The following is a 115,343-nucleotide window of genomic DNA, read 5'->3' on the forward strand; positions in this document are numbered from 1 at the left end:
CGATTTACATCGATGCCGAAAACAGTGCCTTCCAATCGTTTTCATTCCAATGGATACCACGCTTGGCTTTCTCTTTGATGAACGAGCGCTTTAAACGCGACCAATTGGAGGCCTTCCAATTTTCTCCCTCTTGCTGATAGCACTTATCAAAATCAATAATCCATACACGTTGCTGATCATCGAGTAAGATATTATGAATGTTGAGATCGGTATGGTTGACCTGAGCATCATGCATTTTACGAATTTGCTGCCCAATAGCTTGATACGTTTCTACAGATAGAGGCGCTTGCTGAAGAATGTCCACTAAATCACGAGCATTGGCTACTTTTTCACTTAGAATATCGGCTCGGTAAATTAACCCGCTGCGCACAGCTCTGGCAGCAATCGGCCTAGGCACGTTCACGCCTTGACTTGCTAGCCACTCTAACAGTTGGTATTCCTGATAACTCCGTGTCTTTTGCCACGATTGAAACCCGTATTGATCACTCACCAGCTTACCAAATAGCCCCCCACGACGATAATGACGTAAGGCTGCGGGTAGGGTCTCGGTTTGCACAAACCAAGTTGTTCCTCGCCCTTGAGCGCTACCAATCACTTTTCCATTTTGCTGCCAAAATGCAGGGTCAAAACATTTACTCGGCGGCTCTTTAAGTAAAGTGTCGTTATACCAAATAACTTGATTTGTTTGTTTTAATGTCTTCATCGTACCCAAATCGTAAAAGGTTTGCGGAATACTGTCATAATCTGCGTCCAAGCCTTGCATACAGTGCTCAAAAAAGCGATGTCCATTTTACATTTTCGCGGTCGGTCTGCATAATCGCTGGTAATTTTTGTTACCGAAAAAATTGTAATGGCTCTGTTTACAACTGCACCAAATTCACTTTGCGTTCTTCGACTCTCCGCGATTGGAGATGTTTGTAATACGGTGGCGGCCGTGCAAGCGATTCAACGTGCTTGGCCTTCTACGTCGATTACTTGGATTACTGGAAAACTCGAAGCCAAACTGATCGAGGATTTGCCCGGGATAGAAGTGATCGTGTTTGATAAAAAACAGGGCTTTAAAGCTTATCGCCAACTTTGGAAACAGTTAGCCAACCGCCGGTTTGATGCACTTTTACATATGCAGTATGCCCTTAGAGCGAGCATCGCAACATTGGGTATTAAAGCACGTTACAAGCTTGGCTTTGATGCGAAGCGCAGCCAAGACTTTCAAACCTGGTTTACCAATATAAAAGTGCCTTCTCCTGCCGAGCCCCATGTATTGGATGGTTTACTGGCCTTTGGCCGAACTCTGGGGGTCTCGGATATGACGCCAACTTGGTCTATTCCCTACAGTGATGATGATAATGCGTGGGCACAGCAGCATTTAAGCCATGAGCAACGCAATTTGGTTGTGGTGCCGGCGGCAAGTAAAGCCTACAAAAACTGGACGTCTACAGGCTACGTCGAGGTCATTGAATACGCCCAAAGCCAAGGCTTTCGCGTTATTTTGGCAGGCAGCCCAGCTCAAATCGAACTCGACTTAGCCAGTAACATTGAGCGCCAATTAACCACACCCGTACTCAACTTAGTGGGCAAAAGCAGTATTAAACAGATGCTAGCATTACTTGATGCCGCGAGTTTAGTTATCGCGCCAGATACAGGGCCGGCTCACATGGCGAATGCCATGAATACACCAGTGATTGGCTTGTATGCACATCATAACCCAGATCGAACCTGCCCATATCAATATCGCGACTACGTAGTATCCGCTTATCAAGAAGCCATTGAAGCCGAACACAGCAAACCGGTTGAACAGCTAGATTGGCGTACACGTGTCCAAGATAAACATGCTATGCAGCGCATTCAGTCACAAGATGTGATCGCAATGCTGGATAAAGCGATTCAACAATTTTGTTCCAATTAATGAATGGAAATATCACCATTGAATAAACCGACTTTAGCCGTTGCCTTAATTGTCAAAAATGAAGCAAAACACCTCCAGGCCTGTTTAGAAAGTGTCTACGAATGGGTCGATGAAATTGTCATTCTTGATTCTGGCAGCAATGATGCAACGGAAGAAATCGCGCGCCAGTTTACGGATAAATTTTATACCAATACTGATTGGCCAGGGTTTGGCAAGCAACGTCAACTAGCACAAAGCTACGTACAGTCTGAATTTGTTCTTTGGTTGGATGCCGATGAGCGAGTAACACCAGAATTAAAAAACAGTATTCAAACCGCTATCGCTTCACATCGTCCACAACACGTTTACAGAATCAATCGGTTGACGACGGCCTTTGGTAAACAAATTAACCACTCAGGATGGTCACCGGATTGGGTTGTTCGCTTATTCAGAACCCAAGAGACTCAATACAACGACGGGCTCGTTCACGAAAGTGTGGTAATCCCTAAGGGATTTGAGGTTATTTCTCTACGAGGGCGATTGAAACATTTTACTTATGAGCAACTTAACGAGTACACACGTAAAACTCAGCAGTATATGCAAGCTTGGGCGGATCAACGTGAAGGCAAAAAGTCAGCCTCACTCACAAGTGCCATGCTACACGGGTTATTCCGCTTTCTAAAAATGTATATTGTCAAACGCGGTTTTCTCGACGGTCGCCATGGGTTGCTGCTTGCGATTCTTAGTGCCAATACCACTTTTACCCGCTACGCTGACTTGTGGCTGAGAGAGTACGTGAACAAACAAAAAAAGACTGAAAAAAAATGAACATTTGTCATGTAAATTTAGCGTCCGGTTACCATGGTGGTGAAAACCAAACCCTGCAGTTAATTAAACAGCAAGTCGCGATGGGCTATCAGTTGACGGTTGTTGCTAACCCCAAAAGCCCATTTGCCGAAGCGATTCGCGGATTAGGCTGTAGACTGATACTGGCAAAAACTTATTTTCAAGCGCATCGACACGCCGTCACACAAGGGTGCGATTTGATTCATGTGCATGAAGGAAGAGCTATCTATTGGGCTCTATTGCAATATAAGTTGTTTGGCGTGCCATATATTGTCACTCGTAGAATCGATAACCCATTGAAAAAGAAATGGTTAGCTAATATCGCCTACCGAAATGCCAAGGCTGCCGTCGGCTTAAGTACAGAGATCGTCAACTGTATTGCTTCCGCATACCCAAACCTGACAACTTATAAAATTCCTAGCTCCCCGGTCAGTTACCTTGTAGATGACTCTCAAGTAGCGCAAATTCGCTCACAGTTTGCCAATAAATTTTTAGTGATTCATGCAGCAAACATGTTAAAACACAAAGGCTTTAATGTGACGATCGAAGCAGCCCGACAACTTGAAGCTAGTCATCCTAATATTCATTTTGCGCTGTTAGGTGATGGCAAAGAAAGAGCAATCTTAGAGGCCCAAGCCAATGGGCTACGCAATGTCAGCTTTATGGGAAAGCAAAGTAATATGGGTTGCTGGTTTGAAGCCGCTGATTTAATGGTTCATCCTTCCTATACTGAAGGATTGGGCTCTGTGATTCTGGAAGGGTTGCAGGCAGGCTTACCCGCTATTGGTAGTAACGCAGGTGGCATACCCGATATTATTGAAGATCGAGTTTCCGGGTTACTTATCACTCCTGGAGATGCTCAAGGGCTTGCAAACGCCATCACTGAAGTTCAAACCCATTCAGAGCTAAGAGCGTCACTCATTGATGGGGCACAACAAAAACTAAGAGCGTTTGATATCAAACATACTGCTTTGCTTTATCAAGAGATTTATCAGAAGGTTCGAGTCGCACATGACCAATAAAGTCATTTATCCCGGAACATTTGACCCATTAACCAATGGGCATCTAGACATTATTCAACGCGCAGCTCATATGTTTGATGAGGTCGTGATTGCGGTAGCAGCAAGCCCGTCGAAAAACACCATGTTTACTCTTGAAGAGCGGGTTGAACTTGCTCAGCGAGCAACGAAGCAATTGCCTAATGTGTCTACCAAAGGTTTTAGTGGACTGCTGGTTGATTTTGCTCGTGATGAAAAAGCCAACCTATTGGTTCGCGGCCTAAGAACCACGGTTGATTTTGAATATGAGTTTGGGTTAACCAATATGTATCGCCGCCTCCTTCCGGGTCTTGAAAGCATCTTCCTTACCCCTGCTGAAGAGTATGCATTTCTTTCTTCCACTATCGTGCGCGAAGTCGCCATCCATGGTGGCGATATTAGTAATTTTGTTCCTCAAGTCATCAGTGATGCGGTAAAGAAAAAAGTCGACGTATGATCAAAGCGCGCTATTACCTATATCATGGGTTTATCACCCTTCTCCCGAAATTTTTAATGCGTTGGTATGGAAACAAGCAGCTTGCAGACTTGCCAGAACAACAAAAAATTGAGCTTCAGGACCGAGTCAACTATTACTGTAAGTTGAATCAACCATGTTCTCTTGATTCTCAAACGTCAACGAAAATCGCCTCATTTAAGCAAACAGGAGGCAGTACCTACTATTTCGATTTATATAAAGTCGTAAAGTGCTTTTCACCCGAGAAGCAATTTCATTATATCAATGGCGATGTTATCGAAGTCCCTAAACATCCAAGCTTTGTCAAAAGTCGACCAATCAACGAGGACAACAGTAACTCGGTACTTTTAAAACTCAATGCTATTCGCCATTACCAATTTGCCAACGATACTCTTGATTATCGAAATAAAAAAGACGACGTCGTATGGCGAGGAACGGGCTTTCGCCCTAATCGCCGTTTACTACTTGATAAGTATTTTCACCATCCAAGGTGTAACGTTGGCCGAACAGATACAAAGAAGGGTGAACAACCAGAATTTGTTGTTCCGAGAATGAGTATTGAAGAGCAACTCCAGTATAAGTTTATATTAAGCCTCGAAGGCAAAGATGTGGCGACTAACCTCAAGTGGATCATGTCATCAAACTCATTATGTATAACGCCGAAGCTAAGGTACGAAACTTGGTTTATGGAGGGAAGACTTGAAGCTGGAGTCCATTATGTCGAAATCAAAGATGACTTTTCAGACCTCATTGAAAAAATGGACTATTATTTAGCCAACCCTCAAGAAGCGGAGAAAATCATTAAAAATGCTCAAGCGTGGGTTGAACAGTTTCTCGACCCAAAACAAGAAAAACTAATCAGTCTTCTTGTTGCCAAGAAATATTTTAAACTATCCGGCCAGTCAGGCGTTTAACGACCCCAATTAAGATTGGCAATGCGAACAAAAAAATGTATTTCGTTGGCCGATCTTCATCTCTTCAATTAAAGTTCCACATTGTGGGCATGGTTTGCCCGCCTTACCGTAAACTTGTAACTCTTGAGCAAAATAGCCGGGCTTGCCATCGGCCTGCGCAAAATCTTTTAAAGTAGTGCCACCCTGCTGAATTGCCTTTGCCAATACGGCTTTAATTTCTGTCACGAGCAGCGTCCATTCACTCGCTTTAACTTGATTAGCAGGACGTCTTGGATCAATCCCCGCACTGAATAACGCTTCGTTGGCGTAAATATTGCCCACGCCCACCACTATATGGTTGTCCATAATGAAAGACTTTACCGCCACACGCTTGTTTTTTGCGCGTTCGATAAACGTTTGCACCGAAAAGTCATCCGTTAACGGTTCCGGGCCTAATTTGGCAAATACGCTATGCTGCTTGTCTACATCGCACCACAACCACGCACCAAAACGACGTGGATCGTTGTAACGTAAAACTTTTCCGTTACTTAATGTCAGATCCACGTGATCGTGTTTACCCGCAGGTAGCGCTGCATCAAGCACTCGTAGGGAGCCAGACATCCCCAAATGAACAATCGCACAACCTTTGTCTGTTTCAATCAACAAATATTTCGCTCGGCGAGAGATACCACGAATAACTTGCCCACTGAGTTGGCGAAGTTCTTCAGGAATCAGCCAACGTAACTTTGGTGTACGCCACGTAATAGATTCAATGGATTGGCCAATAAGATGAGGAGAAATCCCCATACGGCTGACTTCAACTTCTGGTAATTCAGGCATGATGCTCACTAACTGATTCGACGGAGGTATTTAGCATACCATTATTGTTGTTTAGGTATAGGAGGGAACAAATCTGTTCGCTCTGCAGTTACCGCAACCCAACGCTGCTGATCGTTCTTCATCAGCCAAAATTGTGGACTGCGATAAATCGTAATTCGCTGTGGCTCTTCTCGATCTCGATACCATGCTTCTATCGATTGTGGGCCCTTTAGATTTGGCTCAAGCTGCTCAAAAGTCTCTTCATCGACAGGAGTTCCAACGAGGGTTTGCCATCGCTGAGCTAGCTGGGGCGCACTATCTTTGACTGTAAAATTCGCTTCCCACTCGCCATCACGCAGCTCTAGAACGCCATAATTAAAGTGCAAAGCTGTTAAGGTAGCGTCATTAATAAGTACCGCTGGGTAAGGGGTTGCAGGAGGCTCCAATAAATAGCTTTTGATCAATGACGGCAGATTGATCAACGCAATAAAACCGATGATGCATAGAATAAGAATGTTATTCCAGCGTCGACGGCGAGCGGGAGACACACGCATACATAGTCCTTAATAAATTGGGCTTATGCAGTATATGAAATTGCGATTTATCGCGCTAGTCAGCAAAGCATATTGGTATCAAACACTAATGGATAAAGCCATTCGTTATTCTGAACCAGCGAAGCGCAGATTCAGAATCTTAACTTAGTGGCTTTAGATCCTGAATCGAGTTCAGGATGACAAAATGCTCAAGTTCAGGAAGACGGAATGGGCAGTTCAGGAAAGCGGAATCACCAAGATTCGAAAAACGGGTGAGAACGAGGAAGTATCGATGAGGATTTATAGGCAATAAAAAACCCAACTCGAAAGTTGGGTTTTATACAAGCTGCAAAGAGTCGCAATCAATTACTTGATTTTTGCTTCTTTGTATACAACGTGCTGGCGAACTACTGGATCAAACTTTTTGATCTCAAATTTGCCTGGCATGTTGCGTTTGTTCTTGTCAGTTGTGTAGAAGTGACCAGTACCTGCAGAAGATACTAGACGGATTTTCTCACGAATGCCTTTAGCCATTGTTTAATTCCTCTTAAACGTTTTCGCCACGTGCACGGATATCAACAAGAACAGCATCGATGCCTTTCTTATCAATAATACGCATGCCTTTAGCAGTTAGACGTAGTTTAACAAAACGTTTTTCGCTCTCTACCCAGAAACGATGAGTTTGTAGGTTCGGCAGAAAACGACGCTTAGTAGCATTTCGTGCGTGTGAACGGTTGTTACCCGTTACTGGACGCTTACCAGTTACTTGGCATACTCGGGACATGAATGTCTTCTCCAAATCGTTTCAGCTCGATATCAACCTTGGTGGCCGAACCTCTCTATTGCTAATGAATAAAATAGAGGTTTAAAACCGTTATGGAAAATCCATACAAGGCTATCAAAGGTCGCGCATTATACTAACTTGACTAGCATTGCTCAAGACCCGCACAGATCCTTTTTCTCGAAATTCGAGATCTTTTTTTAACCGGAGCTGATTATAAGTTAAAAAATGTCGGAGGATTGTATCAGAATTCGGGCTGTGAACAACTAAAATGTCACTACGAACGTAATAAGCTCATATCCTCGGTAGTTGAAGCTATACAAGGTCTCGAAAACCCTTGATATAAACCCACTAACACTAAAAAATTAAGTTTATGATTTTAATGAAAATAAAATCGTAAATTTATACTTAATCCAAGCTATACCACAAACCAATTATCCGGCCGATAAAAACCAAATTTATTTTGTCTTTTTGAGCTAAAAAATGCTGAGATGAGTAAAAATATGCTCAAAAATAAATCACAAGATATCGTATTCGGTTTGGCTAAAAAATATTCTCACTCAATCCTTAAAAATAAATTTTTTTACCTTCTTATATCCAGCCTCGTTCCGCAAAAGAGACGACGTCTCCATCTCCAACGACAAAATGATCAAGTACGCGAATGTCTACCAGCGCCAACGCGTCACTAATTCGCCGTGTAATACGCCTATCGGCTTGACTGGGTTCGGCAACCCCTGAGGGGTGATTGTGAGCAAGAATCACCGCTGCGCAGTTATGCTCTAGTGCACGCTTCACCACTTCCCTGGGGTACACTGACGCCGCATCTAGCGTACCTTCAAATAAGATTTCATCATGAATCACACGATGCTGATTATCGAGATAGAGTAAGTAAAAAGCTTCTCGCTGACGGTCACGTAAAATACTCGACAAATAGAGTTTGGTCTGCTGCGGGCTGGTCAGCGCTTCACCACGATGCAATGTTTCGAGTAAGTAGCGCTGAGTCATTTCCAGTACAGCTTGCAGCTGAACATATTTGGCTTCTCCCAACCCTTTATGCCGACAAAAATCAGCTTTAGAAGCCGACAATAGCCCACGTAATGAGCCCGCTTGTTTTAGCAGCTGATCCGCGAGATCTAACACATGCATCCCAGGCGTCCCCGTGCGTAAGAAGATAGCCAGCAGCTCAGCATCACTTAATGCGCTAGGACCGCGAGCCAGTAGCTTTTCCCTTGGCATCGACTCACTGGGTAAATGTTTTATCGCCATTTAATTACGCTCGATTGCATCATGGTGCGCTTATTCCACGCGTTTTGTTTTAAATGTCGAGTGCGATACGAAGATTCTTCGCCGCAGTCATAAATTAACTGCAATCGGTATGTAGAATTACCATCAGAAATTCAGCGCCATACTGCATTAATTTGAACGAACTTGACTACACGCCAGATATCTTCCTGCTTTTATGAGGAAAAAAGCGCGGCTGACAATCATCATGCTCAAAACACGCTTTGTGTTTGTGGTAAAATCCATTCAGCAATTTGGAGAGCACACATGCAAACATTAGCCGGAAAAAAGATCTTACTCGGAATCAGTGGCGGCATTGCTGCCTATAAATGTGCAGAGCTAACCCGTCGCCTTATTGAGCGAGGAGCACAAGTTCAAGTGGTTATGACCAGCGCAGCAAAGGAATTCATTACCCCATTAACAATGCAAGCAGTATCTGGTCGCCCAGTAGCAGATAGCTTACTTGACCCAAGCGCCGAAGCGTCGATGAGTCATATTGAGTCAGCGAAATGGGCAGATTTAGTGCTTTTAGCGCCAGCGACCGCCGATTTAATTGCACGAGTAGCAGCGGGCATGGGCAACGACCTACTCAGTACCTTGGTCTTAGCGACCGATGCGCCTATTGCCGTTTCTCCAGCCATGAACCAGAAAATGTATCGCAATGCCGCAACCCAAGAGAACGTTGAAACCCTTGCTCGTCGAGGAATGATGATTTGGGGGCCTGGCGCCGGCGAACAAGCATGTGGTGATGTTGGGCCAGGGCGCATGCTCGAGCCCATGGAGCTTGTCAGACATTGTGAAGACTACTTTGGCCCCAAGCCTCTGGCGGGGAAGTCAATCGCCATTACCGCAGGGCCAACTCGCGAAGCGATTGATCCTGTACGCTATATCAGCAATCACAGCTCGGGCAAAATGGGCTTTGCTTTAGCCCAGCAGGCTAAGCGTTTAGGCGCCGATGTGACCCTGATCAGTGGCCCCGTAGCCCTAGCCACACCTGTTGGTGTGACGCGAGTCAATGTTGAAAGTGCAGAGCAAATGCATCAACAAGCGATGCATCATGCCACGCAGCATGATGTGTTTATTGGCTGTGCGGCCGTGGCGGATTATCGCCCTGAAGAGGTTGCTGAGCAGAAGATCAAAAAAACCAATGATAGCGACAGTATGACGCTGACCATGGTCAAAAACCCCGATATAGTAGCCTCAGTGGCGGCGTTAAACTCGCAGCGCCCATTTACGGTTGGCTTTGCTGCTGAGACCCAAGATGTGGCGCGCTACGCTAAAAGTAAACTGAGAAACAAACAGCTGGATATGATTTGTGCTAACGATGTCTCGGTTGAAGGTCAAGGCTTTAATAGCAACGACAATATGATCACCGTATACTGGGAGCAAGGTGAGCAATCACTTACACTGGCTTCTAAAGATGAAATCGCACAACAAATTTTATTACTGATTTCACAAAAGCTAAGTACAAATTAACCATTTCATTTGAGTCAATTTATCGTCTATTACTCGGTCCTTCGCTTGAAGGAGGGCCGTGTGTTGTAATGTAAAAGGGAAAGGTCATGGTCGGTACAAAAAAATCAAATCGTCGTGAAGAGATTCTGCAAGCATTAGCAGAAATGCTGGAGTCTGCGGAAGGCGCCTCTCGCATCACCACGGCGAAACTGGCTAAACAAGTGGGAGTGTCTGAAGCAGCGCTTTATCGTCATTTCCCAAGTAAAGCGCGTATGTTCGAAGGCTTAATCGAATTCATCGAGGAATCGCTGATGTCACGCATCAATCGCATTTTTGATGAAGAGAAAGATACCCTGACGCGAATTCGTTTAGTATTACAGTTGATTTTGGCGTTTTCCGAGCGTAACCCAGGGCTAACACGCATTCTCTCCGGACATGCTCTAATGTTTGAAAATGAACGACTTCGTGAGAGAATCAACCAGCTTTTTGAACGCATTGAGACCTCACTGCGTCAAATTTTAAGAGAGCGTAGGCTGCGTGAGAATAAAGCCTTTCCTGTTGATGAACATATCCTTGCTGCCCAATTACTGGGTCAAGTTGAGGGCAGTCTTAACCGCTTTGTACGCTCTGATTTCAAATATCAACCAACGGAAAACTTTGATGAGTACTGGGCATTGCTGAGCGCTCAAATCAAGTAATCACTATGAGTAAAAGTAAATACGCTGCCCCTGAGTTTCGCTTTTCGATGCTTCATCCTCGTCATTGGGGGGTGTGGCTTGGATTTGGTTTTCTGGCCTTATTTGTGAATATTTTGCCTTACGCCCTGCTGCTAAAAACTGGCCGCGGCGTGGGTAAATTTGCAATGCGCTTTGGAAAATCTCGCGTTAAAGTCGCCAACCGTAATTTAGAGCTCGCCTTTCCTGAGATGTCGGAGAGTGAACGCGCACGCTTTGTCGAAGAAAACTTCAAAAATACGGGCATGGCGTTGATTGAAACGGGCATTACTTGGTTTTGGCCAACATGGCGCTTTAAGCGATTGATCATCGATAAAGATACCGAGCTCCTTCGTCAACATGATGCCAACGGCAAAGGCGTATTACTGTGCTGCGTGCATGCCCTTAACCTCGAAATTACCGCTCGTGCTTTGGCGGTATTAGGCGTAGGTGGGTATGGGGCGTTCCGCCCTCACGATAATGAAGTTTATAATCTGATTCAGCATTGGGGACGCAGCCATGATGGTAACATCCTGATTGACCGCAAAGATTTAAAACAAATGATTCGTGTGCTACGCCAAGGCGAGCGTCTGTTTTATCTGCCTGATCATGATTATGGACGTAATAAGTCTGTTTTTGTGCCATTTTTTGCTGTGCCTGATGCCTGCACAACGACTGGTACCAGTATTCTGGCTTACACCAGTAAATGCGCCATTGTTCCAGGCTCTGGGTTTCGCAATGAAGACGGCAAATATGAAATCATTGCCAATCAGTCGATAGAGGTCGACTATCCACAAAAAGACGAAAAAGCGGCCGCCGCATACATGAACCAATACGTCGAACAGTTAATTCTTCGCGCTCCAGAACAGTGGATGTGGCTGCATAAACGCTTCAAGACTATGGAAGATGAAACCTCACCAAAAGGTGTACGCTACAAATAATCCATTACTAAAAAGAGCCCATTGGGCTCTTTTTTCGATTAGTCATGACTGAAAGATATCTCTCGTCATTCTAGACCCGCGAAGCGCAGATTCAGAATCTAAAGTCATCCCCTATCACACTATTTAGTCTGAGACCCTGAATCGAGTTCAAAGTGACCACTTACGACCGCTAAGCGATTTTTCAATTGGCCATGACTTATACATATCTCTCGTCATTCTGAACCAGCGAAGCGCAGATTCAGAATCTAAATCAGCATCTATCAGACTATTTAGTAAAATCTTGAATCGAGTCAGGGCGACAACTTACGACCGCTAAGCGATATTGCTAAAGGTCATTAAATCCCATACTGCTCACGATACGCTTTAACTGCGGCAAGATGCTCATCGGCGCCGCCACTTTGTTCCAGGTAAGTAATTAAATCACCAAGACTGACAATCGAGATCACCGAGCAATTAAAGTCTCGCTCCACTTCTTGAATCGCAGACAACTCACCCTTACCTTTCTCTTGGCGGTCAATCGCAACCAATACACCCGCTAAATCCGCGCCGTTATTTTTGATGATCTCCATCGATTCACGGATCGCAGTTCCTGCGGTAATCACGTCATCCACCAGCATAATGCGCCCCTCAAGCGCGCTCCCCACCAAATTGCCGCCTTCACCGTGATCTTTCGCCTCTTTGCGGTTAAAACAGTAAGGCGTGTCGATATCATGACGGTCGGCAAGAGCAACCGCCGTGGTGGTTGCGATTGGAATCCCTTTATAGGCAGGGCCAAACAGAACATCAAACTTAATGCCAGAATCGGCAAGGGCTGACGCGTAAAAGCGGCCTAGCCTTGCTAAATCGCGTCCAGTGTTAAACAGGCCAGCGTTAAAAAAATACGGGCTCTTGCGCCCTGATTTTAAAGTAAACTCACCAAACTTAAGAACCCCTTTCTCAAGTGCAAACTCAATAAATTCACGCTGGTATGCTTTCATCACTTTCTCTCTTTATTACTCATTATCACAAAACGACGTTATTACTGCTGATAACAGCACACTCCCTGCTATTACCTTGCTTATTCTGCCCGGCTTTGCGAGACCGAGACAAAAAAATAGCCCCCTAACTGGGAGCTATTCGATCATTCACTTTCTAATGCCGACTTCTGCACTTCAACGATATCGGCAATGCCTTTTCTCGCCACCGACAATAAGTCCATCAGCTCTTCGTGGGTAAACGGTTCGCCTTCAGCCGTGCCTTGGACTTCAATCATTCGACCGTCTTCGGTCATCACAACGTTCATATCGGTATCAGCGGCTGAATCTTCGACGTATTCTAAGTCACATAGAATGTCGTCACCCAGAATACCAACAGAGACTGCGGCTACATGTCCTTTCATCGGATTGGCTTTCAACTTGCCTTGCGCCACTAATTGATTGAAAGCATCGGCCATCGCAACACTTGCGCCAGTGATTGACGCAGTACGCGTACCGCCATCCGCTTGAATCACATCACAGTCCACTGTGATCATCAGGTCTGGCATGGCTTCAAGATCCACAACCGCACGTAGGCTACGAGCAATCAAACGCTGGATTTCAAGCGTGCGCCCACCTTGCTTTCCGCTGGATGCTTCACGACGATTACGTGTATGCGTCGCACGAGGAAGCATGCCATATTCCGCCGTCACCCAGCCTTTACCTTGGCCTTTAAGCCAACGCGGCACGTTTTCTTCAACAGAGGCATTGCACAATACTTTGGTATTGCCAAACTCCACCAATACAGAGCCTTCAGCATAAGCAGTGTAATGACGGGTGATTTTGATAGGGCGAACTTGATCCGCCTCGCGGTCGTTTGGACGCATGGGCTTTACCTTCTGGTCGAGTGCGACAATTGGAATTGGTTGCGCATTATATAGGAAGTGGCTTGCAGTGCCTAGCCCATAGCCGCTTCCTTTCTATAGCCCTAAGCTCCAATCCGCTGACCAACCTGTGACACCAAGATGACACAACATGACTCCCAGTCTCATCAATCGCCTTTGCCCTAGTGCTAGGTTTGTATGTTACTATAAGCCCAGATTTCAATTCACATTCTCAGTGAGAACAAGGACACACAATGATTTACAGTATGACCGCATACGCGCGCAAAGAAGTCAAAAGCGAATGGGGTAGCGCTATCTGGGAAATCCGCTCGGTCAACCAACGTTACCTAGAAACGTACTTTCGTCTGCCGGAGCAATTTCGCGGCATTGAGCCGGTATTGCGTGAACGTTTTCGCAAACGTCTGGCTCGCGGTAAGGTTGAATGTAGCTTGCGCTTTGAAGCCAACCCAGCGGCCAATACCGAACTGTCAATCAACGCGCCTCTTGCTGAGCAAGTCATTAAAGCCGCCAATCAAGTCATGAGCATGACCGGCGAGCTAAGCCGCATCAATCCATTCCAAGTCATGCAATGGCCAGGAGTGATGGAAAGCTCAGAGCAAGACCTCGACACAATTAATAAAGACCTTCTGACCGCATTTGATGATGCACTGAGTGAATTTATCGAAGCTCGTGGCCGCGAAGGCGACAACATGAAAGCGCTGATTGAAGCGCGTCTTGAGTCAATCAACCAAGAAGTGGTGAAAGTACGTGCTCGCATGCCAGAAATTCTAGAGTGGCAGCGTGAACGCCTAACCACCAAATTTGAAGACGCAAAAATTGAGCTCGACTCAACGCGAGTAGAACAAGAGCTGATTCTTCTCGCGCAGAAATCAGACGTCGCTGAAGAGTTAGATCGCCTTGATTCACACGTCAAAGAAACGCGTAATATTTTGAATAAAGGCGGCGCTTGCGGACGCCGTTTAGACTTTATGATGCAAGAGTTCAATCGTGAGTCTAACACCTTGGCTTCTAAGTCGATCTCCGCCGATATCACCGCCTCTGGCGTCGAGCTTAAAGTGTTGATTGAACAAATGCGCGAGCAGATCCAGAATATTGAATAAGTGGATGAATGTTTATTAATGAAACCTCGCTTTGGCGGGGTTTTTTATTGTCAGTTTTTTCGCTAAGGGACGGCTTTGACGGCGATTAGACTTGCGCTGGGTATCGAGTCTGAGGTCTAATGTTACCGTAACATTATGTCGTCAGTTCAAGGCTCTTATGCAAAGAAAATCTCGTCCAACCTTGCAAGATATCGCAGATCGAGTTGGCATTACCAAAATGACTGTCTCTCGCTATATGCGTGATCCAAGCTCCGTCGCTCAAGCTACTCAACAAAAAATCGCTGCCGTGGTGGAAGAGCTTGGTTACATTCAAAATCGCGTGCCTGCGATGCTCTCGAAATCATCGAGTAAAGCCATTGGCATTATTCTGCCTTCGCTCTCGAATCAAGTGTTTGCTAATTTGGTTCAAGGGATTGAACAAGTGACCAAAGCCCACGGCTACGACACCTTGATTGCTCATACTGGCTACAACCAAGCCGAAGAAGAGGATAAAATTGCAGCGCTGCTTTCCTATCAAGTGGATGGACTGATTCTTACTGAAACCAATCATACACCACGCACACTGCAAATGCTCAAACAAGCGGGAATACCTGTGGTGGAAACCATGGAATTGCCCAGCGAACCTATCGATATGGCCGTCGGTTTAGATCACGAGCAGACCGCCTTTGAAGTCGTCTCTAAGATGATTGCTGCTGGAAAAACCAATGTGGCTTATCTGGGGGCACGTTTGGATACGCGAACCCAATTAAGGATGCAAGGGTATGATCGCGCCATGCAGGCTGCAGGGCTTGAGTCGAAGCACATTACAACCAAGCAACATTCCAGTTTTACTATGGGCGGCGAACTGCTTGAGCAAGCCTTAACGCAATATCCGAATCTCGACGGTATTTTTTGTACCAACGACGATATCGCGATCGGTGCGATGATGTACTGCTCACATCATCAAATTGCAATTCCAAAACAGATCAGTGTTGTTGGCTACAACGCGTTGGATATTGGTCAAGCCATTATTCCTAAACTGACCAGTGTCGAGACGCCGCGATTTGAAATCGGCCAGAAAAGTGCCGAGCTGCTACTTGATGTACTAACGGGCACTGTCCCTGAGCAAAAGGTTTACGATTTAGGTTACCAATTAACTCAAGGACAGACACTGTAAATCGTTAAATTGATTGACCAAACAGGTAGCTGGCCCCTTGATCCGCACGGCTCACATTCTGACGCATCAACCCAAATAGTTCGCGTCCCCAATCTTGCTGGGCTAGTTCGCAATCTGGGTGTTCAATTTGACGCCCAGTTAGGTCGGCAAGGCATTCCAGTGTACCGGAGACAGCATCAACGCGAATCATATCGTCATTTTGAATCAAACCAATAGCGCCGCCATGTAGCGCTTCTGGTGAAACATGAATAGCGGCAGGGATCTTGCCAGATGCACCAGAAAGCCGTCCGTCAGTGACTAACGCCACATGAAAACCGGATTTTTGCAGGTTCCCTAAAATCGGCATCAGTTTGTGTAACTCCGGCATACCATTGGCGGCCGGCCCGGTATAGCGCACAACCACCACACAATCCTGATTCAGTAATCCGGCTTGGTAGGCGCGCTCGACATCATGCTGAGAATGAAAGACTTTTGCCGGCGCCTCAACCAGGCGATGTTCACTTTTCACCGCTGATACTTTGATCACCGCGCGGCCTAAGTTGCCGTTCAGTACCTTTAGACCACCAGTAACCTGAAAGCTCTCACCGCGTGCAGCAATTACACTTGAGTCCAACGTCTGCTCACTTTCAATCCACTCAAGTCGACCGTCAATTAACTGTGGACGCTTTAGCATATCCGCGAATTCACCACTGACTGGCGTCACATCGCTATGCAGTAACCCTCGCTCATGAAGGCGAGTCATCAGCATTGGTACACCACCAGCGGCTTCAAATTGGTTGATGTCGGCACTGCCATTAGGATAAACATTGGCGAGAAGAGGTACATGATCGGATAAATCACTGATATCTTGCCAAGTCAGTTCAATTCCCGCTGCGCGCGCTAAAGCCACCAAATGAATCGAATGGTTGGTGCTGCCACCAGAAGCCAGCAGAGCGACTAAACCGTTGACCAAACTTTTTTCGGTCACCACTTGACTCAAAGGGCGATAGTTTGGTGACCCTGGCGCCATTGCCGCAACATCAACCGTGATTTTTTCAGTCAGAGCCTGGCGTAATCGACTGTCTGGATGGACAAACGCAGAACCGGGCAGCATCAACCCCATTGCTTCAAACACCAATTGATTGGTATTGGCCGTACCGTAAAAGGTGCAAGTGCCCGGGGAATGATAAGAGCGGCACTCCATATCCAATAGCGCCTCACGCCCAAGCTCACCGGCGGCGTATTTTTGCCTTACGTCGACTTTTTCATCATTACTGATGCCTGTCGACATAGGTCCGGCTGGTATGAATGCGGTTGGCAAATGCGCATAACTTAACGCGCCCATCAATTGTCCAGGTGCTATTTTGTCACAAATACCGAGCAGCAGCGTGCCATCAAACATGTTATGGCTGAGTGATAGCGCTGTTGTTTGCGCGATTAAATCCCTTGAAAACAGCGACATATCCATACCCGATTGACCTTGGGTCACGCCATCACACATCGCCGGTACACCACCTGCAATTTGCGCAGTATGCCCAAGCGGTGCGAGTGTGGCTTTGATATGGTCGGGGTAGTCTTTATACACTTGATGCGCACTGAGCATGTCATTGTAGGCGGTGATGATGGCGAGATTGGCCCGCGTTAAATCAAGGACATGACCTTTTTCGTGGTTGGAACACGCGGCAATCGCGTGCGCCAGATTGCCACATGACAGCGATCCTTTCCCTTTCCCGAGCGCCGCTTGTTGCTCGCTCCGCTGAAGAAACGCTGCGCGCAGCGACTGGCTGCGCTCAATAATACGCTGAGTAATGGTCAGAATCGCTTGCGTGGTCATGCTTGCGCTCCTTGGCGCTGTTTCAGCGCTTGAACCGCTTGACTCACGACGCCATCAATATCTTGGTCAATATTGATGTTAATCACGTCAACTTCGTTATCATCAGGGCGCTCCAGAGTCGCGAATTGGCTTTCCACCATATTCACTTTCATAAAGTGACCTTTACGCTGACGCATGCGCTCGACAATTAAATCGAAGTCCCCATCAAGGAATAGAAAATTGACACCTTGGTTCCCATCGCGAATTTGGTCACGGTAACTTTTCTTAAGCGCCGAGCAGACAATCACACCTTGTTCGTTTTTGTGCTCTAAACTGAATGCCGCATCGCGAATGCGCTCAAGCCACGGCATGCGGTCATCATCATTCAGTGGTTCACCACGACCCATTTTTTCAATATTGGCGCGCGGATGGAGGTCGTCCCCATCAATAAATTTTGCGCCAAGTTCAGCGGCCACCAAAGCACCTACGGTACTTTTTCCGGACCCACTGACTCCCATTACGACAATACTGCTACCACTCATACAGACTCCTTAAAGCGACTAAGAGCTGGATCTCATTTTTTAACTTTGCTAGCGAAATTGACTTTATCTTAGTGATGTTATCAGTAACATGTTACCCGTAACTCGAAGATTTGTGAACTAATACACAAACATTATCCTGAAATAAGGTGAACAACATGGAACAACTTACCCACGCTACTGATCCTACACATTTGTTGATCATTGCTGCCTGTGCAATCGTCGCTTTATTGATATTAATCATGAAGTTAAAGATACACGCCTTTGCATCATTAACCCTTGTCAGCCTAGGTACGGCCATCGCCACGGGCGTTCCCAGTGACCAAGTCGTGCCAACAATGATGTCCGGTTTCGGTGGCACCTTAGCCTCAGTGGCGCTGCTGGTTGGCCTTGGGGCGATGATCGGCAAAATTCTTGAAGTGACTGGTGGTGCGAAAGTACTGGCGGATACATTAATTAATCGTTTTGGTGAAAAACGCGCACCGTTTGCACTCGGTGTCGCATCACTGCTCTTTGGTTTCCCGATCTTTTTTGATGCAGGGCTTATCGTGATGATGCCGATTCTATTCAGTGTCGCGAAACGCTTTGGTGGCTCACCACTCAAATACGCATTACCTGTTGGCGGCGCATTTGCGGTCATGCATGCTTTTGTGCCTCCGCACCCTGGCCCTGTCGCAGCGTCTGATTTATTGGGCGCGGACTTAGGCTTGCTGCTGGTTGTCGGTCTACTGGTGGCAATGCCAACCTGGTACTTTGGCGGTTATCTATTTGGCCTATACTCTGGCAGCAAATTTAACCTGCCTTTATCCAAAGCGTTCTTAAACACTGAAGTGATGTTTAAGGAGAAAAAGGATCTGCCGAAATTCTCCACCGTTCTGATGATTTTAATTCTGCCGGTGATTCTGATCTTTATGGATACCGGTCTAAACACCTTATCTGTCGCCGGCGTAGTTGATGGTTCATCCACCTGGGTTGAAACATTGCGCATGCTGGGTAAAACCCCGGTTGCACTCTTGATTACGCTATTGGTCAGCCTATGTGTATTTGGCAAACAAGTCGGTATGAGCAAACTTGAAAAGCTATGTACTGACTCTCTCGCCCCCATTTGTGCGGTGATTTTGGTGACTGGCGCAGGGGGAATGTTTGGCGGCGTATTACGCTCAAGCGGTATTGGTCAAGCGCTGGCTGATGCTTTATCCGATACCGGTATGCCAGTGATTGTAGCGGCCTTTGTGATTTCAACCTGTTTACGTGTTGCCCAAGGTTCAGCGACCGTGGCGTTGACCACAACGGCTGCACTTATGGCGCCAATTGTGTCACAGACCACTGGTCTGTCTGAGCTTGATCTGTGCTTTATCGTGATCGCAATTGCTGGCGGTGCCACCGTACTCTCACACTTCAACGACTCTGGCTTCTGGTTGGTATCTCGCCTACTTGAAATGGATGAAAAGACCACACTGAAAACGTGGACCGTCATGGAAACCTTGCTTGGCACGATCGCCTTTACGATTGTCGCCGTGCTCAGCATCTTCTTATAAGGTAAAAACACAACATGCTAACGCTCGAACAAAAACTTCAAGCCATTAAAGTGGTGCCGGTGATCGCTTTAAATCATGTCGACCAAGCTTTGCCTTTGGCAAAAGTATTAATGGAAAATGGCCTGCCATGTGCAGAGGTAACATTTCGCACCGGTGCCGCGGCAGAGTCGATGCGTATTATGCGCCAAGCTTATCCCGACATGCTGATTGGTGCCGGGACCGTCTTGACAACGGAACAGGTGGATCAAGCGATCGAAGCCGGTGCCGACTTTATTGTCAGCCCAGGCCTAAACCCAACTACCGTCAAATACTGCCAGCAGCGCGGGATTGCGATTGTTCCTGGCGTTAACAATCCGAGCTTAGTTGAACAAGCGATGGCACTGGGTCTTAAAACACTGAAATTTTTCCCTGCCGAACCTTCCGGTGGCGTGGCCATGCTGAAGTCACTGAGTGCCGTTTACCCTATAAGTTTTATGCCAACGGGTGGCATCAGCCCAAATAACATTAGTGATTACTTAGCACTGCCGAGTGTCATTGCGTGTGGCGGTACATGGATGGTGCCAACCGCCTTACTTGATGCGCACGATTGGTCAGCGATTGGCGAACTGATCCAACAGCTGTAAATCCCCCTTCTCTTTGTCTCATCTATCCTAGACAGGCAGTACCGATATTGGTGCTGCCTTTTTTCTGTTATTTCAACACACTAATCAACACTCACTTGCCAGGTTTACACCGTACAGGGTACGCCATTTAAGCTATTCACCTCACTGATAGAATTCACGTCAATTTGTTATTTCTTTTACATCTTTCTGCTAGCGTCTTGACGTTAGACCTTCGTTAAATCAGTACGATTGTTATTCACTCTCTGCCTCATTAGTCACGTGGGAGAGACGAAAGTTTGGCCGTTCAACATCAAGCGTCTCATTGCGTTAACTCGCTGGACGATAAGGGTATTTAGGTCTTATATGAAGAAAATGATTTCTGTTGTCATTCCATGCTTCAACGAAAGTGAGGTCATTGACTTTACTGTTGAAGAATTGTTGTCTGTCACTAATGGATTAAGTGATTACCGCTTCGAATTGATTTTCGTTAACGACGGCAGCTCAGATGATACGGAAGCCAAACTCCTGAGCTACAGCAAGCAACACGCGAATGTTCACACCCTCTCTTTTTCTCGCAATTTTGGGCATCAGCAAGCCGTCAGTGCAGGTATCGACGCCAGTCGTGGCGATGCGGTGGTATTAATTGACGCGGATTTACAAGATCCACCGCAAGTCATCGAGCAGATGATTGAAAAATGGCAAGCCGGCTATGATGTCGTTTACGGTACTCGTTTGCATCGCGACGGTGAATCTACGTTTAAACGCGCCTCCGCTAAGCTGTTTTACAAGGTCCTCAATCGACTGTCTGAAATTCCTATTCCGCTCGACACTGGGGATTTTCGTCTCATGGATCGCCAAGTGGTGGAACAACTCAAAGAGATGCCAGAAAAAACACGCTTTATTCGTGGCATGGTGAGCTGGATCGGGTTTAACCAAACTTATGTGGAGTATGAACGTTCAGCGCGCTTTGCTGGCGAATCGAAATACCCACTGCGTAAAATGATTCGCTTTGCGCTTGATGGCATTTTGTCGTTCTCGGTAAAACCACTCAAGATTTCGATTTTAATGGGCTTTATCTCATCGGGCGTCGCGTTCCTTTTACTCATCTATTCGATTTATGTTCGCTTGGCCACCGATGAGTGGGTATCGGGTTGGACATCCTTAGTAGACTCAATCCTATTTATGGGCGGCGTTCAGCTGATTGCGATTGGTATTTTAGGCGAATATGTCGCGCGAATTTACAACGAAGCCAAACACCGACCACTGTATATTCTTAAGAAAGGACTGGATGGTGAGCACAGTGAAACCCGCCAAGAAAGCGAGTAGTTGGATAAGCCCCTCTCTGTGGCAAAAAATCCGTTTTGCCATGGTGGGCGTCATCAATACGCTGACCGCGTATGTGGCTTTTATCGCTTTATATCAAATCACTCATCGACATATTTTAGCGTCAGTCTTGGCCTATTTCATTGGCATGATGGTGAGCTATGTGCTTAATCGCAGTTTTGTGTTTAAACAACCGAAACGCTCTGGTCAATTTGTCCCATTCTGTGTGGTCAATTTGACCTCTTTAGCCTGCAGTACTGGCATTTTATATCTGCTTGTCGACCACCTTGGAATGTACGTCTACTTAGCGCAAGTATTTGCTATCGGCGCTTCCATGGTGATTAATTATCTCGGTTATCGGACCATTTTTACTCGTGGGGTGTATCAATGAATACGCTGTTATCGTCACAACGCAGTGACAAAATCCAGCTAGACTGGCTACGTATTGCCCAATGGGCTTTAGTCGCCATTCTTGCGCTGGTCACGCTTTACAACGTCTACTATTCAATGCTTGAGAATGTCGCTCATGATGCCATGCCTTACATGGACGATTATGTCGGCAAATTTGTCTCAGAAGGGCGCTGGATTAACTTTGCACTATTTCACGCGCTACAAGCGGTTCCGCAGTTTATTGCCGTCAGTTTATGCAGCTTGTTTGTGTTTGTCTTTGGTTACCAAGTGGCCAATGGTATGCGCAAAGAACCTTGGCTTGCGGTTGCTTTTGCTCTGTTAATAGTCAACGTGCCGTACTTTACCATGCTGTTTAAATGGCCAATGACCTTAGTGCCGGGGATGGCATTGTTAGCGCTATTTTCATGCGTCACCAATAGGTTATCGCGCAACACATTTTTACTGCTGTCAGGCATTCTGCTGTTCGCCACCTACCCCGCATTTTACTTCCTGATGCCGCTGCTCTTCATTCGTGACATCAGCCGTTCCAGCTTTAAAGAGTTTGTACTCTTTATGGTGGTCTGGATGGCCGGTTATGTATTGGGCTATGTCGTCGCGAATATCAGCGTCTACATCTATACCTATTTATTTACCGATCACCCAAGCTTCATTGAGTTTGTGAGTTGGCGAAAATCAACGCCCACCAGCGATATGGACTCACTGATCAGTAATATCCTTAAAAGTGCAGGTAACTTTGAACGCAATGCACTCTATCTTGCAGATCTCAGCCCGTGGCTATTTGTGCCAGTGGCGTTAACCACTTTATGGGCGTTGAAAAATCACTTTAAATACACGCTTGTCGTATTCATGGTGGTGTTCTCGATTTACGCCAGTGTGGTTGCTATGGGCGTCAAAGTTCCTTTGCGCTCAGGGATTACCTTGCCGATTGGCTTAGCGATGATGATTTTACTGGTCGAGAATCGAACTTGGCGAATCGTATTGCTACTGAGTTTGTTTGTGCCATTTGCGTATAAAATGCATCACTACAATCACAGCTATAATGAGAAGCGTATTCTCACCGAAGCGATGCTGGTTGAGCGTGATACGCAAGGCTATTTACAGCAACCAGAGCGTTTCGACAAAATTGTCATCAGTGCCGACAATGTCAAAACCAGTGAGTACTTTTATCAATTGACGAAGTCTGATGCTTATAAAAACCTTACCAACCTTGAGCTGCATTATTTAAGACCGTACCTCTATCAATTTGGCTGGAAAGATCAAAATATCGACTTCCTTGACCAGCCACGAGATAAGGTCACAGGTGAGGCCTACATCGAAGCCAAAGGGCGAACGTTGTACGTCGATATCGAATAAGCACCGCTCACGCCGCTTTGCGCAAGTAAAGCGGCGTGTTTGTCCTAATCGATAACAATTACCAAAAGGGGAGAATCATCACACACCTCTTGAGAAGATCCTTAGGATCGTGCTACTCTTCGCCTCCATTTTTCTGACCTAAATTTCGCCATTGACCACTGCGAAAACCATCAGGTCAGTGCTATCTTTAAGCAATGTTGAGCAGTGAGTTCGGCATTCTATCCAACCCAAATTGGAACCGAATAATGGGCAAAGGTACGTTATATATTGTCTCTGCACCGAGTGGCGCAGGGAAGTCGAGCTTAATTTCAGCTTTGATAGAGAAAAACCCGACTTACGCAATGAAAGTTTCAGTTTCTCATACCACACGCGGCATGCGTCCTGGTGAACAAGATGGTATTCACTACCACTTCGTTGAAAAAGAGCAGTTTGAAGACTTAATCAAGCAAGACGCCTTTTTAGAATACGCTGAAGTGTTTGGTAACTATTACGGAACCTCTCGTCCGTGGATTGAAAAAAATCTTGAAAAAGGTATCGATGTTTTTCTCGATATTGACTGGCAAGGCGCGCGTCAAATACGCGAACAAATGCCAGAAGCCAAAAGCATCTTTATTCTGCCACCATCGAATGGTGAGCTTGAACGCCGCTTAAACGCGCGCGGTCAAGACAGCGAAGCGGTCATCGCTAAGCGTATGGCAGAAGCCAAATCGGAAATTTCGCATTACCACGAATACGATTATGTCATCATCAATGATGACTTTGATGGCGCACTGGTGGACTTTAAAGCCATCTTACGCGCAGAAAGATTGAAGCAAGATAAGCAAGCTGCTAAATATAAAGGTATGCTTGACGCCTTACTTGCTTAATAATGTAAAAAATAGCAATCGTGCGCGTGGCTAGAATCCACTCGCATTAGGTTGTATAATTTCTCGTCATTCAAAATTTTAGTTAACTATTTGGAGTTCTCATGGCACGCGTAACTGTTCAAGACGCTGTTGAAAAAGTTGGCAACCGTTTCGACCTTGTTCTAATTGCGGCTCGCCGCGCACGTCAAATGCAAACTGGCGGCAAAGATTCTCTAGTGCCTGAAGAGAACGATAAGCCAACCGTGATTGCACTTCGTGAAATCGAAGATGGGCTTATCACGAAAGAAGTACTTGATGCACGTGAGCGTCAAGAACAACAGGAACAGGAAGCCGCTGAGCTTGCTGCCGTAAGCAGCATCGCACACAGCCGTTAATTCCTGCATCGACCTACATCTACGTTCGGGCCTGAAGTTTGTATCTATTTGATAGCCTCAAAGACGTTGCCCAAGAATACCTAACAGAGCCTCAAATTGAGGCTCTGCGTCAATCTTATGTGGTAGCGAAAGATGCCCATGAAGGGCAAACCCGCTCTAGCGGTGAACCGTATATTATCCACCCGGTAGCGGTGTCTCGTATTTTGGCCGAAATGCGTCTGGATATCGAAACCCTGCAAGCCGCACTGCTTCACGACGTGATTGAAGATTGTGATGTCACCAAAGAAGAACTCGAACACAAATTCGGTTCGACGGTGGCTGAGTTGGTGGATGGCGTTTCAAAACTCGACAAGCTCAAATTTCGAGATCGCAAGGAAGCCCAAGCAGAAAACTTTCGTAAAATGGTTCTTGCCATGGTGCAAGACATTCGCGTTATTCTGATCAAACTGGCCGACCGTACACACAATATGCGCACTTTAGGGGCTCTACGCCCTGATAAGAAGCGCCGCATTGCTCGTGAAACTCTCGAAATCTACGCACCGCTTGCTCACCGTCTTGGTATTCACAATATTAAAGTCGAACTCGAAGAGTTAGGCTTTGAAGCCTTGTACCCCAACCGTTATCGCGTGTTGAAAGAGGTACTAAAAACGGCTCGCGGCAATCGTAAAGAGATGATTCAGCGGATTCACAGCGAAATAGAAGGTCGCTTAGAAGAAGTGGGAATCAAAGCTCGCGTATTAGGACGTGAGAAAAACCTCTATTCGATCTACAACAAGATGAAAACCAAGGAACAGCGTTTCCATACCATTATGGACATTTACGCGTTCCGGGTGATTGTTGAAGATGCCGATACTTGCTATCGCGTACTGGGTCAAGTTCACGGTCTGTATAAACCTCGTCCTGGACGGATGAAAGATTATATCGCGGTGCCAAAGGCCAACGGATATCAATCGATTCATACCTCGATGGTTGGTCCACATGGGGTGCCTGTTGAAGTACAGATTCGTACCGAAGACATGGACCAAATGGCGGATAAAGGGGTTGCAGCGCACTGGTCATACAAAGATCGAAGTGACACGTCTGGCACCACAGCCCAGATCAAAGCCCAACGTTGGATGCAAAGCTTGCTTGAACTCCAGCAAAGCGCAGGTAACTCGTTCGAGTTCATTGAAAACGTGAAATCTGATCTGTTCCCAGATGAAATTTACGTCTTCACACCAAAAGGGCGCATTGTCGAACTTCCTGCGGGCGCAACCGCGGTTGACTTTGCTTATGCGGTACATACTGACGTAGGTAACACCTGTGTCGGTGCGCGCGTGGACCGAAATCCTTATCCACTCAGTAAAGCGCTGAAAAGCGGTCAAACTGTTGAGATCATCAGTGCGCCGGGTGCACGTCCAAATGCAGCGTGGCTCAACTATGTCGTGACGTCACGGGCACGAACCAAGATTCGTCAAGTGCTGAAAACCATGCGCCGTGAAGAGTCAGTGACTCTTGGTCGTCGCCTACTCAACCACGCCTTAGGCGATCTCTCACTGACAGACATCAGTGAAGAAAACGTCAACCATGTGCTCAACGACCTGAAAATTCCAAGTGTCGATGAACTGCTGGCGGCGATTGGCTTAGGTGAATTGATGAGTATTGTGATCGCTCGACGTTTACTTGGAGATGCGGACGAATTAACGGAAGTGCAAAACGAAGGCAAACCACGCAAGAAACTGCCAATTCGCGGTGCTGAAGGTATTTTGCTGACGTTCGCTAACTGTTGTCACCCCATTCCCGATGATCACATCATTGCCCATGTCTCGCCGGGTCGTGGCCTAGTGGTTCACCGTGAAACCTGTCCAAACGTGCGTGGTTACCAGCGCGAACCGGATAAGTACATGGCTGTGGAATGGTCTGATGATTATCAGCAAGAGTTTATTACCGAGCTGAAAGTCGATCTGCAAAACCGTCAGGGTGCGCTGGCTGAACTCACCAACGTGATTTCGCAAACCGGCTCCAATATTCACGGTCTTTCGACCGAAGAACGAGACGGACGTTTGTACACTGTGACCGTGCTGCTGACGACTAAAGATCGCGTGCATTTAGCAGGTATTATGCGCAAACTCAAAGCCATGCAACAAACGCTGCGGGTGCGTCGCAGAAAGAACTGATCATCCTATACTCAATAGCAAATGCCCTTACTTAAGGGCATTTTCATTTTCACTCCTTACCTTTATTAGTTAGAACGTTGTTATGAATCCTGAACGTTATCAACGCATTCAACAGGTGCTCAAAGCGCGCCAAGTCGACTTAACCCTGTGCCTAGAAGAAGTCCATAAGCCAAATAATGTCTCTGCGGTCATTCGCAGTGCCGATGCCACAGGCCTACACAAGGTCCATGCTGTATGGCCTAATGATCAAATGCGCACCCTTAGCCATACCTCCGCAGGCGCGCGAAATTGGGTTGAAGTCGAGACCCATGACACGATTATTGACGCAGTTACCGAGCTAAAATCTCAAGGTATGCAGATTCTCGTCACCAACTTATCAGCAACTGCCATCGACTTTCGCGAAGTGGACTACACCAAGCCGACAGCGATTATTCTTGGTAGCGAAAAACGAGGGGTTTCTCAGGCAGCACTTGACCTTGCAGACCAAGATATCGTGATTCCAATGGTCGGCATGGTTCAGTCATTGAATGTCTCGGTGGCGAGTGCGATCATTTTGTATGAAGCGCAGCGCCAGCGACAAGCCGCTGGCATGTATGACCGTGATATCAGCCAACTGCCGGCAGAGACCATCCATCGCATTCTGTTTGAACGTGGACACCCTGTCTTGGCTAAAGTCGCCAAACGTAAAGGGTTAGCTTATCCAGCACTTGATGAACAAGGTCAAATCCTCGCAGAACCGGAATGGTGGCAAGAGATGCAACGTGGCTAAATTCACGCTTTCAGCCGCGATATCTGTTTCATGCTATTGAAATTACGCGACCTTATTCGGCTCTCTATCACTTTTCCCTGTACAAAAACACAGCTCAATGGTTAACTAAACATAATTACATTGTGAGTGATGAGAGCCCTATGTCCCAATTACTGTCCGCCATTCCTCTAACTTCTTTATCTGGCGTTGGTGCCAAAGTCGCAGAGAAACTGGCAAAAGTGGGGCTCAATAGCGTCCAAGATCTGCTTTTTCATCTTCCGTTACGTTACGAAGACCGTACGCGTATCTATCCGATGGTCAAACTTCATGCTGGGCTTTGGGCTGCGGTACAAGGAAAAGTGATGAGCGTCGATACCTTATTTGGGCGGCGTAAGATGTTAACGGTCAAAATCAGCGATGGTAATGGTACCGTCACCCTGCGGTTTTTCAACTTTACCGCAGCGATGAAAAATAACTTCGCTGAAGGCAAAACCGTGCATGCGTACGGAGAGATAAAACGAGGGAACACTGGATTAGAAATCATTCATCCTGACTACAAATTTTATGCGCCGCAACAGCAGCCTGATCTTGAAGCGCATCTAACGCCTGTTTATCCCACCACGGAAGGGCTGCGCCAAGCAACGCTACGCAATTTGGCAGACAAAGCGCTGGAACTGCTTGATAAATCAGCCGTTCAAGAGTTACTACCTAGCGGCTTATATGACCATCAACTCTCACTCGGTGAAGCGCTGCACATTATTCACCGTCCTTCGCCAGATATCGCCCTCGAGCTATTTGATGAAGGAAAACATCCGGCGCAACTGCGATTAATTATCGAAGAACTTCTCGCCCAAAATTTATCCATGCTCGCGGTACGCAGTCAGGGACAAAAAGACAACGCGCTTCCCCTTGCCGAAACCCATCAGTTAAAAGACAAATTACTTGCCAAACTGCCCTTTTCACCGACCAATGCTCAAGCAAGAGTCGTCAAGGAAATCGAACACGACTTGGCTCAACCACATCCAATGATGCGTTTGGTTCAAGGCGATGTAGGCTCGGGGAAAACCTTAGTCGCTGCACTGGCGGCGGTGCGTGCGATTGAGCACGGGTATCAAGTCGCATTAATGGCGCCGACCGAACTTCTGGCAGAGCAGCACGCGATCAATTTTTCCAATTGGTTGGCAGAAATGGGTATAGAGGTGGCTTGGTTAGCCGGAAAACTCAAAGGCAAAGCAAAACAAGCAGAACTGGAAAAAATCGCGTCTGGGCAAGCAAAAATGGTGGTCGGTACTCACGCATTGTTCCAAGAACATGTGGCGTTTTCTCACCTTGCGCTGGTTATCATTGATGAACAACACCGCTTCGGAGTTCACCAGCGACTAGAGCTGCGTGAGAAAGGCGTAAAACAAGGCGCTTTTCCGCATCAATTAATCATGACCGCGACACCGATTCCGCGCACATTAGCCATGACCGCCTACGCCGATCTCGAGACCTCAATCATTGATGAGTTGCCGCCAGGACGTACACCCATTCAGACCGTCGCCATTCCCGACACCAAGCGCGACGATATTGTTGAGCGTGTGCGCCATGCCTGCGTCAATGAAGGTAAGCAAGCCTATTGGGTATGCACGCTGATTGATGAATCGGAAGTATTAGAAGCACAAGCCGCCGCCGATACCGCCGAAGAACTGCAAGCCAAATTACCAGATGTCAAAATTGGTTTAGTCCACGGGCGAATGAAGCCCGCAGAGAAACAAGCTGTAATGCAGGATTTCAAAGATAACAAACTGCATCTGTTGGTTGCCACCACAGTGATTGAAGTCGGCGTAGATGTACCGAACTCAAGCCTGATGATCATCGAAAACCCTGAACGCTTAGGCTTAGCACAGCTTCATCAGTTACGAGGACGAGTTGGACGGGGTTCTGTCGCCAGTCACTGCGTTCTGCTTTACCATGCTCCGTTGTCGAAAACCGCGCAGAAACGCCTTGGTGTGCTGCGTGAAAGTAACGATGGTTTTGTGATTGCTCAGCGAGATTTAGAAATTCGTGGCCCTGGTGAGCTGCTGGGCACGAAACAAACTGGCCTTGCTGATTTTAAGATTGCAGACCTGATTCGAGATCAGCGTTTAATTCCAGAAGTTCAGCGGATCGCAAGGCACATTCATGATCACTACCCTGACAACGCCCAAGCTATTATTGACCGCTGGCTCGATAATCGTGATGTTTACGCCAAAGCTTAAGCTTGAAAATGTACAGCGATTAGAGCTTTAGGGTTACCATGATCCAAATGCTTGCATTGCTGTTTACTCAAAAAGGCAAACGTTTGCCTTTTTGAGTAAAACCTCTATAATTCCCGCCTAAATAATCGGCAGCTCGCTGCTCATCTCGATTTGAGTGAATTCTGATTAACAGCAATCACAGATGATGTATTCACTCGCCCCCAACTCCCCATTCAGCGGAGTTTGGTTAGCACAGGAATAAACTATGAAATCCACACCCGCGCCTAAATCGGAGCTCGTTTATCAATTAAATGATCGTCCACCTTTGCCTCAAACCGTTTTTGCTGCCTTACAGCACTTACTGGCGATGTTTGTAGCGGTGATTACACCTTCTTTAATCATTTGCCAAACCCTTGGCGTTCCAAGCGATCAAACCAACACCATTATCAGCATGTCGCTGTTTGCTTCTGGTATTTCTTCGTTTATTCAAATTCGAACCATCGGTCCTATTGGCTCCGGATTGCTCTCGATTCAAGGCACAAGCTTTAACTTCCTTGGTCCAATCATTGGCGCAGGTATGGCACTGCAAGCTGGAGGTGCAGACGTACCTACGATGATGGCGGCGATCTTTGGCACCATCCTCATCGCCTCTTTTGCCGAAATTTTATTGTCGCAAGTCCTTGAATATGCACGCCGCGTTATCACGCCTCTAGTATCCGGCATCGTCGTCACCTTGATTGGCTTAACTCTGATTCAAGTTGGGCTCATTTCTATGGGCGGCGGCTATGCGGCAATGGGCAATGGTAGTTTTGGACAGTTGGATAACCTCGCATTAGCAGGCGTGGTATTGGCATTGATCGTAGTTCTTAACCGTGCCAAGAGCCCCTATATTCGTGTGGCGTCAATCGTCATTGCGATGCTGGTCGGCTGCTTACTGGCCTATGCCCTTGATATGATTGATACGAGTTCCGATGAGTCAACGAGTCCATTGATGGCTTTACCTATTCCAATGCAATTTGGCCTTGGCTTTGATTGGTCCCTGTTTATTCCACTCGTGCTGATTTTCTTTATTACGGCATTGGAAGCCATTGGTGATATCACTGCGACCTCAGAAGTCTCAGGTGAACCCGTCAAAGGCCCCGTATATATGAAACGCATTAAAGGCGGGGTGCTCGCAGATGGTTTGAATTCGGCTTTAGCTGCCGTATTTAACAGCTTCCCCAATTCAACATTCAGCCAAAACAACGGCGTCATCATGCTAACCGGTGTCGCCAGCCGCTATGTGGGTTATTTTATCTCGGCTATGCTGGTCATTCTTGGGCTATTTCCCGGCGTCGCGACGATGGTACAGCTTATTCCTGAACCCGTTCTTGGTGGAGCAACCATCGTTATGTTTGGCACCATTGCCGCCGCAGGCATTCGTATTATCTCTCGCGTAGAGCTTGATCGCCGCGCAATACTGATTATGGCGCTGTCGTTTTCAATGGGACTGGGTATCGCTCAAAAGCCAGAAATATTGCAGTTTATGCCTGAGTTTATTAAAAATATTCTCTCTTCAGGTGTCGCGGCAGGCGGTTTAACAGCCATCATCCTCAACCTGATTTTGCCTGAGACAGAGACAAGCCAAGAGGCTCAAAAAGAGGTCAACACATCGACGCAATCAAAAGCTTAATCTTGGTTTATAACATCAAAAAAGGTGGCATTATCGCCACCTTTTTTATACCACTGACTCTTGATTAATCTTTACGCTGCAGAATATCCTGCCAAGGTAGGGACTCATCGCCCAGCACAATAAAGTTTGGATTCTCTAAGGTATCGCGCTGGTTGTAAGAGAGCGGCTCCAGCACGGTACTTAATATGCGGCCACCCGCTTCTTCAACAATGCACTGCGTCGCGGCGGTATCCCATTCCCCTGTGGGGCCCAAACGCAGATAACAGTCAACCGCACCTTCCGCGACCAAACATGCTTTTAAAGCCGCCGAGCCCAATGGCACTAAATCGTAATTCCATGCACTGTTCATGCGGCTGGTAATACGGTTGATATCTTGACGACGACTGATTGCCATCGCAATAGGAAATCCCGAACCCGCATGTTTATGGGTCTCAATCGCGACACTTTCGTCCATATCAGGAATTTTCCATGCCCCTTTGCCGTGATAGGCATAATAGGTGACACCAGAAATGGGTCCATAAACAACGCCCATCACAGGACGGTTGTTCTCGATTAAGGCAATAATTGTGGCAAAGTCACCACTGCGTGCAATGAACTCTTGTGTGCCATCCAGAGGGTCAACTAACCAGTAACGCGCCCATTGAGCTCGCTGAGCTAAGCTAATGTCCGCGGCTTCTTCAGATAACACCGGAATATCCGGCGTTAACTCAGAAAGCTTTTCAGTAATCAATTTATGCGCTGCGATATCCGCGCTAGTGACCGGTGTATCATCGCTCTTGATGAACTCTTGATACTGCTTCTTTTGATAAATATCGAGAATTACTTGCCCGGCCGAACGTGCAATTTCAATCACATTCGGTAGCAGATGGGAGAGATCTTTGGTCGTCGGCATCAACAACATCCTTAGCGCGATTACGGGGTCAAAATACGCAACGCTAACATCAACGCAGTGATGCAGCGTGCTTCACAAAAATCGAGGTGAGTCAGTAACTCTTCCGCTTGCGCTAATGGCCAGCGCACAATTTCTAACGGTTCGGGCTCATCCCCTTCTAACTTTTCTGAGTATAGATCTTGAGCAACAAATAACGTCATTTTGCTGGAAAAATAGGACGGTGCGAGAACTACTTCTTTCAACGGCGTCAGCTGATTGGCGCCCATACCAATTTCTTCTTTGAGTTCACGGACTGCCGCTTGTTCTGCGGTTTCGCCTAAATCAATCAGCCCTTTGGGAAAGCCTAATTCATAACGTTCAGTGCCCGCACCGTATTCGCGAACCAGCAGCAGATCCCCTTGTTCAGTCACAGGCACCATCATGACAGCATTGCGACCACTTGGACGCATTCGTTCATAAGTTCTTTCCACGCCATTACTAAAACGTAAATCCAGTGATTCAACAGCAAAAAGACGAGATTGAGCCACTGTTTGCTTGGCGAGTATTTGTGGCAGAGTCCGTTTACTCACGTGCCCGCTCCTTCGATTTAACAAGTGTTGTTAATATATGAGAAAAAACTATGGCTTGAAAAGGTCAAAGCAGAGAAATTGCCGCTTTGCTGACCTTACGCTAAAAAATAAAAGGGTTGGCAATGCCAACCCTTTGAATTTCATGTGCAACTTACTTAGTAGTAAGAGTGTTCACCACGATCATGCTCTGTCGCATCACGAACGGCAGTGAGTTCTCCTTCAAACTGTTGAAGAAGTTCTTTTTCAATACCTTCTTTCAACGTCACATCGACCATTGAACAGCCGTTGCAACCGCCACCAAATGACACAATGGCAACGCCATCATCGGTGATTTCAACCAAACTCACATGACCACCGTGACCGGCAAGCTGTGGGTTCACTTGGGTTTGAATCGCGTATTCCACACGCTCAATCAGAGGTGCGTCATCAGACACTTTACGCATTTTGGCGTTGGGCGCTTTTAGTGTCAGTTGTGATCCCATTTTATCGGTCACAAAGTCAATTTCAGCGTCTTCAAGGAATGGCAAGCTGAGTTCATCCACGTAAGCAGAAAAATCACTAAACGCCAATTCAGTATCGGTACCTTCGACCGCTTCAGGTGGGCAGTAAGAAACGCCACATTCCGCATTTTGTGTTCCAGGATTAACCACAAACACACGAATGTTAGTGCCTTCTGGTTGCTGAGCCAGCAGCTTAGCAAAGTGGGACTGGGCGGATTCAGTAATAATGATTGTATTTGACACGACGAATACCTGAGTAAATTTGTAGGCTATTTACTGACCATTCTACTCCTGTGAAATTTGAGGTCTAGCCCTTTTCTCCAAATCACTGATGCCAATCTTAATCTTTGGGCTCCGGAGTACGACATAAACAGTAAATATCGATGCTTTTGACACCGCTCGCAAGCAGTAATTGCGACAAATGATACACCGTGCTTCCAGTGGTCATTACGTCATCAACAATGGCAACATGGGGATAACTTGGCGGTTTATCAATAGTAAAAGCTTGGCATAAGTTACGTTTGCGCTGCGCTTTATTCATGCCTTGTTGCGGTAAGGTATGTTTCTGACGCCGAAAAAGGTGGGGCTCAAACTGGCAATCCAGTTGCTGAGCCAAATGCATAGCAAGCAGTTCACTTTGATTGAACCCCCGCCACCAATGCCGACGCCAATGCAAAGGCACACAAGTGATGATTGGTGGCGGATGATCAACCCGTACTGCCAACAACTGCGCGAGCCATGGCGCAAGCCAAAACTGCCGCTGATATTTCAGTTGTTGAACAAAAGCGGCGAGTGGCGGCTGATAATCTCCAACACACACAACGCGTTGCCATGGCGGTGGATGGCGTAAACACTGCCCACACATTGCAACCGATTTTAGCGTTGGTAGCCCGCAGCGAGCGCAACGCGGCTGTATCAAAAAGTAGCGCTGACAATACTGGCAAATCGGTTGGTGATTGTCCGTAGGATCAATCGCCAAACGGCAGATTTCACACCAACGAGGAATGCTGCTCGCCAGCGTGCCCAACATGGCTTTTCGCTGCCAATTGGTTAACATAGATGAAAATAGATTCCGGCTCATCGCTTTACTGTGCATGCGCCAACATCCAGAAAGGACTGAAAAAAGTGCATACTTTCGCGAGCGACGCAGCAAGTTTATATTGGCATACGCAAGGGCAAGGCCCCGATCTGGTTCTTATCCACGGGTGGGGCATGAATGGTGCGGTATGGCAACCCACCATCGACATTCTCAGCCAGCACTTTACTGTGCATGTCGTTGACTTGCCAGGTTTTGGTCACAGTGCTTTACGCCATGCATCGTCCCTAGAGGAGATGGCGTCTCAGGTACTTGAACAGGCACCACCGCACGCAATTTGGCTCGGTTGGTCACTGGGCGGTTTAGTCGCCAGTCATATCGCGATTCATCAACCTCAACGAGTAGTAAAACTGATCACTGTCGCCAGTTCACCTAAGTTTGCGGCGGAAAAACCGTGGCGTGGCATTCAACCGCAAGTGCTCACTAACTTCACTCAGCAGTTAATGGAAGATTTCCGCTTAACCATAGAACGCTTTATGGCACTGCAAGCCATGGGCAGCCCTTCTGCACGCCAAGACGTTAAACAGATAAAACAAGCGGTCTTATCCCGCCCAGAACCCAATCCTCAAACATTACTGAGCGGGTTAACCATGTTAGCGGAGGTCGATTTACGCCAGCAATTAGTATCGATTCAAGCCCCCGTCTTACGACTTTACGGACGATTAGACGGGTTGGTGCCAGTCAAAGTCGCTAGCGATATGGACACTTGGCTGCCAAAGAGCGAAAGTCATATATTCCAAAGCTCTTCACACGCACCCTTCATTACAGAGACGGAAGCCTTCTGCCAGAAAGTTGTCGCCTTTTCTGGACAATGATAAGTACTTACTTACGTCAAGAATCACATTATTTAGGAAACGAGTCGCCAAACGTAAAAAAAGTCGCCAAAACGCTAAATTTTTGACCAATTAGGTCGATAACAGACTAACCAACAACAAGAGCACTTGGGTTGGGAAGGGCGATGCTCGGGAGGTCTCGACTATGATCGTGTCACCAACGAACATTAGTGTGCCACTTATCGCCCCATCAGTGAATGTGCAGACCGAGCAGGTCTCTCGAGACAATAAAGTTCGTGAGCCAATTGCTCCCACTTTTGCAATGTCGAAATCCAATGCAGAACGTGGCGTAAAAGCTGATGACAAGCGGCGCAAGCAGTCTTCTTGGGATCCTTCGGAACATCCAAGTTATGACTCAGAATATGAGCCAACTGTCCGAGAGCGCTACTCTGAAGATCCACGTGATACTTTAGAGCGCCTATTCCGATTATTGTCACTCGATAACTATAGCGAGGAGCAAGGAAAAGGTTATGCCATGCGCTTTCGTTTGCCAAAGCACATCATTGATGCAGCGATAACCGAAGGGAAAATGGAGCGGCGGCGTACCGTGATAAAATACCATTACGGCCATGCCATCGTCCCCAACACTCCCTCGGAGGTAATCGCGGTACTGTAGTCTTTTCACTAAAAGAGAGTACCGTTTTTAAATGCCCACGGCGCGCAAGCAAAGTGGGTATTTTTTTGAGCTAATTGTGAGCGTAGCCGAACAAAAAAAGCCAGCATCACGCTGGCTTTTCATTTCAAGACGAAAGCAACAAGGTTAACGGCGTTTAGCGTTTGCAAAAGCCTCGGCAAATGCGCCACCTAAACCGCCACCATCCGAATTGTTGTCTCGGCTGCGCTGCGGTTTGCGCGTCTGTCCTTTTGGAGCCTGAGCACGAGGCTGACTGCGATTATCTTGCCCTGGCTGATCATTAAGACGCATCGACAAGCCAATGCGTTTACGCCCAGCGTCAACTTCCATGACTTTGACTTTCACAATGTCACCCGCTTTGACCACTTCTCGTGGATCAGAAACATAGCGATCAGTCAGCGCTGAAATATGCACTAAGCCATCTTGGTGGACACCAATATCCACAAATGCGCCAAAATTAGCCACGTTGGATACGACGCCTTCAAGCACCATTCCCGGCTCAAGGTCTGAAATTTCATTGACACCATCGGCAAAGGTCGCGGTTTTAAACTCAGGACGCGGGTCACGCCCCGGTTTGTCCAGCTCTTTGATAATATCGCTAACGGTTGGCACCCCAAAGGTATCATTGGTGTAATCCACCGCTTTTAAACCACGTAGAAACTCACTATCGCCAATCAAACCCGCCACCGGTTTATGATTCTTTTCGGCAATCGTTTTAACTACGGGATAAGCTTCAGGGTGAACAGCGGAGGCGTCGAGTGGATTTTTTCCACCCATAATACGCAAGAATCCGGCACACTGCTCAAAGGCTTTCGGCCCCAAACGGGCCACTTTCTTGAGTGTGCTTCGCGATTCAAAACGGCCATTATCATTCCGGTAATCAACAATATTCTGAGCCAGCGTACTCGATAAACCCGCAACACGAGTCAATAGCGCAGGCGAGGCGGTATTCACATCCACCCCCACTGCGTTTACACAATCCTCAACCACTGCGTCCAAACGTTTCGCTAGCATCGCCTGGCTCACATCATGTTGATACTGACCAACACCAATCGATTTCGGGTCAATCTTGACCAATTCAGCCAGAGGATCTTGTAAGCGACGAGCAATAGAAACCGCGCCGCGCAGCGAGACATCCATATTTGGAAACTCTTTGGCTGCCAGTTCAGAAGCAGAATACACCGAGGCACCGGCTTCACTGACCATGATTTTTTGTACTTTTAAATTGCCGCGTTTGATTAAGTCCGCTGCAAAGGCGTCGGTTTCACGTGAAGCCGTACCATTACCGATCGCAATTAAATCGACATTGTATTTACGCACCAAGCTCTCGACCACATGCATCGCTTTGTCGTACTGTTTCTGTGGTGGGTGCGGATAGATAGTATCGGTCGCCAACACTTTACCGGTTGAATCCACAACAGCAATTTTAGACCCAGTACGTAGCCCCGGGTCAAGACCAAGCGTGGCGCGAGGCCCTGCGGGCGCGGCCATCAATAAGTCTTTTAAGTTGGTCGCGAAGACCTCAATGGCTTCAATTTCCGAACGCTCTTTCAACGCCCCCATTAACTCGGTTTCCATGTGCATGGAAACCTTGATGCGCCATGCCCAGCTGATCACTTGCTTGCGCCATCCATCAGCGGGCGCATCACTGAGATCAATGCCATAATGCTGAGCAATCAACGTTTCACAATACGATTGACGTACCCCCTCGTCCTGATCGGGGTCGGCATTGATAGCCAAACTCAAGAAACCTTCATTGCGTGCGCGTAACATGGCGAGCGCACGATGCGATGGGACACGGCTGAGCAATTCATTATGCTCAAAGTAATCTTTAAACTTCTCGCCCTCTTGCTGCTTGCCATCAATCACGCGAGAGACCAATTCCGCATTACGGTTGAGGTAGTGACGAACTTTTTCTAGCAAATTCGCATCTTCTGCGATGCGCTCCATGAGTATCGCTCGCGCACCATCAAGGGCCGCTTTGGTATCCGCGACACCTTTATCAGCGTCGATAAACGACTGAGCGAAAGCCTCTGGCTCATGCTGAGGCTCATTCCATAACGTTTCCGCCAGCGGCTCAAGCCCTGCTTCAATCGCAATTTGACCTTTGGTGCGACGTTTAGGTTTATAAGGCAGATAAAGGTCTTCAAGACGCGTTTTGCTGTCCGCTTGACGGATTTCTTGCTCGAGATCCGGCGTTAATTTGCCTTGTTCTTGAATCGATTTGAGAATCGTTTGACGACGCTCGTCAAGTTCTCGTAGATAGGATAAACGGCTATCAAGGGTACGTAGTTGGGTATCATCCAACCCGCCAGTCACTTCTTTACGGTAACGGGCAATAAATGGCACGGTGTTACCGTCATCAATTAAGGTCACTGCCGCGTTGACTTGCTCAGGGCGAACGTTCAGTTCGTCAGCAATCAGTTTACAGATAGCTTGGCTCATCCGTGGAATCTCTTGGTTGTTCTAACTATGTCAGTCTATATGAGGATTAACGAGCGCCGTTTCCAGTCTTAACCGACGTCACTCGTTATTTTTATGATGCTTTTGCCGCACAGTACTCAATTTGGTTGATGAACCACTCTTTTTCGCCTTCCGGCGTTCGAACCGTAAATTCATCATCGACCTCTTTTTTGAGTAAAGCTCGCGCCATTGGCGAATCAATCGAGATATAATCTTTAGCATCGCCATAGATTTCGTCGGGGCCAACAATGCGAAAACGCTTAATGCTGCCCTCTTGGTTTTCAATTTCAACCCACGCACCAAAGAAGACTTTACCTTCTTGTTGTGGGGAATAATCGACAACCGTTACCTGCTCAAGACGTTTGCGCAGATAACGCACTCGACGATCAATCTCGCGTAAGCGCTTTTTATTGTATTGGTAGTCGGCGTTCTCACTGCGATCACCAAGGCTCGCTGCCCAAGTTACTTTCTTGGTAACTTCAGGGCGCTCTTCACGCCATAAAAAGTCTAATTCTTTTTTTAAACGATCATAGCCTTCGCGGGTGATCAGGTTAGTTTTCATAATCTTGACGCTCTTTAATTGCAACGACCCAATACATTAGCTAAAAAGGAAATAAACGTTAACAATTCTTTGCGCCACTTGGGTCAGAACAGTGTTACATTTTGAGATCCCTCAAGGGGTTAGTCGTTGAAATAGGTGGAACCAGTATATGCAAGACAATTATAAGATTCTCGTCGTGGATGATGATGCTCGGCTACGTTCACTACTAGAACGCTATCTGTCCGAACAAGGCTTTCAAGTACGCAGTGTCGCCAATGGCGAACAAATGGATCGCCTCCTGACGCGTGAAAACTTTCACCTAATGGTCCTCGACCTGATGTTACCAGGCGAAGATGGCTTGTCCATCTGTCGACGTTTGCGCAGCGCAAACAGCACTCTGCCGATTTTAATGCTCACCGCCAAAGGCGATGAGATTGACCGTATCGTTGGTTTGGAAGTCGGTGCCGATGACTACCTACCTAAACCGTTCAACCCACGTGAGTTGATGGCGCGTATCAAAGCGGTACTGCGTCGCCAAAACGTTGAATTACCCGGTGCGCCAAGTTCGGAAGAAGCGATCGTTGAATTTGGCGAATTTCGCTTAAATCTGGGCACGCGAGAAATGTTTCGGGGTGACGAACCAATGCCTTTAACCTCAGGTGAGTTCGCAGTGCTCAAAACCTTAGTAACGAATGCCCGCGAGCCGATGTCGCGCGATAAATTAATGAACATGGCGCGAGGCCGTGAATACTCGGCGATGGAACGTTCTATCGACGTGCAAATCTCACGTTTACGTCGTATGTTGGAAGTAGACCCCAGCAAGCCTCGCTACATTCAAACCGTGTGGGGACTCGGTTACGTTTTTGTTCCCGACGGCAAACAGATGTAAAGTATTTTTTGCTTAAGCCCGGCAAACCTGCCGGGTTTATTGTTGATGGTAAGGCCTCTCTATGCGTTTTCGCAGTTCATTTACTCAATCGATTCTTCTGTTTCTCACACTGCTCATTGGCAGCCAGATTTACTCGTATTACGCTGTTTTTAACTATGCGCTGCTGCCAAGCTTGCAGCAGTTCAATAAGATTCTAAGCCACGAAATTAACCTCATCCTTAAGGAACCACTGGACCAAGATGGGGATTTAAATATGAACGCGCTGCAGCGTCGGCGGGTCTTGGAACAACTCGGTGTCACGGTACACAGTGAAGACAGTGATGTGGAAGCGCGCTACCAGCATGCGATGAAAATCGATTTGATGAGCGAAGAAATGAGCAAAGAGTTTGCCTCGCCGACTGAAGTGCGCATGAGCCAAGGGGAAAACAGTTATATCTTGTGGATGAAGACCGATATGTTGCCCGGCTTTATCATGCGCGTACCGCTCTCGGAACTGCAAGAAGAGGACTTTGCGCCACTATTTCGCAACAGCATTATCATGGCGCTGCTGATCATTGTTGGTGGCTGGTTGTTTATTCGTTGGCAAAATCGCCCACTGATCGCCCTAGAAAAAGCCGCTCAACAAGTCGGACGTGGCGAGTTTCCACCCCCACTACCGGAAAAAGGCGCACTTGAGATACGTTCTGTTACGCGGGCGTTTAATAAGATGTCAGAAGGCATTCAAGCGCTGGAAGAGGATAGAAACTTGCTGATGGCAGGCATCAGTCACGATATTCGCACTCCGCTCACACGCATTCGCTTAGCGACCGAAATGATGTCACCGGAAGACGGTTATCTCGCGGAGGGCATTATCAGCGATACCGAAGAATGTAATGAGATCATCGGCCAATTTATGGATTACTTAAAACCGGTTAATCAGCAATCATTTAGTGCGGTTGATGTCAATGAAGTCGCCAGCGATGTGGCGACCGCTCAAGGTGGCTATGAACTGCAAATAGAAACGGCATTATGCACTAAAATCAAGCCTGCGACTGGCAGCGAGATCGCCATTAAACGTGCGGTCACCAACTTGGTAGTCAATGCGATTCGCTACGGTAATGGCTGGGTAAAGGTTTCGACCGGCATGACCGTCGACAACAAACTGGTGTGGGTGTGTGTCGAAGATAATGGCCCAGGCATTGAGCCACACCAAGTCGACAAGTTGTTTAATCCATTTACCCGCGGAGATACCGCTCGTGGCAGCGAAGGCACCGGACTTGGTTTGGCCATCGTTAAGCGTATTGCCAGCCAGCACCAAGGCGCGGTGGCGGTGAGTAATCGCAGTGATGGCGGGCTTAAAGTTCAATTAAGCTTTCCAGCCCATTCAAGCTAAATACTTGAATAACATCATTATAAATAGGGAGCCAAATGGCTCCCTATTTATTTTCTTCTCAGTGTCGATGACCGGTTAAAACCGCCCATTGTAATCAAACTGGTATTGACCATTGCGACTTGGCCGTAAGTACTTGAGTTGCTCACTCAACTGCTGAGGGAACTCCTCCTCTGGCTTAAACCAAGCGTTCGTTTTATAACGACGGTTTTGCTGCATCGTGGCACTAAACCCACTGCTCACTTGCGCGCTCTGCTGCGAGCCTTTAACGTCGATAACGTTATCATGGCAGCTGATATCGGCAATGATTGGGCCCGTTGTTAACTCGCCAAGCGGGGAGCCAATCTGTTGAGTATTCCACACCAAAGTGCCTTCACCTTGGTGACAATACGGCGCCGCATATTGCAGCGACTGAATCGTCAGTTCTAACTGGCCCTCTAAGGTCAGTGGTACCGGAAGACGAGGTAAATAGGGCAGCGCATTGGCGACGGGAATCGACGCGACGACATTTTCAGCATACGGCCCAGACAATCGATAACCGACCACGCCACGCCCAATCATATCGACATCGCTACCACGCCCAAAACGAACTTTGGCATGGAGATCAGCGGTCAACAGCTGCCAAGCATTCACATTCCACTGCAACTGCCCATAATTCTGACCTTGCCAGGCGACATTCTGTGCTTGACCATTCCAGACAGTACCTGAAACGCCTTCAATACTGAGCTCGCGAGGTAATGGCAACCAATTTACTACCTTCGCTGGCATATGGGCCACGGCACTTGCCACGAAGATCACCACCAAACCCAGCCCAAGTAATAGGTATTTTTTCACGGCATCATCCTTTAATAAACTGCAGACGCTTCACTTCAACCATCCCTTCGGTATCCGCTTTATCTACGTCAACAAACATAGCGTTTACCCCTTGCTGCTGACGCAGATAGGCAATCCAATCGACCAATCGATTAAACGGCATAGGCTGCACCCACACTTGCATCATGTCGCCTCGAGGTTGGACTCGGACTAACTCAATATCAAAACGACGCGCCGATGAGGAGATAATTTGGTTGAGCGGCTGATCAGAGAAGGTTTTTCCTCCCTGCTGGCGCAATTGAGTAATGGTATTCGCTTTATCTTTGACCCACGATAGTAGCTGCTTCTCGCTGGCTAAACGCTGCTCAGCCTGCTGCGCTTGTTCGGCCAATGGCTGCCACATTCCCCAATAGATGATACCAAGGAGCAGCAAGGCACCGCCGCCCATCAACAAGCGTTGTTCACGCTGCGTGATGCTCGACCACCATTTCTGAGCCAAAGCAATCCAGTTTTTCATCCATCTGCTCCTGTGCGGCGCTTGAGTACAAAGGTGCCGTTGACCAATTCTCCCGAGCGATTGAGCTGCCCTTGTTCTACAACGAATTGATTGGCTAGCGCTTCACGTGCACTCTCAAAGGTTTCAAAATCTTTGCTGCTGGCTTCCAAATGCAGCTCTTGACGATCACTATCATAGCGTAAGCTATTGATTGACAAACTCTTCACTGAGCTCAACGCCTGAGGCAATTTATTCCACCAAGTCAACACGGTATCACTTTGAGAACCACCGGAGAGAAGATTAATCTCACTGTCCATTTCACGACGTAAGTAACTCACCGTCGGAATGCGGCGCTTGCCAGTGACCGAACGGAAAATACGCTCACTCTCTTGGCGATATTCGTCAGCCTGAGCTTGTAGATTGCGTTGCACTAACCAATTATGCCCCATCGAGACCACCAACAAGACCGCCGCAGCCACCGCCACTTTTTGCCATATTTTCCAGTAACGTCCCAACGAAGATTTGGCTTTAAACTCACCGCTCAATAGGTTGATTTTGCTCTGCAATGCTCCCTGAGCCAGCAACGCCATCACTAAACTTGGCTCGCCATTTCGCCACTCTTGTTCAGGGGCGAGCGACAGAGCAGGTAACGGCGAATACGCAACCAGCGGCAAAAATTGCTCATCTTGCTTCACCCAATCTGAAGCGGCGATCATCGATAACCATTGGCCATCAACACCAATCGCTTGATAAGCCGATTTTTTGAGTAACCATTGATCCTCGATTTCGACCGCGCTGATTTGCCCATCTTCCGTGGGCAGAGCAAACGCGTCAGGCAATACCTGCTTAACGCTTAAGCCACAGCTGGCCAGATAGGTTAAGCAGTCACGAAACCAACTTTTTTCAATCGCACAGACTGTCGCAACCCCTGCTTGTTTACTGATGATCGAAAAATGCAGCTCATCCACATCTTGTGCCAATTCATCTTCCAACAAGTACGGCAGCATGCTTTCAAACTGTCGCGCACCACCGGGTGGAATCTCTACGGTATGGTTAATCACATCTTGGCTTGAGACCAACAAAATCACGTTACGCAGCTCAGCATAAGGCGTCAATTCTGGAATCGCATCCCAGTTGGCGACTTCACCACTCGCAATCACTGCCTTCTGTAGCTCAGACCACGCGAGCCACTGAACGGGTGATGCCTTATTGCTGCTCAGTCGAACGATTAGAAACTCGTTCACCGATTCCTCCAAAGCGACGACGAACCACCGTCGCAGTTTCTCGATTATCACTAAATAATAAACTGCGGATACGAATTCTTGATTCGCTGACCTTCACTTGAGCATCAAGCTCAAAATAGGCACTATCAACAGTGACATGTTGTTTTAGGTCGTCGAGCTGACTATCGCTCAACTCTGTCAATTCGGGGCTAGCAAGAAAATCATCAATCTGCCCCCAACCATCGTAAGGTCGCCCTTGTAGTAAGCTTTGCATGCGTGACTCATTGGCCTGTGGGCCCATAAAGGCCGCCAATAGCACGGCTTGCTCCGGCAATAGCGTGTTGACGTTGAGCTTCAACTCATCACTGGGAAGCGCACAAACGTATGGAGCGAGCTTTTGCATGACATCCCCAGTCACCTGATAAACAGCGCGCAATTCACTGCTATCCGCCACCCAGTTATTGGCGGCAAGGTAAGGCGGCGACATCGACTCGTACGTACTGTCTTCAACACCAGAGATGGTATCGACGCTATCATTGCGGTCGACAAACTCTTGCATGGAATGAGCAATAGTTTCCGCTCGGTACGCTTCAATATCCAGCAGCTGAAGCAGCCGCTGTAGCACTAGTGTCGCGTAAGCGGTTTGTTGGCTTGACGTTTGCTCAACACTGCTTAGCGCATTGAGGTTAAAACACGCCTGCTTATCATAAATTCGCCCACGTAACTCACCAAACTCCAGCGGATAGGTTTGCTCTTGCATCGCCCAAGGCTGAGAAAGGTTAATCGTATCATTGTCGGTGTAGCTCTGTTCTATCGCCACTTTAGCTAGCGCTTCGGCACCAATCGCATACCAATACGCTTGCTGGTAGTTGACCTGATTTTCAGCGCGATGAAATTGACTAAACAAGCGCTCTGACATAGTGGCCGCGATGGTCGCCATCATCGCCACGATCAACAAGACAACAATCAAAGCGACGCCGCGCTGACGAGAAGAATTAACTGTCATTAGACGACGACTCCTCACCACTATTAGTGCGCGGCGCACTGCCATTAGTAAGGTAGATACGCTCAATTTCCCCATAGTTTTCAAGCGTGAATGTCAACGCAACCGCCATGGGGATTTGATTGGTTTGCTGCCACTCTTCAAGCCACGCTTGCCCATCATAAAAGCGCATCGACCAAGACTCGACTTGGCTAAGTAGCGGGCGAGACAAGCTTTCCTGCCCAGCGGGCGTATCTGGGTAGCGCCACCAAACACGCTCTAGCACACCGTCTTTAATTCGATAGCCAACCTTGGTCACTTCACCGCGCGGAAATTGCTGCTGTGGATTCTGCCATCCACCACGCACGAACAGCAGGCCTTTGAAGTCAGAGTCCAATAGATTGTCTTGCCATAACAGCATTTCAGCACTCGGCTCATCGCCTTCACTGCGCATCGTACGCGCCGTCATCTGACGAAAATCGTTGTCCATCACGATCACCGCGCGTTGTATTTCTTTAAGCCGCTGAGACTTTTCCGCCGAGAGTTCATTACTTCGGCTAACTTGGTTGAGCACCTGATATGCGCCGACACTTAAGCTCGCAAAAATGGCAATCGCCACCAGCACTTCGATTAACGTAAACCCTTGATGACGTTGTCGATTACGGCTCAACATAACTGCTCACTGTAATAATCGGCGTGCCTTTTTCACTACTGGCGACACTCACCGTAAATGCTTGCAATAAGTCACTGGCGGTTTTAACTGGCGTCACTTGCCAGTACCACTCTTGCCCGGCTAGCGATTGCTTGCCTTTTTGCGCCGTCACCTTGCCATCACTTAACATCACCAGAGCCATGCGGTTATCGGCAACCATCGATGCAAAGGTTTTCTCTTCTAAGTAGCTGAGCGTATTGACATGCTGGCTGACGGAACGAATGATCGCAATCGCCGCGGTGGCGAAAATCGCCAGCGCCACCAAGACTTCAAGTAATGTCATCCCGCGCGAGGACAAAAGCGGTCGCTGACTATTGCAGATCATCATCACGCTCTCCTGGAGCTAACAACACAATAGCGCCATTTTCTTTCGCTACCACGCGCCAGCCTTCATCAACGCCCACTTCAGGGGGATGGAATGAGATTAAAAATGCCGTGACTTCGCCACTTGAGGTGATCAACACCTCGGGCGCGGGCAGTGCTTTCTTATCGCCCTGCTCTTGCTCAGCGAACATGTTTTCATCAAACAGTGAACTGTTCGGGTCAAACAAGCGGTCTTTATCCTGCCAAGCACTGCTGCCCAGCTCAAAATGCACCGCAACACCGTCTTCAACTTGGGTTTGATAGGGAATATCACGCAGCGTCAGCTCCTGCCAACCTTGATCGCCTAGTTGCATCAGATCATAACGCGACTTTTGCTCATCAACATGCAACCCAAACTCCTTCCCGCTCAACAATGCTTCATCATTAAGAAGTTGAATGCGCTGAAAAAACCGCTCTGCCTGCTGTTTAGCAATATCGGTTGAGCTGGAGGGAAACGTTGAGATCACCGCTACCGATGCCACCGAAAGCAGCACCAGTACCAGCAAAATCTCAAGAAGCGTAAATCCATTTCGACGCGGCATACAGGCTAAACGGGCAGGAAAATCCTGCCCACACTCATTACTGATAATCTTGCAAGTTCCAGTTACCGATATCGGCATTAACGCCTTCACCGCCTTCTTGACCATCGGCACCCAAGGTAAAGACATCGATACGGCCTTTATCGCCTGGGCTCAAATATTGGTAATCGTTGCCCCAAGGGTCAGTGGGTAGACGTTTAATGTATCCGCCATCACGGTAATTACGTGGCTCTGGGTTATTGGGTTTATTGACCAATCCTTCTAAGCCTTGGTCTGTGGTTGGGTACACGCTGTTATCCAGTTTGTACATATCGAGCGCGTTTTCCAACGCTACAATATCGGTAATCGCTTTTTGCTGGTCAGCTTTTTCTTTGTTACCTAATAAGTTAGGCACAACAAAGCTGGCTAAAATACCCAAAATGACCACGACAACCATGACTTCTAATAAGGTAAAGCCAGACTGCTTCTTATTCATGCGTTTCATTTTTTTCTCCAATTGATAGCGCACACGGGTGCTAGCCACTCATTAAATTATTCATTTCTAAAATCGGCATCATGGTTGCCATGACAATAAACAAAACTAAGCCTGCCATTAAGGCAATCAGTGCCGGTGTGAAAATGCCCAAAGCGATATTCACTGTCGATTCAAAGTTGGTGTCTTGGTTATCTGCTGCGCGTGTCAGCATGCTTTCCAGTTCACCACTCTGCTCACCACTGGCTATCATATGCAGCATCATGGGAGGGAAGAGTTTAGTTTGCTCCAGAGCGCGACGTAAGCTCGCCCCTTCACGAACGTTGTCGGTGGCGATCAGCACTTGCTGCTTCACATAGTGATTCGACATCACATCCACCGCGACTTTCATGCCATCCAAAATTGGTACCGCACTTGAGGTACAAATCGACAAAGTGCGGGCAAATCGTGACGTATTTAAACCACGCGAAATTTTACCGATCAACGGCATTGAAATGATTTTACGATCCCACTTCAAACGTAAATTGGGTTTACTCAGGGCCCACTTCCCCACATAAATCGCGATGCATACCACAATCAGCACCAAAAGCCCCCAGTTCTTGATAAAGTCACTGGAAGAGAGCAAAAACTGAGTGGATTTTGGAAGTTCTTGGCCCATCTGAACAAACTGCCCGACGATTTTCGGCACGACCGCAGCCAGCAAAAAGGCGACGATACCAATGGCAAACACCACCAGCACGACAGGGTAGATCATCGCCTGTTGCAGCTTGGAACGCATTTTTTGGCGGTTTTCTGCGTAATCAGCCAAGCGTTCAAGCACAGCATCAAGGTGACCCGATTTCTCGCCCGCTGACACCATTGAACGGAACAGTTCATCAAAGATATGCGGATAATCACCAAGGCTATCCGCTAAGGTATAGCCCTCGGTAACTTTAGATCGCACCGCGAGCAACATGTTACGAATACGCGGCTTTTCTGATTGCTCGGACACCGCACGCAAACACTCTTCCAATGGCATACCCGATTGAACCAGTGTCGAGAGCTGGCGAGTAATCAGCGCTAAATCCGGCGTACTTATCCCGCGCTTGAGGCCAACAGAGCTTGCCCCAGTTTGCTGGCCGCCAGCTCGCTGAGGTTTTCGCCCACTGGTGGTTGAAACCTCCACCGGCACCAAGCCTTGCTCTTTTAAACGCGCACGTACCTGGCGCGCATTATCGCCCTCAATGACACCTTTTTTGGTTTTGCCCTTGGCATCCAAGGCTCGATATTCAAACGCCGCCATTATACTTCCTTGGTCACACGCATGACTTCTTCAAGCGAGGTAATGCCAAGACGGACTTTCGACAAGCCATCCCCACGAATACTTGGTGTATGAGCACGAATGGCTTTTTCAATCGCCTGCTCACCCGCTTCGCTGTGGATCAACGCCTGGACTTGGTCATCGACGAGCAACAGTTCGTGAATCCCGGTACGACCTCGATAACCTTTATGGTTACATCGTTCACAGCCATGCGGCTTATACAGCGTCAGCTCTTGGTCTTCATCGAGATCAAACAAGCGCTTTTGTTCTGCATTCGCCATATAGGGCTGCTTACAATCGCCACATAAGGTGCGCACCAAACGTTGTGCGAGCACCCCCAAAAGCGATGATGAAATCAAAAAGGGTTCAATGCCCATATCTCGCAAACGAGTAATCGCGCCGATTGCCGTGTTGGTGTGCAATGTTGAAAGAACCAAGTGACCCGTTAAAGAGGCTTGTACAGCAATTTGCGCCGTTTCAAGGTCACGAATCTCACCTATCATCACCACATCCGGGTCTTGACGCAAAATAGCACGTAAGCCGCGGGCAAAGGTCATATCGACTTTCGGGTTAACCTGAGTTTGGCCAATGCCATCGATATCAAATTCAATAGGGTCTTCTACCGTGAGAATATTGCGCTCGTTGCTATTCAGCTCTTGCAAGCCAGCGTACAAGGTGGTCGATTTACCCGACCCAGTTGGACCTGTCACCAACAAAATGCCATGTGGGCGTTCAATAATGTGGCGGAATTGGTCATGGGTTGCAGGCGTCATACCTAAACTGTGTAAATCGAGACGAGTTGCGTTTTTATCCAGCAAACGCATGACCACACGTTCACCATGTGATGATGGCATGGTTGATACCCGAACATCGACGGCTCGACCACCAATTCTAAGCGAGATACGACCATCTTGCGGTACCCGCTTTTCGGCAATATCCAGTTTCGCCATGACTTTAATCCGAGATACCACCAGCGGAGCAAGCTTACGGCTCGGGCTTAAGACTTCACGCAAGACGCCATCCACCCGAAAACGGATCGATAACGTCTTTTCAAAGGTCTCGATATGAATATCCGACGCGCCTTCTTTGATCGCTTCACCCAGCATGGCGTTGATCAATTTGATGATCGGCGCATCATCTTCAGATTCGAGCAAGTCTTCGTCTTGCGGAAGCTCTTCGGCCAGTGAGAAAAAATCTTCTTTATCGGCCCCCAAATCTTCCATGAGCTGACGAGCTTCCGACGAGTCACGCTGATAAGCGATGGTCAGTTTGAGCTCAAACGCCTCACGACTGACTTCTTCGATCTCAAACGGCTCTGCGGCCACGCGGCGTACTTCAAGTAAGGATTCAATATTTAACGGCGCAACATAATAGAGCACCAATTGCTGCGCATCATTAGGCTCTAACACCATCTTAAAGCGATTGGCGAAACTGAACGGCAATCGGCGATAAGCGGCGGCGGCCGAGAGAGTTTCACTCATCGTTGTTGGATTTCCATTTGATCAATAAATGCTTGAATTTCTGCAGGATGACCGAGTTCTCGCCCAAATTTAGGCAATACTGGAATGTTGTTGTCATCCATTAACGTCAGACCTTTATCTGCTTTATAAAGCTGTTCCGCGCGAATAAAGTTATATTTACGCTGAGTGATACCATCAGCGGTCACGCCATCGCGAATGATGGTCGGCTTAATAAACACCATCAAATTACGTTTTTGTACTTCGGTGTTCGTCGACTTAAACAAATACCCAAGCACTGGAATATCGCCAAGCAGCGGCACTTTAGACTCACTTTCCACAGCACGCTCATCAATTAAGCCCCCCAGCACAATCATCTGCCCGTCATTGACCATCACTGACGTATTGAGTTGGCGTTTAGCAAAGCGCACGTCTACCGCGCCATTAGCGCCTAATACGTTAGACACTTCTTGCTCAATATTCAGTTGGACCGAGTCCCCTTCGTTAATCTGCGGCACCACTTTGAGTTTGATACCGACCTCTTTACGGTCGACGGTTTGGAATGGGTTATCATTGTTCGACCCCGCCGCTGAGCCAGTGATCACCGGCACTTCTTCACCGACAATAAAAGACGCTTCGCCATTGTCCATCACGGTGATACTCGGTGATGACAAGATATTTGAATTCGATTGGTTAGAGACCGCTTGAATCAGCGCGGTCCAATCACCCATTAGCACACTGACTGCCGCACCATTGACGCCGGACAGCGCCGAAGCGAGCGTGGAGTAATCCCCTTCTTCCACCGATTGACGCGTTTGCCAAGAACCACTGTCTGAATCCCAATAGCTCTCTTCGGTGGTGGTGTCTTTCGCCTCTTCAAGACCGACCATCACTTGACCAATTTGCGCATTACTGTTGCCGTATTGAATCACAGAGCCACTTTCCAAAGAGCCCCATTGAATCCCGAGGTTAATCCCGTCACCTTCTGACATCTCCACAATCAAGGCTTCAATCAAGACTTGAGCACGGCGAATATCCAACTGAGCAATCACATCTTGCAGTGCAATCATGATATCGGGCGGAGCTGTCAAAACTAATGAGTTGGTGCCCTCATGCGCCGCAATCATCACTTGGTCACGGTTATTACCAGATGTGGTCGAGCCTTTCGCCCCCGTTGCTTTTTCTGCTTGCAGATTATCAGAGACCCCTTTGAGCACCTCGACTAAGTCTTCGGCTTTGGCGTATTTGAGGTAGACAACTTTATTATTGCCCTTGGTTGCCATCTCGACATCAAGCTGTTTAATCAAACGCTTAAGACGAGCACGAACTTGAGGTTCACCAGAGATAAGAATCGAATTGGTACGATCATCCGCCACCAATTTGGGTTCCAAAAAAGCGGGCGTATTTTTCGAATCTTGAGTTTTATTCAGCGCATCGACAATCCGCACCATTTCAGCCGCCGAGGCGTTCGCCAGTTCAACCACTTCAATGTCTTTGTTACCGGCTTGATCGACACGTTTGATGATGTCGGCCAGGCGATTCACCACCGCAGCTCGGCCAGTAATCAAAATAATATTCGCCGGATCGTAATGCACCACATTACCGGCGCCCGCGTTATCGTTCAGTTGGCGCAGCAAAGGGGATAATTCACGTACTGAAACATTACGTACCGCAACCACACGAGTGATCACGTTATCGCCACGAACGCTATCGTCGCCAACAACCGGAATGGCAGAGGTTTTGGCATCCTTGGCTTTAATGACCTTGATCACCCCATTCTCCATCTCAACCACAGCGTAGCCATACACTTCCAAAACATTCAAAAAGAAACTGTAGTATTGGTCTTCCGAAAGCATATCGTAGCTGCGCACGTCAATTTTACCGCGCACCGATGGATCAACAATGATGGTTTTTTCTAGGTTGCGTCCGACGATATTAATGAATTCTTGAATATCCGTTCCTTTGAAACTCGCACTATATTCATTGGCGACGGTCGTTGGCGAGACCAACAGGCTCCCGAGTAATAACCATGCACTTTTATTGAGCCAATGCTTCACTGTGTTCTCCTTTAAGAGCGACTTAAGCCACGCTTATAATGAAATATAAATATCGTAAGGTTGACCGTCGCGCTCAACCGTTAAATTCAGTTCGGTTAAATCGGAAATTGACTCAAAAATTTCAGTCATCACCTCTGGGTCCGATAAATCCTTTCCATTGAGTTGCACAGCGATATCGCCTTGTTGCAAACCCACTTCGTTAAATAATGCCGCGCTACTGCCCGGGCTCAATCGATAGCCGATAACATCATTATCACGCTTCACTTGAGACATTCGAATGTACTGGAAGATCTGCTGAGGGTTTTCTTGAATATCCGCACGCACATCATCAAGGTTTAATGTTCGTTTTGGTCGCGAAGCATTGCTTGCTTCTTCACGCTCACGTGGCGCACCACGTTCGCTATCTCGTGGTTGCTCAGTAGAACGCTTGCTGTAATCAATGCCTTGAAGCATAACGGTTTCATCACGCCCGGCATTATTGACAATCACACGGTCACTGTGAACCGCGACAATTTTCGCTCGCGTTCCTTCAATCATCTCATTGACGCCATAGGTCGATTGCTGGCCACGATTGGCAAGCACCGCCAAGCTCAATTCGGGTTGAGAACTGGTCACCACACCCACCAGCGTGACATTAAGCCGACTTTTAGGGGCATCTTGTACCACTTTGGGCTGCGGCTTCGTTTCCGTTTGATAACGACCAAACAGGTTACCGCGCTGTATCGCTGAGACATCAAGCTGCTGATTTGGTTTCGTCTGGTTCGAAACTTGTTGTGTAGGGGACCATGGAACAAGCGCGGTTGTTGGTAAGAATAACCATACCATCTGCCCCAAAAGCCACGCCGTCGCAACCGCAAATATACAGGCTACTATGCGGCTGATTCGTGTTTGATTGGTAAGAAGGGGTTTAAAAAACGCTGCTGGGTTGGTTGTGATATCGCGAAAACTCACGCTTATTCCTTTGTGATAAATTCAGCCCATAGAGACCCTATAGACGGGAACTTGTTCAATTCCTTTGACTCAAGCTTTATTAAGGATGTTCAAGTTGTGCATATCCTACTAAGTTCGTAGCCAATCTACAAAATAAAATATCTCACACAATATACCACTACGAGCATATTGTTTGAGACATGAATAGATTTTTAGATCTCGCTTGAAAAATGCGAACATTGTCACCATTGTTTACACATCTATCAAAGCAAGGACTCTACATCCTTAGAGGTAAAATATCCTAATGGGTTCCAACACAGAAGCCGTTCGCCTAGATAAATGGCTGTGGGCCGCACGTTTTTACAAAACTCGATCCATAGCTCGTAACATGGTTGATGGCGGCAAAGTTCATTATAATGGGCAGCGCAGTAAACCAAGTAAAGTGGTTGAACTCGGTGCTGTGATCACGCTACGTCAGGGTAACGAAGAAAAAACCGTGACGATAGAAAAAATTTCTGACCAACGACGCGGTGCGCCAGAAGCACAAACCTTGTATAGCGAAACCGCCGATAGTATCGCTAAACGTGAAGACAATGCGCTGCGCCGTAAACTTCATGCGGTCAACCCGGCGCCAGATCGTCGTCCGGACAAAAAACAGCGTCGTGACATCATTAAATTTAAACATCAATAAGCTGAGCACTCTTGAGAGGAAATCGCCACATGGCAAACAATGCACTACATCGCTACCTATTTGAAAACTTATCTGTTCGTGGCGAGTTGGTACAATTGGACGAAACATACCAACAGATCATTTCAAGCAAGGAGTATCCAGCAGCGATTAAAACGTTGTTAGGAGAGCTATTGGTGTCAACGACACTGTTAACTGCCACACTGAAATTTGAAGGTTCTATCACCATCCAATTGCAAGGTGATGGCCCGGTTTCACTGGCCGTAATTAACGGTGATCACGACCAAAAAGTACGCGGTGTTGCGCGCTGGGAAGGCGATATTGCCGATGATGCAACGCTGCATCAACTGATGGGTAAAGGCCACATGGTGATTACCATCGACCCTAAACAAGGCGAACGCTATCAAGGCGTGGTTGGCTTGGAAGGAGATACGCTCACAGACGTGATTGAAGGTTACTTCGCCAACTCAGAACAGCTTAAGACTCGTTTATGGATTCGTACTGACGCGCAGCACGCTGCAGGAATGCTATTGCAAGTCATGCCTGACGGCACTGGTAGCGCTGACGATTTCGAGCACTTAGAGCAGCTCACCGATACTATTAAGTCTGAAGAGCTATTTACGCTCCCAGCGAATGAATTGCTATATCGCTTATATAACCAAGAAACCGTGCGCCTGTTCGATCCTCAACCTGTCGAGTTCCATTGCGGTTGTTCACGCGAACGCAGTGCTGCAGCGATTACAACGCTGCCAAAAGCTGAGGTTTATGAAATGCTTGCGGAAGCTGGCAACATCTCCCTGCACTGTGATTACTGTGGAACCACTTACGTCATCGATGAAGCGGAAGTGGGTGAGTTGTTTGCTAACCATGGTCAAGACTCCCAAACGTTGCATTAATTCACTACTTTTATCAAGCACGATAATTCCCCTAAAAAGCCAGCGATCTGCTGGCTTTTTTGTGATCGACCTCCCCTCAAAGCCCGCCATGACTGCGTTATTCGCAATACTTATTTTTTTGGAATTAATAATCAACTAGGGCTAGCACTAGACTTAAAGCCCACGATAAACTGATAGAGCCAATATGTGACGAGACGCCTAATACCCCACCAAAACTGTGGTTATTTTTTGAACTATATCCCTGTTTTGGCTTAGGCCCGTTGCTAGCATGGTGAGCAAACAAAAAATTAGAACATTATTACAATATAAATATTCCCTACAAAAATTCCGATAAGGAGCACCTATGACCGTTATGGAACATACTAAGGCTGCAACAATAGACCTTTCCCAATACGGGCTTCAAAACGTAAAGGAAATCGTACGCAATCCCAGCTACGAAATGCTTTACGAAGAAGAGACTCTCCCTCAACTCGAGGGGTATGAAAAAGGGGTCGTCACTGAACTCGGCGCAATCGCGGTTGACACTGGTATTTTTACTGGCCGCTCACCGAAAGATAAATACATTGTCAAAGACGCCACCACTCAGGAACACATGTGGTGGACTTCCGATGCAGTGAAAAATGATAATAAACCGATTAGCCAAGAAATTTGGAACGATTTAAAAACAACGGTCACTGACCAGCTTTCCGGCAAACGTCTGTTTGTGATTGATGGTTACTGTGGTGCCAACCCAGATACTCGTCTGAGTATTCGTGTCATTACTGAAGTGGCATGGCAGGCTCATTTCGTTAAAAACATGTTCATTCGTCCAAGCGATGAAGAACTGGTCGGTTTTGAGCCAGACTTCGTCGTGATGAACGGTGCAAAATGCACGAATCCAAACTGGGAAAAACAAGGTCTGAACTCTGAAAACTTCACGGTTTTCAACCTCACTGAACGCATGCAACTGATTGGCGGAACTTGGTACGGCGGCGAGATGAAAAAAGGTATGTTCGCGATGATGAACTACTTCTTGCCTTTGCAAGGTATCGCTTCAATGCACTGCAGCGCCAACATGGGCGAAAAAGGCGATGTTGCTGTCTTCTTTGGTCTTTCAGGTACAGGTAAAACAACGCTTTCAACCGACCCTAAACGCGCGTTGATTGGTGATGACGAGCACGGTTGGGATGACGATGGCGTGTTTAACTTCGAAGGTGGCTGCTACGCAAAAACCATCAAGCTATCAAAAGAAGCAGAGCCCGATATCTACAACGCGATTCGCCGCGATGCGCTGCTGGAAAACGTCACCGTTCGTCCTGATGGTTCAGTCGACTTTGATGATGGCTCAAAAACCGAAAATACCCGTGTGTCTTACCCGATTTACCATATCGACAACATTGTTAAGCCGGTATCTAAGGGTGGGCATGCAAATAAAGTCATCTTCTTATCTGCAGATGCGTTCGGCGTATTGCCTCCGGTATCAAAACTGACACCAGAGCAAACGAAGTATCATTTCCTCTCTGGCTTTACAGCCAAACTGGCGGGTACTGAGCGAGGAATTACCGAACCAACCCCGACCTTCTCTGCCTGTTTTGGCGCGGCGTTTTTAACCTTGCATCCAACCAAATACGCTGAAGTATTGGTGAAACGCATGGAAGCCGCTGGCGCAGAGGCATACTTGGTAAATACCGGTTGGAATGGAACTGGTAAGCGAATCTCGATTCAAGATACGCGCGGCATCATTGATGCGATCCTCGATGGCTCAATTGAACAAGCCAACACCAAGCATATTCCAATCTTTAACTTGGAAGTGCCAACATCACTACCGGGTGTTGACCCTGCGATTCTTGACCCTCGTGACACCTATGTGGACCCACTGCAGTGGGAAAGCAAGGCTAAAGATCTCGCAGAGCGCTTTATCAATAACTTCGAGAAATACACCGATAACGCCGAAGGTCAATCTTTGGTCAGCGCGGGTCCGCAGTTGGATTAAGTGACATCAACGGAAAATTAGCATTAAAGCCCCTCTTTTGAGGGGCTTTTTTATTGAAGCCGCACTCGAAATGTTTCAATCTAGATCATCATCGCTGACGAGGTACAACAAAAGAATGAAAAAAGCAGGATTCGGGTTACTGTGGTTATTGTTGCTGCTGGCTGTTGTGCTTAGCGCAGGTTTTGGCGCGCTTTACACTCCTTATGCCACACCACTGGTTAACCGACTGCTGCAATATGCCCCGATCACCATTCACGCCCAGCGGATTGAATACCAATATCCTGCCCACTTCACGCTCAACCAAGTTCAATTGGAAAAATCCACGATTCAAGTTGACCAAGTTCAGGCATGGCTATCTGTGCCGAAGTGGCTTGATGGTGAGTGGCAATTCGACAGTATTCTACTTGACGGATTGGATCTCACCACCGAGCAGCTATCCGATATAGCACAAGACGCTCGTCATATTGATACTCAGCAGTTGGCTATCAAAAACCTCAAGCTCACCGCACAAAACTGGCAGATTCATGAACTGAGTATTCAAGTGCAAAAACCGCAATGGTTGAGCACTCAGCAAACTCTGCCTTATGGCAATCTTCAAATTTCGGCTGGGGTATGGAGAATCCATGACCAAACACTGAGTGATATTCTTATTGACGCAGAATATCGCCAACAAAATAGCACTATCTATGGCGCGTCTTTTCATTGGCGTGACGCGATGATTTCCGGCCAAGCAGAGCAGTATTCTCAAGGCTGGTCTCTGGTTAACGCCACCATCAATCAATTGCAACTTGCCGACAATCAACCGCTGTTAGATCTATTGGATTTATGGTCACCGTATACTCATCACCTATTTCACATCAATAGCTTAGACCTACTCAATAGTTCTTTTACGCTGCAAGACTACCGCTTTAATAACGCCGATATCTCGCTAGAGGATATCGACCTTAACCACTCTCTGTATCAGCAGCCAAAAGCGAGCATCTCCTTTAATGCCGAAAGCCTAGATGGCGAACAATGGCGCTTTATCGAACCAAGCGCCAATATCGCTTTTGCCAATCAGCGTATTGAGATTGAAGATTTTGATACTGAGTTTGAACAGGGCCGCTTACAATTAGCCGCTACCATCACGCCAGAAGAACTGATTTTTCATCATCTCAATCTGAGCGATGTCAAAATCCTTGAGCGAAGTGAGCACTACGCACAGCACGTTCGTCAATGGTTAAAGCGCTTTAGCTACGTCAAACTCGATCAACTCAACGTACAACGCGGACAGATCATCCAAACCGATCTCGCACCGTATTGGCAATTAACCGGGATTAACGCCTCTGGCTCACAACTGAGTTTGGTTGAACACCACCAGCTCGGGCTATGGAGTGGACAAGCTGAGCTGTCAGCGAATAACCTAAGTTACGACCAAATCTATGGCTCGCAGGGGATTGTAGAGCTTTCAGCGAATCAAGGTCGCTGGCAGATCGATCGGTTATTTGTACCGCTAAGACAAGGATATGTGGATCTCGTGGCGAGTGGTGACCTCAATGCCATCAGCCAACCTTGGACCCTAACCGCGACCGGAGATGGCCTTCCACTGAGTTTGGGGCAGCGCTACTTTTCAACCCCAGTCGAGCTGAGTGGATTTGCTGAGTTTAATGCGACACTACGCGGCTTAGCGGGCGATGACTCGATGTTGGCTCACTCTTTATCCGGTGACATCGCTGGCTCGATTCGCGAAGGGCAAATTCAAGTGCCTGTAACGGCTGAAACCACTCCGGCGCGCAGTCAATTTGAGTTTAGTACCATCAACCTCCACGCCGATCGCGGACGAATGACAGTGCGTTCAGAGGCCTCTGAGGGTGCGTCATTGCTTGGGGAGCTAGACTTAGTGAATCAGCAATCGAGCACCCTCGCATTAACCATTGACGGTGAGTGCGGTGAATTTCATGCCAATCTCGCTACGGGTACCCTAAAGGCGGTCTCCAAATCGTGTCCCAGTGTGTTACCTGTTTCCGCACCGAGCGCCAAATTACCGCAAAGCTCAGCAGCGGAAGATCACACCTCTGACGCCGCAATCATCGATTGATAGTTAGGAAGCAGCATATAGGTACCAGTAAATTCAACCGCTGGCACATCATCGCTGTATATCACGACATGAATGACGATACGTGCTTTACGTCCTGACTCGAGACGATCTAAATCGCCACTAATGCCATCCAGAGTGGTGGATGCAACTGGGCTGTGCTCAACGGGGTGGCTATAACGTATGCGGCTGTCAGCCAATACGATATCGGCGCTCAGTCCACGCTCTTTCATCAATAGCCAGGTCATTCCCCAGCCTGTTAAGGTTGCGAGGGTAAACGCTGATCCCGCAAACATGGTGTTGTGCGGATTGAGGTTCGGGTTGAGCTGCGCGCTACACTCAAATTGATAGCCGTTGTATTGATTGATTTTAATGCCCATTTTGTCGCTGATCGGGATTTGTGTCTCCCAGCGCGCTTGCAGTTCTGCGCACCATTCAGGATTGCGCAATACATTGGACATTGGATTAAGCGGCTTGACCATCTGCTGATGACGCACCGGACCACGCTCATCGTTGAGCTCACCTCGGCGTTCAAAGCCATTTTTTTCATAAAAAGCGATCGCATCTTCGCGAGCGCTACACACCAATCGCTTCGCACCTTCTTTTAGCGCCAGAGACTCCAGCGCCACTAAAAGCAGCGATCCCATCCCTTTATTACGGCGATTCCCTTTGACCGCCATATAGCGCACTTGAGCGTCGTTATCTGGGGTGATGTATAAGCGTCCAATGGCGATTGGGCGACCACGGCTGTCCGTAATCATACGGTGATGGCTGGTGGCATCGTATTCATCACGCTCAGAGCCAATCGGCATACGCCACGGCTCACGTAGCATTTGCCAGCGAAAATGGTAGTACTTATTGAGCTGGTTATCCGTTTTGGGGGTAATCAGTTTAAACATAGTTATCCCTTAAATTATTCAGCCTGGCACTGTTGCAACGCAGGCTGTCATCCCTGAACTTATATTAGACTTGTAACCAAAAAGTGACAGGACCGTCATTCACTAAAGAGACTTTCATGTCGGCTGCGAACCGGCCGCGCTCTGTAGGCAGCACACTTTGGCACTGATCGACAAAGTAATCATATAGACGCTGCGCATCTGCGGGGTGAGCACCACGCGAAAATCCGGCACGCGTGCCTTTTTTGGTGTCGGCCGGTAGCGTAAATTGCGACACCACCAACACCTGACCATTCACTTGCTGGACGTTGAGGTTCATTTTTCCCGCCTCATCTTCAAATACGCGGTAGGTAGCAACCCGCTCAACCAAGCGCTTCGCTTTGGCTTCATCATCCTCTTTTTCGACCCCGAGCAAGACCAACAAGCCTTGGTCAATGGCACCGACAATCTCGCCATCTACCTTGACGGCAGCTTCGCTCACACGCTGAATCAAAGCGATCATCATTACTCCTAGGTTGTGCTTATTGTGATTGTTCGCTGTCTGAGTCTACCACGAGTTGAGGTTTCGCCCATTGCTCGTGTTCACCCAAACTGGCCGTCACTTCTGCACCAATTAACACAATAAACCAGCATAAGTAGACCCAAACGAACAAAATCGGAATGGCAGCCAACGTGCCGTAAATCAACTGATAAGATGGAAATTGAGTAATGTAAAATGCAAAACCATTTTTGATCAATTCAAATAAAATGGCCGAAGTGGCCGAGCCGATCACCGCATGGACAAAGCGCACAGTTTTATTGGGCACCAATAGATACAGCCCCATAAACGCGCAGAACGACAGAAATACAGGGAGCCATGGTAATAACCCACTGTATAAGCCAGACAAGGTTTCGTTCTCGATCAACTTCAGTGACGTAATGTAAGAGGTGACCGCAATGCTGGTTCCAACCAAAATCGGGCCCAGCGTGATCACCATCCAATACATAGCAAAAGAAAACATAATTTGTCGCTGACCACGCGCACGCCAAATATAATTTAAGTTCTTATCGATATTAGAAATCAGCATTAAGGCAGTGATAAACAAAAACAAACTGCCTACCGCGGTCATTTTCCCGGTATTCTGAATAAATTCACTCAGCGCGGTACTGACGGCTTCTCCCGCGGCCGGCACGAAATGAGTGATCACAAACTCTTGAATGACATCTGCGCTATTCGCAAACAATTCAAATGTCGATAGGACCGAGAACAGAACCGTTAACATCGGCACTAGTGACAACAATGTTATATAGGCCATATAACCGGCACTGACGCTCACTCGATCATGCATTACCCTCGCAAATAGGTGGCGAAAGAATCGCACGCTGAGTCTTGCGAACGCGGCAGTTTTCATCTTGTAACTGCTGAGTCTGTGGTTCATGCTATTACCTAACAATCTGTGCCTCAAAGCTCTAGTGTAGCCCGAGGCTGGTTTGACTATTCACTTAAAAACGGAAAGAAATTCATCATGCCTTACTTGTTAGCCATCCTCATCTCTCTCGTCACACTGACGGGTTGCCAATCTGCCTACTACTCTGCCATGGAACAAGTGGGTTACCACAAGCGCGATATTATGGTTGATCGCGTCGAAGATGCCAAAGAGTCTCAACAAGACGCTCAAGAAGAGTTTTCCAGCGCACTTGAAGCGCTTTCAGCACTCACCAATTACGATGGTGGTGAACTCGAAGCAATGTACAACAAAATCAATGCAGAATACGAAGACAGTGAAGCGGCCGCGCAGGACGTCCGTGACCGTATTGCCGCTATTGAAGATGTCTCTAGCGCCCTATTTGAAGAGTGGCAAGAAGAACTTGAGCTGTACTCTAACGCCTCTTTACGCAGCAAGAGCCAAGCCAAAATGCGCAACACTCAATCATCTTACCAAAGTATGATTAGTGCCATGAAACGCGCTGAGCAAAAAATGAATCCAGTTCTCGACACACTACGCGATAATACGCTGTATCTAAAGCATAACCTTAACGCCAGTGCGATTGGTTCATTACAAGGTGAGTTCTCAAATCTAGAACTTGATATTCAAAATGCGATTAAACAAATGAATGCGGCGATTGCTGAATCCGATAAGTTCATTGCACATTTAAATGATAAATAATCCAATGTTGGACTAAACATCAAAGCATGGTTTCGACCATGCTTTTTTATTATTGCACGTAGCTCAGTATAAATTCACTGCGTTGCTCGACACTCGCCCAAGGCACCTCAACCACTTCATACCCTAACACCTGATAGCTTTGTACCAGTTGTCGATGAATGTCTAAGGCCTGTTCAAACGGATATGGACGAATCTCATCTTGTACATAGATAGCCGCCTGCGGGCGACAAACAAAGACTTGCGGATAGTAGCCTTGGCTGGCTTGAAGATACGCCTCATCGGGTGTAAAGCCACCCAGAGTAAGGTAGCCACAAATATCACCAATCGCGCGATCAAAAAATGCCAGAGGCAAAGCCTCTGCCTGCTGCTTATGTTGACACATAGCATCTAGGCACAATTGGGCAAAGGCCGGTAAGTCATGCCAAGGGAGAATGCCATCCACACGCTGGCTTTGGACTTCGATAAGCTGTCGGGGCACCTCAGCAAACGTATGAAAGCCTCGATGAGCCAAGTACTCAATTAAAGTGGTTTTCCCTGCGCCAGGCCCACCACTAATGATCACCTTTTTCATGCTTCATTTGCCTATTAACTAATAGAAAAAAGCCCCGAATTGCTCACAATCCGGGGCCTAACAATAACGGCTTACTTGGCGAAGTTACTTCGCACCACGTCCAGCACGTTTACGGTCATTTTCCGTCAAGTAACGCTTACGAATACGGATGTTTTCTGGCGTCACTTCAACCAATTCATCGTCATCGATAAACTCTAGAGCTTGCTCTAGTGTGTACTTAATCGCCGGAGACAGAACTTGTGCGTCATCGGTACCTGAAGCACGAACGTTCGTTAGCTGCTTACCTTTCAAACAGTTAACTGTTAGGTCGTTTGAACGGTTGTGAATACCGATAACTTGGCCTTCATACACTTCGTCAGCGTGCTCAGCGAACAAGCGGCCGCGCTCTTGAAGGTTAAACAGGGCGTAAGTCAGTGCCTTACCAGTGGCGTTAGAAATCAGTACACCATTGTTACGTTGACCAATAGTACCGCCTTTATGAGGACCGTAGTGATCAAACGTATGGTACAGTAAGCCTGAACCTGAGGTGAGTGTCATGAACTCGGTTTGGAAACCAATCAGACCACGAGAAGGCATGATGAAGTCCATGCGTACACGGCCTTTGCCATCTGGCGCCATGTCTTTCAGTTCACCTTTACGCAGACCGATGTTTTCCATGATGCCACCTTGGTGCTCTTCAAGCACGTCGATAGTCACGGTTTCAAACGGTTCCATTTTTTGACCATCTTCTTCTTTGATGATCACTTCAGGACGAGAAACAGCAAGCTCGAAGCCTTCACGGCGCATGTTTTCGATCAGGATAGAAAGGTGAAGCTCACCACGGCCTGATACGCGGAATTTATCTGGATCGTCAGTTTGCTCAACACGTAGCGCTACGTTATGCACCAATTCTTTCTCAAGACGCTCAAGAATATTACGCGAAGTGACGAACTTACCTTCTTTACCTGCAAATGGCGACGTGTTGACCTGGAAGGTCATGGTAACGGTCGGTTCATCAACTGATAGCGGTGTCATCGCTTCAACTGCGTTTGGATCACAGATGGTGTCAGAAATTTTAAGCTCACCAAGACCGGTAATCGCAATAATGTCACCCGCGTTAGCCTGGTCAACTTCATGACGCTCAAGGCCCAAATAACCCAAAACCGTACCCACTTTACCGTTACGTTTTTTGCCATCTGCGCCAACGATGGTCACTTGTTGGTTTGGTTTAACAGTACCGCGAGTCACACGAGCAACACCAATAACCCCAACATAAGAGCTGTAGTCGAGCTGAGAGATCTGCATCTGCAGTGGGCTTTCTAGGTCAACATTTGGCGCATCAACGTTCTCAACGATCGCTTCAAACAACGGCTCCATGTTTTCACCCGTTTCGCCTTCTTCTAAACTCGCCCAACCATTTAGCGCTGAAGCATAAACGACTTGGAAATCAAGCTGCTCATCACTGGCACCTAGGTTATCAAACAGGTCAAACACTTGGTCCATTACCCAGTCAGGGCGTGCACCTGGACGGTCGATTTTGTTGATAACGACAATCGGCTTCAAGCCATGAGCAAACGCTTTTTGCGTTACGAAACGAGTTTGTGGCATTGGGCCATCAACGGCATCAACAATCAGTAGAACACTATCAACCATTGACATGATACGCTCAACTTCACCACCGAAGTCCGCGTGTCCAGGGGTATCAACGATGTTAATGCGGTAATCATTCCAGTTGATCGCCGTATTTTTCGCCAAGATGGTGATACCACGTTCTTTTTCGATGTCGTTCGAGTCCATGACTCGCTCTTCGATTTCACCGCGAGACTCTAGGGTACCGGATTGCTGAAGTAGTTTGTCTACCAGCGTGGTTTTACCGTGGTCAACGTGCGCGATGATCGCGATATTTCTTAATTTATCAATCTGTGGAGTAGTCATGGAATTCGATTCACTCGGTATAAGAAGCACATCTTCTAATTGTAACCGTTAAAAGGCATGCTCACTTGATTAAAAAAACGTCCGTAATGTACCAGATTTTAGAGAAAAGCCTAGAAATATGTGATCTAACCCTGTGCTTTTTGCTGAGTGTTGCCAGCATTGCGATAAATATGCATCAAATTCGGTTTTTTCCGACCTTGTCCACATTGACAAAGCGGTTATTAGAAGGCTCAATGATTTTTCAAAATGTCACATCATGGTGCACACAACACATAAAACGCACACAAATGGTGCATAAAAGGATCATTGTGGTGCACGCATTTGCCCGAAAATGGGCATAAATTTCACAACATGCTGATTTATATGAAAATTGTTTTCTGGCATGGAATTAGCTTTACGGAAAATAGCATCGATTAATTAAATTGAGATGAAATTAATCAATGCTGGATTCAAAAGGAATTCGGCTTTCACCGCTTTAATAACACTGGAGGTTATCCAAGATGTCAGTAGAAAATGTTTTATCGCTGATCCAAGAAAACGAAGTTAAGTTTATTGACCTGCGTTTTACCGACACGAAAGGTAAAGAGCAACACGTCTCTATCCCTGCGCATCAAGTTGACGCAGACTTCTTCGAAGAAGGTAAGATGTTTGACGGCTCATCTGTTGCAGGTTGGAAAGGTATCAACGAATCTGACATGGTGATGATGCCGGATGCAACCACAGCCGTTCTAGACCCATTTACAGAAGAAGCAACGCTAAATATCCGTTGTGACATTCTTGAGCCTTCAACAATGCAAGGTTACGACCGTGACCCACGCTCTATCGCACACCGTGCAGAAGAGTACATGCGTTCAACCGGTATCGCTGACACTGTATTGGTGGGCCCAGAACCAGAATTCTTCCTATTTGATGATGTGAAGTTCAAATCAGATATGTCTGGTTCTTACTACAAAATCGATGATGTCGAAGCAAGCTGGAACTCTGATGCCGACTACGAAGAAGGCAACAAAGGTCACCGTCCTGGCGTGAAAGGTGGTTACTTCCCAGTACAACCTGTTGATTCATCACAAGATATCCGTTCTGCTATGTGTCTGATCATGGAAGAAATGGGTCTTGTTGTAGAAGCACACCACCACGAAGTAGCAACTGCGGGTCAAAACGAAATCGCAACTCGCTTCAACACGCTAACCAGCAAAGCTGACGAAATCCAAATCTACAAATACGTTGTTCATAACGTTGCTCACGCATTTGGTAAAACAGCAACCTTTATGCCTAAACCACTTGTAGGCGATAACGGTAGCGGCATGCACGTTCACCAATCTCTAGCGAAAGACGGTGTTAACCTATTCGCTGGCGACAAGTACGGCGGTCTATCTGAAACAGCACTGTACTACATCGGTGGTGTTATCAAACACGCTCGCGCAATCAACGCATTTGCAAACGCATCAACCAACTCTTACAAGCGTTTGGTTCCTGGATTCGAAGCACCTGTTATGCTTGCTTACTCTGCACGTAACCGCTCTGCATCAATCCGTATCCCAGTGGTACCAAGCCCTAAAGCTCGTCGTATCGAAGTTCGTTTCCCAGATCCAACAGCAAACCCATACCTAGCGTTCTCTGCGCTACTTATGGCTGGTCTTGACGGTATTAAGAACAAGATCCACCCTGGTGATGCAATGGATAAAGATTTGTACGATCTACCAGCAGAAGAAGCAGCAGAAATCCCAACTGTTGCTGAATCTTTCAAAGGCGCTCTAGACGCACTTGATGCAGACCGTGAGTTCCTAACTGCTGGCGGCGTATTCTCTGACGACTTTATCGACTCTTACATCGCTCTAAAATCTGGCGACGTAGAGAAAGTAAACATGACAACTCACCCAGTTGAGTTTGAACTTTACTACTCTGTATAAGCGTTAAGTGATTTGAAAAGCTCGCCAATGGCGAGCTTTTTTTTACCTCAAAGCACCATGACGGTAAACAGGCGAAGCACTCCTCACCAAAAAAGAACACCATATAATGATTCAGCACTAACCACTGCGTGGTGATGTATTGGCCCACCAAAGTGGCGCATTTTTATGCCACAAAATGCTTAATAACGTCATGTCACTCTCAAATCGTATTTGTCTTCAATAACCATCGTTATTGGCAAAAATGTCAACCAATTGTATTAATTTCAGATCGTTAGATACGGCAAGCTTATTGCATCATTGAGGGGAATCACGGTGCATATGCAGACCCTGATTTTTGCATGTCGTCTAAGGTCTTAAATTAACAAGGCTTATTGGAATTAAGCTTCAGCTTAAACAGGTTATGCGCCATACTTGGGAAAATACAGTGCACCATATTAGGGCAGTGCACCCTAATAATACATTGACAAGGATATCAACTGTGAGTCCAAAGCTAAGTGACATCATTCTAGACAACTTAGTGACCGCCACATTAATCATGGAAGAGTCACTATTGGTGCGTTACGCCAACCCTGCCGCAGAGCAGCTTTTTTCTCAAAGTGCGAAACGTATTGTTGACCAGCCGTTATCGAATCTTATTCAACACGCCTCGCTTGATCTCGCGCTTCTTTCCCAGCCTCTACAAAGTGGGCAAAGCATTACCGATAGCGATGTGACGTTTGTCGTTGATGGGAAACCATTGATGCTGGAGGTAACCGTTAGCCCTATCTCTTGGGAAAAAGAGCTGATGTTGCTAATTGAGATGCGCAAAATTGGCCAGCAGCGCCGCCTAACGCAAGAACTCAACCAACATGCGCAACAGCAAGCCGCCAAACTATTAGTGCGAGGACTGGCTCATGAAATTAAAAACCCGCTTGGTGGCTTACGTGGCGCAGCGCAGCTCTTAGAACGCACTTTGCCCGATGAATCTCTGACCGAATATACCCAAATTATTATTGAACAGGCCGATCGTCTGCGTTCGTTGGTTGATCGTCTACTTGGCCCTCAAAAACCGGGGAAAAAGAAACCGATCAACTTGCACTTACTGATCGAGAAAGTTCGCCAACTGGTGGAGTTGGATATTGGTAAATCCGTCGTCATTGAACGTGACTACGACCCAAGTCTGCCCGATATATTGATGGATCCGGATCAGATAGAACAAGCACTGCTTAATATCGTCAGCAACGCGGCAGAGATTCTCTCCAAACAAGAACACGGAGAAATCCGCATTCGCACCAGAACAGTGCATCAAGCCAATATCCATGGTCAGCGCTGTAAACTGGCGGCGCGCATTGAAATTATTGATAACGGGCCAGGTATACCCACAGAGCTTCAAGACACCTTGTTCTATCCGATGGTCAGTGGCCGCGAAGGCGGTACCGGGTTAGGACTTTCAATTGCACAGAACTTAATTGACCAGCACAACGGCAAGATTGACGTTGAAAGCTGGCCAGGAAGAACCATTTTTACGATTTATTTGCCGATTTAAAGGCATCGCATTGCTGTAAGGAATTCAATTATGAGTAAGGGATATGTCTGGGTCGTAGACGATGACAGCTCAATCCGCTGGGTAATGGAGAAAACATTATCCTCGGCCGATATCAAATGTGAGACCTTTTCCGATGCGGAAAGCGTATTGCTGGCGTTAGAACGTGAAACGCCAGATGTACTGATCTCCGATATTCGCATGCCAGGCATCGATGGCATCGAGTTACTGGCACAAGTGAACAACAGCTATCCGGAGCTACCGGTTATCATTATGACCGCGCACTCCGATCTCGATGCGGCGGTCAACGCGTATCAAAAAGGGGCATTTGAATACTTACCTAAGCCCTTTGATGTCGACGAAACCCTGACCTTGGTGGAGCGTGCCGTCACTCACAGTCACGAGCAAAAGCAGGAGCAAGCGAAAGAAGAAACGCATACTTATGCAGCACCAGAAATCATTGGTGAAGCACCTGCGATGCAAGAGGTGTTTCGCGCTATCGGCCGCCTATCTCGCTCATCGATTTCCGTATTGATTAACGGTGAATCCGGTACTGGTAAAGAGTTAGTTGCACAAGCACTGCATCGCCACAGTCCCCGTGCGCAAAAGCCATTTATTGCCCTCAATATGGCCGCCATTCCTAAAGACCTGATTGAATCAGAACTGTTCGGCCACGAAAAAGGCGCGTTCACGGGGGCCAATAATATTCGTCAAGGTCGCTTCGAGCAAGCCAACGGCGGGACACTGTTTCTTGATGAAATCGGTGATATGCCACTCGATATTCAAACTCGCTTGTTACGTGTCTTGGCCGATGGACAATTTTATCGTGTGGGTGGTCATTCTGCGATTAAAGTCGACGTTCGTATCGTCGCAGCAACCCACCAAAATCTTGAAAAGCTGGTCCATGAAGGGGATTTTCGTGAAGACCTTTTCCACCGTCTTAATGTCATTCGTATCCATATTCCATCGCTGCGCGAACGTCGCCAAGATATTGAAAAGCTGACGCTGCATTTCTTGGCTCTGGCTTCAGAGGAGTTAGGGGTCGATGTCAAAACACTTCATCCATCAACCGTAGAGATTCTTAACCAGCTCGATTGGCCAGGTAACGTGCGCCAACTGGAAAATATCTGTCGCTGGCTAACCGTAATGGCAAGTGGTAGTGAAATTCTCCCGAGTGACTTGCCTTCGGAGCTTCTTGAAGAAAAATCACTGCACCATTTCTCAGATGAAGTCAGCTGGCAGCAACAATTAGCCAATTGGGCGAAAAAAGCCCTTTCCCAAGGGGAAACGGAACTGTTAGCATTTGCACTCCCTGAGTTTGAGCGCATTTTGTTAGAAGTGGCCTTAGAACATACTAAAGGACACAAGCAAGATGCCGCTAAAGTATTGGGGTGGGGTAGAAATACACTGACAAGAAAACTAAAAGAGCTTTATTAAAGGTTGCTCCCACGAATTCGTGTTGTACCTTGTAAGTACCAAGTTACTCGTCACATAATGAAAAAGTTGTAAATCTCTCCCTACTATTCATTATTACATGTGGTACAACACGAATACATACGCTTCTTAAGAGCTTTTTTATGCGCACAATAAATCAAATAACGTTAAAAACAGCGGTGGTTTTTCCTTTTGTCCTGATTTTTTTATTCGCCATTGGCATCATCGTTATTGTGCAAAAAAATAACTACGAAACCATGGTATCGGATGTCAGTACTAAACAGCTGTCGACCATGACCTCAAACGTTAACCTTGAGCTGCGTAATTTCCTTAATCGTCCATTTCAAGCCAGTTTACAACTCAGCCACACGTTAGGTTTCAATCAGTTTTACCGCAAAGATAATACTCAAGATATTGAAAAATACCTAATCAGCGGTTTTCGCAATCTCTACCGAGAAATTCCGCAAATAGACGCCATCGGTTTTGGTGGTATCAATGGTGAATACGTCGGTTTTCGTAAAGAACTCAACGACCGATACACCTTAATGCTTCAGGATGACCGTACTCGCAATCAACTGGTTATCTATCGTGGCGATGAAGTCAACGATGATATTCGTTCGCTGGTGCCTGAGTATGACCCACGAACTCGCCCTTGGTATGTGCCTGTAGCCCAAACAGAGCGCCCTATGTGGTCATCCATCTATGCAAATGTTGATGAACGACAAGATATCACCTTGTCGGCCTTAAACCCTGTTTTTCAAGATCAGCGCTTTGTCGGGGTAATGGTCACCGATGTTAAAATAGATACCTTTAGTGCTTTTCTGCGTGAAAAGCAGAAAGAAACCAACGCGCTTATTTATCTCTTTGATCCCAAACATCGCCTGATCGCTCAATCTTCTACCGGAAGTATTGTCTCTTGGGGAACACAGTACAGTGATAAAGGTGAGCGTTTACTTTTGACAGAAAACAGTAATCCTGTGATTCGTAAAAGCGCTCAACAAATCATGCAAACCGACCTCCCTAAACCTGGCGATGTCGACCAGTTTACCTTTTTGCTTGATGAAGAGCGTTACTTCAACCGAGTGACCCCTTATATCGATCAATATGGCCTGAAATGGTACATCGGCGTCGTAATTCCTGAAGGAGACCTACTCGGCGAATTGGCGCGCAGCCAGCGAGACAGTTGGGTGATTGGCTTATGTGTCAGTCTTCTTGGCATTTTGGTGGGGCTGATTGCTTTTAACAAAGTGACGGCGCCTATCACTTCCACCGCTACCGCGGCGAGAAACCTTGCCAAAGGCGACTGGGAAAGCCAAATGCCAAAGCCGGGGCACATTTATGAAACGACCATGCTGGTTCACGCGTTTACAGAAATGGCCAACAACCTAAAAGCCACCTTTAAAGCACTGCGTTCACAGCTGCTGTATGACTCACTCACCAAGCTTTATAGCCGCGAGGGGCTAATCGATACCTGTGATAATTTACGCAAGCTCAATGGCTGTTTATTCCTGATTGGTATCAATAAGTTCCGTGATATTAACGACAGCCTCGGTCATTACAAAGGTGACCAACTGTTGGTTATCATCTCCGAACGCCTGAAAGCACTGTTTGAAAAAGATGCATACATCGCTCGTATTGGCGGCGATGAATTCGCTATTTATGTCGATAACCCCGCAATTAAGATTGAGGCGTCCCTCATGGCGAACCGCATCCAAAAGATGTTTGCTTCGCCTTTCAGCATGCAGCAAGAAAATGTCGTGGTAAACGTATCCGTGGGGATTGTTGCTGAGGGATCACCGTCCAATATGACCTTGTGGTTGCGTAACGGCAGTATTGCCCTTAGCAATGCCAAACAAGAGCCGACAAAAATCAGCTATTACAAACCAGAAATGGCCGACCTCTCGCGACGCAAAACACAAATGCAGGCAAAAATTAAAGATGCGTTGGAAAACGAAGAATTTGTTCCTTATTACCAGCCAATAGTCGACTTAAAAACTGGCCGTGTCGTTGGCGCAGAAGCGCTTGCACGCTGGCACTCGAATCAAGGCGTCATTCCGCCGCTTGAGTTTATTTCCATTGCTGAAGAAAGCGGATTAATCGCTCCAATCGGCAAACAAATCCTGACAAAAGCCTGTTCCGATACCGTAAAAGGGATGCAGCAAGGTAAATGGGAAAGCGACTTTAATCTTCACGTCAACTTATCCGTCGATCAATTATCGATGCCCGACTTTATCGATACGCTCAAACACGTTTTGACACGCACAGGTCTACAACCAGAAAATTTAACACTGGAAATTACTGAGTCACGTATCGTCGATAATGACCCTATTATTGTCAAAAACATGCAGTCGATTCGCGAGCTCAATGTGCATATCGCGATCGATGATTTTGGTACCGGTTATAGCTCCCTTGCTTACCTGCATAAATTGCCATTCAACTGCTTGAAGATAGACCGAACGTTCGTCAACAAACTGAACGATAAAGAGCTCGATAATTCGGTGGTGGCCGCGATTATCAATATGACCAAAGGGATGAATGTCAATTTAGTTGCCGAAGGGATCGAGACCGAAAAACAAGCCGAGATGTTGGTTGAACTCAATTGTCCTCTAGGCCAAGGTTTCCTTTACAGTCGCCCTATGCCCTATGAAGAGTGGCCAACACAATTCGTAAACACTGATTAAAATCCAAGCACAAAAGGAACTTTTGCCAGCCCTCGCTACTGACAGCGAGGGCTCGGGTTTTTATACTTATCAATATCACCTTTAATTGGAATAATCATAATGATAACCAAATCTCTCCCCGTCACTGATTTGCATCGCCACCTTGATGGCAATATTCGCACCCAAACCATTTTGGAATTGGGGCAAAAATTTGGGATTGCTCTTCCTGCAAATAATATTAAAGACTTAACCCCACATGTGCAGATTGTCGAAGCTGAGCCTTCATTGGTTGCGTTTCTTTCAAAGCTCGATTGGGGTGTCGCCGTTCTTGGCGATCTGGATGCCTGCCGCCGCGTCGCTTATGAAAATGTTGAAGACGCGCTCAACGCGCAGATCGATTACGCGGAATTGCGCTTTTCACCGTATTACATGGCGATGAAACATCAACTGCCTGTTGAGGGTGTGGTTGAGGCTGTCATCGACGGTGTACAGGCAGGTAGTAAAGATTTTGGTATCAAAGCGAATCTTATCGGTATTATGAGCCGCACCTTTGGCACCCAAGCATGCCAGCAAGAGCTGGATGCGATTCTGAGCCATAAAGACAAGATTGTCGCAGTTGACCTTGCAGGTGATGAACTTGGCCAGCCTGGAGAGCGCTTCGTTAAACATTTTTCGCAAGTAAAAGATGCCGGACTCAGCGTGACCGTTCATGCGGGCGAGGCCGCGGGCGCACAAAGCATGTGGCAAGCGATTGAAGAATTAGGCGCGACCCGCATTGGCCACGGCGTTAAAGCGCTTGAGGATCCAAAGCTGATGGATTATCTCGCCAAGCACCGTATCGGTATCGAATCTTGTCTTACCTCCAATATTCAAACCAGCACGGTCGCTTCGCTAAGCCAACACCCGCTTAAAACTTTCTTGGAGCACGGTGTATTAGCTTGTCTAAATACCGATGACCCAGCGGTTGAAGGTATTGAACTGCCTTATGAATATGAAGTGGCAGCGCCAAAGGCAGGCTTAAGTGCTGAGCAAATTCGCCAAGCTCAAATCAATGGCTTGGAGTTAGCCTTTCTGTCTCAACCAGAAAAACAAGCGCTAAAAGAAATGGCAAGCAAGCGCGCTTAAATTTCAATTTATTACGCCTGGCCGATGCTTAGCATCGGCTTTTTATTGTCTGCAACTCGCTCGGCGAGTAACACAAAAAGCTAAGTAGAGTAGGGTAGAGAGATCATCTTGCCGCAAAGGTCGCTGGTTGTTTATTTACGATAGACGTAAAAAAGCCCGCTGATTTCTCAGCGGGCTTTCCCAATAGTGGCGGAGAGATAGGGATTTGAACCCTAGATACGCTATTAACGTATGCCGGTTTTCAAGACCGGTGCTTTCAACCACTCAGCCATCTCTCCACAAATTGTTATCTAAACAAAGTCTTATAAAGATTTGCTTTATTTAGATTATCTTGCGTTATGTGCTGTAGATTTTGAGCTGAGACACGCAGCATACAAATGTATGCGAGTATCGCAAGCATCAAAAGATGCAAACTATAACCAAGATAAGCAAATAAAGCCTGGCGATGTCCTACTCTCACATGGGGAAACCCCACACTACCATCGGCGCTAATTCGTTTCACTTCTGAGTTCGGCATGGAAATCAGGTGGGTCCAAATCGCTATGGTCGCCAAGCAAATTCTTTTTAAACCCGCTCATTCAAGCAAGTTTATCTGTTTTACTTTCACTTTTTCTAAAAAAGTGAAAACAAAAAGTTTGGAAAGCTGGTTTCGTTCTGTTTCTTACACATTCAATTCTGTTCTTGCTTTGAGCCCACAAAACCCCTTGGGTGTTGTATGGTTAAGCCTCACGGGCAATTAGTACAGGTTAGCTCAACGCCTCACAACGCTTACACACCCTGCCTATCAACGTCGTAGTCTACGACAACCCTTTAGGACGCTTAAAGCGCCAGGGAGAACTCATCTCAAGGCTTGCTTCCCGCTTAGATGCTTTCAGCGGTTATCAATTCCGAACTTAGCTACCGGGCAATGCGTCTGGCGACACAACCCGAACACCAGAGGTTCGTCCACTCCGGTCCTCTCGTACTAGGAGCAGCCCCTTTCAATTCTCCAACGCCCACGGCAGATAGGGACCGAACTGTCTCACGACGTTCTAAACCCAGCTCGCGTACCACTTTAAATGGCGAACAGCCATACCCTTGGGACCGACTTCAGCCCCAGGATGTGATGAGCCGACATCGAGGTGCCAAACACCGCCGTCGATATGAACTCTTGGGCGGTATCAGCCTGTTATCCCCGGAGTACCTTTTATCCGTTGAGCGATGGCCCTTCCATTCAGAACCACCGGATCACTATGACCTGCTTTCGCACCTGCTCGAATTGTCATTCTCGCAGTCAAGCGGGCTTATGCCATTGCACTAACCTCACGATGTCCAACCGTGATTAGCCCACCTTCGTGCTCCTCCGTTACTCTTTGGGAGGAGACCGCCCCAGTCAAACTACCCACCAGGCACTGTCCTCATCCCCGATTAGGGGACCAAGTTAGAACATCAAACATACAAGGGTGGTATTTCAAGGATGGCTCCATAACCACTGGCGTGATTACTTCAAAGCCTCCCACCTATCCTACACATGTAGGCTCAATGTTCAGTGCCAAGCTGTAGTAAAGGTTCACGGGGTCTTTCCGTCTAGCCGCGGGTACACTGCATCTTCACAGCGATTTCAATTTCACTGAGTCTCGGGTGGAGACAGCGTGGCCATCATTACGCCATTCGTGCAGGTCGGAACTTACCCGACAAGGAATTTCGCTACCTTAGGACCGTTATAGTTACGGCCGCCGTTTACCGGGGCTTCGATCAAGAGCGTCGACCGAAGTCTAACCCCATCAATTAACCTTCCGGCACCGGGCAGGCGTCACACCGTATACGTCATCTTACGATTTTGCACAGTGCTGTGTTTTTAATAAACAGTTGCAGCCACCTGGTATCTGCGACTTCCGATAGCTCCATCTGCAAGAGACTTCACCGTCAGAAGCGTACCTTCTCCCGAAGTTACGGTACCATTTTGCCTAGTTCCTTCACCCGAGTTCTCTCAAGCGCCTTGGTATTCTCTACCCGACCACCTGTGTCGGTTTGGGGTACGATTCCTTACAATCTGAAGCTTAGAGGCTTTTCCTGGAAGCATGGCATCAATGACTTCACCACCGTAGTGGCTCGACGTCGTGTCTCGACCTTAAAAAGAGCCGGATTTACCTAACTCTTAAGCCTACGCACTTGAACCTGGACAACCGTCGCCAGGCCCACCTAGCCTTCTCCGTCCCCCCATCGCAATTGTAAGAAGTACGGGAATATTAACCCGTTTCCCATCGACTACGCCTTTCGGCCTCGCCTTAGGGGTCGACTTACCCTGCCCCGATTAACGTTGGACAGGAACCCTTGGTCTTCCGGCGAGGAGGTTTTTCACCCCCTTTATCGTTACTCATGTCAGCATTCGCACTTCTGATACGTCCAGCATGCGTTACCACACACCTTCAACCGCTTACAGAACGCTCCCCTACCCAATACGATAAATCGCATTGCCGCAGCTTCGGTTTATTGCTTAGCCCCGTTACATCTTCCGCGCAGGCCGACTCGACTAGTGAGCTATTACGCTTTCTTTAAATGATGGCTGCTTCTAAGCCAACATCCTAGCTGTCTAAGCCTTCCCACATCGTTTCCCACTTAGCAATAATTTGGGACCTTAGCTGGCGGTCTGGGTTGTTTCCCTCTCCACGACGGACGTTAGCACCCGCCGTGTGTCTCCCGGATAGTACTTACTGGTATTCGGAGTTTGCAAAGGGTTGGTAAGTCGGGATGACCCCCTAGCCTTAACAGTGCTCTACCCCCAGTAGTATTCGTCCGAGGCGCTACCTAAATAGCTTTCGGGGAGAACCAGCTATCTCCGAGTTTGATTGGCCTTTCACCCCTAGCCACAAGTCATCCGCTAATTTTTCAACATTAGTCGGTTCGGTCCTCCAATTGATGTTACTCAATCTTCAACCTGCCCATGGCTAGATCACTCGGTTTCGGGTCTATATCCAGAGACTAAATCGCCCAGTTAAGACTCGGTTTCCCTACGGCTCCCCTATACGGTTAACCTTGCCACTGAATATAAGTCGCTGACCCATTATACAAAAGGTACGCAGTCACACCACGAAGGTGCTCCTACTGCTTGTACGTACACGGTTTCAGGTTCTATTTCACTCCCCTCACAGGGGTTCTTTTCGCCTTTCCCTCACGGTACTGGTTCACTATCGGTCAGTCAGGAGTATTTAGCCTTGGAGGATGGTCCCCCCATCTTCAAACAGGATATCACGTGTCCCGCCTTACTCGTTTTCACTCAAAATGATGGAGCGGCTACGGGGCTATCACCCTTTATTGCCAAGCTTTCCAGCTTGTTCACCTGCATCATTAAAAGCTTAAGGGCTAATCCGATTTCGCTCGCCGCTACTGTCGGAATCTCGGTTGATTTCTTTTCCTTCGGGTACTTAGATGTTTCAGTTCCCCGAGTTCGCCTCTTACAGCTATGTATTCACTGCAAGATAAGTGCTTATGCACTTGGGTTTCCCCATTCGGAAATCGTAGACTCAAGTGGCTCTTACTGCCTCATCTACGCTTATCGCAAGTTAGTACGTCCTTCATCGCCTCTGACTGCCAAGGCATCCACCGTGTACGCTTAGTCACTTAACCATACAACCCCAAAGGGTCTTGCGTATGGCCCATTTGATTTCACTTTTTAAAGTGAAGACAAATAAGCAACCAAGGTTTGTGTCTCTCATTATTTGAATGAGCGAGAGACATTTCGATTTTGCCGGACTCAAATAACTCTTTATTTCCACTTTTTAGAAAAAAGCAGAGCCAAAAAGTTGAATAACATCCTAAGACGTTATTCCCAAGAACACTTGAATGTGTATTTTGGTACCTACTCTCATAGAGAATAGGATTTGAGAACTTTTATTTGAATAACAACGCTTATCAAAAGATAAGGGGATTGTTGTTATTCGTCAGCTTTCCAAATTGTTAAAGAGCAAGTGTTGTTCTATAAAAAGAACCACTTTCTAAACATTCTCAGACGGTCAGAATCCGAACCATATTCATTGAGAACTGGTTTGGAATTTTGTATCCAAGAATTCTTAGAGAGTGGTGGGCGATACCGGGCTCGAACCAGTGACCCCCTGCTTGTAAGGCAGGTGCTCTCCCAACTGAGCTAATCGCCCACATTATTTTCTTACCGAAACGTAAGCATTTCCGCGGGAGGAAATGGTGGGTCGTGCAGGATTCGAACCTGCGACCAATTGATTAAAAGTCAACTGCTCTACCAACTGAGCTAACGACCCATGGTATCCCGTAGGGGAGTCGAACCCCTGTTACCGCCGTGAAAGGGCGGTGTCCTAGGCCTCTAGACGAACGGGACACTAATCGTAAGCGTTTGGGAACGCTTAATACTCTAAAACCGTATAAACCATCAATCTGTGTGAACACTCATCGCAATAATCTTTCGTATTAAGGAGGTGATCCAGCGCCAGGTTCCCCTAGCGCTACCTTGTTACGACTTCACCCCAGTCATGAACCACAAAGTGGTAAGCGTTCCCCCGAAGGTTAAACTACCTACTTCTTTTGCAGCCCACTCCCATGGTGTGACGGGCGGTGTGTACAAGGCCCGGGAACGTATTCACCGTGGCATTCTGATCCACGATTACTAGCGATTCCGACTTCATGGAGTCGAGTTGCAGACTCCAATCCGGACTACGACGCACTTTTTGGGATTCGCTCACTCTCGCAAGTTGGCCGCCCTCTGTATGCGCCATTGTAGCACGTGTGTAGCCCTACTCGTAAGGGCCATGATGACTTGACGTCGTCCCCACCTTCCTCCGGTTTATCACCGGCAGTCTCCCTGGAGTTCCCGACATTACTCGCTGGCAAACAAGGATAAGGGTTGCGCTCGTTGCGGGACTTAACCCAACATTTCACAACACGAGCTGACGACAGCCATGCAGCACCTGTCTCAGAGCTCCCGAAGGCACTAATCCATCTCTGGAAAATTCTCTGGATGTCAAGAGTAGGTAAGGTTCTTCGCGTTGCATCGAATTAAACCACATGCTCCACCGCTTGTGCGGGCCCCCGTCAATTCATTTGAGTTTTAATCTTGCGACCGTACTCCCCAGGCGGTCTACTTAACGCGTTAGCTCCGAAAGCCACTCCTCAAGGGAACAACCTCCAAGTAGACATCGTTTACGGCGTGGACTACCAGGGTATCTAATCCTGTTTGCTCCCCACGCTTTCGCATCTGAGTGTCAGTATCTGTCCAGGGGGCCGCCTTCGCCACCGGTATTCCTTCAGATCTCTACGCATTTCACCGCTACACCTGAAATTCTACCCCCCTCTACAGTACTCTAGCCTGCCAGTTTCAAATGCTATTCCGAGGTTGAGCCCCGGGCTTTCACATCTGACTTAACAAACCACCTGCATGCGCTTTACGCCCAGTAATTCCGATTAACGCTCGCACCCTCCGTATTACCGCGGCTGCTGGCACGGAGTTAGCCGGTGCTTCTTCTGCAGCTAACGTCAAACAATGCATCTATTAAATACATTGCCTTCCTCACTGCTGAAAGTGCTTTACAACCCGAAGGCCTTCTTCACACACGCGGCATGGCTGCATCAGGCTTGCGCCCATTGTGCAATATTCCCCACTGCTGCCTCCCGTAGGAGTCTGGGCCGTGTCTCAGTCCCAGTGTGGCTGATCATCCTCTCAGACCAGCTAGGGATCGTTGCCTTGGTGAGCCCTTACCTCACCAACTAGCTAATCCCACCTGGGCATATCCTGACGCGAGAGGCCCGAAGGTCCCCCTCTTTGAGCCGAAGCTATCATGCGGTATTAGCCATCGTTTCCAATGGTTATCCCCCACATCAGGGCAATTTCCCAGGCATTACTCACCCGTCCGCCGCTCGACGCCGTTAACGTCACCCGAAGGTTCAGTTAACTCGTTTCCGCTCGACTTGCATGTGTTAGGCCTGCCGCCAGCGTTCAATCTGAGCCATGATCAAACTCTTCAATTTAAAGTTTTTTTGGCTCAATGAATACTGATTACATTACATAGTAATGTTGAATTGACTGTGCTCGATACCCTTCTTATAAAAGAAAGCATCAAATTGGTCACTCAGTTCATTGAAACCTCAGTTGATTCTCTAGAATCATCTTTGATTATCATCAACGAGTGCCCACACAGATTGATAGGTTTATATTGTTAAAGAGCTTCTCTTCTTTTGTGACCGAAGTCACTGCGAAAGAGGCGGTCATTTTAGCGAGATAAACTAGAGTGTCAAACACTTTTTTCGTTTTTATTTTTTACCTTTTTAAAAGTAAAAATAACTGCTTACTTCACTATTTATTTTGACCTCTAACTCGTGAACTTTTCGTTTTGAACTGTTCCCGTGTCAGCGAGGGGGCATTATAGAGATCGAGCTCACGTTGGCAACCCCTTTTTTACGTTTTTTTCTATTTTTTTGTCGTTTGGATGTTTTCTATTCAAAACAACTTATTTTTACCATCATTGAACGGTAAATTGGGCGAAATACCCTATCTAGATGAGGAAAAGTGATGAGTTCACTTCGCAGCTATAAAGGAATATCGCCACAAGTCGGCCAAGGTGTCTATATAGACAGTAGTAGCGTGTTAGTTGGTGATATCGAAATCGGTCAGGATGCGAGTATTTGGCCTTTGGTCGCCGCTCGTGGTGATGTTAACCACATCAAGATAGGTGAGCGGACCAATGTTCAAGATGGTTCAGTCCTTCACGTTACTCATAAAAACGCCGATAACCCAGAAGGCTATCCGTTACTTATCGGCAATGATGTCACCATTGGCCACAAGGTCATGCTGCATGGATGCACAATTCACCATCGTGTATTGGTTGGAATGGGGTCCATTATTCTCGATGGCGCAGTCATTGAAGATGAAGTGATGATCGGAGCAGGAAGTTTAGTCCCACCAGGGAAGCGTTTGAACAGTGGCTATCTGTATGTTGGCAGCCCTGTGAAGCAGGTACGTCCTCTAACAGATAAAGAGCGCGCTTTTTTACAAAAATCCGCTGATAATTATGTCGTTAATAAAGATGACTTTTTAAATCACGTAGAGAATCTAAATTAGCAACCAATCACGATTTTTCCATCATCACTGTAGAGTTCGTCTTCAATCAATTGTTCTGCCAACTCTTCCAATTCAAATCGGCAATCCTCAAACACGGCGAGCGCTTGCTCGCCCGTTTTGATCGTATAACCAGAAATTTTCTCAAGTTCATCACCACTCACATAGCACTCAATTAATGCGCCACCTTGTTGAGCAGGAAATACAACTTGCTTGTTCGCCTCATCCCAGCGTTGAATATCGGGAAATAAAATCGATTGATTCACTCTAACCTTCTAGATTTTTTCTAAGTTCACGCAATATTTGTTTGCTGCCAGGCCGGAGACCACGCCAAAGCATAAAGCTTTCCGCCGCTTGACCAACCAACATACCTAAACCATCGTAGGCGTGGAGAGCCCCATTGTCGATAGCCCATTGATTAAATGGGGTTTTGCCTTGAGCATACATCATATCGTAGGCCACCGTTTCTGAACCAAAAATAGCGGTAGATACCTGCGGAACCTCGCCACTGAGGCTGGCTGAAGTGGAATTAATCACGAGGTCAAAGCTCTGATTAATCTCACTCATTGGCTGCGCATGAACATTACCGTAATCTGCAAACAGTTGCTCCAGCTGCTGCGCTTTAGCGTAAGTACGGTTAGTAATGATGATTTGCTCAGGCTGCTGATCAAGGAGTGGTTTAATCACACCTCTTGCAGCTCCCCCAGCACCAATTAATAAAATACGCGCGCCTTTGAGTGGCGCTTGATGCTGAATCAAATCCTGAACCAACCCCTCTCCATCGGTGTTATCACCAATGATCAGTCCGTCATCGAGCTTTTTCAGCGTATTCACCGCACCAGCGAGTTGCGCGCGCTCAGTCAGGCGATCGGCAAATTGATAAGCCTGTTCCTTAAAAGGAACCGTCACATTACAACCACGCCCATCTTGAGCAAAAAATGTTCGTGCCGCTTGCTCAAAACCATCAACAGGAGCCAGTTCAGCAGTATAAGTAAGGTGCTGGTTGGTTTGGCGAGCAAATAGGGTATGAATAAACGGTGATTTACTGTGTCCGATCGGGTTACCAAACACCGCATAACGGTCAATGTGCGTATTCATACTCTACCTCTATTTAACAATCGTCCTGTGTCTTTCGACACTACCACTAACTCTCAAGCTGGAAAAGCGTTACCACTCACGTGGGCGTAAGTAATCTTGATATAAAGACGCTTCGGCGGAGCCTGGCTCAACTTGATGATTGTACTCCCAGCGCACCAGTGGTGGCATCGACATCAGAATCGATTCCGTGCGACCGCCACTTTGCAGACCAAATAACGTCCCGCGGTCGAACACGAGGTTAAACTCCACATAACGTCCTCGACGATAGAGCTGGAATTGACGCTCACGGTCCCCAAAGGTCGTGTTTTTACGTTTTTCGACAATCGGTAAGTACGCCTGAGTGTACCCTTCACCCACTGCTTTAATGTAATCAAAGCACTTGTTAAATTCCCAGTAGTTTAAATCATCAAAAAACAGCCCACCAATACCGCGAGTTTCCTCCCGGTGAGGCAAATAGAAGTAACGGTCACACCATGCTTTGTGCTCAGCGTAAACATCGTCTCCAAATGGCGCACAAAGCTGTTTCGCCGTGTCATGCCACCATTGGCAATCTTCTTCAAACGGGTAGAACGGCGTCAGATCAAAGCCCCCACCAAACCACCAGATTGGCTCTTCACCTTCCTTTTCGGCGATAAAGAAACGTACATTGGCGTGAGAGGTCGGAACGTAGGGATTATTGGGATGCATCACCAAAGACACTCCCATCGCTTCAAAGCGGCGTCCGGCCAATTCAGGACGATGCGCCGTGGCTGAAGCCGGCATTTCTTTACCTGTGACATGAGAAAAGTTAACCCCCCCTTGCTCAAATACGTCACCGTCTCGCATCACGCGGGTACGCCCACCCCCACCCAGACGCTCTTCTGAGTCTCGATACCAAGCATCTTCAACAAACACGGCTTTGCCATCCGCTTGTTCTAACTGCTGACAAATCGAATCTTGAAGCTCAAGCAAAAACTGCTTCACCGCTTGTTTATCAATGACTGACATCTCTATACATTCCTTATTGTTGGTTGCTTAACCTTGGCGCAATACTTTACCGGATTTGGCGTCACGAATCTCACTGGGTTTATCGCGCCCTCCCGTCTCACCCTGCAAGATGGCCACGAGTTGTTCGCCGAGTTGCTCGCTCACTTGTTCTGTTGTCATACAAGGCGGCAGCCCACTCAAGTTAGCGCTGGTTGACGTTAACGGCTTACCGAATTCACGACACAACCTTTGAACCAAAGGATGATCGGTTACCCGCACAGCAATCGAATCAAACTGACCACTAACCCAAGTGGAAACTTTAGGACTGCATGGCATTATCCATGTCACTGGGCCGGGCCAAGTCGCATGAACCGCTTCAAGTTGCTGCTCACTGAGCTGAGATTCATCGATGTACGGTAATAACTGCTGATAATCAGCGGCAATCAAAATCAAACCTTTTTCGACAGGTCGCTGTTTAAGGGTTAATAACTTTTGAATGGCTTGCGGGTCGTCAGGATCACACCCAACGCCAAACACGCCTTCGGTTGGATAAGCAATGACTTCTCCAGTTTGCAATGCATTCAACGCTTGCTGGAAATTATTCACGGGTTGTTCCTTTTATTATTATCAAGGCTAACGTTGAGCTAAGTGTACAAAGTTTCACACCGCGAGACTAAACCAATTTAATCAGAAAATAATTGTGACAAGCGCCACTTACTGCGCAAACGTTTGCTTGAGTTTAAAATCTCCGTATAATGCCCACAAATTATCAGCTCAACCAATTGCAGCCTAAAGGAGTTCGAGATGAAAGTCGGTATTATTATGGGTTCAAAATCAGATTGGCCAACCATGAAACTCGCAGCAGAGATGCTGGATAAATTTGGTGTTGCCTACGAAACCAAAGTGGTCTCAGCTCATCGAACTCCACAATTGCTGGCGGATTACGCTTCCACAGCAAAAGAGCGTGGCATTAAAGTCATTATTGCCGGAGCGGGCGGAGCTGCACATCTACCTGGCATGGCTGCGGCGTTCACCAGCGTACCGGTGCTGGGCGTTCCTGTACAATCGAAAGCTTTAAAAGGTATGGACTCGCTACTTTCTATTGTTCAGATGCCAAAAGGCATTGCTGTCGGCACGTTAGCCATTGGCGAAGCTGGAGCGGCTAACGCAGGTATTCTCGCCGCGCAAATCATTGGTACGTCTGATGACGACGTGATGGCAAAAGTTGAAGCCTTTCGCGCTGAGCAAACAGACACTGTGCTTGCGAACCCAAACCCAGCGGAGGAGTAACCGATGCACGTTTTAGTTCTAGGCGCAGGGCAATTAGCACGCATGATGGCTTTGGCAGGCGCGCCATTAAATATTGAAATCTCGGCATTTGATGTCACCAGCGAAACCATCGTGCACCCTTTAACCAAAGCAGTTATCGGCCATGGCTTAGACAACGCAATTCAAACCGCTGACGTCATCACGGCTGAGTTTGAACATATTCCTCATGACGTTCTCGATATCTGCGAAAAAAGTGGCAAGTTCCTTCCAACCACACAGGCCATTAAAGCCGGTGGCGATCGTCGTTTAGAAAAAGCACTCCTTGATGCCGCTGGTGTTAAAAACGCCCAGTACGCGATTATCCAAACACGTGAAGACTTTGATGCAGCTATTGAGCAAGTTGGCATTCCTATGGTGCTCAAAACAGCGCTCGGAGGCTATGACGGAAAAGGGCAATGGCGACTAAAAGACCAACAAGAGGTTGATCGCATTTGGGCTGAGATGGCTGAAGCACTCGCATCCCATAACCAAGCGATTGTCGCTGAAGAGTTTGTGCCTTTTACTCGCGAAGTTTCTTTAGTCGGCGCACGTGGCAAAAATGGCGAAGTCGTGGTCTATCCATTAGCCGAAAATATTCATGTGGATGGTGTTCTCAGCTTGTCCACTGCAATTGATGAACCACAGCTTCAAGCCCAAGCAAAACAGATGTTTACTGCGGTCGCTCAAAGTTTGGATTACGTCGGAGTGTTGGCACTAGAGTTCTTTGATGTCAACGGTGAGCTGTCGGTCAATGAAATAGCTCCTCGCGTTCATAACTCCGGTCATTGGACACAGCAAGGCGCAGAGACTTGCCAATTTGAAAACCACTTGCGTGCTGTGTGTGGTTTTCCATTAGGGGCAACCCAGCAACTTCGCCCCACTGCCATGATTAATATTCTTGGTCAAGATCAGGTCGATTCAAGCTTAATGGCCACGTCAGGTGTTCACCTTCACTGGTACGGAAAAGAGAAGCGAACCGGGCGCAAAATGGGACACATCAATGTTTGTGCAGATAGCCAAGCCATGCTGATCGAAAAATTACAGGCCTTGTCTAAGGTTCTGCCGAAAGCGCATTACCCGGCAATCCATCAGATTACGGCCTGATTGCACCTCATCAAATAAAAACGGCGCTCTATGCGCCGTTTTTATTTATTGCTGTTCAGATTGTACATGATGACACTTGCGATCAGCGCACTGACGTTTTGTCCCACTGGCGAGCTTCTTCTCCACCAGTAATGGAAAACCACAAACTTCACATTTCCCCACTAGCGGTGGTTGATTGACGGCAAACTTACATTTAGGAAAATTATCACAAGCGTAAAAGAGTTTACCAAAACGGTTTTTCCGTTCAATCAAATGGCCTTTAGCACATTCAGGGCAAGGTACGTCAGTCTGCGACTCGTCACTATCAGGTTGGTCAATAGACTCAATATGATGGCAATTAGGAAAATCACTGCACCCCACAAACATTCCGTAGCGCCCTTGTCGCAGTACCAGCTCGTTTCCACAATCAGGGCAGGGCACGCCAAGTTCTTTGACAATATGACCGTCATTTTGATGCAAGGGTTTAATATATTGGCAACTCGGATACTGTGTACACCCAAGAAACGGCCCATGTTTACCATGACGCAGTTGCAGTTGCCCGCCGCACTCAGGGCACGGCTCATTATCTAGCGCGTGCTCATGGGCTGAAAACAGTTTATCGTCAGCTTTTTTACTCATACTTTCAAACTTGATTGATTGTTACTATTCCAACGCAGTGTGAATAGTAAAATGGCGTACAACAAAAAGTGATAAGCTTCGCCAGCCAAGCTGGCGAAGGACGAGAAGGGGATGAACTGGCTTTAGTGCAAGATACCTTGCTCTTTGGTGTACAGCAGTTCTTCCATTAACGTATAAGCGTTTTCATTTCCTGGTACGTTAAACAGCACCATCAAAATGATCCATTTCAAATCATCCAACTCAAATTCGTTGGTTTCTAACCCCACCACGCGATCAATCACCATTTCACGCGTTTCTGTTGTCAGCACTTTTATTTGCTCAAGGAACAGAAGAAAGCCACGACATTCGATATCAAGACGCTCCATCTCTTTCGCAGTATAAATACGTGTTGACGTTGCCGCACTGGTTGAAATCGCCGATTGTGCATCACTTTGCTGTAATGCGGCTAAATCTTCTAACCACTGGAGGGCTTTATAAATATCTTGCTGGTGAAACCCCGCTCGAACTAATTCTTCTTCAAGCTCATCTTGGTCCACCTGTAACTCTGCATCGCTATGGATGTAGGTTTCGAACAAATACATGAGTATGTCCATCATCATAGCTAGCCTCTCCCCTTTCGAATATAGCCACCGGAAACTGCAACCACGTGCCCTAAAAGCTCAAGCTCTAGGATCTGCATCATGACTTCATGGACAGGGATATTGGTCCTGTCAGCAAGAATATCAACTGGTGTCGGTTTATTTCCTACGTTAGCTAACAGTAAGGGAAATGGCAATTCTTCTTTCGCCTCATTTTCAGCAAATCTGAGAGTTTGTTGCGGTATCTCGACTTTATTTGCCCAATTTAGCAAAGGATTGAGCTCAGAGAGGATATCTTCGACATTTTGAACTAAGCACGCACCTTGACGAATCAGCTGGTTACTGCCACGTGCTAGCGGGTTATCGATCAGCCCCGGCACGACAAATACTTCGCGGTTTTGTTCTGTCGCATAGCGCGCGGTGATGAGGGAACCACTGCGTTCAGCCGCTTCGACAACCAACACCCCAAGAGAGAGCCCAGAAATAATGCGATTACGCCGAGGAAAGTGCGCTGCGATTGGTTTGGCATCAGGATGAAACTCAGACACTAACGCGCCTTGCTCAGCAATGCGCTGCGCCAACCCTTTATGCCGCGCCGGATAAATATGCTTAAGCCCTGCACCTAATACAGCGATGGTGTTGCCCCCCGCATGCAAAGCACCATCATGAGCATAGCCATCGATCCCGAGCGCTAAGCCACTGGTGACAGTAACACCTTGCGCAGTTAACTGTCTTGCGAAATACCCTGCAGATTGGCGACCATCAACGCTGGCATTACGACTGCCAACAATGCCGATTTGTGGTTGGCTTAGCGCTTTCAGCTTACCTTTTACAAATAAGACAGGCGGTGCAGCGCTGATTTGTTGTAACAATGCAGGGTAATTAGGATCATCTCGAGTGATGATGTGGTGATCATCGCCGCTTTCAAGCCAATGGAAACAAGTGTCCAATTGCATTTTTGATGGATGACGAAGGTAATCGACCTGCTTTGAGTTCAAACCTAGTGCCATTAACTGCTTGGCAGAATATGACAGCAGATGAAGGGGATGATCGACAGTTAATAGGCGGCTGAGACCTTTCGGCCCCAACCGTGGTGTAAAGTAAAGCGTAAGCCAAGCTCGTAAGTGAGCATTATTCATTGGAGCACATCGCTTGGCAAACCCGCTGTAAATTGAGCGCACTGAGGTTTAGCGGATAATGAGGTTGCCACTCAATGACTTTACCCAAACTAAACTGAGCATAGCTTTTCATGATAACAAGTTGCCCCACTATTTGATGAGTCATCGCTGAGTGTAATAGGTGGTAGCGTTGATTGACGTCGACCCCACCGGAACTCCCGCCGTGCAAGATCAACCAATCTTGTGGCGCGATATAACTTCGCTCGCTGGCATGGCCAATAATTTCCACGATGCTGTCCTCGACCAATGGGAGAGGTAACTGAGCAATGGTCACATCGGCAGGCAGAAGCACATCGCCCTCTCTGACTTCCTTGATAGCACCATGAAGCAACACCTGATGTTGCCCATGAACCTGTTTTACCAATGCAACAGGTTCAATAACCGTATAGTGATTGTCGGCAATATCAACTCGGGTAGCGGCTCGGTATACCCACCATGCATCGACACCTTGAGTTAGGGCTCCAGAAAACCGCGCCCAATCATCATTCTTTAAAAAGGAATGAGCTAAGTTGTGGGTAACGATTTTCGGTGCTTGCTCAAATTGAGCATCTGTCACCAGGTATCGCTGCTTAAAGTCCGGCATCATGCTTACAGAGTTTTGCGTCGCACTTAATGCTGTGTAACGAACTCGAGGCTTGAGTTTCTGCACACGAGGCTCGAATGCACTAAAATAATCAGTAACCCTCTTTTCTACCACAGACGAGGAGGTCACACTCTCAGTACTGTGGACAACAAGAGGTAATGTGGCGATGAAACTAACGACCATCATCGTACTTCGTAACATAAGCCAACCTTAGATAAACTCACGGTTTGCGCCACCAAGTGTTCATGTTTGTTAACAGAATGAAATAAAACTTGGAGGAAGAATCAGAATGAAAAATCGTGATGATGCTGTCATTTGGGTTATAAAATGTCTAGAATTGCCCCAGCAAGGTTTATCCTCATTCGGCACAGTTCAACATTTTGAGTGTATATGTCTGTATTACAAGTATTAACATTTCCTGATGACCGCTTGCGCACGGTAGCGAAACCTGTCGCTGCGGTCACACCAGAAATCCAAAAAATCGTCGATGACATGATTGAAACCATGTACGACGAGGAAGGTATTGGTCTCGCGGCAACGCAAGTCGACATTCATCAGCGCATTGTGGTGATTGATGTTTCTGACTCTCGCGATCAACCTCAAGTCTTCATCAACCCAGAAATCATCGAAAAACACGGTGAAGACGGGATTGAAGAGGGCTGTCTATCGGTTCCCGGAGCGCGGGCACTGGTTCCTCGTGCAGCTGGTGTCACCGTCAAAGCCCTTGATCGTGATGGCAACGAGTTTACTCTGGAAGCGGATGAGCTTCTGGCTATTTGCATCCAACATGAATTGGATCACCTTGAAGGTAAGTTATTCGTTGATTATTTGTCGCCGCTAAAGCGCAAACGCATTCAGGACAAGCTGCTTAAAATTAAGCGCTATAACGAAAAACAAACCAAACAAGCCTAAATAAATTTAAGGAAGTTTACCTTGAGCAAGCCATTACGAATTGTCTTTGCCGGTACTCCAGATTTCGCCGCCCGTCACTTGGCGGCGTTGTTGTCTTCGGAGCATGAGGTTATTGCGGTTTATACCCAGCCCGACCGTCCGGCAGGTCGTGGCAAAAAATTAACTGCCAGCCCAGTCAAAAACATCGCGCTTGAGCACAATGTTGATGTCTACCAGCCAGTGAACTTCAAATCTGATGACGCAAAACAGCAGTTGGCTGATCTCAACGCCGATATCATGGTCGTCGTCGCTTACGGTTTATTGCTTCCTCAAGCTGTGCTTGATACGCCTAAGCTAGGCTGCATTAACGTTCACGGGTCGATTTTGCCACGCTGGCGCGGAGCAGCGCCGATTCAACGTTCCATTTGGGCCGGTGACTCACAAACTGGCGTGACCATCATGCAAATGGATGTCGGTCTTGATACCGGTGATATGTTAAAAGTGGCGACATTGCCAATTGAAGCCAGCGATACCAGTGCATCCATGTATGAAAAACTGGCGCAGCTTGGCCCTCAAGCATTAATTGACTGCCTAGCCGACATTGCAGCGGGTAAAGCAATACCAGTGAAACAGGATGATGAGCAAGCGAACTACGCGAAGAAGCTCAGTAAAGAAGAAGCTCGCATCAACTGGAACGACGATGCTGCACACATTGAGCGCTGCGTTCGCGCATTTAACCCTTGGCCAATGAGCCACTTTGACGCCTCTGAAAACAGCATCAAAGTGTGGCAAAGCCGGGTGGCCGATATCACTTCTGAGCAACCAGCAGGTACCATCATCAAGGCTGATAAAACGGGCATTTATGTCGTGACAGGTAACGGTGTATTAGCACTAGAGTCATTGCAGATTCCGGGCAAAAAAGCCTTGCCTGTTCAAGATATTTTGAATGCTCGTGCCAGCTGGTTTGAAGTGGGAACGGTACTCAGCTAATCCCGAATTGTTAGAACATTTTTGAGGGCAGAGATGCCCTCCTGTTTTTTATGGTGACCCTATGAACGTTCGCGCAGCGGCGGCTAATGTCCTATTTCAAGTTGTCGACAAAGGCAAGTCTCTCTCTACTGTTTTACCTGAAGCACAACAGTCCATTCGACCTCGTGACCACGCTCTTCTTCAAGAAATCTGTTACGGCACATTACGGTATCTTCCTCGCTTAGAAAGTACGGCCAACCAATTGATGGACAAGCCACTAAAAGGTAAGCAACGCGTATTTCATCACTTAATTTTGGTCGGTCTATACCAATTGAGTTTTATGCGTATTCCTCCGCACGCCGCTGTTGGAGAAACAGTGGAAGGCACTAAAGATCTCAAAGGTCCAAGGCTACGTGGCTTAATCAATGCCGTTCTGCGTAACTATCAGCGCAACCAGTCACAACTTGATCAACAAGCCGTCAGCCACGATGCCGGCAAATATGGTCACCCTAACTGGCTACTCAACTTACTCAAAACCAGCTACCCTCAGCATTGGCAAGCCATCATTGATGCCAATAATCAAAAAGCGCCAATGTGGCTACGTGTCAACCGCCGTCACCATACTCGCGAACAGTACTTGGCTTTACTGGACGCGGAAGAAATCGAGTATCACGTGCACCCTGAAGCCAGCGATGCCATTAAGTTACTGACTCCACGCGATGTCTATTCGCTACCAGGGTTTGAGCAAGGTTGGGTATCCGTACAAGACGCCGCCGCTCAGCTGTCCGTCGATTACCTCAACCCGCGAGATAATGAGCTTATTCTTGACTGCTGCGCTGCCCCTGGTGGAAAAACCGCACATATTCTGGAGCACACCTACAATACCAAAGTGGTGGCGATTGATGCCGATGAATTTCGCCTACGCCGAGTCAATGAAAACCTTGCCCGCCTTGAACTTGAAGCTAAGGTCATTTGTGGCGATGCTCGTACGCCTGAAGCGTGGTGGGACGGTGAAAAATTTGACCGAATTTTGCTCGATGCACCTTGTTCAGCCACGGGCGTGATTCGTCGCCATCCAGACATTAAGTGGCTACGCCGAGCGCAAGACATTGAATCATTAGCGACATTACAGAGCGAAATTCTTGACGCAATGTGGCAACAACTGAAAGCTGGTGGCACACTGGTGTACGCTACGTGCTCGATTACGCCACAAGAAAACCGTCAACAAGTGAGTAATTTCTTGGCGCGCACCGCAGACGCGAAACTCGTCGATTCCGACCCGAAAGCGCCGGGCAGACAAATTCTCCCGGGAGAAGGAGACATGGACGGTTTCTATTACGCCGTGTTGGTCAAACAAGCATAAACACAAGGTCACAGCGCGATAAATATCGCGCTTAAACAGTGGTAAAAAGAGAAAACAGTATGAAAATCATCATTCTTGGTGCTGGTCAAGTTGGAGGCACACTGGCGGAGAACTTAGTCGGTGAAAACAACGACATCACCATTGTCGACAAAGACAGCGAACGCCTGCGTGAACTGCAAGACAAATATGATTTACGGGTCGTGATTGGCTATGCCAGCCATCCTGACATACTGCGTGAAGCTGGCGCTCAAGATGCTGATATGTTGGTTGCGGTGACCAACATGGATGAAACGAACATGGCAGCATGCCAAGTCGCGTTTTCTCTTTTTAACACACCTAACCGGATTGCTCGAATTCGTTCTCCTCAATATCTAGCTGAAAAAGAAGGGTTATTTCAATCTGGCGCCGTACCCGTCGATCATCTCATCGCTCCTGAAGAGTTGGTCACCAGCTATATCGAACGCTTAATTCAATACCCAGGAGCGCTGCAAGTGGTGAGCTTTGCCGATCAGAAAGTTAGCCTCGTTGCGGTAAAAGCTTATTATGGCGGTCCTCTGGTAGGCAACGCATTGTCCGCTCTTCGCGAACACATGCCCCACATTGATACTCGCGTCGCCGCGATTTTCCGTCAAGGACGCCCGATTCGACCACAAGGCACCACGATTATCGAAGCCGATGACGAAGTGTTCTTCGTCGCCGCCAGCAATCATATTCGCTCAGTCATGAGCGAACTTCAGCGCCTTGAAAAGCCGTATCGCCGTATCATGATTGTCGGTGGTGGTAATATCGGTGCCAGCTTAGCAAAACGCTTAGAGCACACTTATAGCGTCAAACTGATAGAACGTAATTATCAGCGTGCTGAGCGTTTGTCTGAAGAACTCGAAAACACGATTGTCTTTTGTGGTGATGCAGCTGACCAAGAGCTGCTAACCGAAGAAAACATCGATCAAGTCGATGTGTTTATTGCTTTAACCAATGAAGACGAAACCAATATCATGTCTGCGATGCTTGCCAAACGCATGGGCGCCAAAAAAGTCATGGTGCTTATCCAACGAGGTGCCTACGTTGACTTGGTTCAAGGTGGCGTGATTGATGTGGCGATTTCTCCACAACAAGCCACCATTTCGGCTCTTCTCACTCACGTTCGTCGGGCAGATATCGTTAACGTCTCGTCACTGCGCCGTGGCGCTGCCGAAGCCATTGAAGCGATCGCTCACGGTGATGAAACCACATCGAAAGTGGTCGGTCGCCCAATTGGTGATATTAAGCTACCACCCGGCACCACCATCGGGGCCATTGTCCGTGGTGATGAAGTGCTAATCGCGCATGACCGAACTGTCATTGAACAAGACGATCATGTGGTGATGTTCCTCGTCGATAAAAAATATGTGCCTGACGTTGAAGCGCTATTCCAACCTAGCCCATTCTTCTTGTAGGCCCTAACTCATGGTGAACTTCCGCCCCATTTTGTTCGTCATTGGTCTTGTGCTTTCCAAATTGGCGCTATTTATGTACGTGCCAACCTTGGTCGCGTTCTTTTCAGGTACCGATGGCTTTATTGAATTTGGCGAAGCCGTCGTGATCACCCATCTCGCCGCTTTCTTGTGCCTGACCGTGGGACGAACCAGCCATTTTCGCCTCAGTGTGCGTGACATGTTTATGATCACCAGTCTGGTGTGGACGATTGCCAGCGCCTTTGCCGCCCTGCCTTTTGTTTTTCTTAACCACATCAGCTTCACTGATGCCTATTTTGAAACCATGTCAGGCATCACCACCACAGGCTCAACGGTACTGAGCGGCTTAGACAATATGGCACCAAGCATTTTGTTGTGGCGCTCTATTTTACAATGGCTTGGCGGAGTTGGGTTTATCGTGATGGCGGTGGCGGTATTGCCGATGCTTAACGTCGGCGGTATGAGGCTATTCCAAACCGAATCATCAGATTGGTCAGACAAAAGTAGCCCACGCGCCAAAACGGTCGCCAAGAATATCGTAGTGGTGTATTTCAGCCTGACCATTCTATGCATGATTGGCTACTTACTCACGGGGATGACGCTGTTTGAAGCCATCAACCATTCCTTTACGACGCTGTCAACGGGCGGCTATTCGACCTCTGATGGCTCAATGAATCACTTTTCTAAAGGCGCTCATTGGGTAGCAACCGTGTTTATGTTTCTGGGTGGTTTACCGTTTTTGCTTTTTGTTATGGCGGGGCGCAAACGTCGCCCCAGCATTTTATTGCAAGACGCTCAGGTGCGCGGCTTTGCCTACTTGTTTTTAGCCGCCAGTTTGATCGTAGCACTTTGGCTCACTTTTCGAGATGGTTACCCATTTATGGATGCGCTGCGCGTCTCGATGTTCAATATCGTTTCGGTTATCACGACTACCGGTTATGGGCTTGAAGACTTCACCGCTTGGGGTGGACTACCAACAACATTGTTTGCGTTTTTAATGATGGCTGGCGCGTGTTCTGGCTCAACAGCCGGTGGGATTAAAATTTTTCGCTTTCAAGTCGCGATGACACTTCTTCATAAGCAGATGATGAAACTCATTCACCCTTCTGGTGTCTTTGTACAGAGATACAACAATCGCCCTGTCAATGATGACATTGTACGCTCAGTGGTGGCGTTTGGTATCACCTTTGTGATTACCATCATCGCCATTGCGGGCGGGCTCAGTGCAATGGGACTTGACCCGACCACCAGCATTTCCGGCGCCATTACCGCGGTGGCTAACGTTGGACCGGGAATGGGGACGGTGATTGGGCCAACCGGGAATTTTGCTCCGCTTCCTGATGCGGCTAAATGGCTATTAAGCTTAGGCATGCTAATGGGAAGATTGGAAATTTTGACGCTATTGGTGCTATTTTTCCCTGCATTTTGGCGCCGTTAAGGATTAAACATGAAAAACTGGATGTTAATTGGATTAATGATGAGCAGCAGCTCGTTTGCTGCTCAAACCGTGACTCTTGAAGATGGACGCCAAGTTCAACTCAATGATGACTTTACTTGGGAATATAAAGTCACTCCGCTAAGCCAAGCTACTGAGCAAGCGGTGAAAAACCCGATTAAAGCAGCGCCAACCATTCCCGTGGCGAATAAACACGTGGGCACCAAACTGACCGTCAACTCCGATAAACCTATCATGCAATTGTCAGATTCAGGGGTCGATATCCTATTGGGGGCAGCGAGTTATCAAGAAGGGGAGCTATGGATTCCGACGTCGTTGACTAACCAAAGCCATCAAGCAGTGATTCTTGTCAGCTTACAGATCACCCTCTCTAATTTACAAGGTGAAGAGCTCAGCCAGCAAACTATCAATATTTGGCAGTCGATCAAGCGCATGGCCGAGACTTACTTGCGGCCACAGCAAGCACAACAAGGCCAAGTGATTCACTTGAAAGTGCCCCAAGCTGAGCAGTATTACTTATCGGCAAAAGTCGTTGAGGTAACCACTCGTTAAATAGGCTCCACAAAGTAATAGATCGCCAAGAAATGACAAGCGCAGCCCGCAAGAACAAAGCCATGCCAGATAGCATGATTAAACGGGATGCGCTCTGCGACATAGAAAATCACCCCTAAGGTATACACAACACCACCGACCGCCAGTAGCGTTAACCCGCCGATATTAAGGTGCACAGCGAGCTGATAGATCACCACCAATGATAGCCAGCCCATCAACAGGTAGGTGACTAGAGACAACTTCTCAAATCGATAAATGAATGCCAGCTTCATGATGATGCCAAATAGCGCAATGGACCAAATCACAATCATTAAGCCTATCGCCAAGGGCGTTCGTAAACTGACGAGCAGAAAAGGGGTATAACTACCAGCGATCAGTATGTAAATTGCACAATGATCAAAGGTTTTTAATGCCTTTTTAACGCGCTGATGTGGAATTGAATGATAAAGCGTGGATGCCAGAAACAGCAGGACGATACTGCCGCCATAGATGCTCATGCTGGTGATGGTTAATGCATCGGCATTGTTCTCAACCGCTTTCAGCAAAAGCATTACTAAACCCACAATACCGAGAATCATGCCCAAACCGTGGGTCAAGGCATTGGCAATCTCTTCTTTTACACTGTATTCGCTGGATGAAGGTGCTGACATCATCGCTCCTGTGATTGATTGGGTGCCGATTCTTGGCGAGTATGGCACATTTAGCTTACACGTGTAAGCTAAAGTTTTGTGACCAAGGGCACCAAATCACATTCCACTAAGAGACCTGATCCAAATACGCCACGACTTTTTTTCCAGCTTGATCTCCGCTGTCAGTCAGTGGAATTTCCAGCTCGCGCGTCAGTTTTCCTGTGCCGAGCAAACTGGCTAACATCCCTTTCATACCATCACGATGACGGTCAATTTCAAACCACAATTTGATGTGATCATCATTACGATAAGCAACGATTTCCAGTTCGCGCCACTGCCCATGATATGGGCCCGTGGTCGGCACAAACTCAAATTCTTGAACAAATGGTAAACCAAAGCCATTAACCGCTTCGCACTCAACTTGGCGAATTCGCAGTCCTTGCTCTTCCAACGCGGTAAAAATGCCATCCATGATCGGATCCGGGCGTACTGTTAAGGTATCGATATCAGAAGGATCCGCGGCCAACGCAATATCCAAGCCCGTCTCCAGCCATACCTTGGCATCACCAATACTGACAGGGGTATTCCACGGCACATCTAGCTCCACTTCAAAATCACGAGTTTCTCCGGGGTGGATGGTAAAGGAATAGGGGAGCTTCCAACTTGCTAACTCGTGAACTTGGTGAGCTCTGCGTGTCGGTATACCACTTGGTCCACCATCCAACGGTTGGTTATCCCTATTCGCGACCACTTCTTGTACGTAGCGACAGCACAGCCTGACGTTAATATTATCGATTTCTTGCTCGGTCTTACCGCCATAAACATGGATGGTAATATTGACGGTTTTTCCCGGATAGAGGACTTCTTGCTTAAGCACAGAGTCCACTTTGGCAGAACCGATCCCGAAAGTTGCGAGCGTTTTCTTAAAAAGCGACATAAAGACCTCCTTGGAGAAAACTCCATACTAATCGCGGTTGGAGTCTCAACTCAACGACTGTTTGAGGACAATTTCATAAATTGAATTGATTATATATCGATCAATTGTGCAGATGGTGCTAACCTTGTTTCTGATATGCTTGCATATCGGAGTTCCCAAGCAGTTATTAGGATTGGCGCAAGCCAGAGAGCCACACTTCACTAATAATGAAGCTCAACTCATAGTTGTTTGGGCTGTAACATCGGCAATGGATATGCCTGACCCGTTAGGTTAACAGATGCGACCAACATCCGTCAGGTTCTCGAACACAAATCGCAGTGCAATGCGTCGTCGTAGTGGTTTTGCTGCTTCGCCTGTCGCAAACAAGTCAGCGACACACGCTACTTTAGCTGAGCAGAAAGCCATTGAGGCTGCAACGCCCAAAAAAGTAGTTCAAGCCGCATAATTAAAAGGCGCAGGAGACTGCGCTTTTTTCTTGCCACAACGCTTACCTTCCCCCTACCAATCTGATACTTTAAATGCAAAGACAATACAAATATTGTGGAGAAAGTCATGAAGTGTCATCGTATCGAAGAACTGCTCGAACTACTCGAACCCGAGTGGCATAAAGACCAAGAATTGAATTTAATTGAGTTTGTCGTCAAGTTAGCTCAAGAGGCAGGCTATAAAGGCGCGTTGGAAGAACTCACAGATGACGTCTTAATTTACCATCTAAAAATGCGCAATAGCAGCAAAGAGGCGATGATTCCGGGCCTAGCAAAAGACCAAGAAGATGACTTCAAAACCGCGATTCTTAAAGCGCGCGGAATCATCAAGTAAGCTTCCCTGCATCATGGTTTGCTACCACGCCCCGTAAGGGGCGTTTTTATTTGCCCCAAAACAGCCTGACTTTGTTACCAAAGATTGATAGCCGTAAACAAATATCGAGTTTATTGCTTGTATACTTAGCGAGCACAAGTCACCACTAAAATAATAAAATCAAACCTTTGCAATCTTTTAGCCAAAGGTGGGAAGCAATGTCATCGAGCGTAATCAACAGAAATTACGCCAAGCAAGCCTCAGAGGAGCCAGCAATGAGTCAGGATAAGATCGACATCAAAGACGTCACCCCCAAACCCAAGCGCAAAAATACACATAAAAATAGTGGCGATCGATTTAATCCCAGTAATCGTATTTATGTTCGAGAAAGTAAAGGCACCTATCAAAAGCTACGCCGTTACGGCGGCTGGTTTCTTTTAGTTTTATTTGCAGGGCTACCCTGGATTCCCTTTGGCGATCGCCAAGCGATTTTGCTCGATATCGGCCACCAGCAGTTTAATTTCTTTGGTACTACTCTTTATCCACAAGATCTTACCTTGTTGGCTCTGCTGTTCGTTGTCGCCGCGTTTGCTCTGTTTTTTATCACCACCTTTTTAGGACGCGTCTGGTGCGGCTATCTTTGCCCCCAAACGGTTTGGACATTTATGTACATCTGGTTTGAAGAAAAACTAGAAGGAAGTGCAAATAAACGTCGTAAGCAAGATGCAGGAAAATTAACGCCCAACTTAGCACTACGCAAAACCCTCAAGCACATCGCGTGGTGGGCCATTGCTCTTATTACCGGGCTGACCTTTGTCGGCTACTTCGTCCCCATTCGCGATTTGTTCATCAATTTCTTTACGTTAGAGGCCGAATTTTGGCCTCTATTTTGGGTGCTGTTTTTTGCCTTGTGCACATACGGTAATGCAGGGTGGATGCGCTCCATTATGTGTATTCATATGTGTCCTTATGCGCGCTTCCAATCCGCGATGTTCGACAAAGACACGTTTATCGTCGGTTACCATACCCAACGCGGCGAACCACGAGGGCCTCGCCCACGTAAAGCCGACCCTAAGTCTCTTGGGCTTGGTGACTGCATTGACTGTGATTTGTGCGTACAAGTTTGCCCAACCGGGATAGATATTCGCGATGGCTTACAATATGAATGCATCAACTGCGGAGCATGTATTGATGCCTGTGATACCACCATGGAGCGTATGGGGTATGAGAAAGGTTTAATCAGTTACACCACCGAACACCAATTATCCGGCAAAAGAACCAACGTATTACGCCCTAAACTGCTCGGTTACGGCGCGGTTTTGGTGGTGATGATCGCCCTGTTTTTTACTCAGGTTGCCAGTGTCGATCCTGCAGGGCTAAGTGTGCTTCGCGATCGGAATCAGCTATTTAGAACCAATAATGCTGGTGAAATTGAAAACACTTACACCTTAAAAGTGATCAATAAAACGCAGCAAGTTCAACAATATCAATTATCTGTGAGTGGGTTAGCGGATGCATCTTGGTATGGCAAGCAAACCGTTCAAGTCCAACCTGGCGAAGTTTTAAATTTACCGATGAGTTTGGGTATCGATCCGCAAAAACTTCCCTCTGCTGTGACTAAAATTCAGTTTATACTGTCGGATAACCAAGACTTTACAATGATGGTCGAAAGTCGATTTATTAAGAAACTCTAATCGCAAACGTCCCTCATTCACAACGGAAAAGGCCTAGCAATAGGTCTTTTTGTTTCTATGCCGACTAATACTGCTTTTCACTTTGATAGCTTGACCCCGGATGTTATGTGGTACGCCCTTGAGAGCATCGGAATTCGTGCTGAATCCGGATTTTTAGCTTTAAATAGCTACGAAAATCGCGTTTATCAATTCGTCGATGAGGAAAGACAGCGTTACGTGGTCAAATTTTATCGACCACAACGCTGGAGCGAACACCAAATTCAAGAAGAGCACGGTTTCACTCAAGAATTACTCGAAGCGGATATTCCTGTCGCGCCGCCAATTCAGCGTGATGGTCAAACCTTACATCACTATCAAGGCCACTTGTTCGCGCTGTTTGCCAGTGTTGGTGGACGCCAATTTGAAGTTGATAATCTCGAACAACTTGAAGGTGTAGGACGCTTTCTAGGCCGAATGCATAAAGTTGGCAGCCGCACACCGTTTGTTCATCGCCCAACATTGGGGCTAGAAGAGTATCTGTATCAACCGCGTATTTTATTACAAAATTCCGACTTTATTCCGTCTCACCTTGAATCTGCTTTTTTTAATGATTTGGATTTACTTATCGGTGCTCTGGAAAAGCAGTGGCCAACCGAACCTCCACAGATGATTCGCCTGCATGGCGATTGTCATCCAGGGAATATTTTGTGGCGAGATGGGCCAATGTTCGTCGACCTAGATGACAGCCGTAACGGCCCGGCAATTCAAGATTTGTGGATGCTACTCAATGGAGATCGCAGTGACAAACTGATGCAGCTAGATATTATTTTGGAGGCATATCAAGAGTTTTGCGATTTTAATCACAACGAATTGAAACTAATTGAACCTTTACGCGGTCTACGAATGGTGCACTATATGGCATGGTTAGCCAAACGATGGCATGATCCTGCCTTTCCCGCGGCGTTCCCTTGGTTCAATGATCCGAAATATTGGGAAAACCAAGTGCTGGCCATTAAAGAACAAATTGCGGCATTAGAAGAAACCCCATTGTCACTCATGCCTCAGTGGTAGTAGGCTATCTAGCAAAACAAAAATCTTATGGAGAAAGAAATGAAAAAACTGTTTGCCCTAGTAACAACGCTTTTGCTGAGCTTGACGGTTCATGCAGCCCAATTTAAAGAAGGTGAACACTTCCGTGTCCTAGATGGCTTGGAACAAACAAAAACGCCAACAGTCACTGAGTTTTTCTCATTCTACTGCCCCCACTGTAATAACTTTGAGCCAATCATCCAGCAGTTAAAACAAAACCTGCCTGACAACGCAAAATTCCAGAAGAACCACGTGTCTTTTATGGGTGGCAGCATGGGTAAATCGATGAGTAAAGCCTACGCGACAATGGTTGCACTCAATATCGAAGACCAAATGATTCCGGTGATGTTCAATCGCATCCACAACCTACGCCAACCACCAAAGAATGATGAAGAATTGCGTCAAATCTTCCTTGATGAAGGTGTCGATGCGAAAAAATTTGACGCGGCCTTCAATGGCTTTGCCGTTGACTCCATGGTACGTCGCTTTGATAAGCAGTTCCAAGATGCCGGTTTACAAGGCGTGCCAAGCGTTATCGTTAACAATAAGTACCTAGTCCAAGCTCAGACATTAAAAACCATGGAAGAGTACTTTGATTTGATTAACTTCTTGTTGAAAAAATAAAACGTATTCAAGCTTAAAGTAAGAAGGAGCCACAAGGCTCCTTTTTTATTTACCGCGCTGTTGTTCAAAATCTCGATGAACTTGCTGCAAACGCTGATCCTTTTGTTGCCAAATGGCATCCAGCCACAGCCGAAACTGGCGCTTAAATTGTTTATCTTCAAAGTAGTCACCTTGCAGTTCAGCATTCAAAGGGCGGTGTTGAATATCGACGACAATGGTATCCATTCTTCCCATTAACATATCGCGAAACGGTTTTTGCCGATTACCTGGATAAGCCACTGTGACATCCAAAATGCCATCAAACTGCTCACCCATCGCCGCCAAAGTATAAGCGATGCCACCTGATTTTGGTGCCAGTAAGTGTTGATAGCACGAGCCACTCTTTTGATGTTTTTCAGTGGTAAAACGCGTGCCTTCCACATAATTCACGACCGTCGTTGGCTGCTGAATAAACTTCTCACAAGAACGGCGAGTGGTCGCCAAATCTTGCCCGCGTCTCTCAGGGTGACGAAGTAAATACGCTCGTGAATAACGACGCATAAATGGCATATCCAGAGCCCAACAGGCCATACCGATAAACGGAACATAAAGTAACTGCTGTTTAAGGAAAAATTTCGGCATTGGAATCCGGTCTTTAAACACACAACATAACACCACAATGTCAGTCCAACTTAGGTGGTTACTGATCAACAAATACCACGATTTCTTGCTTAACCCTTCAGTGCCAGAGACTTGCCAATCAACATTATTAGAAAATTTTAGAATCAAAGCGTTGATTGTCATCCATAACCACATGATATAGTTAGCGAGGGTTGTCATCCACAAACTAATTTTATCATGAGGCAACAGCGCTTTGATGATCGCCAAAAGGCTAATGGCGAAAGAGCACAGCGCACAATTAAGTACCACCAGCAACACATTTATAATCAATATCAGGGAAGGCAACATAAATACAATATGGAGTTCGGGATAATAAACAGCCCGCATTATACAAATGAATTCATCGTTTGGAATGACGACTGTTCACATCGAACCTCACATCAAAAGGAACAACATAATGCAACAGCGCTATTTATGGTTATTACTGACTATTTGCTCGGCCCCAAGTTGGGCAAAATTGGCAGAGCATGGCGGTCTTAGTGGGGAAATATCCGTCGTCGCTGGATTCAGCGAAAATAAATCGCACGTCAGTACCAATAACAATCCGGTATTAACAGATCTCAACCAATCGACCGAAAGTGATGACAGCAGCTTTGTCGCTCCACTCGGTAACCTCAAATACACTTTTGGCCGAGGCTTAAACCAACAAGTCTATATCGGTACCTCTCGTTCCGATGTTGCTGTGGGAACACTGGCCGCAGAGATTGGCTACAAAGAAGCGTTTAGAAATGGCATGGAAATCGATGTCTCTTACCTACCCACAATTATGGATGGTGAAGAGTGGTCAGATCCCTTTGTTACGGGGCGTAAACGCGATAAAACCGATGTCGATGGTAACGCTTTCCGTTTACGCGCTAACAACATTCTCGGCTCCATTTTTTCTATCGACAGTGCGTACATTCAACGAGACATTGAGAGTGAGCACTCCGGTGAGGCATTAGGTCTAAGCCCTTCTCAACGCGACCAGCTTGATCGCAATCGCTCCAGTGTCTATGTCAAAACCAGTGCTCGCCTGAGGCTACCAACGCAAACCATGGTCACGCCATCATTTATCTATATCGACTCCTCGGCGGATGGCGATGCGATGTCTTATGAGTCCTACGGTGGTGAACTTTCCGTATTTCAATTCTTAAACCGCCAAAGCCTTGCTCTCACGTTGGGTTACGCAACACGTGACTATGACCAGAGCCACCCAGTCTTTTCCAAAACCCGTTCAGATGACACGCTAAAGTTATTCTTGGCCTACGAATATCAAATTGGTCAACAGTGGTCACTGATTTCGCTAGCGGGTTATAACTCAACAGATTCCAACATTGAGTATTACGACCAGAGCAATTACATGGTCAGTGTGGGTGCCAACTACAAGTTTTAAGCCTATACCGCTTGCGCCGTTAATTGCCGGAGTAAGCGGTCCATCGATCGATAGCCCAAGGCTTCTGCTAAATGTGACTTGTTAATCTCTGCCTCACCCGCTAAATCGGCAATCGTCCGCGCGACTTTGATAATTCGGTGATACGCCCGAACGGACAAACCCAATTGATGTAAAGCACTCTCTAAAAAGCGAGCATCTTCCTGAGTTAGGCGGCAGTGACGCTCTATTTCTTGACTGGTAAGCAAAGCGTTCACTTTTCCTGCTCGAGTCTGCATAACGGCTCGAGCTGCCAATACCCGTTGTTTAACACTGAGTGTCGTCTCCCCTCGATCGCCACCTTGTGCCAGTGTTCCTTGAGGAAGCGCTGGTATCTCCAGTGACATGTCAAAACGATCGAGCAACGGACCGGATAACCTCCCTAAATAGCGCAAAATGGCTTGAGGATTGGTTCTGGCTTGATTACCTTCGTAATACCCCGTTGGGCTTGGATTCAATGCACCGATAAGTTGAAAGCGGGCAGGAAAGCGTGTTTTTCCCTGAGCGCGAGAAATAATGATCTCTCCAGACTCCAAGGGTTCACGCAGCGAATCCAATACCTTTCGTTCAAACTCCGGCATTTCATCAAGAAACAGCAATCCATTGTGAGCCAGTGAAATCTCTCCCGGCCTAGGAACACTACCACCACCGACCAGAGCCGCCATTGAACTTGAATGGTGAGGCGCGCGAAAGGGACGCTGTTTCCAATTATGTGCATTGATGTCTTGCTGAATCAACGATGCGACCGCGGCGGTTTCCAGTGCTTCTTGCTCATTCATTTCCGGTAACAGATCGCACAACCGTGAAGCGAGCATCGTCTTGCCCGTCCCCGGGGGGCCTAAAAATAGTAAATTGTGCGCGCCAGCTGCAGCAATCTCTAACGCTCGCTTGCCTTGCTGTTGACCAATGATGTCTTGAAGATCACGGGTTAAGCGCGCGCTTTGTGGTGGCTTTGAGCTGTGGTTGAGCCCAAGAACCTGCTGACCACACAGCGCACTGCATACCTCAAGTAGAGATTGCGCTGACTGGTGACGATCTTTACCGACCAAAGCAGCTTGATCACCATTATCATGCGGTACCACCAGTAAACGTTTGACACGCTGCGCCGCCAACGCCGCAGGCAATACGCCTTTTACAGCGCGAAGTTCTCCAGATAGGGCTAACTCACCCACAAATTCCATATCAGCAATTAACGAATCCGGCACCTGTTGTGACGCGACTAAAATGCCCAAGGCGATAGGTAAATCAAAACGGCCGCCTTCTTTGGGGAGATCCGCCGGTGCAAGATTGACCGTAATCCGTTTTGCGGGAAATTCAAATTGAGAGTTAATGATGGCACTTCGCACACGATCACGTGATTCTTTGACCGTGGTTTCCGGTAATCCCACCAGAGTAAAGCCAGGCATACCATTGCTAATATGAACTTCAACCGTGACGGGGGGCGCTTCAACCCCCACACTGGCACGGCTATAGATAATCGATAATCCCATCAAGCGGCTCTCTCATAGACAAAAATGGTCGTCGTACGACGATAAAATACGACTTGTTATCGCTATGTTGCCTGTCGTAGCGTTGAAAGAATCTGAAAAAAGAATGAGTTTTTGCTTGTCAGATAACAGAATTGTGTGATACCACTAGAGACGCAAACAAAATCGTATCAAATTTACGCACCATGTCCGGTTTATAAACAAAAACAGGTGACGTAAAAAATAAAATAAGTCGAAGAAATTAAGATGAACTTCTCTTTCCGCCTAAACGCACTGATTCTCCTGATTGTCGTGGTCATTATTGACACCACGCGGGGGCTTGTGGGCGAAAGATAACCACTGAATCACACAGAAACCCCCGCACTGAAAAGTCCGGGGGTTTTTTTACAATTCAGCCCAACAAAGAAGCTTATCTTGATTGCACAATAATCAAGTCTGACAGGAATAATGGGAGCGCACATGACGTGCAACACACAACATCACACTAAGCGAACAACGGGAGGTTACGATGACTGGCGCTGAATTAGTCGTAGCTGCATTGCATCAGCAAGGGGTTAAGCAAATTTTTGGCTACCCAGGTGGCGCGATAATGCCCATCTATGATGCACTTTATGATGGCGGGGTAGAACATATCCTTTGTCGCCATGAACAAGGTGCCGCGATGGCCGCGATTGGTAAGGCAAGAGCCAGTCAAGACGTCGCAGTATGTATGGCCACTTCAGGGCCGGGCGCAACCAACCTCGTCACCGGTCTTGCCGACGCTCTACTCGATTCAATCCCTATCGTCGCGATTACTGGACAAGTCGCCAGTTCGCATATCGGCACCGATGCTTTCCAAGAAATGGATGTGATCGGTATGTCTCTCTCTTGTACCAAACATAGCTACCTCGTTACCGACATCGATGAACTGGCTCCGACACTTGCTGAAGCATTTGAAGTCGCCAAAACCGGACGACCAGGACCTGTTGTGGTGGATATCGCAAAAGATGTTCAGCTCGCGACTGCTCCAGAAAGTACGCTCCCAAGCTTTACTCCGGTAAATGACCAGCCCGTTGTCAGCCAACAAGAGATTGCCAAAGCACAAGACCTCCTTGCCAACAGCGAACGACCTGTACTCTACGTTGGCGGCGGTGTTCAACTGTCTAAAGCCACTGACTGTGTGCGTGAGTTTTTGCGTTTAAACCCAATGCCGGCAGTTAGCACACTTAAAGGGCTTGGTACCATTGAGCGCCATGACCCGCACTATCTTGGTATGCTGGGAATGCACGGCACCAAAGCGGCGAACTTGGTGGTTCAAGAGAGTGATTTATTATTGGTGGTTGGTGCGCGTTTTGATGACCGAGTCACGGGTAAACTTGATACCTTCGCCCCTCACGCAAAAGTGATCCATATTGATATCGACGCGGCAGAAATTCATAAGTTGCGCCGTGCCAACGCTCCACTTCGCGGCGATATCAAAGCGGTTCTCCCTCACTTGGAATTAACTCAAGATATCTCATCGTGGGTGAAACACAGCGAAAGCCTCCGTGACGGCTTCAAGTGGCGTTATGACCATCCAGGTGAGCTGATTTACGCACCATTATTGTTGAAACAGCTTTCGGATATGATGCCTGACTCAACCATGGTATCCACCGATGTTGGTCAGCACCAAATGTGGGCAGCGCAGCATATTCAGCCGCGCGATCCACAAAACTTCATTACCTCAGCCGGTCTCGGCACCATGGGCTTTGGCTTACCTGCCGCCCTGGGAGCAGCCGTTGCTCGCCCGCAAGACCAATCAGTGCTGATCACAGGTGATGGTTCATTTATGATGAACATTCAAGAACTTGGCACTCTTAAGCGTCGCCAAATCCCGGTAAAAATTGTTCTGCTCAATAACCAGCGTCTCGGCATGGTTCGTCAATGGCAATCGCTGTTCTTTGACGGTCGCCACAGCGAGACTATTCTTGATGACAACCCTGATTTTGTCATGCTGGCCAAAGCCTTTGATATCCCGGGCAAGACCATCACGCGCAAAGAAGAAGTGGAGCCAGCGCTGCAAGAAATGCTTGCCAGCGAAACCTCTTACTTATTGCACGTATTGATCGATGAAGAAGAGAACGTTTGGCCTTTGGTTCCACCAGGCGCGTCAAACAGTGATATGCTGGAGAACACCTAACATGCAAAGATATTTACTCGACATCAAAGCCGATGATAAACCAGTACTTTTGGAGCGTGTTCTTCGCGTGATTCGCCATCGAGGCTTCATCATCAAACAGGTCGCTGCAACACAAAATCATGAAAGCAAAGTCGCCAGCGTTGAAATTATCGTAGACAGTGACCGACCGATTACTTTCATTACCAATCAAATTGAAAAATTGTGGGATGTACGCAGTGTTGACGTCATAAAAATCGCCAATGACGAACTCCCCAACAACAACCTACAACAACAAGTTTATGCATAAGGAAGACAAACATGGCAACGAAAACAGCAGATTACATATGGTTTAACGGGGAAATGGTTCCATGGGCAGAGGCGAACGTTCACGTCTTAACCCACTCAATGCACTACGGAACCTCAGTGTTTGAAGGCGTGCGCTGCTACAACACCCCGAAAGGCCCAATTGTTTTCCGTCATCGTGAGCACACACAACGTTTATTAGATTCTGCAAAAATTTACCGCTTCCCAATTCCGTACACGGCGGAAGAAATTATGGAAGCAACACGTGAAACACTGCGCCAGAACAAACTGGAAAGTGCGTATATTCGTCCACTTGGCTTTGTGGGTAACGTTGGCTTGGGCGTTTGTCCTCCCGTTGATACTGAAATGGACCTGATTATTGCCGCTTTCCCTTGGGGAGCTTATCTCGGTGAAGAAGCCCTAGAGCAAGGTGTCGATGCGATGATTTCAAGCTGGAATCGCATGGCGCCAAATACCGTTCCAACAGCCGCTAAAGCAGGAGGTAACTACCTGTCTTCATTGCTGATTGGGGGTGAAGCACGTCGTAATGGTTACGATGAAGGTATTGCATTAAGTGTTGATGGCTACCTATCTGAAGGCGCTGGTGAGAATATCTTCGTCATTAAAGACGGTGTACTCCTTACGCCACCAACCACCAATTCAATCCTCCCAGGCATAACTCGTGACACCATTATGACGCTTGCGCGTGACATGGGTTATGAAGTACGCGAAACCAATATTGCTCGTGAAGCACTCTATCTTGCCGATGAGATTTTCATGACAGGTACGGCAGCGGAAATCGTCCCAGTGCGTAGTGTTGATAAAAGCGAGATCGGCTCAGGCAAATGTGGCCCTGTGACCAAAGCGATGCAAACCGCTTACTTCGGTCTATTTAATGGCACCACTGAAGATAAGTGGGGCTGGCTAGATTACGTTTATCCAGCCGAGAAATAACAATCCAAGGAGTAGGGAAATGCCAAAATATCGTTCAGCAACAACCACTCACGGACGTAATATGGCTGGTGCGCGCGCTTTATGGCGCGCCACTGGCGTAAAAGATGAAGATTTCGGTAAACCGATTATTGCTGTCGTCAACTCGTTCACTCAATTTGTCCCTGGTCACGTACACCTTAAAGACTTGGGCCAATTAGTGGCACAAGAGATTGAACAAGCAGGGGGTATCGCTAAAGAATTTAATACCATCGCGGTCGATGATGGGATTGCAATGGGGCACGGCGGTATGCTGTACTCGCTGCCATCGCGCGAGCTCATTGCCGATTCCGTTGAATATATGGTTAACGCGCACTGTGCTGATGCCATGGTGTGTATCTCCAACTGTGACAAAATCACACCAGGAATGCTGATGGCTGCGATGCGCATTAACATTCCGGTAATTTTTGTTTCTGGCGGCCCAATGGAAGCCGGTAAAACCAAGCTTTCTGACCAAATCATCAAACTTGATTTAGTCGATGCCATGATTCAAGGCGCCGATCCCAAAGTATCAGACGAACAAAGTGAGCAAATCGAACGCTCAGCGTGCCCTACTTGTGGCTCGTGTTCAGGGATGTTTACTGCCAACTCAATGAACTGTTTAACAGAAGCACTTGGTTTGTCTCAACCTGGTAATGGTTCGATGCTGGCGACCCATGCTGACCGAAGAGATCTGTTCGTTAATGCTGGTAAACGTATCGTTGAACTGACCAAACGCTACTATGAGCAAGACGATGACACCGCTCTACCACGCAATATCGCAACCAAAGAAGCCTTTGAAAATGCCATGGCGCTGGATATAGCCATGGGCGGTTCGACCAACACAGTGCTGCACTTACTTGCCGCTGCGCAAGAAGGGGATGTGTCATTTGACATGACAGACATTGACCGCATGTCACGTCAAATTCCGCATCTATGTAAAGTCGCACCATCGACTCAAAAATACCACATGGAAGATGTCCATCGAGCCGGCGGTGTGATTGGTATTCTTGGTGAGCTTGACCGTGCTGGTCTTCTCAACCATCAAGCCAAAACGGTACTCGGCCTTAATTGGCGTGAACAGTTAGCACAATACGACATCATGCAGACCGAATCACAAGAAGTGAAAGACTTCTATCGCGCAGGTCCTGCAGGTATTCGCACCACTCAGGCATTCTCACAAGATTGCCGCTGGGACACGCTGGATGATGATCGTCAAGAGGGCTGTATTCGCACTAAAGAGCACGCATTTAGCCAAGACGGTGGCCTGGCGGTACTGCGAGGTAATATTGCACTTGATGGCTGTATCGTGAAGACTGCAGGGGTTGATGAAAGCATTCTTAAATTCCAAGGCCCGGCGGTGGTATTTGAAAGCCAAGAAGATGCCGTTGAAGGTATTTTAGGTGGAAAAGTTAAAGCAGGCGATGTGGTCGTTATTCGCTATGAAGGTCCAAAAGGCGGACCAGGCATGCAAGAGATGCTGTACCCAACAACCTACCTAAAATCAATGGGACTGGGTAAAGAGTGTGCTCTTTTGACGGATGGTCGTTTCTCTGGTGGTACATCAGGATTATCGATTGGTCACGCGTCTCCGGAAGCCGCAAATGGCGGGGCGATTGGTCTAGTTAAAAATGGCGATATCATCGCAATTGACATTCCAAACCGCAGCATTGAACTCAATGTTTCTGAACAAGAAATGAGTGAGCGCCGCGCGCAGCAAGACAAACTGGGCTGGAAACCAGTTGATCGTCAACGTGAAGTCTCTTTTGCCCTTAAAGCTTATGCCAGCATGGCCACCAGCGCCGACAAAGGGGCTGTAAGAGATAAATCTAAGCTAGAGGACTAGCAACATGAGCGAAGAACAATCAGGGAGTGAACAGCCAACTGGCGCAGATTATCTGCGCCAAATCCTTCGCGCTCCAATCTATGAAGTCACCAGTGTCACCCCACTGCAAGTCATGCCAAGACTGTCGGAACGTATTGGCAATCACGTACAATTAAAACGTGAAGATCGCCAACCTGTGCACTCATTCAAATTGCGCGGGGCCTACAACATGGTGTCGAACCTGACTCAAGCACAGAAACAGGCTGGCGTTATCGCTGCGTCTGCAGGTAACCATGCACAAGGCATGGCGCTATCAGGCACCAAACTCGGCATTCCAACGACGATCGTGATGCCCAAAACAACACCCGATATCAAAGTCGACGCGGTGCGCGGCTTTGGTGGTGAAGTGGTACTGCACGGCAGCAATTTTGATGAAGCCAAAGCAGAAGCTGAACGCCTATCAGCCGAATACGGCTACACCTTTGTCCCGCCATTTGATCATCCGTTAGTGATCGCCGGGCAGGGGACAATTGGTATGGAAATGCTGCAGCAAAACGGCCACTTAAACTACATTTTTGTGCCGGTTGGCGGCGGTGGTTTAGCGGCTGGAGTGGCAGTGCTGATTAAACAGTTGATGCCTGAAGTACAAGTGATTGCTGTTGAACCGGAAGATTCCGCATGTTTAAAAGCCGCTCTCGATGCAGGTGAGCCGGTCGTGTTAGATCAAGTCAGCATGTTTGCTGATGGCGTAGCCGTCAAGCGCATTGGTGACGAAACCTTCCGTTTATGCCAAAAATACCTTGATGGCCACATCTGCGTCTCCAGTGATGAAATTTGCGCCGCTGTTAAAGATATCTTTGAGGACACTCGTGCGATTGCCGAGCCATCTGGTGCCCTTGCACTCGCGGGTTTGAAAAAATACGCGGAGCAAGAAAAGCTGCAAGGTCAAAACCTCGCAACGGTTTTATCAGGTGCCAACACCAATTTCCACGGATTACGTTATGTCTCGGAGCGCTGTGAATTAGGTGAAAAACGCGAAGGGTTGTTAGCGGTAACCATTCCTGAACGCCAAGGTGCATTTCTTGAGTTTTGTAACCTTATCGGCGGACGCGCGGTCACCGAGTTTAACTATCGTTACAGCGATGATGAACTGGCGAATATTTTCGTTGGTGTTCGTTTGCAAAATGGCCAACAAGACCTCGATAGTATTATCAGTGACTTGCGTGAAGGCGGTTATCCCGTGGTTGATTTGTCCGAGGATGAAATGGCCAAGCAGCATATTCGTTACATGATTGGTGGCAAACCCTCAAAACCAATGCAAGAGCGCTTATATAGTTTTGAATTCCCAGAATATCCTGGCGCGTTAATGCGGTTTTTGAATGTATTGACCACTCACTGGAATATCAGCTTATTCAACTACCGGAATCACGGCGCGGATTACGGTCGCGTGTTGTGTGCTTTTGAATTGGATGAATCCGACCTTGGTGAATTTACTGCGCATTTGCGTGAATTGGATTACCAATATAAGGATGAATCGGCGAATCCTGCTTACCGTTTCTTCCTCTCCAAATAAGCTCGTTGGCCTTGCCAACCACCAGGAAATTCAAGCCATCCATTCGGATGGCTTTTTTGTCACCATCACAACAAGCAGTAGAGATAGATAAATAACAGACAAAAAAATCCCGCCTTTCAGCGGGGAAGCCCAAGAAAATTGGAGAAGATTGTTATGTACTATTCGAAGTCGTGTTGTGACTCTGTATGGGTTAAGGTTCTTGCTCTTCTGACATTTCAGACCAGCAAAAGACCTCAAGCCAAATTCCAACTATCGTTGCCGCCATGCCGACCAGAGGCAAAAACGACCATCCAGATGCTGGGACAACAAATAAAGCGCCAAAACATACCAGACACAACACAGAATAAATGGTTAATCTATCAAGTACGGTTAACATCAGCGGCACCTCATATGTTGCTAACTTGTTAAATAATTTAAAACAAAATGTTCTATTTGCCAAGGGTTATTGAATATTTTTTCCTCAGCAGTATGATCGCGATCTTATCTCAAGCATGAAAAGAAGTGATTATGACGTTTAACCCCAATTCAGCGAATCAAGTGTTAGCCGCAGAAGGTCTGCGCTGCCCAGAGCCAGTGATGATGGTCAGAAAGACAATTCGTACGATGAAAAGTGGTGAAACTTTACTGATCACCGCTGATGATCCATCCACCACACGCGACATTCCAAGCTTCTGTCGCTTTATGGATCATCAATTGGTCGCTTCGCAGACCGAAACGCTGCCATACCAGTATTTGATCAAAAAAGGCCTCGACTGACCGCTAATACCTGTTCGTCTTTACCTTATAAAAAAGGCTGCCAAATCGGCAGCCTTTTTTTATTGTTCATGCATTTTATTCAATTCCTGCCGCACTTGGTTCACTTGCTTTTGCAATGAACGAAGCTCCTCATGCATCGGAATGATATGCGCAACGCGAATCCAGGATTCAACAGTAAGACCAGTTAAAATCAATGCACCAGCCACCATAGGTAACCACATATCCGTTAATGCCATACCCAGTAAGGTTAAGGCCAAACCAAATGTAAACAGATAACTTTGACTCTTAGGGGTCATCCCCATATAACGTGTCAGCATAGTTGTCTCCTCTATCGCTGCGCCTTACACAGTGATTTTACTATGACAAGCATGACACAAATACGGCAAATATCACGCTACGTTATTTAACTGCTACTCACGGTCGATATCATTACTTGAATTCGCGAAGCGCCTCACGCATACATCACACTGGCTATCGCCAACCCAACAAACAGCAACGAGGTAATGCGGCGAATCCACGTTAACGGCAATTTATCTGCAGATAATTTACCAATCACAACCACAGGCACATTGGCGAGCAACATACCGATGGTGGTTCCGATCACGACCCACATCAAGGCATCGGCATAGCGCGCCCCCAAAATCGAAGTGGCAATTTGGGTTTTATCGCCAATTTCAGCAATAAAGAACGCGACAAAACTGGCAATAAATGGGCTGCGTCCTGTACTGCACGATTCATCATCTAGTTTATCCGGTACTAAAACCCAAGCGGCCACTGCCAGAAAGCTTGCAGCAACGACCCACTTAAGAATATCCGGTGAAATGTAATCGGCAACAACCACACCCAACCAAGCGGCGAGCGCATGATTTAAGATAGTGGCGAAAAAGATAGCGGCAATGATCGGCACCGGTTTTCGGTAACAACTCGCCAGAAGTAACGATAAAAGTTGAGTTTTATCCCCAATTTCCGCCAAAGCAACGGTTGAGATAGAAACAGCTAAAACGCTCACGACATACTCAAATGGGGGCAGGGATTATAGTAATAACCATAGATAAACGTCGCCCCCACCCCGGTTCGCGATGCTTATCTAAGGTCTTGCCAAACTCACCGAAAGGTTGGTGATGAGTCTCTAGCGCCATGGTGATTGGGCACCAATTATGTTGACGAAAGAACTTATTCAGCGATGCTCAATAAGTAGGCTACTCCCCAAAGACAGGCGTCATTCTAATCAGCCAGCTTTGAAAGCTCAAGCGAAAATGCAGCGAAAAAATAGCTGACAAGGGAAAACAGTCATTAAAGGTAATAAATTCCCTTAAAAGGAATATTTGACTATCAATTAAACAAGATTAGCCCTACTCCCAAGAGGAATATCTCGGTATACTTGATCGTTATTTTTTCTCCATTCACAAAAAAGAATCGCGCGAACCTGACTATGCAAAAATACGATATCAAAACCTTTCAGGGTATGATCCTCGCGCTGCAGGATTATTGGGCCCAACAAGGCTGTACCGTTGTTCAACCTCTAGACATGGAAGTAGGTGCAGGCACTTCTCACCCAATGACCTGTTTACGCGCTATTGGCCCAGAGCCAATTGCAGCGGCTTACGTTCAGCCATCTCGTCGACCTACTGATGGTCGTTACGGCGAAAACCCAAACCGTTTGCAGCACTACTACCAATTCCAGGTCATCATCAAACCATCACCTGACAACATTCAAGAACTTTACCTAGGTTCTTTGCAGGTGTTGGGTATTGACCCGAAAGTTCACGATATTCGCTTCGTGGAAGATAACTGGGAAAACCCAACACTCGGCGCATGGGGTCTTGGCTGGGAAGTATGGCTGAACGGTATGGAAGTCACCCAGTTTACCTACTTCCAGCAAGTGGGTGGCTTAGAGTGTAAGCCCGTGACCGGTGAGATCACATATGGTATCGAACGCTTAGCCATGTATATCCAAGGTGTCGATTCTGTTTATGACTTGGTTTGGACTGATGGTCCACTGGGCAAAGTCACCTACGGTGATATTTTCCACCAAAATGAAGTCGAACAGTCAACTTACAACTTTGAACATGCCGATGTCGATTTCTTGTTCACTTTCTTTGACCAGTGTGAGAAAGAGTGTCAGAAACTTCTTGAGCTTGAAAAACCACTGCCACTGCCAGCCTACGAACGCATTCTAAAAGCAGGCCATGCCTTTAACTTACTTGATGCACGTAAAGCGATTTCAGTGACCGAACGTCAACGTTACATTCTGCGTATCCGTAACCTGACTAAAGCAGTTGCAGAAGCGTATTACGCATCACGTGAAGCACTTGGCTTCCCAATGTGTAAAAAGCCACAAGACAAGGCATAAGGGAGAACAAGGAATCATGGCAAAAGAATTTCTGATTGAACTGGGTACTGAAGAACTACCACCAACACAGCTGCGTACACTTGCTCAAGCATTTGCCGACAACTTTGCTTCAGAGCTCAAAGCCGCCGACTTAGAACATGAAGGCATCAAGTGGTATGCCGCTCCACGTCGTTTAGCACTAAAAGTCGCGAATCTGGCCGATGGCCAAGCTGATAAAATCGTTGAAAAACGTGGACCAGCGATTGCGGTTGCCTTTGACGAAGACGGTAATCCGACTAAAGCGGCACAAGGTTGGGCGCGGGGTAACGGTATTACCGTTGAACAAGCTGACCGCCTTGTCACTGACAAAGGTGAGTGGCTTCTTTTCAAACAAGAAGTAAAAGGGCAAGACGCCAAACAAGTCGTCGTTGATCTGGCCGCTAAAGCCTTAGCGAATCTGCCTATCGCGAAACCAATGCGTTGGGGTGATAAAGAAACTCAATTTATTCGTCCGGTAAAAACGCTGACGATTTTATTTGGTGATGAACTGATCGAAGGTGAGATTCTGGGTGTGCAATCAGCTCGAACCATTCGTGGCCATCGCTTTATGGGTGAGCAAGAGTTTACCATCGATTCAGCACAGCAATATCCAGAGATCCTAGAGCAGCGCGGTAAAGTCATGGCTGACTATGACAAACGTAAAGCCATCATTATTGCTGACGCACAAAAAGCGGCAGCTGCCGTGGGTGGTCAAGCGGATCTCGAAGATGACTTAGTCGAAGAGGTCGCGTCATTAGTTGAATGGCCAGTCGTACTGACAGCGAAATTCGAAGAAGAATTTTTGAAAGTACCCGCTGAAGCTTTGGTGTACACCATGAAAGGGGACCAAAAATATTTCCCTGTTTATGATGACAACAAGAAACTGCTACCTAACTTTATCTTCGTGTCTAACATTGAGTCGCTAGAACCACGCCATGTCATTGAAGGGAATGAGAAAGTTGTCCGTCCACGCTTGGCCGATGCAGAATTTTTCTTCAATACTGACCGCAAGCGTCCGCTGATTGATCGCCTTTCAGAGCTGGATAACGCCATCTTCCAAAAACAACTGGGCACCATCAAAGATAAAACTGATCGTATCACCGAGTTAGCTGGTTATATCGCCGAGCAGATTGGTGCGGATGTGGACTTATCTAAACGTGCAGGTCTACTGGCCAAATGTGACCTCATGACCTCAATGGTATTTGAATTCACCGATACTCAAGGTGTAATGGGCATGCACTACGCCCGTCATGACGGCGAAAACGAGCAGGTTGCACTAGCGCTAAACGAGCAATACATGCCACGTTTTGCGGGAGATGATCTACCATCTGATGGCGTGTCAACCGCCGTTGCGATGGCCGATAAACTAGACACCATCGTGGGTATTTTTGGCATTGGTCAAGCCCCGAAAGGGTCTGACCCATTTGCTCTACGCCGTGCATCACTTGGTGTGCTCCGCATTATCGTCGAATACGGTTACAACCTTGATTTAACGGATCTTATCGCTAAAGCAAAATCACTGTTTGGTGATCGCCTAACCAATGACAAGGTTGAAAGTGATGTGGTTGAGTTTATGCTAGGTCGTTTCCGCGCTTGGTATCAAGACGAAGGCTTTAGCGTTGATGTGATTCAAGCGGTATTGGCTCGTCATCCAACCAAACCTGCAGACTTTGACCAACGCGTTAAAGCAGTTTCTCACTTCCGTGAATTGGAAGCAGCTGAATCTCTTGCTGCTGCCAACAAACGTGTTGGGAACATTCTGGCGAAATTTGACGGCGAATTACCTGCAGACATTGACTTGGCACTGCTCCAAGAAGACGCAGAAAAAGCCCTCGCAGAAAACGTCGAAGTGATGACAGAGGCTCTTGAACCTGCTTTTGCCACCGGTAACTATCAACAAGCTCTGAGTAAACTCGCGGATCTGCGCGAACCTGTGGATGCTTTCTTTGATAGTGTGATGGTGATGGCAGATGATGAAGCATTGAAGAAAAACCGCCTCACACTGCTGAATAACCTACGCAACTTGTTCCTACAAATCGCCGATATTTCTCTACTTCAGAAATAATCACGCGTTTTAAACGGTCCTCAAAGCCCAACTCATCGGAGTTGGGCTTTGTTTTTATGCCTGCACCGAATTTGTGCTTTGCCTCACTCCGATAATTCGGTAAGGTCAAAGCAGATAATAACTATGGCTCAATCGCCCTCAATAAAGCGCTCACAACCCAATTAGGTAAAATCATGCAGTTCTCTAAGTTTGGTGAAAAATTCAATCAGTATTCCGGTATCACCCAGTTAATGGATGACCTTAATGATGGTCTTCGAACTCCCGGAGCCATCATGCTTGGAGGTGGTAACCCAGCCGCCATTCCCGCTATGCTCGATTATTTCACTCAAGCCAGCGAGCAACTGCTTGCCAACGGACAACTGGTTGCCGCACTTGCCAACTATGACGGACCGCAAGGTAAAGATGCGTTTATCACCGCCTTAGCTGATCTGCTAAAAAAGACTTACGGTTGGGATATATCAAGTAAAAACATTAGCTTAACTAATGGCAGCCAAAGTGGATTCTTCTACTTATTCAATTTGTTAGCGGGCACACAACCCGATGGTACGCATAAGAA

Annotated in this window: 107 protein-coding genes, 4 tRNA genes, 3 rRNA genes and 1 riboswitch (1 of these 115 cut by a window edge); of the genes, 59 read left to right on the forward strand and 55 right to left on the reverse strand. The window is 47.3% G+C overall.

The window, feature by feature from the left end; all coding sequences use genetic code 11:
• Nucleotides 1–4 precede the first annotated feature (4 nt).
• Complete coding sequence (locus M1D72_RS21020) at nt 5–703, reverse strand: 3-deoxy-D-manno-octulosonic acid kinase (protein WP_456297443.1); 699 nt, start codon at nt 701–703, stop codon at nt 5–7.
• 147 nt (nt 704–850) lie between these two features.
• On the opposite strand from M1D72_RS21020, the gene M1D72_RS21025 reads away from it, so the two are divergent.
• The 5 genes from M1D72_RS21025 to M1D72_RS21045 are packed head-to-tail and all read left to right on the forward strand — an operon-like array spanning nt 851 to nt 5,157.
• Nucleotides 851–1,906: a glycosyltransferase family 9 protein gene (locus M1D72_RS21025; RefSeq protein WP_456296418.1), complete on the forward strand. Its 1,056-nt coding sequence runs from the start codon at nt 851–853 to the stop codon at nt 1,904–1,906.
• A gap of 18 nt (nt 1,907–1,924) precedes the next feature.
• Nucleotides 1,925–2,713 (forward strand): glycosyltransferase family 2 protein, encoded by a 789-nt coding sequence (locus tag M1D72_RS21030; RefSeq protein ID WP_456296419.1) that lies wholly within the window; start codon nt 1,925–1,927, stop codon nt 2,711–2,713.
• Entirely contained in the window at nt 2,710–3,753 is a 1,044-nt protein-coding gene (locus M1D72_RS21035) for a glycosyltransferase family 4 protein (RefSeq protein ID WP_456296420.1), read from the forward strand. Before M1D72_RS21030 ends, M1D72_RS21035 begins: the two co-directional genes overlap by 4 nt.
• Nucleotides 3,743–4,225, forward strand: coding sequence for a pantetheine-phosphate adenylyltransferase (gene coaD, locus M1D72_RS21040; protein ID WP_456296421.1), 483 nt, complete (start codon nt 3,743–3,745; stop codon nt 4,223–4,225). Before M1D72_RS21035 ends, coaD begins: the two co-directional genes overlap by 11 nt.
• Nucleotides 4,222–5,157: a glycosyl transferase family 90 gene (locus M1D72_RS21045; protein WP_456296422.1), complete on the forward strand. Its 936-nt coding sequence runs from the start codon at nt 4,222–4,224 to the stop codon at nt 5,155–5,157. The genes coaD and M1D72_RS21045 overlap by 4 nt, the downstream gene beginning before the upstream one ends.
• Before the next feature lie 9 nt (nt 5,158–5,166).
• Here the strand turns inward: M1D72_RS21045 and mutM are convergent, their stop codons facing one another.
• The 5 genes from mutM to radC all read right to left on the reverse strand — a co-directional run bounded on the left by mutM (nt 5,167) and on the right by radC (nt 8,535).
• Entirely contained in the window at nt 5,167–5,976 is an 810-nt protein-coding gene (gene mutM, locus M1D72_RS21050; protein WP_456296423.1) for a bifunctional DNA-formamidopyrimidine glycosylase/DNA-(apurinic or apyrimidinic site) lyase, read from the reverse strand.
• A gap of 41 nt (nt 5,977–6,017) precedes the next feature.
• Nucleotides 6,018–6,509: a hypothetical protein gene (locus M1D72_RS21055; RefSeq protein ID WP_456296424.1), complete on the reverse strand. Its 492-nt coding sequence runs from the start codon at nt 6,507–6,509 to the stop codon at nt 6,018–6,020.
• 345 nt (nt 6,510–6,854) lie between these two features.
• A complete protein-coding gene (gene rpmG, locus M1D72_RS21060; RefSeq protein ID WP_004728408.1) occupies nt 6,855–7,022 on the reverse strand; it encodes a 50S ribosomal protein L33 in 168 nt (55 codons plus the stop codon).
• Nucleotides 7,023–7,035: 13 nt separating this feature from the next.
• Complete coding sequence (gene rpmB, locus M1D72_RS21065; RefSeq protein WP_004728407.1) at nt 7,036–7,272, reverse strand: 50S ribosomal protein L28; 237 nt, start codon at nt 7,270–7,272, stop codon at nt 7,036–7,038.
• A 588-nt stretch (nt 7,273–7,860) separates the two neighbouring features.
• Nucleotides 7,861–8,535 (reverse strand): RadC family protein, encoded by a 675-nt coding sequence (gene radC, locus M1D72_RS21070; RefSeq protein ID WP_456296425.1) that lies wholly within the window; start codon nt 8,533–8,535, stop codon nt 7,861–7,863.
• Nucleotides 8,536–8,817: 282 nt separating this feature from the next.
• On the opposite strand from radC, the gene coaBC reads away from it, so the two are divergent.
• The 3 genes from coaBC to M1D72_RS21085 all read left to right on the forward strand — a co-directional run bounded on the left by coaBC (nt 8,818) and on the right by M1D72_RS21085 (nt 11,659).
• Entirely contained in the window at nt 8,818–10,026 is a 1,209-nt protein-coding gene (gene coaBC, locus M1D72_RS21075; protein WP_456296426.1) for a bifunctional phosphopantothenoylcysteine decarboxylase/phosphopantothenate--cysteine ligase CoaBC, read from the forward strand.
• Nucleotides 10,027–10,112: 86 nt separating this feature from the next.
• Nucleotides 10,113–10,703 (forward strand): nucleoid occlusion factor SlmA, encoded by a 591-nt coding sequence (slmA, locus tag M1D72_RS21080; protein ID WP_390194497.1) that lies wholly within the window; start codon nt 10,113–10,115, stop codon nt 10,701–10,703.
• Between the two features lie 5 nt (nt 10,704–10,708).
• Nucleotides 10,709–11,659: a Kdo(2)-lipid IV(A) acyltransferase gene (locus M1D72_RS21085; protein ID WP_456296427.1), complete on the forward strand. Its 951-nt coding sequence runs from the start codon at nt 10,709–10,711 to the stop codon at nt 11,657–11,659.
• A gap of 335 nt (nt 11,660–11,994) precedes the next feature.
• Here the strand turns inward: M1D72_RS21085 and pyrE are convergent, their stop codons facing one another.
• Entirely contained in the window at nt 11,995–12,636 is a 642-nt protein-coding gene (gene pyrE, locus M1D72_RS21090; RefSeq protein WP_456296428.1) for an orotate phosphoribosyltransferase, read from the reverse strand.
• A 143-nt stretch (nt 12,637–12,779) separates the two neighbouring features.
• Complete coding sequence (rph, locus tag M1D72_RS21095) at nt 12,780–13,499, reverse strand: ribonuclease PH (protein ID WP_456296429.1); 720 nt, start codon at nt 13,497–13,499, stop codon at nt 12,780–12,782.
• 251 nt (nt 13,500–13,750) lie between these two features.
• On the opposite strand from rph, the gene M1D72_RS21100 reads away from it, so the two are divergent.
• Both M1D72_RS21100 and M1D72_RS21105 read left to right on the forward strand, forming a co-directional pair.
• On the forward strand, nt 13,751–14,617 hold the full coding sequence (locus M1D72_RS21100; protein WP_390194493.1) for a YicC/YloC family endoribonuclease: 867 nt from the start codon (nt 13,751–13,753) through the stop codon (nt 14,615–14,617).
• A gap of 157 nt (nt 14,618–14,774) precedes the next feature.
• The gene (locus M1D72_RS21105) at nt 14,775–15,773 is read left to right on the forward strand and encodes a LacI family DNA-binding transcriptional regulator (RefSeq protein WP_456296430.1); all 999 of its coding nucleotides are present in this window, start codon (nt 14,775–14,777) and stop codon (nt 15,771–15,773) included.
• Between the two features lie 4 nt (nt 15,774–15,777).
• Here M1D72_RS21105 and edd read toward each other — a convergent pair whose 3' ends face one another.
• Together edd and M1D72_RS21115 are read right to left on the reverse strand one after the other, a co-directional pair.
• Entirely contained in the window at nt 15,778–17,586 is a 1,809-nt protein-coding gene (edd, locus tag M1D72_RS21110; RefSeq protein WP_456296431.1) for a phosphogluconate dehydratase, read from the reverse strand.
• A complete protein-coding gene (locus M1D72_RS21115; RefSeq protein ID WP_390194478.1) occupies nt 17,583–18,107 on the reverse strand; it encodes a gluconokinase in 525 nt (174 codons plus the stop codon). The genes edd and M1D72_RS21115 overlap by 4 nt, the downstream gene beginning before the upstream one ends.
• 155 nt (nt 18,108–18,262) lie before the next feature.
• Here M1D72_RS21115 and M1D72_RS21120 point away from each other — a divergent pair, with 155 nt between their 5' ends.
• The 11 genes from M1D72_RS21120 (at nt 18,263) to M1D72_RS21170 (ending at nt 31,366) form a co-directional block, all read left to right on the forward strand.
• Complete coding sequence (locus M1D72_RS21120) at nt 18,263–19,642, forward strand: GntP family permease (protein ID WP_390194477.1); 1,380 nt, start codon at nt 18,263–18,265, stop codon at nt 19,640–19,642.
• 14 nt (nt 19,643–19,656) lie between these two features.
• Nucleotides 19,657–20,265: a bifunctional 4-hydroxy-2-oxoglutarate aldolase/2-dehydro-3-deoxy-phosphogluconate aldolase gene (locus M1D72_RS21125; protein WP_456296432.1), complete on the forward strand. Its 609-nt coding sequence runs from the start codon at nt 19,657–19,659 to the stop codon at nt 20,263–20,265.
• A 342-nt stretch (nt 20,266–20,607) separates the two neighbouring features.
• Entirely contained in the window at nt 20,608–21,570 is a 963-nt protein-coding gene (locus M1D72_RS21130; protein WP_390194475.1) for a glycosyltransferase family 2 protein, read from the forward strand.
• The gene (locus M1D72_RS21135; RefSeq protein ID WP_390194474.1) at nt 21,545–21,958 is read left to right on the forward strand and encodes a GtrA family protein; all 414 of its coding nucleotides are present in this window, start codon (nt 21,545–21,547) and stop codon (nt 21,956–21,958) included. The genes M1D72_RS21130 and M1D72_RS21135 overlap by 26 nt, the downstream gene beginning before the upstream one ends.
• Nucleotides 21,955–23,331, forward strand: coding sequence for a GtrA family protein (locus tag M1D72_RS21140; RefSeq protein ID WP_456296433.1), 1,377 nt, complete (start codon nt 21,955–21,957; stop codon nt 23,329–23,331). The genes M1D72_RS21135 and M1D72_RS21140 overlap by 4 nt, the downstream gene beginning before the upstream one ends.
• 245 nt (nt 23,332–23,576) lie before the next feature.
• The gene (gene gmk, locus M1D72_RS21145; RefSeq protein WP_390194472.1) at nt 23,577–24,197 is read left to right on the forward strand and encodes a guanylate kinase; all 621 of its coding nucleotides are present in this window, start codon (nt 23,577–23,579) and stop codon (nt 24,195–24,197) included.
• 101 nt (nt 24,198–24,298) lie between these two features.
• Entirely contained in the window at nt 24,299–24,571 is a 273-nt protein-coding gene (gene rpoZ, locus M1D72_RS21150; protein ID WP_093277863.1) for a DNA-directed RNA polymerase subunit omega, read from the forward strand.
• Nucleotides 24,572–24,609: 38 nt separating this feature from the next.
• On the forward strand, nt 24,610–26,727 hold the full coding sequence (spoT, locus tag M1D72_RS21155; protein WP_390194471.1) for a bifunctional GTP diphosphokinase/guanosine-3',5'-bis pyrophosphate 3'-pyrophosphohydrolase: 2,118 nt from the start codon (nt 24,610–24,612) through the stop codon (nt 26,725–26,727).
• Between the two features lie 82 nt (nt 26,728–26,809).
• Nucleotides 26,810–27,496: a tRNA (guanosine(18)-2'-O)-methyltransferase TrmH gene (trmH, locus tag M1D72_RS21160; RefSeq protein ID WP_456296434.1), complete on the forward strand. Its 687-nt coding sequence runs from the start codon at nt 26,810–26,812 to the stop codon at nt 27,494–27,496.
• A gap of 140 nt (nt 27,497–27,636) precedes the next feature.
• On the forward strand, nt 27,637–29,715 hold the full coding sequence (recG, locus tag M1D72_RS21165) for an ATP-dependent DNA helicase RecG (RefSeq protein WP_456296435.1): 2,079 nt from the start codon (nt 27,637–27,639) through the stop codon (nt 29,713–29,715).
• Nucleotides 29,716–29,959: 244 nt separating this feature from the next.
• The gene (locus M1D72_RS21170) at nt 29,960–31,366 is read left to right on the forward strand and encodes a uracil-xanthine permease family protein (protein ID WP_456296436.1); all 1,407 of its coding nucleotides are present in this window, start codon (nt 29,960–29,962) and stop codon (nt 31,364–31,366) included.
• A 64-nt stretch (nt 31,367–31,430) separates the two neighbouring features.
• On the opposite strand, the gene cysQ is transcribed toward M1D72_RS21170, so the two are convergent.
• From cysQ to M1D72_RS21190, 4 genes are all read right to left on the reverse strand, one after another.
• Nucleotides 31,431–32,258 (reverse strand): 3'(2'),5'-bisphosphate nucleotidase CysQ, encoded by an 828-nt coding sequence (gene cysQ, locus M1D72_RS21175; protein WP_390194467.1) that lies wholly within the window; start codon nt 32,256–32,258, stop codon nt 31,431–31,433.
• A gap of 20 nt (nt 32,259–32,278) precedes the next feature.
• On the reverse strand, nt 32,279–32,827 hold the full coding sequence (gene nudE / locus M1D72_RS21180; RefSeq protein ID WP_390194466.1) for an ADP compounds hydrolase NudE: 549 nt from the start codon (nt 32,825–32,827) through the stop codon (nt 32,279–32,281).
• A 155-nt stretch (nt 32,828–32,982) separates the two neighbouring features.
• Complete coding sequence (gene nfuA / locus M1D72_RS21185) at nt 32,983–33,570, reverse strand: Fe-S biogenesis protein NfuA (protein WP_390194465.1); 588 nt, start codon at nt 33,568–33,570, stop codon at nt 32,983–32,985.
• A 97-nt stretch (nt 33,571–33,667) separates the two neighbouring features.
• Entirely contained in the window at nt 33,668–34,384 is a 717-nt protein-coding gene (locus M1D72_RS21190) for a phosphoribosyltransferase family protein (RefSeq protein ID WP_456296437.1), read from the reverse strand.
• A gap of 59 nt (nt 34,385–34,443) precedes the next feature.
• On the opposite strand from M1D72_RS21190, the gene bioH reads away from it, so the two are divergent.
• Together bioH and M1D72_RS21200 are read left to right on the forward strand one after the other, a co-directional pair.
• The gene (gene bioH / locus M1D72_RS21195) at nt 34,444–35,238 is read left to right on the forward strand and encodes a pimeloyl-ACP methyl ester esterase BioH (protein ID WP_456297444.1); all 795 of its coding nucleotides are present in this window, start codon (nt 34,444–34,446) and stop codon (nt 35,236–35,238) included.
• Between the two features lie 163 nt (nt 35,239–35,401).
• Nucleotides 35,402–35,872: an ATP-dependent Lon protease gene (locus M1D72_RS21200; RefSeq protein WP_390194463.1), complete on the forward strand. Its 471-nt coding sequence runs from the start codon at nt 35,402–35,404 to the stop codon at nt 35,870–35,872.
• 144 nt (nt 35,873–36,016) lie between these two features.
• On the opposite strand, the gene M1D72_RS21205 is transcribed toward M1D72_RS21200, so the two are convergent.
• Nucleotides 36,017–38,335: a Tex family protein gene (locus M1D72_RS21205; RefSeq protein WP_456296438.1), complete on the reverse strand. Its 2,319-nt coding sequence runs from the start codon at nt 38,333–38,335 to the stop codon at nt 36,017–36,019.
• 91 nt (nt 38,336–38,426) lie between these two features.
• Entirely contained in the window at nt 38,427–38,915 is a 489-nt protein-coding gene (gene greB / locus M1D72_RS21210; protein WP_390194461.1) for a transcription elongation factor GreB, read from the reverse strand.
• A gap of 148 nt (nt 38,916–39,063) precedes the next feature.
• Here greB and ompR point away from each other — a divergent pair, with 148 nt between their 5' ends.
• Both ompR and envZ read left to right on the forward strand, forming a co-directional pair.
• Nucleotides 39,064–39,783, forward strand: coding sequence for an osmolarity response regulator transcription factor OmpR (ompR, locus tag M1D72_RS21215; RefSeq protein ID WP_390194460.1), 720 nt, complete (start codon nt 39,064–39,066; stop codon nt 39,781–39,783).
• Between the two features lie 61 nt (nt 39,784–39,844).
• Nucleotides 39,845–41,155: a two-component system sensor histidine kinase EnvZ gene (gene envZ, locus M1D72_RS21220; protein WP_456296439.1), complete on the forward strand. Its 1,311-nt coding sequence runs from the start codon at nt 39,845–39,847 to the stop codon at nt 41,153–41,155.
• A gap of 75 nt (nt 41,156–41,230) precedes the next feature.
• Here envZ and M1D72_RS21225 read toward each other — a convergent pair whose 3' ends face one another.
• Genes M1D72_RS21225 through gspC form a run of 12 tightly spaced genes read right to left on the reverse strand, consistent with a single transcriptional unit; the run spans nt 41,231 to nt 52,517 of the window.
• Nucleotides 41,231–41,986 (reverse strand): type II secretion system protein N, encoded by a 756-nt coding sequence (locus M1D72_RS21225; protein ID WP_456296440.1) that lies wholly within the window; start codon nt 41,984–41,986, stop codon nt 41,231–41,233.
• A gap of 4 nt (nt 41,987–41,990) precedes the next feature.
• Nucleotides 41,991–42,482: a type II secretion system protein M gene (locus tag M1D72_RS21230; RefSeq protein WP_390194457.1), complete on the reverse strand. Its 492-nt coding sequence runs from the start codon at nt 42,480–42,482 to the stop codon at nt 41,991–41,993.
• On the reverse strand, nt 42,479–43,705 hold the full coding sequence (gspL, locus tag M1D72_RS21235; RefSeq protein ID WP_456296441.1) for a type II secretion system protein GspL: 1,227 nt from the start codon (nt 43,703–43,705) through the stop codon (nt 42,479–42,481). Before gspL ends, M1D72_RS21230 begins: the two co-directional genes overlap by 4 nt.
• Nucleotides 43,668–44,690, reverse strand: a complete 1,023-nt coding sequence (gspK, locus tag M1D72_RS21240) for a type II secretion system minor pseudopilin GspK (protein ID WP_456296442.1) — start codon at nt 44,688–44,690, stop codon at nt 43,668–43,670. Before gspK ends, gspL begins: the two co-directional genes overlap by 38 nt.
• Nucleotides 44,680–45,339 carry a type II secretion system minor pseudopilin GspJ gene (gspJ, locus tag M1D72_RS21245; RefSeq protein WP_456296443.1) on the reverse strand — a complete coding sequence of 220 codons (660 nt, stop codon included), beginning with the start codon at nt 45,337–45,339 and terminating at the stop codon, nt 44,680–44,682. The genes gspK and gspJ overlap by 11 nt, the downstream gene beginning before the upstream one ends.
• On the reverse strand, nt 45,326–45,706 hold the full coding sequence (gspI, locus tag M1D72_RS21250) for a type II secretion system minor pseudopilin GspI (protein WP_456296444.1): 381 nt from the start codon (nt 45,704–45,706) through the stop codon (nt 45,326–45,328). The genes gspJ and gspI overlap by 14 nt, the downstream gene beginning before the upstream one ends.
• Entirely contained in the window at nt 45,690–46,283 is a 594-nt protein-coding gene (gspH, locus tag M1D72_RS21255) for a type II secretion system minor pseudopilin GspH (protein WP_456297445.1), read from the reverse strand. The genes gspI and gspH overlap by 17 nt, the downstream gene beginning before the upstream one ends.
• Nucleotides 46,284–46,320: 37 nt before the next feature.
• Nucleotides 46,321–46,764 (reverse strand): type II secretion system major pseudopilin GspG, encoded by a 444-nt coding sequence (gene gspG, locus M1D72_RS21260; protein WP_390194453.1) that lies wholly within the window; start codon nt 46,762–46,764, stop codon nt 46,321–46,323.
• Nucleotides 46,765–46,795: 31 nt separating this feature from the next.
• Nucleotides 46,796–48,034 carry a type II secretion system inner membrane protein GspF gene (gene gspF, locus M1D72_RS21265; RefSeq protein ID WP_456296445.1) on the reverse strand — a complete coding sequence of 413 codons (1,239 nt, stop codon included), beginning with the start codon at nt 48,032–48,034 and terminating at the stop codon, nt 46,796–46,798.
• Nucleotides 48,034–49,533, reverse strand: a complete 1,500-nt coding sequence (gene gspE / locus M1D72_RS21270) for a type II secretion system ATPase GspE (RefSeq protein WP_456296446.1) — start codon at nt 49,531–49,533, stop codon at nt 48,034–48,036. The genes gspF and gspE overlap by 1 nt, the downstream gene beginning before the upstream one ends.
• Nucleotides 49,530–51,566, reverse strand: coding sequence for a type II secretion system secretin GspD (gene gspD, locus M1D72_RS21275; RefSeq protein WP_456296447.1), 2,037 nt, complete (start codon nt 51,564–51,566; stop codon nt 49,530–49,532). The genes gspE and gspD overlap by 4 nt, the downstream gene beginning before the upstream one ends.
• Nucleotides 51,567–51,599: 33 nt before the next feature.
• On the reverse strand, nt 51,600–52,517 hold the full coding sequence (gene gspC / locus M1D72_RS21280) for a type II secretion system protein GspC (protein ID WP_456296448.1): 918 nt from the start codon (nt 52,515–52,517) through the stop codon (nt 51,600–51,602).
• A gap of 283 nt (nt 52,518–52,800) precedes the next feature.
• Between gspC and hslR the strand changes: the two genes are divergently transcribed.
• The 4 genes from hslR (at nt 52,801) to M1D72_RS21300 (ending at nt 58,129) form a co-directional block, all read left to right on the forward strand.
• The gene (hslR, locus tag M1D72_RS21285; protein ID WP_390194448.1) at nt 52,801–53,187 is read left to right on the forward strand and encodes a ribosome-associated heat shock protein Hsp15; all 387 of its coding nucleotides are present in this window, start codon (nt 52,801–52,803) and stop codon (nt 53,185–53,187) included.
• Nucleotides 53,188–53,216: 29 nt separating this feature from the next.
• On the forward strand, nt 53,217–54,080 hold the full coding sequence (gene hslO, locus M1D72_RS21290; protein ID WP_390194447.1) for an Hsp33 family molecular chaperone HslO: 864 nt from the start codon (nt 53,217–53,219) through the stop codon (nt 54,078–54,080).
• A 343-nt stretch (nt 54,081–54,423) separates the two neighbouring features.
• Entirely contained in the window at nt 54,424–56,052 is a 1,629-nt protein-coding gene (gene pckA / locus M1D72_RS21295; protein ID WP_456296449.1) for a phosphoenolpyruvate carboxykinase (ATP), read from the forward strand.
• Between the two features lie 115 nt (nt 56,053–56,167).
• Nucleotides 56,168–58,129: an AsmA family protein gene (locus M1D72_RS21300; protein ID WP_456296450.1), complete on the forward strand. Its 1,962-nt coding sequence runs from the start codon at nt 56,168–56,170 to the stop codon at nt 58,127–58,129.
• Here the strand turns inward: M1D72_RS21300 and M1D72_RS21305 are convergent.
• From M1D72_RS21305 to M1D72_RS21315, 3 genes are all read right to left on the reverse strand, one after another.
• Entirely contained in the window at nt 58,099–59,025 is a 927-nt protein-coding gene (locus M1D72_RS21305; protein WP_390194444.1) for a bifunctional GNAT family N-acetyltransferase/hotdog fold thioesterase, read from the reverse strand. The two genes, M1D72_RS21300 and M1D72_RS21305, sit on opposite strands and share 31 nt — an antisense overlap.
• Nucleotides 59,026–59,089: 64 nt before the next feature.
• Nucleotides 59,090–59,524, reverse strand: a complete 435-nt coding sequence (gene dtd, locus M1D72_RS21310) for a D-aminoacyl-tRNA deacylase (protein WP_456297446.1) — start codon at nt 59,522–59,524, stop codon at nt 59,090–59,092.
• 19 nt (nt 59,525–59,543) lie between these two features.
• On the reverse strand, nt 59,544–60,440 hold the full coding sequence (locus M1D72_RS21315; protein ID WP_390194443.1) for a virulence factor BrkB family protein: 897 nt from the start codon (nt 60,438–60,440) through the stop codon (nt 59,544–59,546).
• A gap of 87 nt (nt 60,441–60,527) precedes the next feature.
• On the opposite strand from M1D72_RS21315, the gene M1D72_RS21320 reads away from it, so the two are divergent.
• Nucleotides 60,528–61,169: a DUF2959 domain-containing protein gene (locus tag M1D72_RS21320; RefSeq protein WP_390194441.1), complete on the forward strand. Its 642-nt coding sequence runs from the start codon at nt 60,528–60,530 to the stop codon at nt 61,167–61,169.
• 49 nt (nt 61,170–61,218) lie between these two features.
• Here the strand turns inward: M1D72_RS21320 and M1D72_RS21325 are convergent, their stop codons facing one another.
• Both M1D72_RS21325 and typA read right to left on the reverse strand, forming a co-directional pair.
• Nucleotides 61,219–61,740: an AAA family ATPase gene (locus M1D72_RS21325; protein ID WP_456296451.1), complete on the reverse strand. Its 522-nt coding sequence runs from the start codon at nt 61,738–61,740 to the stop codon at nt 61,219–61,221.
• 84 nt (nt 61,741–61,824) lie between these two features.
• Nucleotides 61,825–63,654 carry a translational GTPase TypA gene (gene typA, locus M1D72_RS21330; RefSeq protein WP_390194437.1) on the reverse strand — a complete coding sequence of 610 codons (1,830 nt, stop codon included), beginning with the start codon at nt 63,652–63,654 and terminating at the stop codon, nt 61,825–61,827.
• Nucleotides 63,655–64,154: 500 nt separating this feature from the next.
• Here typA and glnA point away from each other — a divergent pair, with 500 nt between their 5' ends.
• From glnA to add, 5 genes are all read left to right on the forward strand, one after another.
• Entirely contained in the window at nt 64,155–65,564 is a 1,410-nt protein-coding gene (glnA, locus tag M1D72_RS21335; protein ID WP_456296452.1) for a glutamate--ammonia ligase, read from the forward strand.
• Nucleotides 65,565–66,099: 535 nt separating this feature from the next.
• Nucleotides 66,100–67,089, forward strand: a complete 990-nt coding sequence (glnL, locus tag M1D72_RS21340; RefSeq protein ID WP_456297447.1) for a nitrogen regulation protein NR(II) — start codon at nt 66,100–66,102, stop codon at nt 67,087–67,089.
• 30 nt (nt 67,090–67,119) lie between these two features.
• The gene (gene glnG / locus M1D72_RS21345; RefSeq protein WP_390194432.1) at nt 67,120–68,523 is read left to right on the forward strand and encodes a nitrogen regulation protein NR(I); all 1,404 of its coding nucleotides are present in this window, start codon (nt 67,120–67,122) and stop codon (nt 68,521–68,523) included.
• A gap of 140 nt (nt 68,524–68,663) precedes the next feature.
• Nucleotides 68,664–71,201, forward strand: coding sequence for a phosphodiesterase GepA (gene gepA / locus M1D72_RS21350; RefSeq protein WP_390194430.1), 2,538 nt, complete (start codon nt 68,664–68,666; stop codon nt 71,199–71,201).
• 99 nt (nt 71,202–71,300) lie between these two features.
• Nucleotides 71,301–72,305 (forward strand): adenosine deaminase, encoded by a 1,005-nt coding sequence (gene add, locus M1D72_RS21355; RefSeq protein ID WP_456296453.1) that lies wholly within the window; start codon nt 71,301–71,303, stop codon nt 72,303–72,305.
• A 187-nt stretch (nt 72,306–72,492) separates the two neighbouring features.
• On the opposite strand, the gene M1D72_RS21360 is transcribed toward add, so the two are convergent.
• From M1D72_RS21360 to M1D72_RS21390, 7 genes are all read right to left on the reverse strand, one after another.
• Nucleotides 72,493–72,583, reverse strand: a tRNA-Ser gene (locus M1D72_RS21360).
• A 159-nt stretch (nt 72,584–72,742) separates the two neighbouring features.
• Nucleotides 72,743–72,859: ribosomal RNA gene (gene rrf / locus M1D72_RS21365) — 5S ribosomal RNA — on the reverse strand.
• 161 nt (nt 72,860–73,020) lie between these two features.
• Nucleotides 73,021–75,911, reverse strand: a 23S ribosomal RNA gene (locus M1D72_RS21370).
• A 451-nt stretch (nt 75,912–76,362) separates the two neighbouring features.
• Nucleotides 76,363–76,438, reverse strand: a tRNA-Val gene (locus M1D72_RS21375).
• 44 nt (nt 76,439–76,482) lie between these two features.
• Nucleotides 76,483–76,558 (reverse strand) — tRNA-Lys (locus M1D72_RS21380).
• A 1-nt stretch (nt 76,559) separates the two neighbouring features.
• Nucleotides 76,560–76,635 (reverse strand) — tRNA-Glu (locus tag M1D72_RS21385).
• Between the two features lie 90 nt (nt 76,636–76,725).
• Nucleotides 76,726–78,278, reverse strand: a 16S ribosomal RNA gene (locus M1D72_RS21390).
• The 16S, 23S and 5S rRNA genes sit together here with 4 tRNA genes alongside, the layout of an rRNA operon.
• Before the next feature lie 541 nt (nt 78,279–78,819).
• On the opposite strand from M1D72_RS21390, the gene M1D72_RS21395 reads away from it, so the two are divergent.
• Entirely contained in the window at nt 78,820–79,368 is a 549-nt protein-coding gene (locus M1D72_RS21395) for a gamma carbonic anhydrase family protein (protein WP_456296454.1), read from the forward strand.
• On the opposite strand, the gene M1D72_RS21400 is transcribed toward M1D72_RS21395, so the two are convergent.
• The 4 genes from M1D72_RS21400 to M1D72_RS21415 all read right to left on the reverse strand — a co-directional run bounded on the left by M1D72_RS21400 (nt 79,365) and on the right by M1D72_RS21415 (nt 82,035).
• Complete coding sequence (locus tag M1D72_RS21400; RefSeq protein WP_456296455.1) at nt 79,365–79,631, reverse strand: DUF1488 domain-containing protein; 267 nt, start codon at nt 79,629–79,631, stop codon at nt 79,365–79,367. The genes M1D72_RS21395 and M1D72_RS21400 overlap by 4 nt on opposite strands.
• A 1-nt stretch (nt 79,632) precedes the next feature.
• A complete protein-coding gene (gene aroE, locus M1D72_RS21405) occupies nt 79,633–80,463 on the reverse strand; it encodes a shikimate dehydrogenase (RefSeq protein ID WP_456296456.1) in 831 nt (276 codons plus the stop codon).
• Between the two features lie 69 nt (nt 80,464–80,532).
• Complete coding sequence (gene hemF / locus M1D72_RS21410; protein WP_456296457.1) at nt 80,533–81,450, reverse strand: oxygen-dependent coproporphyrinogen oxidase; 918 nt, start codon at nt 81,448–81,450, stop codon at nt 80,533–80,535.
• A 27-nt stretch (nt 81,451–81,477) separates the two neighbouring features.
• Nucleotides 81,478–82,035: an L-threonylcarbamoyladenylate synthase gene (locus M1D72_RS21415; RefSeq protein WP_390197063.1), complete on the reverse strand. Its 558-nt coding sequence runs from the start codon at nt 82,033–82,035 to the stop codon at nt 81,478–81,480.
• A gap of 198 nt (nt 82,036–82,233) precedes the next feature.
• Here M1D72_RS21415 and purE point away from each other — a divergent pair, with 198 nt between their 5' ends.
• Together purE and M1D72_RS21425 are read left to right on the forward strand one after the other, a co-directional pair.
• Complete coding sequence (gene purE, locus M1D72_RS21420) at nt 82,234–82,719, forward strand: 5-(carboxyamino)imidazole ribonucleotide mutase (protein ID WP_390197060.1); 486 nt, start codon at nt 82,234–82,236, stop codon at nt 82,717–82,719.
• A gap of 3 nt (nt 82,720–82,722) precedes the next feature.
• Complete coding sequence (locus M1D72_RS21425) at nt 82,723–83,841, forward strand: 5-(carboxyamino)imidazole ribonucleotide synthase (RefSeq protein WP_456296458.1); 1,119 nt, start codon at nt 82,723–82,725, stop codon at nt 83,839–83,841.
• Between the two features lie 45 nt (nt 83,842–83,886).
• Here M1D72_RS21425 and M1D72_RS21430 read toward each other — a convergent pair whose 3' ends face one another.
• The 4 genes from M1D72_RS21430 to M1D72_RS21445 form a co-directional block, all read right to left on the reverse strand.
• The gene (locus M1D72_RS21430; protein WP_456296459.1) at nt 83,887–84,459 is read right to left on the reverse strand and encodes a DNA topoisomerase family protein; all 573 of its coding nucleotides are present in this window, start codon (nt 84,457–84,459) and stop codon (nt 83,887–83,889) included.
• 122 nt (nt 84,460–84,581) lie between these two features.
• Entirely contained in the window at nt 84,582–85,058 is a 477-nt protein-coding gene (locus M1D72_RS21435) for a DUF494 family protein (protein WP_390197051.1), read from the reverse strand.
• A 2-nt stretch (nt 85,059–85,060) separates the two neighbouring features.
• Complete coding sequence (gene dprA, locus M1D72_RS21440) at nt 85,061–86,176, reverse strand: DNA-processing protein DprA (protein WP_456296460.1); 1,116 nt, start codon at nt 86,174–86,176, stop codon at nt 85,061–85,063.
• On the reverse strand, nt 86,169–86,999 hold the full coding sequence (locus M1D72_RS21445) for a hypothetical protein (protein WP_456296461.1): 831 nt from the start codon (nt 86,997–86,999) through the stop codon (nt 86,169–86,171). Before M1D72_RS21445 ends, dprA begins: the two co-directional genes overlap by 8 nt.
• Nucleotides 87,000–87,188: 189 nt before the next feature.
• Between M1D72_RS21445 and def the strand changes: the two genes are divergently transcribed.
• The 6 genes from def (at nt 87,189) to M1D72_RS21475 (ending at nt 93,483) form a co-directional block, all read left to right on the forward strand.
• Nucleotides 87,189–87,710, forward strand: coding sequence for a peptide deformylase (gene def, locus M1D72_RS21450; protein WP_390197041.1), 522 nt, complete (start codon nt 87,189–87,191; stop codon nt 87,708–87,710).
• A 21-nt stretch (nt 87,711–87,731) separates the two neighbouring features.
• Nucleotides 87,732–88,679 (forward strand): methionyl-tRNA formyltransferase, encoded by a 948-nt coding sequence (gene fmt, locus M1D72_RS21455; RefSeq protein ID WP_456296462.1) that lies wholly within the window; start codon nt 87,732–87,734, stop codon nt 88,677–88,679.
• A gap of 61 nt (nt 88,680–88,740) precedes the next feature.
• A complete protein-coding gene (gene rsmB / locus M1D72_RS21460) occupies nt 88,741–90,021 on the forward strand; it encodes a 16S rRNA (cytosine(967)-C(5))-methyltransferase RsmB (RefSeq protein ID WP_456296463.1) in 1,281 nt (426 codons plus the stop codon).
• A gap of 59 nt (nt 90,022–90,080) precedes the next feature.
• Nucleotides 90,081–91,457: a Trk system potassium transporter TrkA gene (trkA, locus tag M1D72_RS21465; protein ID WP_390197034.1), complete on the forward strand. Its 1,377-nt coding sequence runs from the start codon at nt 90,081–90,083 to the stop codon at nt 91,455–91,457.
• Between the two features lie 10 nt (nt 91,458–91,467).
• Nucleotides 91,468–92,913, forward strand: coding sequence for a TrkH family potassium uptake protein (locus M1D72_RS21470; RefSeq protein WP_390197030.1), 1,446 nt, complete (start codon nt 91,468–91,470; stop codon nt 92,911–92,913).
• Nucleotides 92,914–92,922: 9 nt separating this feature from the next.
• Nucleotides 92,923–93,483: a DUF3157 family protein gene (locus M1D72_RS21475; protein ID WP_456296464.1), complete on the forward strand. Its 561-nt coding sequence runs from the start codon at nt 92,923–92,925 to the stop codon at nt 93,481–93,483.
• Here the strand turns inward: M1D72_RS21475 and trhA are convergent.
• On the reverse strand, nt 93,480–94,133 hold the full coding sequence (gene trhA, locus M1D72_RS21480) for a PAQR family membrane homeostasis protein TrhA (protein WP_456297448.1): 654 nt from the start codon (nt 94,131–94,133) through the stop codon (nt 93,480–93,482). The genes M1D72_RS21475 and trhA overlap by 4 nt on opposite strands.
• A gap of 106 nt (nt 94,134–94,239) precedes the next feature.
• Nucleotides 94,240–95,049, reverse strand: coding sequence for a sporulation protein (locus M1D72_RS21485; protein ID WP_456296465.1), 810 nt, complete (start codon nt 95,047–95,049; stop codon nt 94,240–94,242).
• A 277-nt stretch (nt 95,050–95,326) separates the two neighbouring features.
• Here M1D72_RS21485 and M1D72_RS21490 point away from each other — a divergent pair, with 277 nt between their 5' ends.
• The 5 genes from M1D72_RS21490 (at nt 95,327) to M1D72_RS21510 (ending at nt 99,233) form a co-directional block, all read left to right on the forward strand.
• Entirely contained in the window at nt 95,327–95,494 is a 168-nt protein-coding gene (locus M1D72_RS21490; RefSeq protein WP_390197017.1) for a hypothetical protein, read from the forward strand.
• A gap of 107 nt (nt 95,495–95,601) precedes the next feature.
• Nucleotides 95,602–95,868 (forward strand): YihD family protein, encoded by a 267-nt coding sequence (locus M1D72_RS21495; RefSeq protein WP_456296466.1) that lies wholly within the window; start codon nt 95,602–95,604, stop codon nt 95,866–95,868.
• A gap of 254 nt (nt 95,869–96,122) precedes the next feature.
• Nucleotides 96,123–97,541, forward strand: coding sequence for a cytochrome c oxidase accessory protein CcoG (gene ccoG, locus M1D72_RS21500; protein WP_456296467.1), 1,419 nt, complete (start codon nt 96,123–96,125; stop codon nt 97,539–97,541).
• A gap of 57 nt (nt 97,542–97,598) precedes the next feature.
• Entirely contained in the window at nt 97,599–98,591 is a 993-nt protein-coding gene (locus M1D72_RS21505; RefSeq protein WP_456296468.1) for a serine/threonine protein kinase, read from the forward strand.
• A gap of 39 nt (nt 98,592–98,630) precedes the next feature.
• A complete protein-coding gene (locus M1D72_RS21510; protein ID WP_390197006.1) occupies nt 98,631–99,233 on the forward strand; it encodes a thiol:disulfide interchange protein DsbA/DsbL in 603 nt (200 codons plus the stop codon).
• 45 nt (nt 99,234–99,278) lie between these two features.
• Here the strand turns inward: M1D72_RS21510 and M1D72_RS21515 are convergent, their stop codons facing one another.
• Nucleotides 99,279–100,181, reverse strand: coding sequence for an acyltransferase (locus M1D72_RS21515; protein WP_456297449.1), 903 nt, complete (start codon nt 100,179–100,181; stop codon nt 99,279–99,281).
• A gap of 109 nt (nt 100,182–100,290) precedes the next feature.
• Here M1D72_RS21515 and M1D72_RS21520 point away from each other — a divergent pair, with 109 nt between their 5' ends.
• Entirely contained in the window at nt 100,291–101,265 is a 975-nt protein-coding gene (locus tag M1D72_RS21520; RefSeq protein ID WP_456296469.1) for a DUF2860 domain-containing protein, read from the forward strand.
• Nucleotides 101,266–101,267: 2 nt separating this feature from the next.
• Here M1D72_RS21520 and M1D72_RS21525 read toward each other — a convergent pair whose 3' ends face one another.
• Entirely contained in the window at nt 101,268–102,791 is a 1,524-nt protein-coding gene (locus M1D72_RS21525) for a YifB family Mg chelatase-like AAA ATPase (RefSeq protein ID WP_390196997.1), read from the reverse strand.
• 505 nt (nt 102,792–103,296) lie between these two features.
• On the opposite strand from M1D72_RS21525, the gene ilvG reads away from it, so the two are divergent.
• Genes ilvG through ilvA form a run of 5 tightly spaced genes read left to right on the forward strand, consistent with a single transcriptional unit; the run spans nt 103,297 to nt 109,595 of the window.
• Complete coding sequence (gene ilvG, locus M1D72_RS21530; protein WP_390196994.1) at nt 103,297–104,946, forward strand: acetolactate synthase 2 catalytic subunit; 1,650 nt, start codon at nt 103,297–103,299, stop codon at nt 104,944–104,946.
• A gap of 1 nt (nt 104,947) precedes the next feature.
• Nucleotides 104,948–105,232, forward strand: a complete 285-nt coding sequence (ilvM, locus tag M1D72_RS21535) for an acetolactate synthase 2 small subunit (RefSeq protein WP_390196991.1) — start codon at nt 104,948–104,950, stop codon at nt 105,230–105,232.
• 11 nt (nt 105,233–105,243) lie between these two features.
• Nucleotides 105,244–106,182, forward strand: coding sequence for a branched-chain-amino-acid transaminase (ilvE, locus tag M1D72_RS21540; RefSeq protein ID WP_456296470.1), 939 nt, complete (start codon nt 105,244–105,246; stop codon nt 106,180–106,182).
• Nucleotides 106,183–106,201: 19 nt separating this feature from the next.
• Complete coding sequence (gene ilvD, locus M1D72_RS21545) at nt 106,202–108,043, forward strand: dihydroxy-acid dehydratase (RefSeq protein WP_456296471.1); 1,842 nt, start codon at nt 106,202–106,204, stop codon at nt 108,041–108,043.
• Nucleotides 108,044–108,047: 4 nt separating this feature from the next.
• Entirely contained in the window at nt 108,048–109,595 is a 1,548-nt protein-coding gene (ilvA, locus tag M1D72_RS21550) for a threonine ammonia-lyase, biosynthetic (protein WP_390196982.1), read from the forward strand.
• A 190-nt stretch (nt 109,596–109,785) separates the two neighbouring features.
• Here the strand turns inward: ilvA and M1D72_RS21555 are convergent, their stop codons facing one another.
• A complete protein-coding gene (locus tag M1D72_RS21555; RefSeq protein ID WP_390196980.1) occupies nt 109,786–109,971 on the reverse strand; it encodes a hypothetical protein in 186 nt (61 codons plus the stop codon).
• A gap of 131 nt (nt 109,972–110,102) precedes the next feature.
• Between M1D72_RS21555 and tusA the strand changes: the two genes are divergently transcribed.
• Nucleotides 110,103–110,351, forward strand: a complete 249-nt coding sequence (gene tusA, locus M1D72_RS21560) for a sulfurtransferase TusA (protein WP_390196977.1) — start codon at nt 110,103–110,105, stop codon at nt 110,349–110,351.
• A 59-nt stretch (nt 110,352–110,410) separates the two neighbouring features.
• Here tusA and M1D72_RS21565 read toward each other — a convergent pair whose 3' ends face one another.
• Both M1D72_RS21565 and M1D72_RS21570 read right to left on the reverse strand, forming a co-directional pair.
• Nucleotides 110,411–110,668 (reverse strand): hypothetical protein, encoded by a 258-nt coding sequence (locus M1D72_RS21565; RefSeq protein ID WP_390196974.1) that lies wholly within the window; start codon nt 110,666–110,668, stop codon nt 110,411–110,413.
• A gap of 134 nt (nt 110,669–110,802) precedes the next feature.
• Complete coding sequence (locus tag M1D72_RS21570; RefSeq protein ID WP_456296472.1) at nt 110,803–111,360, reverse strand: TMEM165/GDT1 family protein; 558 nt, start codon at nt 111,358–111,360, stop codon at nt 110,803–110,805.
• Nucleotides 111,361–111,451: 91 nt separating this feature from the next.
• Nucleotides 111,452–111,571, reverse strand: a riboswitch (yybP-ykoY riboswitch).
• Nucleotides 111,572–111,783: 212 nt separating this feature from the next.
• Here M1D72_RS21570 and glyQ point away from each other — a divergent pair.
• From glyQ to M1D72_RS21585, 3 genes are all read left to right on the forward strand, one after another.
• Nucleotides 111,784–112,704 (forward strand): glycine--tRNA ligase subunit alpha, encoded by a 921-nt coding sequence (glyQ, locus tag M1D72_RS21575; protein ID WP_390196969.1) that lies wholly within the window; start codon nt 111,784–111,786, stop codon nt 112,702–112,704.
• A 16-nt stretch (nt 112,705–112,720) separates the two neighbouring features.
• Nucleotides 112,721–114,787 (forward strand): glycine--tRNA ligase subunit beta, encoded by a 2,067-nt coding sequence (gene glyS, locus M1D72_RS21580; RefSeq protein ID WP_456296473.1) that lies wholly within the window; start codon nt 112,721–112,723, stop codon nt 114,785–114,787.
• A 173-nt stretch (nt 114,788–114,960) separates the two neighbouring features.
• A protein-coding gene (locus M1D72_RS21585; protein WP_456296474.1) for a valine--pyruvate transaminase crosses the window boundary here: on the forward strand, nt 114,961–115,343 show its 5' portion. The gene runs 871 nt beyond the window's last position; only the first 383 of its 1,254 coding nucleotides appear in the window; the start codon lies at nt 114,961–114,963; its stop codon lies off the right edge, out of view.

It is taken from the genome of Vibrio sp. AK197, from assembly GCF_053903115.1.

Excerpts from the sequence above, each read along its gene's own strand:
- M1D72_RS21020 (WP_456297443.1), bottom strand. The coding sequence starts at position 703 with ATGAAGACATTAAAACAAACAAATCAAGTTATTTGGTATAACGACACT.
- M1D72_RS21025 (WP_456296418.1), top strand. The coding sequence starts at position 851 with ATGGCTCTGTTTACAACTGCACCAAATTCACTTTGCGTTCTTCGACTC.
- M1D72_RS21035 (WP_456296420.1), top strand. The coding sequence starts at position 2,710 with ATGAACATTTGTCATGTAAATTTAGCGTCCGGTTACCATGGTGGTGAA.
- coaD (WP_456296421.1), top strand. The coding sequence starts at position 3,743 with ATGACCAATAAAGTCATTTATCCCGGAACATTTGACCCATTAACCAAT.
- M1D72_RS21045 (WP_456296422.1), top strand. The coding sequence starts at position 4,222 with ATGATCAAAGCGCGCTATTACCTATATCATGGGTTTATCACCCTTCTC.
- mutM (WP_456296423.1), bottom strand. The coding sequence starts at position 5,976 with ATGCCTGAATTACCAGAAGTTGAAGTCAGCCGTATGGGGATTTCTCCT.
- M1D72_RS21055 (WP_456296424.1), bottom strand. The coding sequence starts at position 6,509 with ATGCGTGTGTCTCCCGCTCGCCGTCGACGCTGGAATAACATTCTTATT.
- rpmG (WP_004728408.1), bottom strand. The coding sequence starts at position 7,022 with ATGGCTAAAGGCATTCGTGAGAAAATCCGTCTAGTATCTTCTGCAGGT.
- rpmB (WP_004728407.1), bottom strand. The coding sequence starts at position 7,272 with ATGTCCCGAGTATGCCAAGTAACTGGTAAGCGTCCAGTAACGGGTAAC.
- radC (WP_456296425.1), bottom strand. The coding sequence starts at position 8,535 with ATGGCGATAAAACATTTACCCAGTGAGTCGATGCCAAGGGAAAAGCTA.
- coaBC (WP_456296426.1), top strand. The coding sequence starts at position 8,818 with ATGCAAACATTAGCCGGAAAAAAGATCTTACTCGGAATCAGTGGCGGC.
- slmA (WP_390194497.1), top strand. The coding sequence starts at position 10,113 with ATGGTCGGTACAAAAAAATCAAATCGTCGTGAAGAGATTCTGCAAGCA.
- M1D72_RS21085 (WP_456296427.1), top strand. The coding sequence starts at position 10,709 with ATGAGTAAAAGTAAATACGCTGCCCCTGAGTTTCGCTTTTCGATGCTT.
- pyrE (WP_456296428.1), bottom strand. The coding sequence starts at position 12,636 with ATGAAAGCATACCAGCGTGAATTTATTGAGTTTGCACTTGAGAAAGGG.
- rph (WP_456296429.1), bottom strand. The coding sequence starts at position 13,499 with ATGCGTCCAAACGACCGCGAGGCGGATCAAGTTCGCCCTATCAAAATC.
- M1D72_RS21100 (WP_390194493.1), top strand. The coding sequence starts at position 13,751 with ATGATTTACAGTATGACCGCATACGCGCGCAAAGAAGTCAAAAGCGAA.
- M1D72_RS21105 (WP_456296430.1), top strand. The coding sequence starts at position 14,775 with ATGCAAAGAAAATCTCGTCCAACCTTGCAAGATATCGCAGATCGAGTT.
- edd (WP_456296431.1), bottom strand. The coding sequence starts at position 17,586 with ATGACCACGCAAGCGATTCTGACCATTACTCAGCGTATTATTGAGCGC.
- M1D72_RS21115 (WP_390194478.1), bottom strand. The coding sequence starts at position 18,107 with ATGAGTGGTAGCAGTATTGTCGTAATGGGAGTCAGTGGGTCCGGAAAA.
- M1D72_RS21120 (WP_390194477.1), top strand. The coding sequence starts at position 18,263 with ATGGAACAACTTACCCACGCTACTGATCCTACACATTTGTTGATCATT.
- M1D72_RS21125 (WP_456296432.1), top strand. The coding sequence starts at position 19,657 with ATGCTAACGCTCGAACAAAAACTTCAAGCCATTAAAGTGGTGCCGGTG.
- M1D72_RS21130 (WP_390194475.1), top strand. The coding sequence starts at position 20,608 with ATGAAGAAAATGATTTCTGTTGTCATTCCATGCTTCAACGAAAGTGAG.
- M1D72_RS21140 (WP_456296433.1), top strand. The coding sequence starts at position 21,955 with ATGAATACGCTGTTATCGTCACAACGCAGTGACAAAATCCAGCTAGAC.
- gmk (WP_390194472.1), top strand. The coding sequence starts at position 23,577 with ATGGGCAAAGGTACGTTATATATTGTCTCTGCACCGAGTGGCGCAGGG.
- rpoZ (WP_093277863.1), top strand. The coding sequence starts at position 24,299 with ATGGCACGCGTAACTGTTCAAGACGCTGTTGAAAAAGTTGGCAACCGT.
- trmH (WP_456296434.1), top strand. The coding sequence starts at position 26,810 with ATGAATCCTGAACGTTATCAACGCATTCAACAGGTGCTCAAAGCGCGC.
- recG (WP_456296435.1), top strand. The coding sequence starts at position 27,637 with ATGTCCCAATTACTGTCCGCCATTCCTCTAACTTCTTTATCTGGCGTT.
- M1D72_RS21170 (WP_456296436.1), top strand. The coding sequence starts at position 29,960 with ATGAAATCCACACCCGCGCCTAAATCGGAGCTCGTTTATCAATTAAAT.
- cysQ (WP_390194467.1), bottom strand. The coding sequence starts at position 32,258 with ATGCCGACGACCAAAGATCTCTCCCATCTGCTACCGAATGTGATTGAA.
- M1D72_RS21190 (WP_456296437.1), bottom strand. The coding sequence starts at position 34,384 with ATGTTAACCAATTGGCAGCGAAAAGCCATGTTGGGCACGCTGGCGAGC.
- M1D72_RS21200 (WP_390194463.1), top strand. The coding sequence starts at position 35,402 with ATGATCGTGTCACCAACGAACATTAGTGTGCCACTTATCGCCCCATCA.
- M1D72_RS21205 (WP_456296438.1), bottom strand. The coding sequence starts at position 38,335 with ATGAGCCAAGCTATCTGTAAACTGATTGCTGACGAACTGAACGTTCGC.
- greB (WP_390194461.1), bottom strand. The coding sequence starts at position 38,915 with ATGAAAACTAACCTGATCACCCGCGAAGGCTATGATCGTTTAAAAAAA.
- ompR (WP_390194460.1), top strand. The coding sequence starts at position 39,064 with ATGCAAGACAATTATAAGATTCTCGTCGTGGATGATGATGCTCGGCTA.
- envZ (WP_456296439.1), top strand. The coding sequence starts at position 39,845 with ATGCGTTTTCGCAGTTCATTTACTCAATCGATTCTTCTGTTTCTCACA.
- M1D72_RS21230 (WP_390194457.1), bottom strand. The coding sequence starts at position 42,482 with ATGAAAAACTGGATTGCTTTGGCTCAGAAATGGTGGTCGAGCATCACG.
- gspK (WP_456296442.1), bottom strand. The coding sequence starts at position 44,690 with ATGACAGTTAATTCTTCTCGTCAGCGCGGCGTCGCTTTGATTGTTGTC.
- gspJ (WP_456296443.1), bottom strand. The coding sequence starts at position 45,339 with ATGTTGAGCCGTAATCGACAACGTCATCAAGGGTTTACGTTAATCGAA.
- gspI (WP_456296444.1), bottom strand. The coding sequence starts at position 45,706 with ATGATGATCTGCAATAGTCAGCGACCGCTTTTGTCCTCGCGCGGGATG.
- gspH (WP_456297445.1), bottom strand. The coding sequence starts at position 46,283 with ATGCCGCGTCGAAATGGATTTACGCTTCTTGAGATTTTGCTGGTACTG.
- gspG (WP_390194453.1), bottom strand. The coding sequence starts at position 46,764 with ATGAAACGCATGAATAAGAAGCAGTCTGGCTTTACCTTATTAGAAGTC.
- gspF (WP_456296445.1), bottom strand. The coding sequence starts at position 48,034 with ATGGCGGCGTTTGAATATCGAGCCTTGGATGCCAAGGGCAAAACCAAA.
- gspE (WP_456296446.1), bottom strand. The coding sequence starts at position 49,533 with ATGAGTGAAACTCTCTCGGCCGCCGCCGCTTATCGCCGATTGCCGTTC.
- hslR (WP_390194448.1), top strand. The coding sequence starts at position 52,801 with ATGGGTTCCAACACAGAAGCCGTTCGCCTAGATAAATGGCTGTGGGCC.
- hslO (WP_390194447.1), top strand. The coding sequence starts at position 53,217 with ATGGCAAACAATGCACTACATCGCTACCTATTTGAAAACTTATCTGTT.
- pckA (WP_456296449.1), top strand. The coding sequence starts at position 54,424 with ATGACCGTTATGGAACATACTAAGGCTGCAACAATAGACCTTTCCCAA.
- M1D72_RS21300 (WP_456296450.1), top strand. The coding sequence starts at position 56,168 with ATGAAAAAAGCAGGATTCGGGTTACTGTGGTTATTGTTGCTGCTGGCT.
- M1D72_RS21305 (WP_390194444.1), bottom strand. The coding sequence starts at position 59,025 with ATGTTTAAACTGATTACCCCCAAAACGGATAACCAGCTCAATAAGTAC.
- dtd (WP_456297446.1), bottom strand. The coding sequence starts at position 59,524 with ATGATCGCTTTGATTCAGCGTGTGAGCGAAGCTGCCGTCAAGGTAGAT.
- M1D72_RS21315 (WP_390194443.1), bottom strand. The coding sequence starts at position 60,440 with ATGAACCACAGACTCAGCAGTTACAAGATGAAAACTGCCGCGTTCGCA.
- M1D72_RS21320 (WP_390194441.1), top strand. The coding sequence starts at position 60,528 with ATGCCTTACTTGTTAGCCATCCTCATCTCTCTCGTCACACTGACGGGT.
- M1D72_RS21325 (WP_456296451.1), bottom strand. The coding sequence starts at position 61,740 with ATGAAAAAGGTGATCATTAGTGGTGGGCCTGGCGCAGGGAAAACCACT.
- typA (WP_390194437.1), bottom strand. The coding sequence starts at position 63,654 with ATGACTACTCCACAGATTGATAAATTAAGAAATATCGCGATCATCGCG.
- glnA (WP_456296452.1), top strand. The coding sequence starts at position 64,155 with ATGTCAGTAGAAAATGTTTTATCGCTGATCCAAGAAAACGAAGTTAAG.
- glnL (WP_456297447.1), top strand. The coding sequence starts at position 66,100 with ATGGAAGAGTCACTATTGGTGCGTTACGCCAACCCTGCCGCAGAGCAG.
- glnG (WP_390194432.1), top strand. The coding sequence starts at position 67,120 with ATGAGTAAGGGATATGTCTGGGTCGTAGACGATGACAGCTCAATCCGC.
- gepA (WP_390194430.1), top strand. The coding sequence starts at position 68,664 with ATGCGCACAATAAATCAAATAACGTTAAAAACAGCGGTGGTTTTTCCT.
- add (WP_456296453.1), top strand. The coding sequence starts at position 71,301 with ATGATAACCAAATCTCTCCCCGTCACTGATTTGCATCGCCACCTTGAT.
- M1D72_RS21395 (WP_456296454.1), top strand. The coding sequence starts at position 78,820 with ATGAGTTCACTTCGCAGCTATAAAGGAATATCGCCACAAGTCGGCCAA.
- aroE (WP_456296456.1), bottom strand. The coding sequence starts at position 80,463 with ATGAATACGCACATTGACCGTTATGCGGTGTTTGGTAACCCGATCGGA.
- hemF (WP_456296457.1), bottom strand. The coding sequence starts at position 81,450 with ATGTCAGTCATTGATAAACAAGCGGTGAAGCAGTTTTTGCTTGAGCTT.
- purE (WP_390197060.1), top strand. The coding sequence starts at position 82,234 with ATGAAAGTCGGTATTATTATGGGTTCAAAATCAGATTGGCCAACCATG.
- M1D72_RS21425 (WP_456296458.1), top strand. The coding sequence starts at position 82,723 with ATGCACGTTTTAGTTCTAGGCGCAGGGCAATTAGCACGCATGATGGCT.
- M1D72_RS21430 (WP_456296459.1), bottom strand. The coding sequence starts at position 84,459 with ATGAGTAAAAAAGCTGACGATAAACTGTTTTCAGCCCATGAGCACGCG.
- M1D72_RS21435 (WP_390197051.1), bottom strand. The coding sequence starts at position 85,058 with ATGATGATGGACATACTCATGTATTTGTTCGAAACCTACATCCATAGC.
- dprA (WP_456296460.1), bottom strand. The coding sequence starts at position 86,176 with ATGAATAATGCTCACTTACGAGCTTGGCTTACGCTTTACTTTACACCA.
- M1D72_RS21445 (WP_456296461.1), bottom strand. The coding sequence starts at position 86,999 with ATGTTACGAAGTACGATGATGGTCGTTAGTTTCATCGCCACATTACCT.
- def (WP_390197041.1), top strand. The coding sequence starts at position 87,189 with ATGTCTGTATTACAAGTATTAACATTTCCTGATGACCGCTTGCGCACG.
- rsmB (WP_456296463.1), top strand. The coding sequence starts at position 88,741 with ATGAACGTTCGCGCAGCGGCGGCTAATGTCCTATTTCAAGTTGTCGAC.
- trkA (WP_390197034.1), top strand. The coding sequence starts at position 90,081 with ATGAAAATCATCATTCTTGGTGCTGGTCAAGTTGGAGGCACACTGGCG.
- M1D72_RS21470 (WP_390197030.1), top strand. The coding sequence starts at position 91,468 with ATGGTGAACTTCCGCCCCATTTTGTTCGTCATTGGTCTTGTGCTTTCC.
- M1D72_RS21475 (WP_456296464.1), top strand. The coding sequence starts at position 92,923 with ATGAAAAACTGGATGTTAATTGGATTAATGATGAGCAGCAGCTCGTTT.
- trhA (WP_456297448.1), bottom strand. The coding sequence starts at position 94,133 with ATGTCAGCACCTTCATCCAGCGAATACAGTGTAAAAGAAGAGATTGCC.
- M1D72_RS21485 (WP_456296465.1), bottom strand. The coding sequence starts at position 95,049 with ATGTCGCTTTTTAAGAAAACGCTCGCAACTTTCGGGATCGGTTCTGCC.
- M1D72_RS21490 (WP_390197017.1), top strand. The coding sequence starts at position 95,327 with ATGCGACCAACATCCGTCAGGTTCTCGAACACAAATCGCAGTGCAATG.
- M1D72_RS21495 (WP_456296466.1), top strand. The coding sequence starts at position 95,602 with ATGAAGTGTCATCGTATCGAAGAACTGCTCGAACTACTCGAACCCGAG.
- ccoG (WP_456296467.1), top strand. The coding sequence starts at position 96,123 with ATGAGTCAGGATAAGATCGACATCAAAGACGTCACCCCCAAACCCAAG.
- M1D72_RS21505 (WP_456296468.1), top strand. The coding sequence starts at position 97,599 with ATGCCGACTAATACTGCTTTTCACTTTGATAGCTTGACCCCGGATGTT.
- M1D72_RS21510 (WP_390197006.1), top strand. The coding sequence starts at position 98,631 with ATGAAAAAACTGTTTGCCCTAGTAACAACGCTTTTGCTGAGCTTGACG.
- M1D72_RS21515 (WP_456297449.1), bottom strand. The coding sequence starts at position 100,181 with ATGTTGCCTTCCCTGATATTGATTATAAATGTGTTGCTGGTGGTACTT.
- M1D72_RS21520 (WP_456296469.1), top strand. The coding sequence starts at position 100,291 with ATGCAACAGCGCTATTTATGGTTATTACTGACTATTTGCTCGGCCCCA.
- M1D72_RS21525 (WP_390196997.1), bottom strand. The coding sequence starts at position 102,791 with ATGGGATTATCGATTATCTATAGCCGTGCCAGTGTGGGGGTTGAAGCG.
- ilvG (WP_390196994.1), top strand. The coding sequence starts at position 103,297 with ATGACTGGCGCTGAATTAGTCGTAGCTGCATTGCATCAGCAAGGGGTT.
- ilvM (WP_390196991.1), top strand. The coding sequence starts at position 104,948 with ATGCAAAGATATTTACTCGACATCAAAGCCGATGATAAACCAGTACTT.
- ilvE (WP_456296470.1), top strand. The coding sequence starts at position 105,244 with ATGGCAACGAAAACAGCAGATTACATATGGTTTAACGGGGAAATGGTT.
- ilvD (WP_456296471.1), top strand. The coding sequence starts at position 106,202 with ATGCCAAAATATCGTTCAGCAACAACCACTCACGGACGTAATATGGCT.
- ilvA (WP_390196982.1), top strand. The coding sequence starts at position 108,048 with ATGAGCGAAGAACAATCAGGGAGTGAACAGCCAACTGGCGCAGATTAT.
- M1D72_RS21555 (WP_390196980.1), bottom strand. The coding sequence starts at position 109,971 with ATGTTAACCGTACTTGATAGATTAACCATTTATTCTGTGTTGTGTCTG.
- tusA (WP_390196977.1), top strand. The coding sequence starts at position 110,103 with ATGACGTTTAACCCCAATTCAGCGAATCAAGTGTTAGCCGCAGAAGGT.
- M1D72_RS21565 (WP_390196974.1), bottom strand. The coding sequence starts at position 110,668 with ATGCTGACACGTTATATGGGGATGACCCCTAAGAGTCAAAGTTATCTG.
- glyQ (WP_390196969.1), top strand. The coding sequence starts at position 111,784 with ATGCAAAAATACGATATCAAAACCTTTCAGGGTATGATCCTCGCGCTG.
- glyS (WP_456296473.1), top strand. The coding sequence starts at position 112,721 with ATGGCAAAAGAATTTCTGATTGAACTGGGTACTGAAGAACTACCACCA.